Here is a 115343-nt window from a genome sequence, read left to right as displayed (position 1 = left end):
CGAAGCAGTGACAGCGGGCCCGCCGCCCGCTCCGCAGCGCGACCACGAGCCCCGCCGTGAGCACGGCCAGCAGCGCCGCCGCCAGGACCAGCCCGTACGGCGCCAGCCACGCCCGCGCGAAGGACGCCGCGAGGAGCACGGCCGTGACCCCCTCGGCGAGGACGACGACCCACGCGACCGGCAGGACGGCGGCGCGCGGCACGACGCGCAGCGCCTCCAGCGACCGCGCGAAGCTCCCCGGGTCCCTGGCCTTCCCTGACGCGGAGACCGTGAAGATCGCGATCAGCAGGACCTGGACGGCGTGCTGGGGAAACGTCATCTCACCGGCCCCCCGAGATCCGCCGCACGACCCGGCCCAGCACCAGGCCGACGGGAACCGGGCCGAGCTGACGGGAGTCCAGGCTGTGGCCGCGGTTGTCGCCCAGCACCACCATGTGACCGGGCGGCACGCGCGGCGAGCCCGCGCCGTCCCCTCCCGCCACCCGCTCTCCCGCCGCGGCGACCTCCTCGGGGACGGGCTCCCCCGCGACCGCGACGACGCGCTTGACCATCCACGCCCGGCCCGGGCGGCCCGTGCTGCCCGCCGCCGCCAGGGGGTTGAAGAACACCACCACGTCGTCCGCCCGCGGACGCCGGCTCCTGCGTACGAGCAGCCGGTCGCCGTCGCGGTAGGCCGGCTCCATGCTCCGGCCCACCAGGTCGACCACGACGAGACAGCGCCGGACGACGAGCGCGGCCGCCACGGTGACGGCCGCCACGAGCGCCGCCGTCACCACCCGGCGCTCCACCCTGTGCGGGGACCGTGGCAGCGGGTGGCGGACCGGTCTCACGGCCGCGTCCCGCCGGTCACGCGAGCACCGGGTCGGCCGCCCCCGGCAGGTCCGTCGAGACGATCCTGCCGTTCCCGGTCGCGACGAAGGCGGGGGTGCCCTGGACGCGGAACGCCTGCCAGACGGGCTTGCCGAACTCCTCCACGATCACCTCGCCCACGGACTCCAGAGCCGAGAGCATCTCCTGGAAGCGCGGGTCGTCCCGGTCGCCGTCCATCATCACCGCCACGGCGCGCAGATCCGCGTTCTTCGCGTACGCCACGAACTGCGGCAGCCTGGTCCGGCAGGGCTCACATCCGGCCGACAGGAAGGCGACCACCGTCCCCGAGGCCACGTCCCCGTCGCCGATGGTGGCACCGGTCGTCGTCGTCGCCGTGAACGCTCCGATTTCCGTCCCGACCGGCGCAACGACGGACGCGGAGAAGCCGGAATTCATCGTCTGCCGCAACAGGTCCGAATGCTCGCGCAGCCGGCGGATAACGGCCACCGTGAGCAGCAGGTCGATTATCGCGACGGCCCCGACCGCGACCAATCCGGCCACCAGCAACGTCATGAGCACGCTCCCGAGGTTGAATTCACGTTACAGACACGGAAACGCGGGGGCCGCGCCCGCCTGCAGCGGCAGGCGCAACCCGGCATTTCACAGGCAGTTGGACGACGAGACGCAGGTGCTGAACACCGCGATACAGCCGCCGCTCTGACACTGCCAGCAGTATCGGTAGGCCCACCTGTTGTTTCCCTGACAGCCGCAGCCCTGCTCCCAGCACCCGAAGCAGTTGGTGCAGGCCGCGCTCGCCGTCACTCTGGGCACCAGCCTGCCGAGCAGCCGGTCGCCGAGCCGTGCCATCGACTCGAACATTTCCCTCCTTCTCCTGCATTATCCGAACGTGAACTTCTCTCGGATGGTTACACGGCGCGTACAGAAGGGTCAAGGCATTCCGTACGAGCCGGAACGACGGAGAGTCATTCACCGAATACGCCCGGCCATACCGCTCGCACGGGCCCGGCTTCCGGAAAATGCGGCGCATAATACCGGCGGCCCGGGCAAATTCAAGCTCTTGTCAGGTGATTTTCCATGACCGAATCTGTTCGGGTGAAGCGGTCGCAGGAACGTCGCGTGCGGTGGCGCCGTCCCCCGGCCGGGCCGTGGATCGCGCTGACGATGGCGTGGCGGGCCGGAGCCGTCTGGGCCGTGTCGATCGCCGCCGTCACCGCCGTCTCGTCCGGCGTTCCGGTGGCCGTCGCCTGGCTGACCAAACTGGTGCTGGACCGGCTGGCCGGCGGTCCGGGCGCGCTGCCGGACGTGCTGGGCCCCGCGCTGGCGCTGATGGCGCTCGGCCTGGTGGCAGGCGTGCAGCCCTCCGTACGGCGGTTCGCCGGCAACGAGCTGGACCGCCGGATCAGCCTGCTGGCGCAGGACCGGCTCTACACGGCCGTGAGCCGGCTGAGCGGGCTCGCCCGGTTCGAGGACCCCGTCTTCATCGACCGGCTCCGGCTGGCCACCCAGGCCGGCGGGTCGACCCCGGGCCAGGTGCTCAACGCCGTGTTCGCCGTCGCCGGCGGCCTGATCACCTTGGCCGGCTTCCTGGTCTCGCTGCTGACGATCAGCCCTCCGATGGCGGTGGTGCTGCTGCTCGGCGCGGTGCCGATCCTCGGCGCCGAACTCGTGCTGGCCCGCCGCCGGGCCGCCTCCGACTGGCGGCTGGGCCCGGTGGAACGACGCGAGTTCCTGTACGCCACCCTGTTGTCGAGCGCCAACGCGGCCAAGGAGATCCGCCTCTTCGGGCTGGCCGCGTTCCTGCACGACCGCATGCTGCGCGAGCGGTCGGTCGCCGAGCGCGAGCGGCGTGGGCTCGACCGGAGCGAGCTGCGCATCCAGCTCGCCCTCGGCCTGACGGCCGCCCTGGTGGCGGGGGGCGGACTGGTCTGGGCGATCACCCAGGCCGGGCGCGGGGCGCTGTCCGTCGGCGACGTGTCCATGTTCGTGGCGTCCGTCGCGGGCGTGCAGGCGGGCCTGTCCGGCATCATCACCGAGATCGCCGTCGCCGCGCGCCGGCTGCTGCTCTTCCAGCACTACCTGGCGGTCGTGGGCACCGAGCCCGACCTGCGGGGAACCAGGCGTGAGCTCCCCCCGCTCACGGGCGGCATCGAGTTCCGCGACGTGTGGTTCAGGTACGGCCCCGAACATCCGTGGGTCCTGCGCGGGGTCAGCCTGGTGGTGCCGTACGGCCGCGGCGTCGGCCTCGTCGGCGGCAACGGGTCGGGCAAGAGCACGCTGGTCAAGTTGCTGTGCCGGTTCTACGACCCGGACAAGGGCGCCGTGCTGTGGGACGGGGTGGACCTGCGGGAGATCGACCCGGCCGTCCTGCGCGCCCGGATCTCCGGCGTCTTCCAGGACTACATGCAGTACGACATGACCGCCGGCGAGAACATCGGGCTCGGCGACCTGGACAGGTTCACCGACCGGGCGGCGGTGCGGGAGGCGGCGCGCAGGGCCGGGGCGGAGGAGTTCGTCGCCGCGCTGCCCCGGGGATACGACACCCTGATCACCCGGGTGTTCTTCGACTCATCCGACGACGAGGAGGGCGTCTTCCTGTCCGGGGGGCAAGGGCAGCGGGTCGCCGTCGCGCGGGCGATGCTGCGCGGCGACCGCGACGTGCTGATCCTCGACGAGCCGAGCTCGGGGCTGGACGCCGAGGCCGAGCACGAACTGCACACCAGGCTGAAGGAGCACCGCCGGGGCCGGACGAGCCTGCTCATCTCCCACCGCCTCGGCGCGGTGCGCGACGCCGACGTGCTGGTCGTCCTGGAGAACGGCGTCGTCGCCGAGCAGGGCACGCACGACGAGCTGATGGCCGCGGGCGGCGTCTACGCCCGCATGTTCACGATCCAGGCGTCCGGATACCGCGAGCCGGACCGGCCGGCGATGACGGAACCCGGCCCGCCCGGATGACGCGCGGGGGCGGGCCGGTCGGACCGGCCCGCCCCCGTCGTGCCGCCCGCCTAGCCGGCGATCTTGCCGGTGTTGAAGGAGGTGTTCTTGTTGTTGTTGTCGGCGCCGTACTCGTAGATGCCGATCGTGGCCTCGGCCGGGTCACCGGCGTCGTTGAACTCGATCGGGCCCGACGCGCCGTCGAAGTCGATGTCCTTGCCCGCGGCCAGCAGGTCGGCGCAGGACTTGAAGTCCTTGCACTTCTCGCCGCCGGTGGACACCTCCTTCAGGTGGGCCGCGATGTCCTTGCCGGCGTCGCTCTTGGCGGCGGTCGCCGCGAGCGCGGTGAGGATCGTGGCGTCGTACGACTCGGGGCCGTAGTTGAAGTCCTTCAGGCTCGGGTCGACCGACTTCAGCTTCTCCTTGAAGTCGTCGGAGACCTGGGCGCCCGGCTGGGTGCCCTTCGCGCCGTCGAGCGTGCCCTTGGGGAACCCGTCCTTGCCGGTGCCGTAGTTGTGCAGGTTGCCGTCGACGAAGTAGTACTTCACCTTCTTGGCGGTCAGGCCCTGCTTGACCAGCTCGGGGACGATCTTCTTGGTCTCGTCGAACCCGATCAGCGCGACGGCCTTGGGGTTCTTCTCCTTGATCTTGGCGACGTCGGCCGAGTAGTCGGCCGCCTTCGGGTCGTAGATGACCTTCTCCACGACCTCGCCGCCGCCGCCCTCGACCGCCTTCTGCACGTTGTCGGCGAGACCCGTGCCGTACGCGTCCTGGAGGGCGAGGATGCCCACCGTGTCGTTGCCGTCGGCGAGGATCAGGTCGCCGAGCACCCGGCCCTGCAGCACGTCCGGCGGGGCGGTGCGGAAGTACAGGCCCTTGTCGTCGTACGTGGTGAACTGGTCGGAGGTGTTCGCCGGCGAGATCTGCACGACGCCCGCACCAGTGATCTTGTCGATGACCGACAGCGACACCGAGGACGACGCGGCGCCCACGACCACGTCGGCCTTCTGCTGCAGCAACTTGTCGACAGACTGGGAGGCAATGTTGGTGGAGGTGTCACCCGAGTCCGTGTCGATCTCGGTCACCGGCTTGCCGAGGACACCGCCGGCGTCGTTGATCTCCTTCACGGCCAGCTTCACACCGGCGAACTCCGGCGGGCCGAGGAAGGCGAGCGAACCGGTCTGGGGCAGCAACGTGCCGATGGTGAGGACGCCGTCGCCCTGCGCGGCGGCGGGGGCCGCCGAGGAGGCCGCCGGCGCCGGGGCCGAGGCACTCGGGGCGGCGCTGTCCTCGCCACCGCCACAGGCCGCCAGCGCGAGGGTGGCGGCCGCGGCGACGGCCAGAGCCCGCCCGAGGGGGGCAATGCGGATCATGAAAGCATCTCCTTCATCCAGGCCCGGGAATCCGTCAGCGCTGCCGACTGTCCCGATCGACTGGCTGAAAGGTACATAGGCGGGGGCGCCCCGGACCAGGGATGCATCAGAACTGTCCGCACTTGGATGCGGAGTCGTAATAACTCCTCAACTTAGCGGCGCACGCCCCTGACCAGGAGTCTTCTCCCAGACGATCAGCACGGGCGCGTGGTCAGGCGGACGCCGGGGCCCCGCCGCCGTTCTCGTTCACCACGATCTGCGCCACCTGGCGCATGCTCATGCGCCGGTCCATCGACGCCTTCTGGATCCACCGGAACGCCTGCGGCTCGGTCCACCCGTGCTGGGCCATGAGCAGGCCCTTCGCCCGCTCCACCAGCTTCCTGGTCTCCAGCCGCTCCGACAGCGTGGAGACCTCCTTCTCCAGCGCGGCCATCTCCTCGTGCCGGCTGACCGCCATCTCGATCGCGGGGACCAGGTCGCCCTTGGTGAACGGCTTGACCAGATAGGCCATGGCCCCCGCGTCCCTGGCCCGCTCCACCAGGTCGCGCTGCGAGAACGCGGTGAGGATGAGACAGGGGGCGATCCGTTCCGACACGATGCGCTCCGCCGCGGAGATCCCGTCGAGCACCGGCATCTTCACATCCAGGATCACCAGGTCCGGACGGAGCTCCAGGGCCAGTTTGACCGCCGTCTCTCCGTCACCGGCCTCCCCGACCACGGCGTAGCCGTCCTCTTCGAGCATCTCCTTCAGGTCGAGGCGGATCAGCGCCTCGTCTTCCGCGATCACCACTCGCCGCTGCGTACTCACGCACAAGAGGTTACCGATGTCCGCTACATTGGAACCACGCCAGGGGCCTCGTGAGTGATCACCTGTTTGGTAGGCTGCTGCGCGACGGGTTCGGACAAAGTAGGTAAAGTCCGGATTGGAGCCCCGGTACCCCAATTGGCATGAGGGAGCGGATTCAAAACCCGTACAGTGTGGGTTCGAGTCCCACCCGGGGCACTTTTCACTCTTCGCGTCCACTCGGAAACTGTCGGTGGCGACTGTCACGATCAGGCGCGTGTACGACTCCTCGACTCGCCGCCGAGCTCTCCGTCTCCTCGCCTCCGGTCTCACCCTGACGCAGACGAGCCGTCAACTCGGCATCTCCATCTCGACGCTCCGTGAGTGGCGGGACCACCCCGAGCGGCTTCCCGCCCGGGCCGCGACCTGCCCGCGCTGCGAGGAGATCCCCACAATGCCGGAGCCGCCCGGTGCCTACGCCTATCTGCTGGGCCTGTATCTGGGAGACGGCTGCATCAGCGTGGTAGGCGACCCGGGCAAGCGGGTCTGGTCGCTGCGAATCATGTGCGCGGACTCGTGGCCCGGCCTCCGGGACGAATGCGCGCGGGCGATGACGGCGATCCGCCCGCTCAACCGGGTCCGCATCCTGCAGAAGCAGGGCTGCAGCGAGGTCAACAGTTATTCGATGCACTGGCCCCATCTCTTTCCGCAGCATGGGCCGGGGAAGAAGCATCAGCGGGCCATCGTGCTGGCGGGCTGGCAGGAGGAGATCGTCGCCGAGCATCCGGGGCTCTTCGCACGCGGTCTCATCCACTCGGACGGCTACCGGGGGACGAACCGGGTCCGGCGGCCGGTCGGCGGGGAGGACAAGTGGTACGAGTACCCGCGATACCTGTTCAAGAACGAGTCGGCCGACATCCTGCGGCTGTGCGGCGAGACGCTGGACCGGCTCGGCGTCGCATGGCGTCACAACAAACCCAACGAGATCTCGGTCGCCAGACGCGACGCCGTGGCCCGCCTCGACCAGTTCGTGGGCCCCAAGTACTGACGATCACATGGCCGCCCGAGGCGACGGTCAGGCGAGGCTGTCGAGCCAGGCGTGGTGGAGGCGGGCGAACCGCCCGGAGCGGGCGATCAGCCGGTCGGGCGGGCCGTCCTCCACGATCCGGCCGTGCTCCATGACGAGCACCCGGTCGGCGATCTCGACGGTGGACAGGCGGTGGGCGATGATCAGCGCGGTCCGGTCGGCGAGGATCGTCCGCAGCGCCCGCTGCACGAGCCGCTCGCTGGGCACGTCGAGGCTGGAGGTGGCCTCGTCCAGGATCAGCACGGCGGGGTCGGCGAGGAAGGCCCGGGCGAAGGCGACGAGCTGCCGCTGCCCCGCCGACATCCGGCCACCGCGCTTGCCGACCTGCGTCTCGTACCCCTCGGGGAGGGTGGAGACGAACGTGTGGGCGCCGATGGCCTCCACGGCCCGCACGATCTCGGCGTCCGGCGCGCCGGGCCGCCCGAACCGTACGTTGTCCGCGATCGTCCCGCTGAACAGGTAGTTCTCCTGGGTGACCATCACCACGTGGCGGCGCAGGGTGTCCTCGTCGAGGTCGCGCAGATCCACGCCGTCGAGCAGCACCCGCCCGGCGACCGGGTCGTGGAACCGGGCGATGAGCTTGGCCAGCGTGGTCTTGCCCGCGCCGGTCGTGCCGACGACGGCGACCGTCTGCCCGGCGGGGATCTCCAGGTCGAGCAGCGGCAGCACCGGCGGGCCCTCGGCATAGGCGAACCGGACGGTCTCGAACCGCAGGGCTCCGGCGGCGTTCGGCAGCGGCGCCGGACGGGCGGGCTCGGCCACCGCCGGCCGTTCCTCGAGCACCCCCGACAGCTTCTCCAGCGCCGCACCCGCCGACTGGAGGGCGTTGTAGAACTGCGAGATCTCCTGCATCGGCTCGTAGAACTGGCGCAGGTAGAGCAGGAACGCGGCGAGCACGCCGACCGTGACCGTGCCGCGCAGGGCGAGCATGCCGCCGTACAGCAGGACGGCGGCGACCGTGACGTTGCCGATCAGCTTGATGCCGGGCATGAACACGGCCACCAGGCGCGAGCCGTGCACGTTGGCGTCGCGGTAGTCCGCGTTGAGCCGCTCGAAGATCTCCTGGTTGCGCGGCTCGCGGCGGAACGCCTGCACCGCCCGGATCCCGGTCATCGACTCGACGAAGTGGACGATGACCAGTGCGACGGCCTCCCGCGTACGCCGGTAGGTGACGCTCGACTCCCGGCGGAACCACCGGGTGAACAGCAGCAGGACCGGCAGCGGCAGCAGCGCCACCAGGCCGAGGTGCACGTCGAGCACCAGCAGCATGACCGCGGTGCCGCACAGGGTGAGCACGGCGGTGACGAGGCCGTCGAACCCGGAGTCGAGCAGTTCGGCGATCGCGTCCACGTCGGAGGTCAGCCGGGAGATGACCCGCCCTGAGGTGTACTTCTCGTGGAACGACAGCGACAGCCGCTGGAAGTGGTCGAAGACCCGGCGGCGCAGCTCCAGCAGGGTGTCCTGCCCGATCCGGCCCGCCATCTGCAGGAACGCCTGCCGGGTGAGTGCCTGCGTGAGCGCGGCCAGCAGCACCGCGGCCACGACGGCCAGCAGGGTCCCCGCGCCCTGCCCCCGCAGCATCGGTGGGATCCCGTCGTCGATGCCCCTCTTCACCAGGTACGGCAGGGCCAGCCCGGCGGCGTTGGACACGACGATGACCGCGGTGAGCACGGCGATCGCCCGGCGGTGCGGGCGGAGCAGGTCGCCGAGCAGGCGGCGGGACCGGGTCCGCAGCAGCAGGGAGACCCGTTCGGAGATCTCGTCCCGGTCCTCCGCCGCGACCCCCCGCCAGGCGGTGTTTCCCGCTTCGCTCATCGGTGCGCTCACATCCGCCGGGGTCGCGCCGGAGGCGCGCAACGGGCTCTTCCCTCGTCGCGCTTGGTCGCTTCGCTCCCGCACACTCCTCGGTCCAGACCGGCGGCGCGCCCCTCCGGCTTGCTCGGTGTTTCCCGCTTCGCTGCCGGTGTCGTGGGTCATGGCGCGGATCTCTCGGCGTCGAGGCCGGCGTCCTGGGCGAGCAGTTCGCGGTATTCCGGCACCGTGGCCAGCAGGTCGCCGTGGCGCCCCACGTGGGCGATGGTGCCGTCGCGCAGCAGCGCCACGCGGTCGGCGAGCAGCACCGTCGAGGCGCGGTGGGCCACGACGATGCCGGTGGCGTCGGCGAGCACGCGGCGCAGCGCCTCCTCCACCAGCGCCTCGGTCTCCACGTCGAGCGCCGACAGGGTGTCGTCGAGCACGAGCACGCGCGGCCGGCCGAGCACGGCCCGGGCCAGCGCCAGCCGCTGCCGCTGGCCGCCCGACAGCGACATGCCCTGCTCGCCGATGCGGGTGTCGAGCCCCCACGGCAGGTCGTAGGCGAACGTCGCCTGCGAGATCTCCAGGGCCTGCCTGATCTCCTCCTCGGTGGCGTCGCCCCGGCCGAGCGTGACGTTCTCGCGCACGCTCATGGAGAACAGCGTGGGCTCCTCGAACGCGGTGGCGACCACCGAGCGCAGCGAGGCCAGCGACAGGTGACGTACGTCGTGCCCGTCGATGGTGACGCGGCCCGCGGTGACGTCGCACAGGCGGGGCACGAGGGTGGTCAGGGTCGTCTTGCCCGAACCGGTGGCCCCGACGACGGCGACGGTCTCCCCCGGCCGCACCTCCAGCCAGACGTCGCGCAGCACCGGGCGGTCCGCGCCGGGGAAGCGGAACTCCACGCCCTCGAAGCGGACGTGGCCGCGGGGGCGCTCGATGACGGCCGCGCCGCCGCGGATCGCGGGGACCGTGTCGAGCACCTCGACGACCCGGTCGGCCGAGGTCATCGCCTCCTGCCCCATGGCGAGGATGTAACCGAGGGAGGCGACCGGCCAGACGAGCTGGAGGACCAGCGTGGTGAACGCGACCAGCGTGCCGAGCGTCAGCGCGCCGGCCCCGACCGCGATCGCGCCGAGCAGCAGGACCAGTGCGAGCGTGACGTTCGGCACCACTTCGAGGAAGGTGAAGAACCGGGAGGCCAGGCGGACCTTCCCCAGGGCGGTGCGGCGGACCTCCCGCGCGGCGGCGGCGTACCCGCCGAAGACGTGCTCGCGCCGCCCGAACGCCTTGACGGTGCGGACTCCGACGGCCGACTCCTCGACGAGCGTCGCGAGGTCGCCCTGCTGGTCCTGCAGCCGGCGGGAGATGCCGATGTAGCGCCGCTCGAACCGCAGCGACAGGGCCACGACCGGGAGCGAGGAGGCGGCGACGAGCAGGCCGAGCGGCCAGTACATCCGGAGGAGCACCACCGTCACCGCGGTGAGCTGCAGGATGTTCATGATCAGGAACAGCACGCCGAATCCGAGGAACCGGCGGATCGTCGACAGGTCGCTCGTCGCGCGGGACAGCAGCTGGCCCGACTGCCACCCGTCGTGGAAGCTCATCGGCAGCCGCTGGAGCCGCCGGTAGAGGTCGTCGCGGATCGCGGTCTCGAGGCCGAGGACCGGCCCTGCCTGCGACCACCGGCGGACGAACGTGAGAAGCGCCTCGGTCACGCCGAGGCCGAGGGCGAGCAGCCCGAGCGGGACCAGCCCGGCCAGGTCCCCGTGGGCCACCGGCCCGTCGATGATCTCTTTGCCGACGAGGGGGATCACCGTGCCGGCCGCGATGCCGCCGAGCGCCGCGAACCACGAGACGACCAGGCTGCCGGCGTACGGCCGCAGGTAGGTCCGCAGCCGCCACAGCGAGCGCCACGACGACCGGCTGTGGACGGGCCCGGGGGTCTGGGGGGATGCCATCAACGGGCGCAGCGCTCCTCCGGCGTCTGACAGGACGGATTACTCGCTCCTGCCATGCTCCGTCGAAGAACGCCGCGCCCGCAAGCGGTTTGATCCCGCCGCCGGGGATCACAGCTCCCGCGGGGGCCGGGCCCTCAAGGCTCGGCCCCGCGGGCCGCCGGTGTCAGCCCGCCGGGTGGGCGACGAGAGAGCCGACGGTGTGGACGCGCAGCGCGTTGGTGGACCCGTGGTTGCCGGGCGGGGAGCCCGCCACGACGACGATCTTGTCGCCCTTCTCGCACACGCCGAGCGCGAGCAGCGAGGCCTCCACCTGGCGCACCATGTCGTCGGTGTGGTGGACGAACGGCACCTCGAACGTCTCGACGCCCCAGGTGAGCGCCAGCTGGCCGCGCACCTGCGGGTTGGAGGTGAAGGCGAGCAGCGGGATCGACGAGCGATAGCGCGCCAGACGGCGGGCGGTCTCACCGGACATCGTGAACGCCACCAGGGCCTTGGCCTTGACGATCGCGCCGACCTCGGCCGCCGCGCGGGCGATGGCGCCGCCGGTCGTCTCGGGCAGCCGGTCCAGGTTGTGGGTGGCCTGCAGCGTGGTGCCCTCCGCCGCGACCGCGATGCGGTCCATCGTGGCCACCGACTCGATCGGGTAGGTGCCGACCGAGGTCTCGCCGGACAGCATCACCGCGTCGGCGCCGTCCATCACCGCGTACGCGACGTCGGACGCCTCGGCGCGGGTGGGCCGCGGGGCGCTCATCATCGAGTCGAGCATCTGGGTGGCCACGATGACCGGGTGGGCCTTCTCGCGGCACAGCTCGATGATGCGGCGCTGGACGATCGGCACCTGCTCCAGCGGAAGCTCGACGCCGAGGTCGCCGCGGGCGACCATCACGCCGTCGAAGGCGTCGACGATCTCCTCCAGGCACTCGACGGCCTGCGGCTTCTCGATCTTGGCGAGGAGCGGGAGCCGGACGCCCTCCTCCTCCATGATCCCGTGGACGAGGGCGGCGTCCTCCGGCGACCGGACGAACGACAGGGCGATCATGTCGAAGCCGGTGCGCAGGGCCCAGCGCAGGTCCTCCTCGTCCTTCTCCGTGAGCGCCGGGGCGCTGACGGCGACGCCGGGGAGGTTGAGGCCCTTGTTGTCGGAGATCATGCCGCCGATGACGACGCGGGTGACGACGCGCGGTCCCTCGACCGCGGTCACCTCGAGGTTCAGCCGTCCGTCGTCGACGAGGATGGTGTCGCCGGGACTGACGTCACCGGGCAGGCCATCGTAGGTGGTGGACACGATGTCACGGTCCCCGGGGACGTCCTCGGTGGTGATGGTGAAGACGTCGCCGAAGCCGAGCCGGACGGGGCCGGAGGCGAAGCGTCCGACGCGGATCTTGGGACCCTGGAGGTCGGCGAGGACGCCGACGGCGCAGCCAAGCTCGTCGGCGGCGGCCCTGACCCGGTCGAACACCTCCTTGTGCAGCTCGTGGCTGCCGTGGGAGAGGTTGAAACGGGCCACGTTCATGCCCGCCTTGATGAGCTCGCGAAGGCGCTCCGGCGAGGAGGTGGCGGGCCCGAGGGTACAGACGATCTTTGCTCGACGACTCACAACACTACCCTAATTGGTACAGACCACTCGATGTGACGGCACACACAGCCGTCGCCAAATGTTCAGACACTTCACGCGATCACCCGCGTGCCCTAGCCTGCAGCCATGGAACGTACCCGGGCATGGGGGGCGATAACGGCGCTGTTCACCCTGGCGGCGTGCGGAGGCCAGGCTACCGAATCTCCCGCTCCTCCGCCGGGCGTTTCGGTGTCCCTGAACCAGTGGCGCAGCGACGAGGCGGCCCACGAGCTCGAGGTGTCCGTGCGCAACGACGGCGACGCCCCCGTCCGGTTCCTGGACGTGCAACTCGTCACCGGCTCCTTCGCCACGCTCCCGCCGACCCGGGTGGACTCCACGCTCGGCCGGACTCCGCGCACCGACCTGCGGATCCCCTACGGCGAGGCGCGGTGCGACCCCGCGACGATCCCGCCGGTGCGCCCCGCCGTCGTCGTGGCGAACGTGCAGGCGGGCGAGGGGCCGGCGCGCAGGGTGGAGTTCCCCGTACGCCATCCGGACCCGCTGCTGGCGGGGCTGGTGAAGGCCGAGTGCGGGGCGTACCTCCTGCGCCTGGCGGCGGACGTCACCTTCGGCGACACCTGGACCAGGGCGGGCCGGACGCTGCGCGGGGTGCTCCTGGTGACCAGGAGGCAGGGCGCGGAGCCGGTGACGATCGACGAGCTGGGCGGCACCACGCACTACGACATGAGGCCGCTGTCGGGCCGGAGCCGCCCGGTGGCGGTGCTGGAGGCGGGGACGCCGCGCCTGGAGATCCCGGTGGAGGTCACCCCCGCCCGCTGCGACTGGCACGCCTTCGCCGAGGCGAAGAAGGCGTACCTGTTCCCGATCTACGGGATGGTGGGGGCGGGCGAGCGGCGCTACCTCATCGCGACGCCTCCGGCGCCGGTGCAGCGGACGTTCCTGTCGTACGCGGAGGACGTCTGCGGCGTCGGCGGATGACGACCGCCAGACCGGCCCAGGAGACGAGCACGACGGCGATCACCGCCAGCCGGACGGCCGTGACGTACTCCTCGGGATAGACGATCCCTTCGATGTAGGTGTCGATGAAGCCGCCGGGCAGCAGGCCGCGCTCCCCCGCCCGGGCGCGCCCCCAGTTCTCCAGCGCGGTCAGCGGGCACTCCACCAGCCCGGTGAGCTGGACCAGCGCCCACGCGCACAGCGCGAGGTGCGGCCAGGCCAGCCGGGGCCGCCACCAGGCGGGGAAACCGCCCAGGGCGATGTAGGCGATGACCAGGAAGTGCACGGCCATCGTGGCCTGCCAGACGAACCGGTAGATCATGATCTGCCCTCCCGAGAAGCCGAGGGTAGATCGCCGTCCGGCCGCCGGGCATCCGGTGGCCTACTCAGTTCGGTACTCATCCGGGCCGATACTCAGACGGGTCAGCGGGCGACGGTCGCGGCCCGGGCGGCGTCGACCAGTCCGTGGCCGAAGAAGCCGTTCCGGCTCGCGGGGCCCTCGCAGACCTGCGTCTCGCCGGTCCCGTAGCGGTAGGTGCGGGGCGAGGGGCAGTCCTTCGGCGTCGCCGTGGCGTACAGCAGGCGCTCCACCTCGGCGGGGTCCATCTGGAGCCCGCCCCGGCCCGGCTTGCCGAACCGCCCGATGATGATGGCCGCCACGCCGGTCACGTGCGGCGCCGCCATCGAGGTGCCCTCCATGTACTGGTAGTAGGCGCACTTCCCGGCCCGGCACTCGCGGATCACCGAGTCGTCCTTCGGCATGCCCTTGGCGTCGAGGCGCCCCTGGGCGCGCAGGACGTGCTCGGGGGCGGCGGCGAGGATCTCCCGGCTCGGCCCCCGCAGCGCGGTGCCGCCGTCGAAGACGTCACCGCCCGGCGCCGCGATGTCGGTCTGCTCGGTGCCGTAGTCGGAGTACGGCGCCTTGCGGCCGCTCGGGCCGACCGCGGACACCGAGATGACGCCGTCGAGTTCGGCCGGGACGTTGCGGCAGGAGTTGTCGACGGACCGGTTCTTCTCGGAGCCCCTCGGGAAGTCCGGGCTGGTGGTGTCCGTCTTCGGCTTGCCGAGGTCTCCCCCGGCGTTCCCGATGGCGGTGATCAGCGTGACGCCGTGCGACCGGGCGTAGTTCACCGCCCGCCGCATCCCCTCCAGGATCGCCCGCTGCTCCGACCGCTCGGCGGGCGTGTCGTCGGGGTTGTCCGGGCAGTTGAACGTCCACGGGTCGACGTAGAAGCTCATGTTGACCACGTCGACGCCGATGTCGGCGGCGTACTCCAGGGCGTCCAGGGTCGGCTTGAGGAAGAAGAAGCCCGAGTCGGTGCCGGCGCGCAGGTTGACCAGCGACACGTCGGGGGCGACGCCGGCGACGCCGATGCCGTTGATCGGCGACCCGATCGTGCTGGCGACGTGGGTGCCGTGGCCGTCGTCGTCGACGTCGGCCGGGTCCTTGCACCCCTTGTACTCGCAGGGCCCGTCGAGCTTCTTCCCGTTGGGGTCGGTGGGCTGGTCGGTCACGAAGTTGCGGCTCAGCACCCGGTCGAAGTTCGGCGCGATGTCCGGGTGCCGGCCGTCGACGCCGGTGTCCATCACGCCGACCAGCACCTTGCGGCTGCCCCTCGCCTTCGCGTAGGAGCCCGTGGGGGTGGCGCCGATCATCTTCATGTTCCACTGCCGGTCGGCGAGCGGCTCCGCGCCGCCCGCCCGCGCGGCCGTGCCCGGGCGCCACGCGCCGGGGAGCGTACGCCCCGGCCCGGCGAAGAAGGGGGCGTCGGCGGTCCGGCCGATGGGGCGGTCGCGGGCGACGCCGACCACGGCGGGGTCGTCGCCGATCCGCTCGGGCGCGGACGTGCGCACGACGAGATAGCCGAGGCGGTCGTCGTGGACCCGCACCGTGCCGCCGGCGGCCTCGGCCGCCCGCTGCGCGGCGGCCCGCCCACCGTCCACGTAGAAGACCAGGTAGTCACCGGCCTGCCCGCTTCCCGACGGGCTTGACGAGCTGGATGGGCCAGATGGGCTCGGTGTGCTCAGCGCGACCGGTATGCCCGGTATCCCTGGCGTGCCCGACGGGGCGCCCGGCCCGCCGAGCAGTGCGACCGACATGATGGCCCCGGCGAGCCGCCCCCGTGCGTGCAACGCTCCTCCTCGATTCCGGGCCCGGTGATCGGGCTCAGCATCTTCCCGGCAGCCGGCCGCGCGTCGCAACCCGCCGGACCGCGTGGCCCGAGGGCCGCACGGGCCGGCCGCCGCGCGGCCTGGCCTCCCGAGATGGAGATATTCCCGATTTGCCGCGATCAGACGAGGGGCCGCGCCGTCGGGGGGATCGGCACGGGCAGGACCGTACGGCCGCTCAGGTGCTGGTCGACCGCCGCCGCCGCGGACCGGCCCTCGGCGATCGCCCACACGATCAGCGACTGGCCGCGGCCCATGTCACCGGCCGAGAACACGCCCTCCACCGACGTCTCGTACGAGGAGTTCCTGGCCACGTTGCCACGGGCGTCGAAGAACGACTCCGGGTCGCCCGACAGGGCGGCGAGGTCGTTCAGCAGCGGGCCCTTCTCCGGGCCGAGGAAGCCCATGGCGAGGGTGACCAGGTCGGCCGGGATCTCCCGCTCGGTGCCGGGGATCGGCGCGAACCCCGCCGCCGGGCCCTCGACCTCGACCAGGCGCAGCGCCCGCACGTTGCCCTCGTCGTCGCCGGCGAACTCGGTGGTGGACACCGCGTACACGCGGTCGCCCGCCCCGGCCTCCAGCTCCTCGTGCGCGCTCTCCATCTTGAACAGCATCGGGTACGTCGGCCACGGCTGACTGCCGGGACGGTCCGCCGGCGGCCTCGGCATGATCTCCAGCTGGGTGACCGACAGCGCGCCCTGCCGGATCGCGGTGCCGATGCAGTCGGCGCCGGTGTCGCCGCCGCCGATCACGACGACGTGCTTGCCCTCCGCCGAGATCGGCGATTCGGCGTAGTCGCCCTCCTGGGCCTTGTTGGCCGGGGGGAGATACTCCATCGCCTGGTAGACGCCCTTGAGCTCGCGGCCGGGCACCGGCAGGTCGCGCCACGCCGTGGCGCCGCCCGCGAGCACGATCGCGTCGAACTCCTCGCGCAACTCGGCCGCCGTGACGTCCACGCCGACATTGACGCCGGTGCGGAACTCGGTGCCCTCGGCCTCCATCTGGGCGATGCGGCGGTCGACGTGCCGCTTCTCCATCTTGAACTCGGGGATGCCGTACCGGAGCAGCCCGCCGATCCGGTCGGCCCGCTCGAACACGACCACGTCGTGCCCGGCGCGGGTGAGCTGCTGCGCGGCCGCGAGGCCGGCCGGGCCGGAGCCGACGACCGCGACCTTGCGGCCGGTCTTGACGGCGGGCGGCTGCGGCGTGACCCAGCCCTCGGCGAAGGCCCGGTCGACGATCTCGACCTCCACCCGCTTGATCGCGACCGGGTCGGAGTTGATGCCGAGCACGCACGCCGACTCACACGGAGCGGGGCACAGGCGGCCGGTGAACTCCGGGAAGTTGTTGGTCGCGTGCAGCCGCTCGATCGCCTCGCGCCAGTCGTCGCGGTAGACGAGGTCGTTCCACTCGGGGATGAGGTTCCCGAGCGGGCAGCCGTTGTGGCAGAACGGGATGCCGCAGTCCATGCAGCGGGCCGCCTGCTTGGTCAACGCGGGCTTGGGGAAGTCCTCGTAGACCTCGCGCCAGTCGCGGATGCGCACGTCGACCGGGCGGCGCGCCGGCAGCTCGCGCCCGTGTGTCAGGAACCCCTTCGGGTCAGCCATCGGTGTACCCCCCTTATCGTCGCGTGGGAATGGTGGTGGTGATGACGCTCATCGGCGTCACCCGTGGGCGGCGGCCATGACCGCCTCGTCGATGTCGCGGCCCTCGGCCTCGGCGGCGGCCCGCGCCAGCAGGACCCGCTTGTAGTCGGACGGCATGATCTTCGCGAACCGGCCGAGCGCGGCGTCCCAGTCCGCCAGCAGCGCCTTGGCCACCGTGGACCCGGTCTCCGTGAGGTGCCTGTCGACGATCTCCCGCAGGAACTCGGCGTCCTCGTCGTCCAGCGCCTCGAGCTCGACCATCTCGCGGTTGACCCGCTCGGGCCGAAGGTCGAGCACGTAGGCCACGCCGCCCGACATGCCGGCGGCGAAGTTGCGGCCGGTCGCGCCGAGGACGACGGCCCGGCCGCCGGTCATGTACTCGCAGCCGTGGTCGCCCACGCCCTCGACGACGGCGGTGGCGCCGGAGTTGCGGACGCAGAACCGCTCGCCCACGATGCCGCGGACGAAGACCTCGCCGGACGTCGCGCCGTAGAGGCCGACGTTGCCCGAGACCACCTGCGTCTCGGCCTCGAACGGAGCGTCGGGGTGCGGCCGGACCACGAGCCGGCCGCCCGACAGGCCCTTGCCGAGGTAGTCGTTGGCGTCGCCGGTCAGCCGCAGCGTGACGCCGCGCGGCACGAACGCGCCGAACGAGTTGCCCGCCGAGCCGGTGAACGACACGTCGATCGTGTTGTCGGGCAGGCCCTCGCCGCCGTACCGCTTGGTCACCTCGTGGCCGAGCATGGTGCCGACCGTGCGGTTGACGTTGCGGATGGGCAGCTCCAGCGTGACCGGCTCGCCGAGGTTCAGCGCGCCCTCGGCGAGCTGGATCAGCGTGTTGTCCAGCGCCTTGTCGAGCCCGTGGTCCTGCTCGGCGACCCTGCGGCGCGGGGTGCCCTCGGGCAGCTCCGGCTGGTGCAGGATGGGCGACAGGTCGAGGCCGGCGGCCTTCCAGTGCTCGACCGCGCGGGTGGTGTCGAGCAGGTCGGCCCGCCCGATGACCTCGTCCAGCGAGCGGTAGCCGAGCTCGGCGAGGTACTCGCGCACCTCCTGGGCGACGAACTCGAAGAAGTTCACCACGAACTCGGGCTTGCCGCTGAACCGCTTGCGCAGCTCGGGGTTCTGCGTGGCCACGCCCACCGGGCAGGTGTCGAGGTGGCAGACCCGCATCATGACGCAGCCGGAGACGACCAGCGGAGCGGTGGCGAAGCCGTACTCCTCGGCGCCGAGCAGCGCCGCGATGACCACGTCGCGGCCGGTCTTGAGCTGGCCGTCGGCCTGCACGACGATGCGGTCGCGCAGCCCGTTGAGCAGCAGCGTCTGCTGGGTCTCGGCCAGGCCGAGCTCCCAGGGGGCGCCCGCGTGCTTGACCGAGGTCAGCGGGGAGGCGCCGGTGCCGCCGTCGTGGCCGGAGATCAGCACGACGTCGGCGTGGGCCTTGCTGACGCCCGCCGCCACGGTCCCGACCCCGACCTCGGCGACCAGCTTCACGTGGACGCGGGCGCGCGGGTTGGAGTTCTTCAGGTCGTGGATGAGCTGGGCGAGGTCCTCGATCGAGTAGATGTCGTGGTGCGGCGGCGGCGAGATGAGGCCGACGCCGGGGGTGGAGTGCCGGGTCTTGGCGATCCACGGGTACACCTTGTGGCCGGGCAGCTGGCCGCCCTCGCCGGGCTTGGCGCCCTGCGCCATCTTGATCTGCAGGTCGTCCGCGTTGACCAGGTATTCGCTGGTCACGCCGAACCGGCCGGAGGCCACCTGCTTGATCGCGCTGCGCCGCTCGGGGTCGTGCAGCCGCTCCGGGTCCTCGCCGCCCTCGCCGGTGTTCGACTTGGCGCCGAGCCGGTTCATCGCGATGGCCAGCGTCTCGTGCGCCTCCATCGAGATGGAGCCGTACGACATGGCGCCGGTGGAGAACCGCCTGACGATCGACTCGACCGGCTCGACCTCGTCGATCGGGATCGGCGCGCCGGCGGGGCGCAGCCTGAACAGGCCGCGCAGCGTCATGAGCTTCTCGGACTGCCCGTCCACGAGGGACGTGTACTCCTTGAAGATCTCGTACCGCCGGGTGCGGGTGGAGTGCTGGAGCTTGAAGACGGTGGTCGGGTTGAACAGGTGCGGCTCGCCCTCGCGGCGCCACTGGTACTCGCCGCCGACCTCCAGCCGCCGGTGCGGGTTCTCCGCGCGGGGGTAGGCCCGCGCGTGCCGCTCCAGCGCCTCCCTGGCCAGCACGTCGAAGCCGACGCCGCCGAGGCGGGAGGTGGTGCCGGTGAAGCACCCGTCGATGACCTCGGCGCCGAGGCCGAGCGCCTCGAAGATCTGCGCGCCGGTGTAGGAGGCGACCGTGGACACGCCCATCTTGGACATGACCTTCAGGACGCCCTTGCCGTACGCCTTGATCAGGTTGCGGACGGCCTTGCGCGGGTCCAGGTCGAGCTGACCGGTCGCGATCATGTCCTCGACCGTCTCCAGGGCGAGGTAGGGGTTGATCGCGCTGGCGCCGTACCCGACGAGCAGGGCCATGTGGTGGCACTCGCGGGCCTCGCCGGTCTCGATCACCAGGCCGACCCGGGTGCGGGACTTCTCCCGGATGAGGTGGTGGTGCACCGCGCCGGTGAGCAGCAGCGACGGGATCGGCGCCCGCTCGCGGGAGGACCCGCGGTCGGACAGCACGATGATCCGGGCGCCGTCCTCGATGGCCCGGGAGACCTCCTGGCGGATCTCCTCCAGCCGCCGCACCAGCGCCTCGCCGCCGCCGGCGGCGTCGAACAGGCCGGACACGACGTACGGCTGGAAGCCGGGCAGCGCGCCCTCGTCGTTGATGTGGACGATCTTCGCGAGCTCGTCGTTGTCGATCACCGGGTAGGGCAGCACGAGCCGGCGGCACGAGGCCGGGCCGGGGTCGAGCAGGTTGCCCTCGGGGCCGATCGTCGACTGCAGCGAGGTGACGAGCTCCTCGCGGATGGCGTCCAGCGGCGGGTTGGTGACCTGCGCGAAGAGCTGGCTGAAGTAGTCGAACAGCAGCCGCGGCTTCTCGCTCAGCACGGCGACGGGGCTGTCGGTGCCCATCGAGCCGATCGGCTCGGCGCCGTTCCGCGCCATCGGCGTGAGGATGATCCGGAGCTCCTCCTCGGTGTAGCCGAAGGTCTGCTGCCGCTTGACCAGCGCCTCGTGGGTGGGGTGCTCGTGCTCGCGCTCGGGCAGCTCCTCGAAGCGGACCAGGCCCGCGTGCAGCCACTCGCCGTACGGCTCGGCGGCGGCGAGCTCGGCCTTGATCTCGTCGTCCTCGATGATCCGGCCGCGCGCGGTGTCCACCAGGAACATCCGGCCCGGCTGCAGGCGGCCCTTGCGGACCACCTTCTCCTGCGGGATGTCGGACAGCACGCCGGCCTCGGACGCGAGCACGACCAGGCCGTCGTCGGTGACCCAGAACCGGCCCGGGCGCAGGCCGTTGCGGTCGAGGACCGCGCCGACCAGCGTGCCGTCGGAGAAGGTGATCGACGCGGGGCCGTCCCACGCCTCCATGAGGGTGGAGTGGAACTCGTAGAAGGCCCGGCGGGCCGGGTCCATCTCGGTGTGGTTCTCCCACGCCTCCGGGATCATCATCAGCACGGCGTGCGGCAGCGACCTGCCGCCGAGGTGCAGCAGCTCCAGCGTCTCGTCGAACGAGGCGGTGTCGGAGCCGTCCGGGTCGCAGATGGGGAAGAGCCGCCGCAGGTCGCCCGGGATCAGGCCGGTGGCGAGCATCGCCTCGCGGGCGCGCATCCAGTTGCGGTTGCCCCGGACGGTGTTGATCTCGCCGTTGTGCGCGACGTACCGGTACGGGTGGGCCAGCGGCCAGGAGGGGAAGGTGTTGGTCGAGAAGCGCGAGTGGACGAGCGCGATGGCGCTGACGTAGCGCTCGTCGGACAGGTCGGCGAAGAACGGCTCGACCTGCAGCGAGGTCAGCATGCCCTTGTAGACGATGGTCCGCGAGGACAGCGAGGAGAAGTAGACGTCCGCCTCGTGCTCGGCGCGCTTGCGGAAGGCGAACACGATCCGGTCGAGGTCGACGCCGGTCTCGCCGCCGGGCGAGGTCACGAACAGCTGCGCGAAGTGGGGCATGGCCGCCCGCGCGGTGGCGCCGGGCAGGTCGCGGTCCACCGGCAGCTCGCGCCAGCCGAGGATGCTCACGCCCTCCTCCGCGGCGATCCGCTCGATGGTCTCGATCGCGGCGGCCCTCGCCTGCCCGTCCGCCGGCAGGAACGCGGCGCCCGCGGCGTACGCGCCCTCCGCGGGCAGCTCACTGTGCCATCCCAGATCGGCCACCACGGCGCGGAAGAACGCGTCGGGGATCTGGGTGAGGATGCCCGCGCCGTCGCCGGTGTCCGGCTCGCTGCCGCTCGCGCCCCGGTGGTCGAGGTTGCGGAGGGCAGTCAGTGCCTTGGCGACGATGTCGTAACTGCGGCGACCCTGCACGTCCGCGACCATGGCGACGCCACAGGCGTCATGCTCGAAGGCGGGGTCGTAGAGTCCCTGAGGCTCGGGGAGACCTCCGGGAAGGCCAAGGCGGGCAGCAGGCATGTAGTCACTCCCGTCGTCAACTTCTGCGTGGAACAGAGGGACGACGCTGGCCCTGCTGCGGTTGTGGTGCTTAGAGATTACAACACGCTGCCGGAATAGTGCCCCCCCGGTCTGCTTCGCGAACCTTCACAGGTCAGCGTGGTGAACAGGGCCTCGATAGGGTTTGCGCATGGGTGGTCATGAGGCGATCGACGAACTGCTGGCGGAGGCCGGCGTGGACGGCCTGCGCCTGCGCGGAGCACTGGCGCTCCTGGCAGGCGGCCGCTGGTGGACCCTGTCCGACCTGGTACGGGAGACCGCGACGCCACGGCGGACGATCGAGTCGCTGCTGCGGGCGCTCCCCCTTGAGCACAGCGGCGACCGTGTCCGGATACCCATGGATCAGGTCAACCGATACAACGCCGGGGTCGGGCCGGAAATTTCCGATCTGGGGAATCCGGTGTCCGAAATGGTGCCGGAACACGCCGAAACCCTCGCCCGTCTGGAGCGGCTGATCGCCGAGGCCCCCCGGGGCCGGCACGCGCTCGACCACGTCTCCGCGACCGCCGAGACCGTGCTGCGCCGCGCCCTCCTGCTGGGGCGGCGGTTCTGGCTGCCCGGCGCCCGCCTGCTGTGCGTCGGCGACCACGACCTGACCTCCCTGGCGGTGCGGATGGTCCACCCGGAGGTCGAGGTGGCGGTGGCCGACATCGACGACCGCATCCTGGAGTTCGTCGACGCCCAGGACCTCGGGGTGCGCACCCGGTGGGCCGACCTGCGTCTCGGCCTGCCGCCGTCGCTGCGCGGCTGGGCCGACCTCGCGATCACCGACCCGCCGTACACGCCGGACGGGATCGGGCTGTTCGCCGCGCGCGCCGCCGAGGGCCTGCGCGACCGCGAGCGGGGACGCATCCTCCTGGCGTACGGCGCCTCCGAGCGCACCCCGATGCTCGCGCTGAAGGTGCAGAAGGCTCTTGTCGACCTCAACCTGCTGCATGAGGCGATATTTCCGCACTTCAACCGGTATTACGGGGCGGAGGCGATCGGCAGCGCGGCCGACCTGTACGTGCTGCGTCCCACCACGAAGACCTGGCCGGCGATCGCCGCGCGACTCGACCGCCTCGCCACGGCCATCTACACGCAGGGCCCCCAGGCCGTGGAGTCCGCCGGGCGCCCCGGCAAGGCCGCGGCCCAGGCGACGGCCGTGGACAGCGCGGCCGGCAGGACCGCCGGTACAGGGGTGGACAGCACGGCGGACAGCACTGCGGGCAGCACGGCCGGTATGGGGGTGGACGGCGCAGCGGACGAGGCGGCGGTGACCGCCTTCGGGCCGGACCTGCTCGCCGGGGACTGGCCGCGCGGCCTGCTGCCGCAGGTGCCCCGCACCCGGCTCGCCACGCTGCTGGCCAAGCCGTACGCCGCCGACCCGCGGCGGGTGGTCATCGCGGTGCCGGCCGGGCTGGAGGCGGCCCTGCCCCGCCTGCTGCTCGCGACCCGGGCCCGGCACGTGCGGGTGCTCACCGCCGCCCCGGTCGCCGGGCTGCCCGAGCTGGCCGCGTTGCTCGCCCCGGTCTACGAACTCACCGCCGAGGGCCGTGTCCTCGACGCCGTACGGCTCGCTCCGCCGGAGGACGGGCCGGACCGGATCGTCCGCGCGATCCTGGACAGCGCGCACGGGAAGCTCGCCAACACCTGGCGGGAGGCGCTCACCAGGACCGGCCTCACCACGACGCCCGGACACACCACACCGCCCGGACAGACCACACCGCCCGAGCACGCCGGGGCCCCCGGGCACGGCGGGGCGGCCGGGCTCACCAAGCGGCAGGCCAGGGCCGCCGTCGAGGAGGCCGCTCCCTGGGCCGGTGACGCGACACCCCTCGAACTCCCGCTCCACCGCCTCGCGCAGCTGACGGCGGAGATCACCGCTCCCACCCCGGCCTGAGGATCGGCCGCCCGAGGTCGTCCCCGGGCCGCGATCAGCCGGGGCCACGCACGCCCCCTCCCGGCGGGGGGACCGGGCACGCTCCCAGGGCTCCGGTCAGGCCGGCGCGGCGCTGACGGGCGGCCGGCCCGGTGACCTGCTACCGGGCGGCCGGGACGGACGGGGACGGCGCGGCCGTGTTCGCAGAAGGGGCCGTGTTCGCGGACGAGGCCGGAGAGGCGCCGGGATCGGACGGCGGGTCCTCCGCGGGCTGTGCGGTGTCGGCCGGGCCCGGCGGCTGGGCGGGGTCCGACGGCACGCCGGCGACCGCGACCACCCGGCGGAAGACCGCTCTTTCCGCCTCCCGGACGGCCAGGCCGAGCATGACGAAGTCGTCGGTCTCCCCCGGCTCCGCGCCGTCGGTCCTGCCGATCCAGGCCACGCCGAGGTAGTGGCCCATGACCTGGGCGCTCGCCTCGCTGTAGGCGCCGAACTTCGCCCGGGGGGATTCGAGCGGCTGCACCCACGAGCCCCGGTAGAGCGTCCCCAGCGACGTCGCCAGCGACTCGGCGGCGGCGACGGACGACAGGTTGAACAGCGTGTACTGCGCCAGATAGATCCCGTCCGCCGTGGCGTACAGGCCGCGGACGGCCTGGGTGCACCCGGCCTCCGCGAGGGCGTCGACGAGGTCGGCGCCCCATACCGCTCCCCCGCAGGCCTGGTCGGGACGGCTGGTCAGGCGGCGCAGCGTGACCTTTCCCGCGCTGAGCGTCCGGGCGCCGAACACCTCCTGGACGCTCAGCGGCGCGGAGTCCGCCTTGCGGTCCGCGATCGGGGCGAACTCCTTCAGGGACGGCCAGGACTGGAAGGACGACGGCAGTCCCTGCCCCGCGATGTCCGCCGACGCCCCCGTCGGCACCGCGGGTCCGCCTCCGCCCAGCGCGTTGACCACCAGCGTCAGCACCAGGGCGATCGCCAGGACGCCCGCGGCGGTCACGGACCACACGAACACGCGCTGCTGCCGGTCGTCCAGCCCGAGCTCGGTGAGGGTGGGTCCGGCCCAGCGCTCGGCCGTCGCGGACGACCGGCGCTTGCGCTTGGTCATAGACCGCCGGTTCCTATCAGCGACCCCAGTCCCCAGGTCAGCGCCGCCGCCACGGCGCCCACCACGAGCTGGCGGAGACCGCTGAACCACCAGCTTCTGGCCGTCACGCGCGAGACCACCGCGCCGGCGACGAACAGCGCCACCATCGACGCGGCGGCCGAGATCCACAGGCTCCGCGCGCCGATCAGGTACGGCAGGAGCGGGACCAGGGCGCCGAAGGCGAACGATAAGAACGACGATCCGGCGGCGAGCAGCGGTGAGGGCAGGTCGCCGGGGTCCACACCCAGTTCGGCCCGCGTGTGGACGGCGAGCGCCTCCTCCGGGTCGCGGGAGATCTGGCGGGCGACCTCCCTGGCGGTCTCCGGATCCACGCCCCGCTGGACGTACATCTGGGCCAGCTCGGCCTCCTCGGCCTCGGGATGCCGCTCCAGCTCCCGCCGCTCCACGTCGATCTCGGCCTCGGCCAGCTCGCGCTGGCTGGCGACCGACACGTACTCGCCGCCCGCCATGGAGAAGGCTCCGGCGGCCAGGCCGGCGATGCCGGCGAGGGCGATGATCCTGGTCTCCGCGGTGCCGCCGGCGACGCCCGCGATGAGCGCGAAGTTGGACACCAGTCCGTCCATCGCGCCGAACACCGCGGGCCGCAGCCATCCGCCGGTGACGTCCCTGTGCTGGTGGTGTGCCTCGGCCCGTGCCCCCGTCCTGGCCTCGGTCATCGCCGCCCGGCCTCCGGTTCCGGCATGGTCCCGCCGTCGCCCGTGGCGCCGGCGCCCGCCGGCGCCCTGTCCCCCTCACCGGAGTCCGCCGGAGCGTCGTCGGAACCCACGGAGGCGGAGCCGGCCGGGCCGTCCGTCTCCGGTGTGTCCTCGTGGGCCGCGGGCAGGCTCCCGGCCTCCCCGCCGCCGAGCTCGGGCTCGTCGGCCTGGTCCCGCTGGTGGGCGGGGTCGGCGCCTTCGCCGTCCCCCGCGAGGACGCCGACCGGCTCCTCGCCCGTACGGTTGCGGGACAGCAGCAGGTACGCGACGGCGCACAGGAAGATGACGATCGAGGTCCACTGGTTCAGCCGCAGCCCGAGGATCTCGTGCGCGGGGTCGACCCGCAGCCCTTCGATCCAGAACCGGCCCAGCGTGTAGCCCGCGACGTACAGCGCGAACACCCGGCCGTGGCGGAGGCCGAAGCGGCGGGCGGCCAGGATCAGCACGCCGGCGAGCGCCAGGTCCCACAGCGACTCGTACAGGAAGGTCGGGTGGTAGGTGGTCGCGCCGGGGACGGTGCCCGGGTGACCCGGCTCGATCTCCAGTCCCCACGGCAGATCGGTGGGGCCGCCGAAGAGCTCCTGGTTGAAGTAGTTGCCCCACCGGCCGATGGCCTGGGCCACGGCCACGCCGGGGGCGAGGGTGTCGGCCACGGCGGTGAAGGAGATGCCGCGGCGGCGGCAGGCGATCCAGACGCCGAGCGCGCCGAGCGCGATCGCGCCCCAGATGCCGAGACCGCCCTCCCAGATGAACAGGGCGTCGATCGGCCGCTTGGGCGCGTCGGAGCCGAAGTAGATCTGCCAGTCGGTGATGACGTGGTAGAGACGTCCGCCGACGAGGCCGAACGGCACGGCCCAGACCGCGAGGTCGGTGACCGTCCCGGGAGCACCGCCGCGGGCGCGCCAGCGGCGTTCGCCGATCCAGACGGCGACGACGACGCCGAGCACGATGCACAGGGCGTACGCGCGGATCGGAATCGGTCCGAGATTCCAGACCCCCTGTGACGGGCTGGGAATCGAGGCGAGGAGGGGCATGTAACGTGACGTTACCGCAAGAGGGGGCGAGTCCGGTGCCCGCCGCGTTCATCGGTACCAGGACGTGCTCCGGCCCCCGGCGGGCGGGTCATCAGGGCGGCGGCGGAGCCGCGCGGAGGGCGGCCAGGCGGGCCGCGAGGTCCGGCAGCGCGGGATACTCGCCGAGGTCCACCGGCCCGAGCCAATCGAGCGCGGCCACCCCCTCCGGCTCCCTGGCGCCGAGGACCCCGCCGACGAGCGCGGCGACCGTGTCGGTGTCGCCGCCCAGGGACACGGCGTACGGCAGCGCGGCGGCGAGGGCGGGAGCCTCTCGCAGCACGTGGACCACCGCGGCGACGGTCTCGACGGCGTCCAGCGAGACGCCCTCGGACGGGGGCGTCCACCGTCCGTAGGCCGCGTCGATCACAGCGTCCACAGGAGCCGGATGCCCGCCCGCCGCCTCTCCGTCACCGGCGGCTTCCGTCGCGTCGTCCATGGCGTCGTCTGCCGGCGTCGGCGTGAGGTGCTCGTCCGCCCGGCGGGCCTCGTCCGCGGCCACCTCCAGCAGGGCGGGCACGCTCTCCCCCTCCAGCGCGTGCGACGCCAGCGCCGCGATGACGCGGGCCGCCGCCACGGCCGCCGGCGCCCGGTGCGTCGCGGCGGAGACGACCTCGCAGAGCCGGCGGCGCAGGCCGGGCCGGTCGGTCGGAACGGCCCAGCCGATCGGGGCGACGCGCATCGCCGCGCCGTTGGTCGGCCGGTCTCCCGCCGAGGGGGCGGGTGGCTCACCCGTGGCGTGGAAGTGCGCCAGGGCGTGCCGCGTGGTGGGGCCGAGGCCGCGTACGGCCGGCGCCGCCTCGGCGAGCCGGGTCAGGAACCCCAGCGTGGTGGGGCGGCCGCCGGTGTCGGCCAGGCAGCATGCGACCAGCACCATCTGCGCCGTGTCGTCCGACGTCGACCCGCGCGGCCATCCCCGGTCCGGGGCGGGGAGCCGGACGACCTCCTCAAGGTCGATCCGCTCCGGCCCGCGCCCCTCCCAGGGCACGCCGAGCGCGTCGCCCGCCGCGAAGGCCACCATCGCCTGGTGGATGCGTGCGGCGACGTCCTGCCGGGGGCCGGCGATCGGCGCGGAGCGAGGGGCGGAAGGGTCGTCGCGGGGCATGCCGGAATGCTGACCCGCCAGGCGGCGGCGAAACCCGTGTCAGGTGCGGTAGAGGCGTCCGGCCCTTCGGAAGGCGACGCACGGGCCGTCGTCCGGTACCACAGGTCCCTGGTGAGCCGGCGGCCGGAATGGGCAGACTCCGATCATGAACGACACACTCACGCCCGAAGCGGTCACGGTGGAGACGAGCGGGCAGGTGCCCGCGGGAGCGGTCACCGAGGCGCGGGAGCGCATCGCGTCGGTGTCCAGGTTCACCGGCAGGCCGATCCTCTACGCCAGGGTCAACCTCGCCTACAGTCCGTCGCTCAGCCCGGGAGAACGGTGCGCCGCGCGGGCGGTCCTCGACGTGAACGGGCAGCCCGTGCACGCCCAGGCCGAGGCCGAGACCATGCACCTCGCGATCGTGGAGGTCCAGCACCGCCTCCGGGTGGGCCTGGACCGCCTGTCCTACCGTCCGGCCCACCGGGGCTGAGGCTCTCTGCCGGAACCCCGCCGACCCCGCCGACCCCGCCGACCCGCCGGGACGCACCCTGGAACGGGTCCGGCGGGTCTCGCGGCCCGGATGGCGGCGCGCGGGCCGGTCCTGCCGTCCGGCTCGGCCTGCGCCCGGGTCAGCTCTTGGCGGCGTTCACCACGGCGTCGCGGAGATCGCTCGGCACGAACGCGACCTTGCTGTCGATCTCCTTGCCGTTGATCTTGACCGTCGGCGTGCCGCTCAGCTTCTGCGTGGTCATGACCTGCTGCGTGTACGCCTGGTGTGCCGCGACGTTGCCCTGCTTGCGCACGCAGTCGTCGAAGCCGGAGGAGGTCACGCCCGCCTCCTTGCCCCACGTGATCAGCTGGTCCACGGAGAACCCGCTGGAGGTCTCGCTCGGCTGGTTCTTGTAGAGCTTGTCGTGGAACGCCAGCCACTGCCGGCCGTCCGTGACGCACCGTGCGGCCGAGGCCGCGCGCAGCGAGTTGCTCTTGGTCGGCTCCTGCGTGAAGATCGTGATCACGTGGTAGGCGACCTTCGCCTTGCCCTCGGCGGCCAGGTTCTTCAGCGTGGCGCCGCTGGTCTCCTCGAACTGCTTGCACGCAGGGCACTGGAAGTCCTCGTACACGTCGACCACCGGCGTGGTGACCCCCGGCTGGGCCATCACCACGGTCCCGTCCTCCTGCACGGTCGCCGCGGCGAGGCCGCCGGTGACCTTCTCCGAGGCGCCCTGCCGCACCGACCACACGACGAAGGCGGCCGCGACCACGACGACCACCACGATGGTGGCGATCATCGTGACGCGCCTGCGCTGATCCTGCTTGCGCAGGGCCTCCCGCTGCGCCGCGATGCGCGCCTTGGCCGCCTCACTCGTCCGCTTGCTCACGAACCTTCCCCCCTGCTGTCACCGCGGCCGGACCCAGAGCCGGACCGCGGTCCTGCGTGTCAGGCGCGGTCGTCCCGGCCCTCGTCCTGACCGTCCTCGTCCACCGGCTCCCGGGCTCCCCCGAAACCCAGAGCCGAGTCCAGCGACAGGCGGCTCACCGGCTTCACGACGATCCACGCCGCGCAGGCGAGCAGCCCGATGTCACGCACCAGTTCCCAGAAGTAGTTCGGGTCCTGGCCCGCGGCGAGGGTGCCGTCGCCCCCGAAGCAGCCGCAGTCGATGCGCAGCCCTCTGGCCCACGCGGACCCGATGCCGATGACGAACGCCACCATCAGCACGCCGCCGGCTCCCGCCGCCACCCGGGTGAACAGGCCGACGAGCAGCAGCAGGCCCGTGATGATCTCCACGACGGGCAGGCCGTACCCGACGACCTGCGCCAGGGATTCCGGCAGCAGCTGGTAGGCGAGCACCGCCTGCACCGACAGGGCGGGTGCGCCGATCTTGAGCGCGCCGGCGACGATCAGTACGGCCGCCAGCACGACGCGCGCAGCGGTCGTGACCCAGGAGTGCGCCGGTCTCTCGGACGGTAACCGGCCGGAGACCTGAGCGCCGGATGCCAACTGAACCATCAGGGACTCCTCGCCCGGTAGGCAACACCGACTGAACAGTACCGGGACCCAACCTCACCATGTGCGGGATAAGAGCATGGTAAGCGGTGGCGTTTCCGCTGTTCGCGGCGGTACCGGGGGGAGAAAGCCGGAGATCCGGCTCAGCGCCGGACACCCCTGGCGAGTTCCTCCGCGAGTTCGCGTACCGCCACGAGACCGGACTTCTCGTCCGGCGCGTCGAGCAGGCGCCGGATGAAGGCCGACCCCACGATGACCCCGTCGGCGTACGACGCGACCTCGGCGGCCTGGGCGCCGTTCCCGACGCCGAGACCGACGCAGACCGGCAGCGCCGTGTGGGCCTTGGTCTTCTTGACCAGTCCCTCGGCCGCCGAGCTGACGGACTCCCGGGCGCCGGTCACGCCCATCAGCGAGGCCGCGTACACGAAACCGGTGCAGCAGGCGGCGACCCGGGCGATGCGCTCGTCGGGCGAGCTGGGCGCGACGAGGAAGACCGTGCCGAGGCCGGACTCCCGGCTCGCGTCGAGCCAGGGCCCGGACTCCTCGGGCGTCAGGTCCGGCGTGATGGTCCCCACGCCGCCCGCCGAGGCGAGGTCCCGGGCGAAGCGCTCGGCGCCGTAGCGGTCGATCGGGTTCCAGTACGTCATGACCAGCGTCGCGGCCCCGGACTTCGCGACGCCCTCGACGGTGCGCAGCACGTCGGCGATGCGGGTCCCGTTCTCCAGCGACCGGTGCACCGCGTCCTGGATCGTCGGGCCGTCCATCAGCGGATCGGAATACGGCAGGCCGATCTCGATCACGTCGCAGCCGGCCTCGACCATCGCGGTCGCGGCCCTCACCGCGCCGTCCTTGGTCGGGAAGCCGGCCGGCAGGTAGCCGACGAGCGCGGCCCTGTCCTCGGCGCGTGCCTTGTCGAACACCGCCTGGAGTGTCGTCATCGGATGCCCTATCGATGCTGGATCAGAGGTTGAAGTACTTCATGGCGGTGCCCATGTCCTTGTCGCCGCGTCCCGAGAGGTTCACCAGGATCACGGCGTCCGGGCCGAGCTCGCGGCCGAGCCGCAGCGCGCCCGCGAGCGCGTGGGAGGACTCGATGGCCGGGATGATGCCCTCGGTGCGCGCCAGCAGGGCGAAGGCCTCCATGGCCTCCTCGTCGGTCACGCCCTCGTAGGTGGCGCGGCCGCTGTCCTTCAGCCACGCGTGCTCGGGGCCCACGCCGGGGTAGTCGAGACCGGCGGAGATCGAGTGCGACTCGATCGTCTGGCCCTCGTCGTCCTGCAGGACGTAGGTGCGGGCGCCGTGCAGCACGCCGACACTGCCCTGGGTGAGGGTGAGCGCGTGCTCGCCGGTCTCCGCGCCCCGCCCGCCGGCCTCGTAGCCGTACAGCCGGACCCCCTCGTCGGGGATGAAGGCGTGGAAGAGACCGATGGCGTTCGACCCGCCGCCGACGGCGGCGCAGACCGCGTCGGGCAGACGGCCCACGAGCTCCTGCACCTGGCGGCGCGCCTCGACTCCGATGATCCGGGCGAAGTCCCGGACGATCTCGGGGAACGGGTGCGGCCCGGCGACCGTGCCGAACAGGTAGTGGGTGTGCTCCACGTTGGTGACCCAGTCGCGGAACGCCTCGTTGATGGCGTCCTTGAGGGTCTGGCTGCCGTTGGTGACCGGGACGACCGTCGCGCCGAGGAGCTTCATCCTGGCGACGTTGAGCGCCTGGCGCTCGCAGTCGACGGCGCCCATGTAGATGACGCACTCCAGGCCCATAAGCGCCGCCGCGGTGGCCGTGGCGACGCCGTGCTGGCCCGCCCCGGTCTCCGCGATGACCCGCCGCTTGCCCAGCCGCTTGGTCAGCAGCGCCTGGCCGAGCACGTTGTTGATCTTGTGGGCGCCGGTGTGGGTGAGGTCCTCGCGCTTGAGCAGGATCCGGGCGCCGCCCGCGTGCCCGGCGAAGCGCGGCACCTCGGTCAGCGTCGTGGGACGGCCCGCGTACGTGCGCAGCAGGTGGTCGAACTCGCGGACGAAGTCGAGATCGGTCTTGGCCTTCTCGTACTCGGCGGCCACCTCGTCGAGGGCCGGGATGAGCGCCTCGGGCACGTACCGGCCGCCGAATATGCCGAACTTGCCCTGGACGTCCGGATCGTTGCCGCCGACACCGCCCCCCGCCAGGTCGGCGGGGGTGATGAGGGTCCCATCCGTCGAGGTCACTCGGCCTCCTTCTGCGGTGCTGTCGTTCACGGGTGCCTCTCGGAGCCGCTGTCCTGCCGGGAGGCCGGGTGCGCGCCCGCGGTCACCAGGTCGTTGACCGCGGCCTTGGGGTCCCTGCCGGTGACCAGGCTCTCGCCCACCAGCACCGCGTCGGCCCCCGCCCGCGCGTACGCGAGCAGGTCGTGCGGCCCGCGCACCCCCGACTCCGCGATCTTGATGATGCCGTCCGGCACCTTGGGCGCGAGCCTGGCGAACACCTCGCGGTCCACCTGCAGCGTCTTCAGGTCGCGGGCGTTGACGCCGACGACCTTCGCGCCGGCGTCCACCGCGCGGGTCAGCTCCTCCTCGGTGTGCACCTCGACGAGCGGGCAGAGCCCGATCGACTCGGCCCGCTCGATCAGCGAGACGAGCGCCTGCTGGTCGAGGGCCGCCACGATCAGCAGGGCGAGGTCGGCGCCGTGCGCCCTGGCCTCCCACAGCTGGTAGGAGGTGACGATGAAGTCCTTGCGCAGGACGGGCACGTCGACCGCGGCCCGCACCGCCGCGAGGTCGGCGAGCGTGCCGCCGAACCTGCGCCGCTCGGTCAGCACGCTGATGACGTGCGCGCCGCCCTCCTCGTAGTCGGCGGCGAGCGCGGCGGGGTCGGCGATGGCGGCGAGCGCGCCCTTGGACGGGCTCGACCTCTTCACTTCGGCGATCACGGAGACCCGGTCGCCGCCGAGCGCGGCGTAGGCGTCCCGGGGCTCGGGGGCGCGGGCGGCGATGCGCTTGAGCTCCTCGATCGGCACGTCGCGCTGCCGCTCCTCGAGGTCCTCCCGCACGCCCACGATGATGTCCTCAAGAACACTCACGCGTCCTCCTCGCCTTCGGCTCGGAGCTCGCGCGAATCACCTGTCCGCTCGCTCACGCGCAAGGGTCCCTCCGGTCGGCTGCTCTCGTCGGCTGCTCTGCGTGTCCTGCCCTGCGATGGTATCGGCCCGTCTCGCGTCGATCGGCCACAGGGTCGCGTCACGGAGCGAGGAAATGCCCGAAAGGCGTATTACGCACTACCCAGAAGACGGCCGCGACGACGATCAGTCCCCACAGGTAGACGGGGCGTGCGGCACCCGGGCCCACGGGCCGCCCCTGCCATGATCGTAACGTCCACCTGGCCCATGCCGCGATCACGACAGGAACGCAAACGACAAAGAGAAGGTTCATGCGCGCCGCCCCGGCGAGGTCGGCGTGCGCGAGATCGTGCACGGCGCGCAGGGCGCCGCAGCCCGGACAGTACAGGCCGGTGAGGTAGTAGAAGGGACAGACGGGGTAGTGACCCGGCTCGTGCGGGTCGACCACCGCCAGGTACGCCACCGCCGCGGCGAGACCGGCCGCGGCGCCGGACGGCGCGCGCAGCGACCGAATCCGGTCCCACGCGCGCCGTCCGGTCACGTCCACGTGCTCAGCCTATCGCTCAGGCGCGCACGACCACGGTGCCGACGATCTTGTCGGCGAAGGTCTGCCGCTTGGCGTCCCACAGCGGCCAGAGGAAGCCGATGTAGCAGGGCAGGCCGTCGATGATGTGGCAGAGGTAGCGGACGAAGGCCATGCCGAAGCCGATGTACTCGCCCGTCTGCTCCTTGACCGTCTTGATGCCGACGACCTTCTTGCCCACCGTCTGACCGGTGGTGCCCTCCTGGTACTTCAGCCACAGGCCGAGGCCGATCGCGACGGCGAAGCCCAGGAGGTAGATGATCATGCCGATCCCGCTGCCGCCCGTCGAGGTGAGCTGCCCCGTGTTCGGGTCCACCTCGAGGGAGCTGGCGGTCATGGAGCCGCCGATGGTGTAGAGGATGCCGGACGGGATGCCGACGATCAGGGCGTCGATCAGGTACGCACCGACGCGCAGGCCCCAGTGGGCGAGCTCGGGGCCGCCGTAGCCGCCGGAGGGCTGGCCGTACGCGCCGGCGCCGTACTGGCCGCCGCCGTACTGGCCGCCCTGCGGGGGCGCGGGGTAGGAGCCCTGCGGCGGCGGGGGGTAGCCGCCCTGGGACGGGTACCCACCCTGCGGGCCGGGCTGCTGGGGAGGCTGCTGAGGGGGGTAACCACCCTGGTTGTACGGGTCGTTGCCGTAGGACATGTGATGCTCCAGCGAAAGTGGGAGAAGAAGGAGAGCGAAGGGGAGGGAGACCCGGGGTGGGGGCTAACCGGCGATGCTCGTGACGCTCAGCGCCGCCAGCAGACCCAGCCCGATCGCGTACAGGAGCCAGACGGAGGCGCCGGCGTAGGACAGGATCAGCCCGGCGATCGCAAGGCCCCGCCCCTGTTCGCCCGTCCGCCTCGTCTGGTGCAACGCGATGTGACCACAGATGACGCCGGCGATCCCGGGGATCCCGCAGAAGAGCAGGCCGAGAACGCCGAGAACGAGCGACGCGACGGCCATGCCGTTCGTACGGGGACCATGGGGTTGGTGGTACCCGTACGGAGGGGGCGGTGGCGGATAGCCGTACCCGTGGCCATAGCCGGAGACCGGCGGCACGCCGCCCGCGCCGGGCGGGTGGCCGTAGCCGCCCGAGTCACCCGGCAGGTACCCGTGGCTCATCCGGTCTCCTGTAGCGATCAACGAAGTCGCCGCGAAGCCTATCGACAGCCGGGCGACCGGTCAGAGCAGAAACCGGGTTTGTGGACAATTTGTAATCTGAGGTGGGAACGGTCCAACAACTCCGGCTCTTCGCACCCCGGTCGAAAAGGCTCAACGCCCCCGATCGTCGGTGGGGTCCTCCCCCTCGTCGAGCGCGTCCCACAGGGCGCGGTCGGCGTCACGCGCGGCAGCCCGTCCCGGCTCCGTGCGGGCGTGTCCGGCGTCCCGTTCGTACCTGCCCGACATGCCGGGCCAGCGCGCGCCGCGCGCCGCCACCACCCCGGACCCGAGCAGGACGAGCCCCCCCGCGGCGGCGAGCAGCGGCCAGACCCAGGCGCGCGACTCCACCGGGATGGCGGCCCCGGAGACCGTCGCCGCCGTCGCGTGCGCGCGGGCCGCGGCGGCGACCGTCGCGTCGCGAGTGCCGTCCCAGGCTCCGGCCGCGACCGCCGCGCCGAGCAGGGCGACGACGCCGCCGATCAGCCGCCGCCCGATCCCCCTGGCCGCCAGTACGGCCACCGCTGCGGCGAGCGCGGCGAGCGCGGCGGGTGAGAGCCAGGCGACCAGGTCGCCGCCCGTGAGGCCGTCCTGCCCCGCTCCCCCGGGTCCCCCGGCGGCGCCGAGCGTCACCCATCGCCTGCCCGCGGCGAGCAGCGCGAGGCCGCCGCCGGCGGCGCAGGCGGCGAGCCAGACGAGCAGCGAGCGCCCCGCCGGAGAGCCGGCCCGGCCGGGCGCGGCGGCGGGAACGGGGGTGGGAGCGGTCACGGCGCGCCGGTCACGTCGAGGACGTCGGCGTCGAAGCAGGTGCGGTCGCCGGTGTGGCAGGCTGCCCCCACCTGGTCGACCTTCAGCAGGACCGTGTCGCCGTCGCAGTCGAGCGCGACGTGCCTGACCCACTGCACGTGGCCGGAGGTGTCGCCCTTCACCCAGTACTCCCCCCGGCTGCGGGACCAGTAGGTCGCCCGGCCGGTGGTGAGCGTGCGGTGCAGCGCCTCGTCGTCCATCCAGGCGAGCATCAGCACCTCCCCGGTGTCGTGCTGCTGGACGATCGCGGGCACCAGGCCGTCCGGGGTGCGCTTGAGCCGGTCGGCGATCTTCGGGTCGAGGGCCATGTGGCCAATTGTGCCGCAGCGCCCCGCCGCCCCCGCCGCCGCTCCCGGCAACGCCCGGTTCACTTCACGGTGGTGGCGGTGGTCCACGACGCGTAGAGGTCGGCGTACACGCCGGGCTGGGCGGCGAGCACGGCGTGGGGGCCGCGCTGGACGATCCGGCCGTGCTCGAACACCAGGATCTCGTCGGCCGCCTCGGCGGTGGACAGGCGGTGGGCGATCGAGACCGCCGTACGGCCCCGGGTCACCCCGTCGAGCGCCCGGGCGAGCCGCACCTCGGTGGCGGGGTCCACGGCGGAGGTGGCCTCGTCGAGCAGCAGCAGGTCGGGATCGGCGAGGTAGGCCCGGGCCAGCGCGACCAGCTGCCGCTCACCGGCCGACAGCGACTCGCCGCGCTGCCCGACGGGGGTGTCCAGACCGGCCGGGAGGCCGTCGAGCCAGTCGGCCAGGCCGAGCTCGGTCAGCGCCCGCGTGATCTCCTCGTCGGTGGCGGAGGGACGCCCGAACCGGATGTTGCCGGCGAGGGTCGAGTCGAACAGGAAGCCGTCCTGCGGGACCATGACGATCCGCTCCCTCAGGGAGCCGAAGCCGACCTCCCGCAGGTCGACCCCGTCCACCGTGATCCTGCCGGAGGTCGGGTCCATGAGCCGGGTGAGGAGCTTGGCGAAGGTCGTCTTGCCCGAGCCGGTCTCCCCCACCACCGCCACCCGCGTGCGCGGGGCGATCTCGGCCGACACCTCGTGCAGGACGGGCGGCCCGCCCGGGTAGGCGAAGCCGACCCCCTCGAAGCGAACCGTGATCGGGCCGCGCGGCAGCGTCGCGCCGTTCTCCGGGTCGGCCACGTCGGCCGGGGTGTCGAGCACGCCGAGGATGCGGCGCCAGCCCGCGATCGCGTTCTGCGCCTCGTTCAGCACCTCGGTCGCGGTCTGCAGGGGGCTGACGAACAGCGTGATGAGGAACAGGAACGCGATGAGCCGGCCCGCCGTGATGGACCCGGCGACGCCCAGCTCGACCCCGGCGACGACCACCAGCGCGACGGCGGCCGAGGCGACCAGCTCGGTGGTCGGGAACGTGAAGCCGACGATCTTCTGGGCCCGGGTCTGCGCCGCGCGCATCCCGTCCACCGCCCGGTCGATCCGCTCGGCGGTGCGGTCCTCCGAGCCGTACGCGCGGATCACGCCGCTGCCGACGACCGACTCGCTGACGGCGGCGAGCACGTCGCCGGCCCGCTCGCGCACCCGGGTGTACGCCCTGGCCACCAGACGCTGGAACCTCGGCAGGGCCAGCATCACCGGCAGGAAGCAGGCCCACACCAGCAGCGTGAGCTGCCAGGAGTAGACGGCCATGAGCACGGTCGCGACCAGCAGCTGGCCGACGGACACGATGACCATCAGCCCGCCCCACTGCATGAAGGCGCTGATCTGGTCGACGTCTCCGGTGACCCGGGAGACCAGGCCGCCGCGCCGCTCGCTGTTCTGTGTGAGCACCGACAGGTCGTGCACGTGCCGGAAGCCCTTGCCGCGCAGGGTGGCCAGGCCCGACTCCGTGGAGCGGTAGAGCCGCACGTTCATCAGGTAGCCGCACACCGCGGTCAGCGCCACCGCGACCGCGCACAGGGCGACGGCGTCGCGGATGAACGGCACGTCGGGCGCGCCCTGCCCGAGGCCCCGGTCGATCACCTGCTGCACGGCGACCGGCACGACGACCTTGCCCAGCGTGGCCAGCACGGCCAGCGCCAGGGTCCCGGCGATCCCGCGGCGGAACTCCGGCGACAGCCGCAGGCCCTGCCTGAGCGTCTCCACCGCCCCGCGCTCCGCCGACCGCAGCGCGGAGGCCTCCCCGGTCTCCGCGCCCGTCTTCCCGCCGGTCTTCCCCGTGTCCGTGACGGCGGTCACCGGGTCACACTCCTCGCTGAAAGCCTCACTGAAAACCTCACCGAAAGCCTCACTGTGCGCCGTGGAAGGTTCGTCACGCCACGACCTCCTCGCCGCTGTCGAGCGCGGCCCGTTCGGCCTCCTCGCGCTCGTACGCGGTGACGAGGGCGCGGTAGCCCGCGCAGCGGGCCAGCAGTTCCTCGTGCGCGCCCTGGTCGGCGACCACGCCCTGCTCCAGGTAGACGACCTCGTCGGCGAGGGCGATCGTGGCCATCCGGTAGGCGACCACGATCACCGTGGCCTCGGCGGCGCCGTCGCGCAGGCCGTACAGGATGCGCTTCTCGACCTGCGGGTCGACACTGGAGGTGGCGTCGTCGAGGATCAGCAGCCGGGGCTCGCGCACCAGGGCGCGGGCCAGCGCGAGGCGCTGCCGCTGCCCGCCGGACAGCGTCGCGCCGCGCTCGCCGATCCGGGTGTCGAGGCCCGACGGCAGCCCGCTGACGAAGCCGTCGGCCTGCGCGAGGCGCAGCGCGGCCCAGACCCGCTCGTCCGGGACGGCCTCGCCGAGGGTGACGTTGCCGCGCACGGTGTCGTCGAACAGGAACGTCTGCTGCGGGACGAGCGCCACCGACCGGCTGACCTCCCCCCTGGCCGCGTCGCGCAGGTCGACCCCGTCGACCCGTACGACGCCCTCGCCGGGGTCGACGAGCCGCGCGAGCAACTGGGTGAGGGTCGACTTCCCGGCGCCGGTCGGGCCGACGATCGCGGTCGTGCGGCCCGGCGTGACCGTGAAGGTCACGTCCTTCAGCACCGGGCTCCCGGGGACGTACGCGAAGCCGACGCCCTCCGCGGCCAGCCGGGCCGGGCCTGGGGCGTCCAGGCGGGCAGTGCCGTGCTCCATGGAGCCGGTCGCGTCGAGGACCTCCCTGATCCGCGTCCAGCCGACGACGCTGCGCGGCAGCTCGGCCAGCACCCAGCCGAGCGCCCGGATGGGGAACGACAGGAGCGTGAACAGGTAGGCCACCTGGATGAGGTCGCCGGCCGCGACGCCGCCCGACTCCAGGCGCAGCGCGCCGACGAGCAGCACGGCCAGCACGCCGAGCGTGGGCAGCGCCTCCAGCAGCGGGTCGAACAGGCCCCGGACCCGGCCGACGGCGATGTTGGCGTCGCGCAGCGCGTCGGCCTTCGCCTGGAACCGGACGGTCTCGGCGTCCTCCCGGCCGAGGGTCTTGACGACGAGCGCGCCGTCGAAGCTCTCGTGTGCGACCTCGCTCACCTCGGCCCGCAGCGCCTGGGCCCGCATGGCCAGCGGCGACAGCCTGCGCTGGTAGACGAGGTTGAGCACGGCCACGGCGGGGAAGATCAGGAAGCCGACGACGGCGAGGACGGGGTCGACCAGCACGATCGCCACGGCGGCCGTGACGAGCATCACGACCACGCCCACCGCCATCGGCAGCGGCGCGAGCGGCGCCCAGGCCGCCTCGACGTCGGAGTTCGCGTTGGACAGCAGCTGCCCGGTCGGGTGGCGATGGTGCCACGCGAGCGGCAGCCGCAGGTACTGGCGGGTGACCGCGCGGCGGGAGTGGGCCTGCATGCGGTACTGGTGGATGCCGGCCAGGATGCGGCGGCCCATGATGCCCGCGGCCTTGAGCACCGCGACGCCCACGATCAGCGCCGCCGCGGCGACGAGCCCTCCGGTGGCGGCCTCGTGGTCCCGGAACGCCGGCAGCACGGCGTTGTCGGTCGCCCAGCCGAGCGCCCAGGACGACGCGACGGTCATCCCTCCGTAGAGGGCGCTGGCGAGGACCGCGCCGATGAAGATCCGCGGCTCCGTCCTGATCGCCACGCCGAGGACCTTGAGACCCTGGAGCATGATCGAGCTGCCGGGCCGCGCGGGAGACTCCTTCGTCGGCACGCGGTGTGCTTCCTTCCGATCGGGGATCGTCCGGGCCGCTCCCTGCGAGCGCCCCGGACGGGGACGATACCCATGCGGGCGGACCGCCGGATCGGTCCCAGGCCCCAGACCCGCCCAAGCCATTGGTCCTAGTTACTCCCTATCATCCTGATCAAGCGGTTTATTCCGGGTGCTCCGCTTCGGGGCGGGCCGGGCGCCGGCCGTAGGCTGATCACGTGACTCACGCCCAGACGGAGCGCGCGGCGCTCTGCGACCTGCTCGACGACCTCGGCCCCGGCGCGCCCACGCTGTGCGAGGGCTGGGCCACCGAGGACCTGACGGCCCATCTCGTCCTCCGCGAGCGCCGCCTCGACGCGGCCCCCGGCATCGCGCTGCCGCTCCTGGCGGGCTACACCGCCGCCGTGCAGGAGCGCCTCACGCGGCGTCACTCCTACCCCGAGCTGGTCGGGCTCGTGCGGAGCGGCCCGCCGCGCTGGACGCCGTACGGCCTGGTGTCCCGGCTGGACGAGATCGTCAACACCGTCGAGCTGTTCGTCCACCACGAGGACGTACGCCGGGCGCAGCCCGGATGGGAGCCCCGTGAGCTCCCCGAGGACCTCCAGGAGGCGTTCTGGCGGCGGCTGCGGGGCGGCGCCCGCTTCTTCATGCGCAGGGCGCCCGTGGGCGTCGTGCTCCGGCGTACGGACGGGGCGAGGACCGCGGGACGCATGGCCGAGCCCGCCGTCGTGGTCACCGGCGAGCCGGCCGAGCTGCTGCTGTTCGCCTTCGGCCGGCAGGAGCACGCCCGGGTGACCTACCAGGGGGACGACCAGGCGGTCGCCCGGCTGCGGCAGGCGAGATTCGGCCTGTGATCAGGGCATGGTGGGAACTGCCCGGAATTCCCACGTAAACATCTTGATATGGGGCAGCATGTGATCCAGACATGAGTGTTTGGGAGCCCCGATGAACCTCAAAAAGGTCCTGACCTATGTGGCCGTCGCGTTTGTGATCTTCTACTTGTTCACCCAGCCCGCGAACGCCGCCGCCGCGGTCAGGAACCTGTTCGGGGGGATCACGACGGGTGCGGAGCGGCTTTCGGCCTTCTTCACCTCGCTCGTGTCGGGCTGACCGCCGGGGCCCGGAGGCGGGCCCGCCTCCGTCTCACGATGAGAGCGGAACGGGCTCGTGTCCTCGCGGCTAGTTATGATCATTCCTGCCGCCGGGTACAAACGTCCGGGAAACCGACAGCAGGAGGCCCCCCCGATGAAGTTGAAGAAGGTTCTTACGTACGCGGCCATCGCGTTCGTAGTTTTCTACCTCTACAACCAGCCGCACGCGGCGGCGGGCGCCGTCCGCGGCGTGTTCGACACGGTCAACACCGGGGCCAGCCGGCTCGCCACCTTCTTCACCTCGGTCCTACCCCGGTCCTGACCCCGCTCTGACCTCGTCCTGACCCGGTCCTGAGCCGACCGTCGCGGCGTCCCCGCCGCGAGATCCCTCAAGGGCCGTGAAGGAACCCGTTCCGGCACGGCCACACTCTCCCGACAGGGCCGACGCCAGGGCGACCAAAGGGCCGACGCAGGGCTAGCACAGGGGCCGACACAGGGCCGACACAGGGCTCACACAGGGCCGGCAGGGCAACCGCCCTCGCTCCGCCGGCCTCTCCTCACCCGTCTCCGCGCCCTGCTCGTTCGACCCGTCCCTCCAGTCCATCCCTTCGGTGCGCCACCCTCCGCGTCGGACACGCCACCCTCCGCGATCACTGATGCGGCCCTTCTCGCGGCTCCTCCGGCGTTCGTCGAGTGGGGTCCGGCCACCGGTCCCCTACCTTTACCCCTACAGGCCGCTCTCACACCGGTCTCCGCAGAAGCCGCCGTACGGCGGCCGCGGGCACGGCGCGAGCGACCGGAACGGCCAGGACCGTTACGACCCGGCCACGTCCGCGCCTCGCCTCGGCAAATCACGATCTTTCACCACCAAGGCGGGAAAAGGGCACTAAATCCCTTATGCCTGTTTCGTCCGCATATTGCCCTGTTTGCTGCTGAATGCCTGGACGGCCATAGCGCGCCCGGTGACCATTGGAGATGCCGATCGGATCGCCGTACCCGCGCCAGTTCAGCAAGAGGAGCTCAGCAGGACGAGCCAGCAGGACAGGAGGCAGTATGCCCGCCATGCGATTCCCGAGCCCGCTCGGTCTCGCGGTCCTCGCCGCCATCGGTCTGTCGGCCGTGCAACCGGCGCCCAGAGCGTTCGCCGACACGGTCGTCCCTGTCGGCCACACCGGTTCCGCCTACCACCACCAGGTGTCCGGGCAGGGCTGTGACGGCCCCTACCAGGCGCAGTGGCAGTACCAGTCGCAGGCGTCGTCCTCGCTCGGCACCGGTCCCGCGGCCTTCCCCACGGCCATCGTGGAGATCGACGACGACTGACCGGTGCATGATCATCGGGGACGTGCGGGGCAGGCCGGGCGGTGAGGGCCCGGCCTGCCGGCACGTTCAGCGGACCGGGTGACCGGCCGCCCGCAACGTGTCCTTGACCTCGTGGATCTTGAGCTGGCCGAAGTGGAAGACCGAGGCGGCCAGCACGGCGTCCGCTCCGGCGTCCACCGCGGGCGGGAAGTCCTCCAGCCGCCCGGCGCCGCCGGAGGCGATCAGGGGGATGCCCACCGCGGCCCGTACGGCCCGCAGCAGCTCCAGGTCGTAGCCCGTCTTGGTGCCGTCGCCGTCCATCGAGTTCAGCAGGATCTCCCCGACCCCCAGCTCCTCACCGCGCCTGGCCCACTCGACCGCGTCCATGCCGGTCCCCCGGCGCCCGCCGTGGGTGGTCACCTCGAACCCCGAGGGCGTGGGCGGGCCGTCGACCACCCGGCGCGCGTCCACCGACAGCACGATGCACTGGGACCCGAACCGGCGGGAGGTCTCCGTCAGCAGTTCGGGCCGGGCGATCGCGGCGGTGTTGACGCTGACCTTGTCGGCGCCCGCGCGCAGCAGCCGGTCGACGTCGTCGGCCGACCGCATGCCGCCGCCGACGGTCAGCGGGATGAAGACCTGCTCGGCCGTACGGCGAACCACGTCGAGCATGGTCTCCCGCTCACCGGAGGACGCCGTGATGTCGAGGAAGGTCAGCTCGTCGGCGCCCTCGGCGTCGTACCGCGCGGCCAGTTCGACCGGGTCGCCGGCGTCCCTGAGGTTCTCGAAGTTGACCCCCTTCACGACCCGTCCGGCGTCGACGTCCAGGCAGGGGATGATGCGCACCGCTACCGTCATCGCTCAGCCCCCGCCGCCGCTTGCCGCCCGGTACGCCTCGACCTCGACCTCGACCAGCATGCGCCGGTCGACGAGGCCGGCGATCTGCACGCTCGTGCAGGCGGGCCGCACGTCGCCGAAGATCTCCCCGTGCGCCTTGCCCACGGCGTCGAAGTCGTCGGCGTTCACGACGAACATGCGGGTGCGCACAACGTCGGCCCGCGTCGTGCCGGCCTTCTCGACGGCGTCCAGCGCGATCGAGAAGGCGGTGAGCGTCTGCCGGTAGGCGTCGCCCACGTGCTGCACCTCCCCGCCGACGGTGGCGGTGCAGCCGGATACGAGCACGTGCGGCCCGGCGACGACCGCGCGGGCGTAGCCGTACCGGTCCTCCCAGGGACCGCCGGAGGAGATCCGGCCCTCGGGCATCTGCGCCGAGGGCGTCTGCGTCGGTGCCGACGCCGGTGCCTGTGCAGGCGTCTGCGCGGGAGTCTGTGCGGGAGTCGGGGTGCTCATCCGGCCGTCACCGCCGCGAGCGCCTCCTGCAGCGTGAACGCCTGGGCGTACAGCGCCTTGCCCACGATCGCGCCCTCGACGCCCTCCGGCACGAGCGTCGCGATGGCCCGCAGGTCGTCGAGCGACGACACGCCGCCGCTGGCGACGACCGGGCGGTCGGTCCGCGCGCACACCTGGCGCAGCAGGTCGAGGTTGGGACCGCGCAGCGTGCCGTCCTTGGTCACGTCGGTGACGACGTAGCGGGGGCAGCCCTCGGACTCCAGCCGGTCGAGGACCTCCCACAGGTCGCCGCCCTCCTTCGTCCAGCCGCGGGCGGCCAGCGTGGTGCCGCGCACGTCGAGCCCCACCGCGATGCGGTCGCCGTACTCGGCGATCGCCTTGGCGCACCACGCCGGGTCCTCCAGCGCGGCGGTGCCGATGTTGACCCGGCGGCAGCCGGTGGCCAGCGCGGCCTCCAGCGTGGCGTCGTCGCGGATCCCGCCGGACAGCTCGACCTGCACGTCGAGCCTGCCCACGACGGAGGCCAGCAGCTCGCGGTTGCTTCCCCGCCCGAACGCCGCGTCGAGGTCGACCAGGTGGATCCACTCCGCGCCGGCCTCCTGCCAGGCGAGGGCGGCGGCGAGCGGGTCCCCGTACGAGGTCTCCGTCCCCGCCTCACCCTGCACGAGGCGTACGGCCTGGCCGTCGGCGACGTCGACGGCTGGGAGCAATACGAGCGACATTTGGTCATGACCTCCGGTCGAAAACGATGGTGACGAGCACCGGGAGCAGCAGGATCGAGCCGAGGAAGACGCCCAGCCGGGCCATCCACGACTCGAACAGGATCCAGGCGAGCGCCTGGACGAGGAACCACAGCGTGACCGCGACCCCGTTCTCCGTGCGGCGGCGGCGGGCGAGATACCCCCGCTGCCGGGCGACCCGCACCGGTCGGGCGGGCCGCGGGAGCACCGCGGTCCGGATGGGCCCGACGAGCCTGTCACGCAGCTCGCGCCGCCTGGCGGCCCTCGCCTCGCGTTCGGCGCGGGCCGCCGCGAGGCGCTCGCGCTCGGCCTCGCGCTCCGCCCTCCGGCGGGCCCGCTCCTTGCTCATCGAGCCTCCCGCTCAGGTCTTCCGGTCACGCCCTGGTCCTGGTTCACGCTCTGGTCAGGCTTGGTCACAGCCGCGGTCAGGGCTCTGGTCACGGTTATAGCCGGGCCCGGCCGCGCCCATGTCCGTTTCCAGGTCCGTTTCCAGGTCGGAGCCCATGTTTCTGCCCGCGTCCCTGGCCGTGTTCCCGTCCGTGTCCCTGGGCGTGTCCCTGGGCGTGTCCCTTGCCGTGTTCCTCGCCGTGTTCTTCTCCGTGTCGCGCGCCGCCGCTCCCCAGTGTCGCACCGCCGTGCCGGGATTCCGCGGGCCGCGCACGCTCACAGCGTGTTGAGCCAGTTGGACAGCAGCCGGGCGCCCGCGTCCCCGGACTTCTCCGGGTGGAACTGGGTCGCCATGAGCGGCCCGTTCTCGACAGCGGCCACGAACGGCACGCCGTGCTCGGCCCAGGTGACCAGCGGTTCGCGGAAGCCGTCGCCCGTCTGGAGCAGCCACTTCCGCACCCCGTAGGAGTGCACGAAGTAGAAGCGGGTCGCCTCGTCCAGCCCCTGGAACAGCGCGCTGCCCTCCGGGGCGGTCACGGTGTTCCAGCCCATGTGGGGCAGCACGGGCGCGTCGAGCCGCTCGACCGTACCCGGCCACTCGCCGCAGCCCTCCGTGTGGACGCCGTGCTCGACGCCCTTGCCGAACAGGATCTGCATGCCGACGCAGATGCCGAGCACCGGCCGGCCACCGGACAGGCGGCGCCCCACGATCTGGTCGCCGCGCACGCTCTTCAGCCCCTCCATGCAGGCGGCGAACGCCCCGACGCCGGGGACGACGAGCCCGTCCGCCTCCAGGGCCGCGTCGAAGTCGGCGGTGACCGTCACGTCTGCGCCCACCCGGGCGAGCGCCCGCTCCGCGGACCGGAGGTTGCCCGACCCGTAGTCGAGCACCACCACACGCCTGCTCATTGCCACCACATCACTCCCGCGGTCAGTGCTAGGGCCGCGCCGACGCCGGCGATCGCCGCCAGCAGCTTGATCCCCTGCCGGATGCCGGAGACGACCCCGCCGATCAGGAAGAGCGCGATGAAGATCATGCCACCGGACGCGAAGGTCATCAGAGCACGCCCTTGGTGCTGGGCACCCCGGTCGCCCTCGGGTCCCGCTCCGACGCCTCCCGCAGCGCCCGCGCGAGCGCCTTGAACTGCGCCTCCACGATGTGGTGCGCGTTGCGCCCGTACGGCACGTGCACGTGGAGGCAGACCGCCGCCTGCGCGACGAACGACTCCAGGATGTGCCGGGTCATGGTCGTGTCGTAGTCGGGCCCGATCATCGGGGCCATGCTCTCGGGCTCGGTGTGGACGAGGTACGGCCGGCCGGACAGGTCGACGGTGACCTGCGCGAGCGCCTCGTCCAGCGGGCAGGAGGCGCTGCCGAACCGCCGGATGCCCGACTTGTCGCCCAGTGCCTCGCGGAAGGCCGCGCCGAGCGCGATCGAGGTGTCCTCGATCGTGTGGTGCGCGTCGATGTGCAGGTCGCCCTCGGTCTTCACGGTGAGGTCGAACAGGCCGTGCTTGCCCAGCTGGGCGAGCATGTGGTCGTAGAACCCGACGCCGGTCGCCACGTCGACGATCCCGGTGCCGTCGAGGTCCACCTCGACCAGCACCGACGTCTCCTTCGTCGTACGCTCGACCCGGCCGCGGCGCGTGTCGATCTCGGTCATGCGAGGACCCCTTCCAGCGCGGCGCGGAACGCCGCCATCTCTTCCGGCGTGCCGACCGACACGCGTAGCCAGCCCGCGGGCCCGGTCTCCCGGATCAGCACCCCGCGCTCCAGCAGTCCCTCCCAGACGGACCGCCGATCGGGAAACCTGCCGAACAACACGAAGTTGGCGTCCGAGTCGGCGACCGTCAGGCCGCGACCCCGCAGCCAGTCCACCGCGGCGTCCCGCTCGGCGCGCAGCGCGTCCACCGTGCTCAGCAGCTCCTCGCGGTGCGCGAGCGCCACCCGGGCCGCCGCCTGGGTCAGCGTCGACAGGTGGTACGGCAGGCGGACCAGCAGCAGGGCGTCGACCACCGCCGGGTCGGCGGCGAGGTAGCCGAGCCGGGTGCCGGCCATCGCGAACGCCTTGGACATGGTCCGCGTCACGATCAGCCGGGGGTTGCCGGGCAGCAGCGTCAGCGCCGACGGCGTGCCGGTGCGGGCGAACTCGGCGTACGCCTCGTCCACGACGACCATGCCGGGCGCGGCGGCGAGCACCCGCTCGATCACCTCAAGCGGCAGGGACGTGCCGGTGGGGTTGTTCGGCGAGGTCAGGAACACCACGTCCGGGCGGTGCTCCTCGATCGCGGCCACGGCGGCGGCGGGGTCGAGCGCGAAGTCCTCCTCGCGCAGGCCCTCGATCCAGCGGGTGTTCGTGCCGCCCGCGATGATCGGGTGCATCGAGTAGGACGGCTCGAACCCGATGGCCGCGCGCCCGGGGCCGCCGAACGCCTGGAGGATCTGCTGGATGATCTCGTTGGACCCGTTGGCCGCCCACATCTGGCGTGCGGTCAGCCCGTGGCCGAGGTAGTCGGCGAGATCCTTGCGCAGCTCGACGGCGTCCCTGTCGGGGTAGCGGTTGAGCGTGGCCGCGCCCTGCCGCACGGCCCAGGCGAGATCGTCGATCAGCGCGGCGGACGGCGGGTAGGGGTTCTCGTTGGTGTTGAGCTGGACCGGCACGTCGAGCTGCGGCGCGCCGTACGGGTGCTTGCCGCGCAGGTCGTCGCGGATCGGCAGGTCGTCGAGGGTCGTCATGCGGGCACTTCCCAGTCGAAGCGGGCGCGGACGGCGGCGCCGTGGGCGGGCAGGTCCTCGGCGTCGGCGAGCGCGCACACGTACGGCGCGGCCCCGGCCAGCGCCTCGCGGCTGTAGTCGACGACGTGGATGCCGCGCAGGAACGTCTGCACCGACAGTCCCGAGGAGTGGCAGGCGCAGCCGCCGGTCGGCAGCACGTGGTTGGACCCGGCCATGTAGTCGCCGAGCGACACCGGCGCGTACGGCCCGATGAAGATCGCGCCGGCGTTGCGCACGCGGGCGGCGACCGCGGCGGCGTCGGCGGTCTGGATCTCCAGGTGCTCGGCGGCGTAGGCGTCCACGACCTTCAGGCCGTCCTCGAGGTCCGAGACGAGCACGATGCCCGACTGGCGGCCGGCCAGCGCCTCGGTGATGCGCTCGGAGTGGCGGGTCGCGGCGACCTGGCCGGGCAGCTCCTTCTCCACCGCGTCGGCCAGCTCGGGGCTGGTGGTGACCAGGACGGCCGCCGCGATCACGTCGTGCTCGGCCTGACTGATCAGGTCGGCGGCGACGTGCGCGGGGTCGGCGGTCTCGTCGGCGAGGATCGCGATCTCGGTCGGGCCGGCCTCGGAGTCGATGCCTATGCGGCCCTTGAGCAGGCGCTTGGCCGCCGCCACCCAGATGTTGCCCGGGCCGGTCACCATCGTGGCCGGGCGGCACTCCTCGGTGCCGTAGGCGAACATCGCCACGGCCTGGGCGCCGCCCACCGCGTACACCTCGTCGACGCCGAGCAGCGCGCAGGCGGCGAGGATCGTGGGGTGCGGCAGCCCGCCGAACTCCTTCTGCGCGGGCGAGGCCACGGCGAGCGAGGCGACCCCGGCCTCCTGGGCCGGGACGACGTTCATGACCACGCTGGACGGATAGACGGCCCGGCCGCCGGGGACGTACAACCCCACGCGGTCGACCGGCACCCAGCGCTCGGTGACCGTGCCGCCCGGCACGACCTGCGTGGTCGTGTCGGTGCGCCGCTGGTCGCGGTGGACCAGGCGGGCGCGGCGGATCGACTCCTCCAGCGCGGCGCGCACGGCCGGGTCCAGCTCCGCGAGCGCGCGGGTGATCGCCTCGGCGGGCACCCGGGCGGACTCGATCTCGACGCCGTCGAACCGCGCGGTCAGCTCCCGTACGGCCGCCGCGCCGCGATGGCGGACCTCCTCGCAGATGGGCCGCACCTTCTCCAGGGCGGCCTCGACGTCGAGTTCGGCTCGCGGCAGCACGTCGCGCAGATCGCCGGGCAGGGACCCGCGCAGGTCGATACGGGAAATCACCGTCCCAGTCTACGGACGACCAGGGGCGCATCCGCGTGTGTCCAGCATTCGGGACGGGCGTTTCATCGCCACCCGCACCCCTTCCGAGCTGGGGCGTCGTGCCGCTCACCCGCGTTCGGGCCCGGCGGTTGACAGGTTTTCGGGCGCCGATCCACACTCTCGGGCGACATCGGTCATGTTCGGTCGGTCGAAAGAGGGTCTCGTGCTTCCCGCCCAGCGCCACCAGCGGATCATCGAAAGCCTCGGGCGGAAGGGGACCGTACGCACCGAGGACCTGGCCGCGCTGCTCGGCGTGTCCCACGAGACCGTACGGCGCGACCTGGCGGTCCTGGAGCGCCGCGCGCTGTTGGTCCGCGTGCACGGCGGGGCGACCTCGGCGGCGTCGGGCACCGGCGAGGAGCTGTCCTACCTGGAGCGCTCGACGAGCCAGTCCGAGGCGAAGGCCGTGATCGGCGGGCTCGCGGCGGGGCTGCTGCGGCCGAGACAGACGGTGATCATCGACGTGGGGACCACGGCGGTCCACGTCGCACGGGCCGTCCCCCCGTCCTTCCGCGGGGTGGTCGCCACCTGCTCGCTGCTGGTGGCGGCCGAGCTCGCCGGCCGTCCCGGCGTCGAGGTGCTCGTGGCCGGCGGGCGCGTCCGGCAGGGCGACCTGGCCGTCTCCAACGCCCGGACACTGGAGTTCTTCGAGGACCTGCGCGCCGACGTCGCCTTCCTCGGCTCGGGCGGGGTGGACGCGCAGGCCGGGCTCACCGACTACTTCCTGGACGAGGTCGCGACCAAGCGCGTGATCCTCGCCCGCACCGCGCGGACCTACGTGCTCGCCGACACGGAGAAGCACGGCAGGGTCGCCGCCTACCGGGTGTGCGGCCTGGACGGCCCGTCCGGTCTCGTCACCGACGCGGAGCCCCCGCCCGCCCTCGCATCCGCCCTGGCCAGGGCGGGTACGGAGGTGATCCACCCCTGAGCTCTCGCGTCACCGGCGCCTGTGAGATCCTGGCCACCACCGGCTCGCGGCACCGGCGGCGGGGGACGGCATGGTGGCGAGATCGCGACGGAGGGCTTCGAGCTATGGCTGTCATCCACAAGACCACGCTGACACCCGGCAAGCTGGAGCTCCTCACCGCGTGGCTTCCCGCCCGGTCCTGGTACGAAGGCGGGGAGCGCCGTCCGGAACTCGCCAGGGCCGGCGGCTTCCGGCTGGACGATCCGCAGGGTGAGGTCGGCATCGAGTTCATGGTCGTCACCGACGAGTCCGGTGACGAGCCGGTCTCCTATCTCGTGCCGCTCAGCTACCGGGGGGCGCCGCTCGACGGAGCGGACCACGCCCTCATCGGTACGACGGAGCACGGGGTGCTGGGGTCTCGGTGGGTCTACGACGGTGCCCATGACCCGGTCCTCGTCGCACAACTGCTGGCGCTCCTCCTGGGCGAGGCCGAGCCGCAGGCCCAGAGCGTGAGCGACACCCCCGACCCCTCCGTCGTCAGCGGCTTCACGGGACCGGCGATCAACGGCCCGATCACGTCGACGACCGCGACCGACGGTCCGCGATGCACCGACATCGTCGTACGGGCCGGCTCGGGGGAAGACCCGCAGCGGGACCAGGACGGACGGCTGGTGATCCGGGTGAACCGCGTGCTGCGGCCCGGCGAAGAGGACGCGACGGGGGCTCAGGGACACGTGACGGCGGGCTGGCGCCTCCCGGATGGCACCGAGACCCGGGCAGTGTTCGCCGTCGTCCCGGACGCGGCGCCCTGACAGCGCAGATACGGCGCCCAGGCATGGCGCCTTAACAGCGCTCAGACGCGGCGACCCGGCGCGGCGCTGTGACAGCACTCTGCCGCAGCGACCTGGCACGGCGCTCTGACAGCACTCTGCCGCGGCCCGCGCCCCGACCACACCGCCTCTGCCGCGCCCTTGCCGCACCCTGCCCTGCGCCTGCCGCGCCCGGACGGACGGCACCGAGGCCTGCCCACCCCTATACGCCGCCTACGCCGCCGCGGCCCTGCCCATCCCACCCGCGCAGCCGGCATCGTGCGTCTCGCCCTCTCTGGTATGCCGCCGCAGGCGCGGTCACGGCACGGCACAGAAATGGACGGATTTGGAAAATATCACTGGAAATCAATTTCATCGACGGCGACCTGTAACTCCAACAATCCAATGGTCGAGGCTGTTCTCGACAGCAGGAGGCATGGGAGAATTCATACAGGGTTTCGAATAAGAAGATGAGGAGGTGCCATGGGCCTGTTCGGCTTTGATCCTGGCGACCTGCATCGTTCGAATAAATGCGATGATGCCGAACACGACGCGACCAGCGGCGGGACGGCCGTTCCTGGCGCTGACCACGGATACACCAGCAACGCGCCCGGGGACAACGGACCCAGCGACGGTGAATTCGGTGGCGCTGGATCTGATGGCACCAGGGCTTCGGCGGATGCCGACGCCGGTGGTCGTGCCAGCGGCCGGGGACGGTCGTCCTGGGCGCTGGTGGCATCGTTGTGAGAGACGGCGCAGGCGTTGGCGTTGATGCCGGCGCCGGATGCGGCGGAGATTTGCATGGCCGAAGCCGAGGACCTGCTGTTCGCCCGCGACCGGATCACAAGTGCGCTGGCCGAGCGTGTCGGCCGCGTACATCGGACGGGAGAGGCCAAGCAACATGGGCACGCCTCGACGCGCACCTGGTTGCGCACCGTCGGCGGAATGAGCACGCCCGGAGCGAGTCGTTTGCTGACTCTCAGCGAAGAGCTGACCCGTCTGCCGGATGTGGCGCGGCAGTTCGCCACAGGCGAGATGGCGGCCGGGGTGGCGGAGGCCGTCTGCGCCGCGACGGCCGGGCTGTCGGACGAGGATGCCGCGCTGGCTGAGCCGATTCTGGTGGAGCTGGCCAAAAAGGCAACCGCCGCAGAGGTATCCAAGGCAGGACGGTACCTGCGGGCGGTGCTGGATCCCGACGGGGAAGAACAGGACGAGCAAGCCGACTACCAGCGGCGTTTCATGACGGTACGTCCGACCAAGAACGGCGGAGTGGAAGGACAGTTCTATCTTCCTCGCGAGGCGGCCGCGCGCCTGATGGCGTTGCTGCAGACATACGGCAAGCCCAGAGCCGAGGGCGATGACCGGCCGCGACGGGTACGCAACGCGGACGCGTTCATCGCGCTCCTCGGGCAGAAGGTCGCCGCCGAACTGCTCGTGATGGTCAGAGCCGAATCCCTTCCCACCGATGGCCCCGTGCCCACCGAGGGCCCCGTGCCCGCCGAGGGCCCTGTTCCCGCCGAGGGCTCTGTTTCCGCCGAAGAGCCGGTCCCCCACGACGGCCCCGTTCCCGGCGAGGAGCCAATCCCCGCGAAGAAAGCCGAACCTGACCGCTCCCGGCACAGAGGCCCGGACAGCACCGCTACAGCCGACGACGATCTTGCTGACCAGGTTTCGGGTGACAGCTCCCAATCCGACCACGGCCATGACGCCTGCCGCCCCTGCCCTCGTGGGCCCTCTGGTGGGCCGTCTGGTGGGCGCGGAGATGAGCATGGAGATGAGCACGGCAACACGCGGCACGCAGACGAAGCAGTCGCGGGGACGCCGCCAGGAGCTGTGCCAGGGCCGAAGCCGGAGCCGGAGCCGGAGCCGGAGCAGTCGAAAGAAGCTCCCGGAGCGTCCCACAGCGTAGGAGAGACACCAGGCGAGCCGGGAGAAACACCAGGCGGACCTGGCGAGATACCAGGTGAACCGGAGGGACCACCGAACGAACCGGAGGGAGGGCCCGGCACACCGACGGCTCTGGCGTGGGCGCTGCTCGGAACCGCGCCCGGGTTGTTGCTGGCGACCGGGCAGATGCTGCCCGTTTCCAGCGTGCACCGTCTGGCCCGCACCAGCACCCTGGTCCGGATCGTCATGGACGCCGACGGGCAGGTGCTCGACATGGGGCGGAAGGTTCGCCTTGCCACGACCGCACAGCGCCGGGCGGTCTTCGCCCGGTACGCGACCTGCTGGGTCGACGGCTGCCCGCTGCCCGCCACGATGTGCGAGATCGACCACGCCGACAACTGGAGCAGCGGAGGGCTGACCGACCTGAAGCTGCTGGGACCGGCCTGCCAGTTCCACAATCGTGACCGTTACCGCCGTCCCGGCCGCTACCTGCGGCGGAAGGTCGGCGAAGACCGCTGGGGCTTCACCTACCTTGGCCGCTTCGCCTCCTTCCGGCAACGTGAGTGAGCCCGCTGGTACTGCCGACCCTGGCCAACCCATGCCCTGGCCCCGACCGGCGCCAGGGAATACCGGCGCGGGGCAAGTTCGGCACGGACAGCCGGGGATGGGCAGGCGGAGCACGGCCAGAGGGGCACGGGCAGACCGGGCACAGGCAGACGGGGCACGGGCAGGCACGGCGCGCGGGGTCGGCACAGACGGGATCCACATAGACGGGATCGGCACAGACGGAGCGGCCGGCAGTCGGGACGAGCGACCGCGGGGACGAGGGACCGCGGGGACGAGCGACCGCGGGGACGAGGGACCGCGGGGACGAGCGACCGCGGGGACGAGGGACAGCAGGAGCGAGGAACAGCAGGAGCGAGGAACAGCAGGAGCGAGGGACGACAGGGACGGCGGAGACGGCGGGAGCGACGCCGTTAGGCTTGCGGTCGTGAGCAAGACCAAGAGCAAGGGCGGCCAGAGCACTCCGGCGACGGTCGCTCTCACGCAGGCGAAGGCGGAGTTCACCCTCCACCCCTACGACCACGACCCGAACGCGCAGGCGTACGGCGAGGAGGCGGCCGACGCGCTCGGAGTGCCGTACGAGCGGATCTTCAAGACGCTGGTGGCGGAGACCGAGGCGGGTCTGGCGGTCGCGGTCGTGCCGGTGGCGGGCAAGCTCGACCTCAAGGCGTTCGCGGCGGCGCTCAAGGGCAAGCGGGCGGCCATGGCCGACGCGGCCAAGGTCGAGCGGATCACCGGCTACGTCGTCGGGGGCATCAGCCCGCTCGGCCAGCGCAAGCGGCTGCCCACCGTGGTGGACGAGTCGGCGCTCGGCTTCGAGACCGTCTACTTCTCCGCGGGGCGGCGTGGCCTGCAGATCGAGACCGCGCCGGAGAACCTCGTCCGGCTCGCGCAGGCGGTGACCGCCCCCATCGCCAGGGTGTGAACCTGTCGACTGTTGCCATCGCCGGTACGGCTCGCCCCCTCGACACTGGCGATAGCCGAGGAACGGGGGAAATGTGAGCGAACACGGCGGACATGTCAGCCACCACGACGGGCCGGCGGACCTGACGGCGACGGAGATGGCCGCGCTGCTTAGAGCGCGGGAGGTCAGCGCCGTCGAGCTGACGCAGGCGTGCCTGCGGCGGATCGAGGAGACGAATCCGCAGGTCAATGCCATCGTGACGTTGACCGCTGAGCGGGCGCTCGACCAGGCGGCACGGGCCGACGAGGACCTCGCACGCGGCCTGGTGCGCGGGCCGCTGCACGGCATCCCGGTCGCGCACAAGGACCTCGCCGACACCGCGGGCGTGCGGACCACGTACGGCTCGCGGGCGTTCGCCGATCACGTTCCCGTCGAGGACGATCCGCTGGTGCGGCGCATCCGCGAGGCGGGCGGGATCGCGCTCGGCAAGACGAACACCCCCGAGTTCGGCACCGGGTCGCACACGGTCAACGAGGTCTTCGGCGCGACCCGCAACCCCTACGACCTGTCGAAGAGCGCGGGCGGCAGCAGCGGCGGGGCCGCGGCGGCGCTGGCCTGCCGGATGGTGCCGCTCGCCGACGGTTCGGACATGGGCGGCTCGCTGCGCAACCCCGCGTCGTTCTGCAACGTGGCGGGGCTGCGGCCGACTCCCGGCCGGGTGCCGTCGAAGTCGCCGACGGCGGCCTGGTTCACGCTGAGCGTCGCGGGACCCATGGCCCGCACAGCAGGCGACCTGGCACTGTTCATGTCGGCCATCGCCGGGTTCGACCCGGTCTCGCCGCTTTCGATTCGTGAGGACGGGTCGGCCTTCGCGGAACCTCTGGACATGGACCTCACATCCGTCCGGGTGGCCTTCAGTCCCGATCTGGGGGGCCTGCCGGTCGACCCGCGTACCGCGGCGGTGACGGCGGGGGCGGTGGAGGCGCTGACCGGCCTCGGCGTGAAGGTCGAGCAGGTGAACCTGGACCTGTCCGACGCGGAGGAGGCGTTCCGCGTCTACCGGTCGTGGCACTACGCGCTCGCCTTCGGCGACTTCCCTGAGGTGGGCCCCAACGTGGCGTGGAACGTGGAGCAGGGGCGGAAGGTCACCGGAGCCGACCTCGGGCGGGCCGAACGCCTGCGCACCCGGCTCTGGCACCGCATGCGGCGCTTCTTCGGACGGTACGACTTCCTGGTGGCGCCCGTGAGCCAGGTGCCGCCGTTCCCGATCGGGCAGCCGTACGTCACGGAGGTGGCCGGGGTGGAGATGCCCGACTACCTGGCCTGGATGCGCTCCTGCTACTGGATCAGCGTGCTGCACGCGCCCGCGATGTCGGTGCCCTGTGGTTTCACGTCCGACGGGCTCCCCGTCGGCCTGCAGATCCTCGGCCGGCCATGGGCCGACATGGACGTCCTGCGCCTCGGGCACGCGTTCGAGCAGGCGACCGGCTTCTGGCGGACGGCTCCCCGGCTGCCCGAGCCGACAGGGTGACCGCCGAACAGGTGACACTGTGAACAGGTAACGCGGTGCGTGGGAGATCCGGCCGGTGCGGCTCAGCCGGCGGCCGCGTCGCCCCGCAGGAGGGCCGCTCCCAACGGGGTCAGCGCGTGCAGGACGGCTCCGCCGGACCGGGTCGTGGCGACCAGCCCGGCGTTGCGCAGGACCGTGGCGTGCTGGCTGGCGGAGGCGAGCGACACCCCCACCCGCTCCGCCAGGGCGGTCGTCGTCGCCGGATCGCGCAGCGCGGCCAGGACCGCCGCCCGGGTACGCCCGAGCAGCGGGCCGAGGGCATCGGCGAAGCCGGCCCTGTAGTCCTGGCACAGCGGGTAGACCAGCACGGTGGGCTGGTCGGGACGCCAGGTCAGCAGGACCTTCGGAGCGAAGTACGAGGGGACCAGCAGCAGCCCGCGGCCGCACAGCGGGACGTGATAGTCGAGCGACGAGGGAATCTCCAGCACGGGAGGCCGCCAGTGCCACCCGGGGCTGATCGTGGCGAGCAGCGCGTCGATGCCGCCGCGGAGCAGGGTCTCGGCACGCAGGGAGCGGTCGGCGGTGACACCGGCCTGGACCAGCGGCCACATGGGAGCCAGCGACGAGCCGAAGTAGTTGTGCAGGTCGGCGGCGAGCGTCCGCCGCGCCGCGGCGTCCCCGGAGGCCAGCTCCCGCAGCCAGCGGCTCGGCCGCGGAGACGCGGGCAGCTCGCTGATGTCGGCGGCGAGCAGGTTCGCCGGCACCTGGCCGACGAGTTCGACGCCGGTGGCGAAGTCACGCGCCTCCGGCTGGAGCAGGAAATCCGGGAGGAAGCCGTCAGGCGGGACCACCTCCAGGAGCACCCCCGCCCGCGCCGCCAGGCTGCCGTTCACCACGTGGCGCAGCCGCCGCAATCCGGGGCTCGACCGTGTCCCGGCGCTCGGCCCGGTACGCAACCGGCGCACGCTGAGGGCCGTTTCCAGCACCGCGTCAGGAGCGGCGGCCACGGTGATCTGGCGCAGGTCGGCGTCGGTGAACTCCAGTTTCAGCATGACACTGATCACGATACTGCCGTTGAATCCGCCGGTTGCGAGCCTCTGCGGCCCGGCCCCTTTCAGGCAGGCCTGAAACCGGTTGTGGTGCCGGTCCGGCACGCGACAGGCTTGTGCCGGAGGGCGGTCGCGACCCCCTGACTCCGGTCCGGCACGGGTAACGGAGGCACCCGTGCCGGACCGGCTCCTCACCGCACGAAAGACCGAAGCGAAAGAGCAGGGCGAAAGAGCAGGGCGAGAGAGCGGGTCCGCCGGTGTGAAGCCGTCCGGCGCCGGTGGCGTCAGGCTTCGCGCTGACGGTAGCTCACGGCGAACTCGACGACCCAGAAGACCGCGGTGGACAGCAGGGGCCAGGCGAACAGCACGCCGTACGCCGTGACTCCCAGGGACGTCGTGGTGGTGAAGCCGCCGGGTCCCGCCGCCTGGACGGTTCCCTTCGCGGACGTGCCGACCATCAGGGTGACGTACCCGGCGAGCAGGCCGCCGGCGGCGAGCCCGACGAGCACCTCGACCGGCGGGTGGCGGCGCGACAGCACGTACCCCACGATGCCGGAGGCCAGGCCGAACGCGCCGGTGACCACGGCGAACCAGCCGTCGGCCTCGATGAGCGACTGCGTCTCCGGGTCGAGGGGCTGCCGTGTCCCCTCGATGAGCACGTAACGCGTGCCGGGGGCGAGCACCGACCACACGTACCCCGCGACGACACCCAGGAGGGCCAGCACCAGGACGGTCACCACGACTGTCGCCAGATTGCCCCTCACATGCCGCACCGTCCCGATAGTACTCACATAGCGATCGAATTCGGTCCCGTACTCTTGCAGCACCGAGTGCGGGGGACGCACGGCACGGTGTGGGGCGAAGGAGGCCGAGTGAGCGAAGAGGTATGGCAGATCGACCCGTCGGGCCCGCTGCGGGGCGACGTGGAGGTCCGGGGATCGAAGAACGCGGTCTCCAAGCACATGGTGGCGGCGATGCTCGGGACCGGTCCGAGCACCCTGCAGAACGCGCCGGAGGTCGGCGAGGTGGGGCTGACCGCCGCCATGCTCGAAGCCCTCGGCATCCACGTGGACATCACCCCCGGTGAGATCACCATCGAGCGGGGCAGCGACATACGGCCGCGGGTCCCGGAGGAGTACACCGGCCTCAACCGCATCCCGATCCTGATGCTCGGCCCGCTGCTGCACCTGGCGGGCGAGGCGTTCGTGCCGCTCGTCGGCGGCGACCCGATCGGCAGGCGGCCGGTGAACTTCCACGTCGAGGCGCTGCGGTCGATGGGCGCGGAGATCGAGGTCGGCGACAACGGCATCTCGGCCAAGGCGGCGCGGCTGCGCGGCAGCCGCATCTCGCTCCCCTATCCCAGCGTGGGCGCGACCGAGACGATCCTCATGACCGCCGTCCTCGCCGAGGGCAAGACCGTCATCAAGGGCGCCGCCATGGAGCCCGAGGTGGTCGAACTCGCGCTGTTCCTCCAGCGCATGGGCGCGATGATCGAGCTCAGCCCCGACCGGCGCATCGTCATCGAGGGCGTCGAGCGCCTGCACGGCGCCTCCACCTGGCTGGCCGGCGACCGCATCGAGGCGTTCTCGTACCTTGTGGCGGGGCTGGTGACGGGCGGCGAGGTGCGGGTGCACGGCTGTCACCAGGACCGGCTGGTCACGGCCATCACGACGCTCGCCCGGATGGGCGCGCGGTTCGAGATAACCGACGACTGGCTGTGCGCCTCCGCCCCGGACGGCCTGCGCGCGGCGGCGGTGCAGACCGACACCCACCCCGGTTTCATGACGGACTGGCAGACCCCGCTCATGGTGCTGTTCACCCGCGCCGAGGGCATGTCGGTGCTGCACGAGACGGTCTTCGAGAACCGGCTGGTGTACGTGCCCGCGCTGCAGAAGATGGGGTGCGAGATCGAGGTGTTCGCCCAGTGCCTCGGCGGACCGGCCTGCCGTTACCACGACACCAACGCCAAGCACTCGGCGGTCGTGCGGGGCATCTCCAGCCTGCGCGGGGCCGACGTCACGCTCCCCGACATCCGCGCCGGGTTCTCCGCGGTGCTGGCCGCCGCCGTCGCCGAGGGCACCTCGACCCTGCGCGGCGTCAACCACATCGAACGCGGATACCACAGGCCGTTCGAACAGTTCACCTCCCTCGGGTTGAAGATCAACAGGCTGACGTAAAGCTTTCCGCCCCCCGGGTTTGGGAAAACGCCGGAGGTCGCACTGATATCCCGTGACCTCTCGTCTCCTCGGCCACGTCAGTCTCGGCCGCGCCGTCCTCTCGCTGAGCCTGTGCGGCGCGGCCGGGGGCGGACTGGTCGCCGGGCTGGTCATGCCCTTCGTGGGCGGGGCCGGTCTGGCGGCCAAGCGTGCCGCGTCCGCGTTCATCGAGCTGCCCGCGCCGCTGCGTGAGGAGCCGCTGCCCGAGATGACGCGGCTGCTCGACCGCGACGGCCGGCAGATCGCGCAGTTCTACTACCAGAACCGGCAGTCGGTGCCGCTGAGCATGGTCGCCCCGGTCATGCGGCAGGCCATCGTGGCCATCGAGGACTCCCGGTTCTACGAGCACGGCGGACTGGACCTCAAGGGCACGCTGCGGGCTCTCGTCACCAACACCCAGGCGGGCGGCATCCGGCAGGGCGGCTCGTCCATCAGCCAGCAGCTCGTCAAGAACATCATGCTCAACCAGGCCGAGACGGAGCAGGAGCGGGCGCAGGCCCTCGTACGCACCTTCCGCCGCAAACTGGACGAGCTGCGGTACGCGCTGGCGCTGGAACGCAAGTACACCAAGGACCAGATCCTGGAGCGCTACCTCAACATCGCGTACTTCGGCGCGGGCGCCTTCGGGGTCCAGGCGGCGGCCCGGCGGTTCTTCGGGGTCGACGCCGCCGACCTCACGCTGACGCAGGCGGCGACGCTGGCCGGCGCCGTGCGCACGCCGTACGACACGGACCCCTCCCTGGGCGACGACCACAGAGACCGGCTGCGCGCCCGGCGCGACCTCGTCCTGAGCCGGATGGCCGAGCTCGGGCTGGTCGCCCGGGACCGGGCCCGCGACGCGGCGGCCACGCCGCTGGCGCTGCACCTGCGTCCCGAGCCCGGCGGCTGCGCGGGCAGCGCCTACCCCTTCTTCTGCGTGTACGTCGAGCGGGAGGTGCTGACGAACCCGGCGTTCGGCTACACCAGGGCCGACCGGGAACGACGCCTCCAGCGGGGCGGCCTCACGATCTGGACGACCATCGACCCGGCCGCGCAGCGGGCCGCGGACCGGGCCGTCACCGCGCGGGTCAGCCCACGCGACAACCAGGTGGCGTCGGAGACGATGATCGAGCCGGGCACCGGGCGCATCCGCGCCATGGCCGTGAGCAAGCGGTACGGGCGCAACCCGCACGACCGCGACCTCGGGCGCAACACCACCTACAACCTCGCGGCCGACGTCGCGCACGGCGGCGGGCTCGGCCTCCAGGCGGGTTCGACGTTCAAGGTGTTCACGCTGGCCACCGCGCTGAAGCAGGGGATGCGGTTCGGTGACGGCTTCACCATCCCCGGCTCGTACGTCCCCTCGTACGGCTACCGCGACTGCTCGGGCAGGGCGGTGAACGACCCCCACACGGTCATCCACAACGCCGGCGGAGAGGGCGGCGGCGGGCCGTACAGCCTGGAGATGGGCACCTGGCAGTCGGTCAACATCTTCTACATGCGGCTGGAGCGCGAGGTGGGGCTGTGCGACGTGGTCACGACGGCCCGATCGCTCGGCATCCGGCGGGCGGACGGCACGCCGCTCCGCGAGGTGCCGACCTTCACGCTGGGCGCCAACGAGATGGACCCCACGACCGTGGCGGCGGCGTACGCGGCGCTGGCCGCCCGTGGCCTCTACTGCAGGCCGATGGCCATCGCGGCGGTCGTGGAGCACGACGGCACCCGGACCGAGGTGCCGCCCGCCTGCGTGACCGCGCTGGAGCCGGCCGTCGCCGACGCGGTGAGCCACGTGCTCACGGGAGTGTTCAGCAAGGGCACGATGCGCGGCCAGTCCATCGGCCGCCCGGCCGCGGGCAAGACGGGCACGAACAACGGCTACACCTCGGCCTGGTTCGCGGGCTACACGCCCGGCCTGGCCGCCGCCGTCAGCGTCGGCGACATCCGCGGCTCCTACCGCTACCCGCTCACCGGCGTCACCATCGGCGGCCGGTACTACGGCGCCGTGCAGGGCGCCTCGCTGCCCGGCCCGATCTGGGTGGACTCCATGCGCGCCGCCCTGCGGGGCACCCCGGCGTACGACTTCACCCCGCCGGACATGTCCCGGTTCGGCGGCGGCTTCACGCCGGGTCTGAAGGAGGCGCTGGAGAAGCAACGCAAGAAGCAGAAGGAGAAAAAGAAGCGGGAGGCCGAACACCGGCGGCACGACGACGACGCGGCGTCCCAAGCGGGCGGTACGGCCTCCGGCGGCGCGGGGAGCCGGGCGACCCCCGCGCCCGTAAACGGCGGCCACCCTCTCGCCGCCGGACCCGGAAGGCTCCCCTTCGCCGCCGGAGGCGGCCGGATTCCCTTGGCCGCGGGAGGAGGCCGGGCCGTCCCCGCCGTCACCACGATGCGCTTCCCCACGGCCGGCCACGATTTCTCCCACACCTTCGCCCGGGTCTTCGGCCCTGACGTCGCCCGGACCTTCGCCCGCGTTCTGGGCCACAACCCGCCGGTCGCCTCCGCGGCCCGTACGCCCGGCCGCACGCCCGGCCGTACGGGTTCGCGCGGCGCACCGGCGGCCACCGGCAGGACGAGTGGCAGTGCGGAAGCCAGGACGGGAGCCAGGAGGGACGGCAGAGCGCGGGGCAGGACGGGTGGCAGGACGAGCCGCGCCCACGCCGCGTCTCCGCGAAGCGCCCGGCGAAGCAGGCACTGAACGCTCAGCGGCACCCCTGAAGCACGCACGAAGCAGCCACGAAGCAGCCACGGAGCAACCACGGAGCAACCACCACAGCAGCCACCACAGCAGGCGGCGGAAAGCCGACGAGCCATCGACCCGAACGCTCCGGCCCGACGATGATGGAAGCATGCGCGGACGTGTTCTCACATGGGCCGGCGGGATCGCCGCGCTCGTCGCCGGTGCGGCGCTCGCCGTGTACCTCTCCTCGGTCGGCCTGGACAACGCCGACAAACTGGCGAGCGTGATCGGGCTCTTCGTCGGTCTCGTCAGCCTGGCCGTCGGAGTCTGGGGGCTGCTGCTGACCCGCCGGGAGCATGCGCGCACCCCGGCGAGCGGCACGGGCGCTCCGGGGAACGACGCCGCGAACAGAGCTGCCGCCGCAACCGGGACCCGCACTGGGACCGGCACTGGAACCGGCACTGGAACCGGCACCGAGACAGGCACAGTGAGCAGCGGAGTTCACAACGAGATCAGTGGCGGCACGTTCCACGGCCCGGTCGTCCAAGGGCACACGATCACCGGACCGGCCGTCTCCGGTCCAGGCCCGGCCGCTCCCCGCGAGCGCGAGCGAAAGGACTGAACGCGTGGCGGCCACCCGCAACACGATCAGTGGCGGCCTATTCCTCAACACGGTGATCCAGGGCCACACCATCACGGTTCAGCTTCCGCCAGAGGTGACCCCGGCGCTGTCCGGCGCGCCCTTGCCGACACAGGGGTTCACGGGCAGGGACACCGAGCTGGCCGCGCTACTCGACGTGCTCGGCCCGCCCGAGAGCCCCAACTCCGCAGAGGCCAGTACCGGGGACGTCAGCACCGGGGGCGCGAGTTCCGGAGAGGGCGCTGCCGGTACGGGTGACGAGCAGCTCCGTCCGCGCATCGCCCTCGTCACGGGCCTCGGCGGCGCCGGCAAGACGGAGCTCGCCCTGCAGGCCGCGCACCTCGCGCGAGAGCGCGGCTGGTTTCCCGGCGGCGTGCTGTTCACCGACCTACACGGCTACATCGACCCCTACGACCACGACCACAACGCCGACCACGACCAGAGCGCCGACCACGGCCGCGACCACGGCGACCAGGGTGGGGCGCGGCCGGGCCGGGTGCTTGGAGGGCTGCTGCGGGCGCTGGGCCTGGATCCCGGACGCATCCCTCCGGACATCCAGGACCGGGCCCGGCTGTTCGCGACGGTGCTGGACGCGTACGCCGGGGAGGGCCGCCCGATCCTGCTGGTCCTCGACAACGCCTCCTCGGCCGATCAGGTGCGGCCGCTGCTGCCCGGCACCGGGAAGGTGTTGGTCACCTCCCGGCACACGCTGGACGTGGGCGCGCGGGTCCTCGACCTCGGCATGCTCGCGCCCGGCGCGGCCGTGGATCTCCTGGCCCGGCGGCTCCGCCTGGCCCGGGGCGACGCCGACACCCGGGTCGCCCGCGAGCCCGCCGAGGCGGCGGACGTCGCCCGTCTGTGCGCCGGGCTTCCGCTGGCTCTGCGCATCGTCGCCGCGTTGCTCACCGCCGACCCGGCCCGTCCTCTGCACGCGATGGCGGAGGACCTGAAGGAGGAGGCCACCCGGCTCGACGAGCTCACGTACGAGGACCGTGCGGTGCGCGCCGCCTTCGAGCTGTCCTACCGCCGGCTCGGCGCGGAGGAGGCCAGGGTGTTCCGGCTGATGACCGCCTGCCCCGGCCCCGACTTGTCCACCGAGACGGCCGCCGTCGCCGCCGGCCTCGACGAGAGACCGGCCCGCCGCCTGCTGGAGTCCCTGCACCGCGCGCATCTCGTCGAGCGCGGCGACGCGTACGGCCGGTGGCGCATGCACGACCTCGTCCGCCTGTACGCCGGGGAGCGGGCACGCGACCGGTCCGGGCCCGACCGGCGGGACGAGGCGTTCGACCGGCTCCTCGGCCATTACTGCGCGCGGGCACCCGCCGCCGTGGCGTGGCTGACCTCGCCGGAGGAGCGTGCCCGGCAGAATTCGTCGTTCGCCTCGCGGGAGGAGGCGGTGGCGTGGCTGGACGCCGAGGCGCGGGTTCTCGTCGCGGCCGTCACCGCGGCTGCGGGGGGTGGCGACTGGGAACGGTCGCACGCGCTCGCGGTGAGCCTTCCCGCCTACTTCGAGTTCCGCCGGCGCACGGACGAGTGGCTCGCCATGGCGCCGGTCGCCCTGGACGCGGCCGGACGGCTGGGGCCACGCGCCGTGCTCGCGGTCGAGGCGGACCTGGGCAACGCCTATCGCCTCGCGGGGCGCTACGAGGACTCGGTCGCCCACCTGAAGACGGCCCTCGACCTGGCCGTCGACGAGCGGGCCAAAGGTCGGATCCTGCACAACCTCGGGCTGACGTACCTGCGGATGGGGTTACTGGTGAAGGCAGAGGACTGCCATCGCCGCGACCTGCGTATCTGCACCCTCGCGGGCGACCTGCGCGGCAGGGCGCACGCGGCCGTCGCACTGGGCGACACGCTGCGCGCGAGGCGGCGTCACGCGGAGGCGGCGAAGGTGCTGACCGAGGCCGTCACGCTGCTCCAGATTCTCGGCACCCGCGGACTGGGCCATCCCGCCGTCCTCATGCACGCGCGGACCAACCTCGCGCTCACCTACCTCGCGGGCCGTCCGAAGAGCACGCCGACGTACATCCTGTGGCAGTTGTGCGCCGCCCTGGCCACCGCCCGCGACCTCGACGACCGTCCCGCGCAGGCCATCATCTTCCTGAACCTCAGCACGGCGTACGCGAACAGGTGCGTGGTCTGCCACGGGCCGTCGGCCGTCGAGTGGGGCCGGCGGGCGGTCGCGCTCGCCGGGGAACTCGGCGACACCGAAACGCGGGCCAGGGCACTGTCGGCGCTCGGCCGTGCCGCCGGGGGCGAGGAGGGCAGGGACAGCATGGCCGAGGCGCTGGCCCTCTTCGAGAAGCTCGGCGCCAAGCGGGAGCTCCAGGCCGCACGGCGTGTGCTCTCCGACGCCGCACTTCCGCCGCCGGGCGACCATGCCTGCACGGAGGGCGAGGCCGACGTCCTGGTGCGCGACTGGCTGGACGACCTCCCCCACGCCGTGCTGCGCGGCGACGACGGACGGCTCGGCGAGTTTCTCATCCCCGGCTGCAACGTCGGCTGAACCCTCGCCGACTCGCGAGCCGGTTCCCTGGCATGTTCCCCGCCTGGTTCTCTGCCGGTTCCCTGGCCGCGTCCTCGGCTGAGGCGGCTACGGGGCGAGGCAGACCGGGCCGGGCACGTGCGGGGCGTACGCGTAGTGAGGGCTGCGGCACGAGGCGCTGTGCACGCCTCGCCGCCGAGGATCGGCTTCACCGCCTGGGACGGGGCCGCCGTCACCGACCACGTAGCGGATCCGGGTGCGAGCAGCGGGGCCCGGGCGCTCAGCCACGGTCCCGGTCCCGGTCCCGCTCCTCTTCGGCGGCGTGCAACCCCGCCTCGATCACCGCGTTCATGATCGGTGCGAGCCGCCGTACGCCGAGGCGGGGGGCGCGCCGCGCCATGCCCGCGACCAGGCGGCGCTCGCGCTCCATGTCCCGTCCCCGGAAGCCGCCGACGGGCTTGAGCCGCTGGATCCGCGCGGCCAGCAGGGCCCGTCGTTCGAGGAGGACGGCGAGAGCCGCGTCCACCCGGTCGATCTCTCCCCGGGCCTCGGTCAGGGTCCGCGGGGACTGCGGGCGCACGAGGGCAGCCAGGAGGGTCGCCGCCTCTCCGGCCGCCGCGCGTGCTTCGGGCGGCGCGGCGGGGTCGAGCAGCAGACCGTCCGCCCCCGCCGCGACGGCCGCGCCCGCGAGACCGCCGTCACGGCCCAGCGCCGCGAGCACCGGCCGTCCCGTCCGCTCCCGCGCGGCGCGCATGATCGCGAGGTCGGGCGCTGAGTGGAGGGCCGAATCAGGAGCCGCGTGGGCGACTGAGTCGGGAGCGAGGCCGAGTGCGAGGGCGGCGCCGGAGTTGGAATCGGAGGCGGAATCAGAGGCAGGGCCGGAGTCGGGGGCGGGTGCGAGATCGGACGGCGAAAGCTGGAACGGTGACAGGTGAGACGCGGTGCCGGCCGGTTCCGTGCGGCCCCCGCCCTCGCAGAGCACGATCGCCTCGTTGCCCTCGGCCGCGCAGTGGTCGGCGGCGGCCAGCCACTCCTCCAGCGTCACCGCACGCCCCCGCTGATCGTTCCCCCGCTGGATGATCACGGGCAGCCCGAGCCGGGCCGCGGCGCGGACGAGGCCGGGTTCGCGTGCCCAGGCCGGTCCGAGCACCACCGCGTCGGCGTGCCGGGCCACGGCGGGCAGGTCGGCGGCCGAGGAGGGCTCCACCAGCAGCGGCCCGGCCCAGCGCGCCCTCGCCTCACCAACCGCCCTCTCGGCCATCTCCGCAGCCGTCTCCGTTGCCGCCTCCGCGACCGCCTTGCCGGCGGGCCGGACAGACCGGGCCTCCGGTGAGTCACCGTCGGCGGGCAGACGCAGCCACCGGGCGTCCTCCCCGCCGATCACCACCACGGGGAGCCCGGGACCGATCACCAGGTCGCCGATCCGTACGGCGTCGCGGTCGAGCTGGGCTGCCTTCGACATGCGGGCTCCTCGCAGGCCGGGAAATTCTGATCAGAAAAAGCTCTGGCCAGGTGGTTCTGACAACGAAAAAGGCAGAGACGCTGGCGTCCCTGCCTCAAGCCGGCTCCGGATGGTCGCTAGCTCACGATCGCGACCGGCCCTCCCGGAACCGGCCTCGTAAACGAGCTGTACCTACCCATATCTAGGACCTTAGCAGCGAGGAACCACGACTCGAACCGATTTGTCTCGGATCTCGGGATCGCGAGCGCTAGGGGCGGTTGATCCCTTTGCCATCCGTGGGACGATTCATGGGTCCAGGAAGGGGTTCGGGTGGCGCGTGCGGAGAGCCGGCTCGTCGGAGGCCGGTACCAGTTGATGGAGCCGATCGGCCGGGGTGGCATGGGAGTGGTCTGGCGGGCCCACGACCAGTTGCTCGACCGCCCTGTCGCGGTCAAGGAGGTCCGCTACGACAGCGCCATGGGCGACGAGCTCAGCGACCTCAACCGCCGCACCATGCGCGAGGCGCGCGCCGCGGGGCGTCTGACCCATCCCAACGTGGTGGTCGTCCACGACGTGATCGAGGAGGACGACCGGCCCTGGATCATCATGCAGCTCGTGCAGTCCCGCTCGCTGGGGCAGGTGATCAGGGAGGACGGCCCGCTGTCCCCCGAGCGCACCGTCGAGTTCGGGCTGCAGATCCTCGACGCGCTGCGCGCCGCCCACCGCCAGGGCGTTCTGCACCGTGACGTGAAGCCGGAGAACGTGCTGCTCACCGATGACGGCCGGGTCGTCCTGACCGACTTCGGCATCGCCCGGCTCGAAGCCGACAACACGATGACCCGCACCGGCCTCGTCGGCACCCCCGCCTTCATCGCGCCCGAACGGCTCCGCGGCGAGGCCGCGCAGCGCGAGTCGGACCTGTGGTCGCTCGGCGCCACGCTCTACACCGCGGTGGAGGGCAGGCCCCCGCACGACCGGGGCATGGCGATGGCCACCATGCACGCCGTGCTGAACGAGGACCCCGCCCCGGCCCGCCGGGCGGGCGCGCTGGGCCCGGTGCTGATGCGCATGCTCGCCAAGGAGCCCGCCGACCGGCCCGGTTACGACGAACTCGCCCGCCAGCTCAAGCGGGCGGCGCGGGACCTCGCTCCGCCGCCGGCCCGGCCCGACGCGCCCGCCGAGCCCGTCTCCCCCGCCGCGCCGGTCTCCGCCCCCGGTTCCGCCTCCGCGCCCGGTTCCTCCTCCGCCCCCGCGGACGCCGCCTCTCCTGCCGCGCCGGGCTCCTCCGCCGCGCCTGCTTCGCCGCGGCCTGCGACGCCGGAGGCCTCCGAGCCCGCGAAGCCCCGGACGTCCGCGGCCGGGTCCGAGCCGGGCAGAGCGTCCCGGGGTGTGACGCCGTACCCTCCGGCCGCGTCCGCGCGGCGCGACGACCATTCCCCGGCGCCCAGCCGGAACGGCGACGGGCCGGAGGCCGGGCCCGGCCGGAGCGACGACGGCGCGGGACGTTCCGCGGCCGGCGACGCCGCGCGCCCGGGCGAGACCACCTCGCCCATCCCGGTCGTCCAGGACGACGGCTCCCCCGGCTCTGCCGAGCCCGCCGGGGGCAAGGAAGGTTCGGGCGAAGGAGCCTCGGACGAGCCGGGGCAGGCGGACGTGATGCCGGAGACCGGCGTGCAGGCCGCCCCGCCCACCCGTACGAAGCCCTCGGCGAGCCCGGCGACCGGCGGCCGGGACGAGGCCGGAAAGGGCGGCGGGGCCGCCGCGGGCCGGGGACGGCCCGAAGCGGAGGCCCGCGACGGCAGCACCAGGATCTCCCCCGCCGTCGGCGGGACCTCCACCCGGCGGCCCACCGGAAAGCCCGGCGGGGACGCCACGACCGACGCCTCGAAGAGGACCGCGTCCGGCGCGGCCGCGGCCACCGCAGGGAACGGCGCGAGCGACCGTCTTCGTACGGGCCCCATGGCGGGCACCGCAGCGGGCAACATGTCGGGGAACACGGCGGACACCAGGCGCGCGGGCGCCACGGCCGGCGGCGCCGCGGCCGGCGGCGCCTTCGGCGGGGCGCAGGAGTCACCCGCGGTGTTCGCCCAGGAAGAGCCCGTCTGGCACGACACCACCACGACGTCCGGGACGTTGCGCGCACCCGGCGGCCTGCTGAAGGCCGCGCTGATGCTCGTCGGCCTGGTGGTCATCGTGGGTGTCGCGGGCTACCTCGGCGTACGGGCGGGCAGGAGCGACTCGGAGGGCGACCGCTCCTCCGGGTCGGCCGCCACCCCCGCAGAAACGGGGAAGGGCACCAAGGAGCCCTCCGCCTCGGCGCCCCCCTCGGCCGCGCCGTCCTCCGCCGAGCCGTCCGCGTCCCCCTCGGAGGAGGCGACGGCCACGCCGTCTCCCGAGCCCTCCAAGAGCTCCGACGCCCCCGGGCCGGGGGACGTCCCGGACGGCTGGCACAAGTACAAGCACTCGAGCGGCTTCTCGCTCGCGCTGCCGAAGGGGTGGCACGTCGACGGCAGCGGCAACGGCGAGGTACGGTTCCGCGGCGACTCGCACACCTATCTGGAGGTTCACCACACCTCCACTCCCGAGTCGGACGCCCTGAAGGTCTGGCGGCGCGACGTGCCGGGGATGAGCCGGAACTTCCCCGGCTACAAACTCATCGCGATCCGAGAGGTCAAGGACTTCTGGAAGACCGCGGCCGACTGGGAGTTCACCTTCGGCGACAGTCGGTTCCGGTCACGCGTGATCGACCGCGGGTTCGTCACCGACAAGAACAACGGCTACGCGCTGCTCTTCAAGACCCAGGACGAGGGCTGGAAAAAGAAGAAGAAGACGTTCGAGACCATCGCCGCCACCTTCAAACCGAAGAAGTGACCGCCGGGTGCCTCCGCCCGGAAGCCGGGCGGAGGCGGGGCGGAGGCAGGGCGGTGGCCGGGCGATGACCGGGGTGTTCGGCGCCCGGCCACCGGCCGCCCTCGTCCACGGGAGGAGCGCGCCAGGCTGTCGTGGAGCGTGACGGCCGCGAAACGCACGATCGTGCCGGGCCCGCTCCAGGCGGGTGAACGCCTCCGGTCCGAGCCGGACGCCCCGAAGGTCTGGCGAAATGATGCGATCAGGGCTGGCCGACGTAGTCGACCACGACGGTCGCCGTACGGGCGGTCCAGCTGGTGGGCACGGGCGTGAACGTCACCTTCCCGGTGCCGTAGCACGGCAGCGTCGCGGTGACCGGGATCTCGGCCTTGACCCCGTAGTAGCCCAGCGTGAGCGCCCTCGAGACGGTCGACGGGTCGCCCAGGTCCACCGCGATCGTGGTGCCGCCGCTGCCGGTGTAGCCGGCGCTCGCCGCCGACGAGGAGATCGCGACTGGTCGCACCTCCACGGTCTGCCCGGCGAAGGGATGACCGGTCTGTCCTGGATATACCGGCCCGAAGCACGCCATCTTGATGGTCGCGTGGCCGGTCTCTCCGTTGACGAAACCGTAGAAGTACTGGTGGGGACGGACGGGAGCGGGATCGACGACCCCGGCCGAGGCGGGGAGCGCGGTGGCCGCCACGAGGGCGGCGGCGGCCAGGGGGACGAGGCGCGCTGCGGTGGTGCGGAACACGGGACCTCCGGCTGACATCAGGGACGGGGGCGTGCGACCCGCACGGTAGGCCGGTCCCTACGGCGGGTCAACGCTCCCGCTCCCCCGCCGGGCCGGGCGCTCGGGCGACGCGGCGGAACCGGTGAAAGGTTCACCCCGCCCCGAGGGCCGCCTCCGGGATCCGGCGCGACCGGCCCCGCGCCCGCCGCGGTGACGTGCTCAGCCCGCCTGGCGGGCCTGCTCCAGGTAGGCGACCAGACCGGCCATCCGCTCGGCCGGCCAGGGCAGGCTCCCTCCGATCTCCGCGCTGTTGTCCCGCCACATCCTGCGGGCCGCCGCCGCGGTCTCCGCGCCCGCGGGACCCTCCGGGTGGAACCGGCCCGCCAGCGCGTCCCAGCGGCGGACGAGGTCCCGGGCCCGCGGGTCGTCCGCGGGGATGCCGTCCTCCAGGTGCCGCAGGCCCTCCTCCACGAGGCCGGCCCACTCGCGTCTGGCGGCCTCGACGCCCTCGGGGCCCAGCGCTTCCCTGCGCTCCGCGAGCCGGCCGCGCTGCTCTTCGGTGAAATAGGTCTCGAACACTGACATGACCTCCAACGTCGTCATCAATCGATCCGGATCGGGGCCGTACGGGTCGCCGGTCTGCCGGAGCAGGTCACCGATGCGCCGCCGCAGCACGCCGATCCGCTCGGCGTGCTCGTCGAGCCTGCGCAACTGCTCCGCCAGCAGGGCGCGCAGCGACTCCGGGTCGTCCGCCGAGTCCGCGAGGACGTCCGCGACCTCCTCCAGCGACAGCCCGAGCCCGCGCAGCGCCCGTACTCGGTAGAGCCTGCGCAGGTCGCGTTCGGTGTACCGGCGATGCCCGGACGGCGTGCGCTCGCTCGCGACGAGCAGTCCTATCTCGTCGTAGTGGTACAGCGCGCGTACGGTCGTCCCGGTCGCCCGCGCCAGTTCTCCGATGGACCACCGTCGTCCGGCGTCGTCCTTCCCGCTCACGCCGGAAACGCTACGACCTCCCCCGACGGGAGGTTCAAGGCGAGAGGCCCGGTGATGCGGCCCGGATCGCGACGGGTCCCGGCCTTTCGCGAGCTGCGGACCGCCCCCGAAGCTCGCGGGCGCGGGCATGCCTACCGACTGGTGTACGCCCTGGTGGATCGAAGAGGCGCCGTCCGAGGTGTCACCACACGACGGCGTCGGGGCGGGTGAAGTGCCACAGCCTGTCGCTGGAGTTCTGGTCCTGGTCGAGGTAGATGTGGTCCCAGGTGCCGGAGGCCTCGTAGGTCTGCAGGGTTATCGCGAGCGAGGTGTTGGTACGCGGCCGCAGGCTGCCCCATTCGGTGTTGACGTTGGTCTCGGACACCTCGTCCCGGCGCGACCAGTCCTGGAGGGGCGAGCCGTCGCACGTCTTGACGACCAGCGTGTCTCCCGCGTTCGGGGCACCGGAGGCGGGCTGAAGACACTTGCCGGCCACCTCGTTCCTGATCACCAGGAAACCGTCGTCCTTCTCGACGATGGTCCAGCGGGCCGACCTGTGCTGGATGGTAGGGGCGCGCAGGGTGACAGCCCGGGTCCCTTCCGCGACCGCGTCGCCCGACAGTGACATGCGGCTGCCGTCCATCTTGTTGATGATCCGCATGTTGAAGCTGGTGGTGTCCGCGTGGGCGGCAGCCGGAAACACGACGAGGACGGCTGACGCGATGGTCGAGGTCATCAGCGCGGAGCACCTGATTTTCGGCATGGGCGTGTCTCCCTGTCTCTCAGTGAAGGCGCATGGACGGATCCTGTGGGCGGATCACTGAAGGCAGTCAATATCGGCCTCGGCTCGGATCGCGGTCTCAGGCCACAAAGGCGCGTGAAAGGCGTGATCAAGGTCCGGCGATCAGGGCGTGACGGCGTCCCCGGATAGGGGCGTCACCCGGCGTGTTGATCTTACTTACCGGGAGTGCGTGACTACGTTCTGCAGCTGTGCGTCTGTTCGACGCCTGAGTCATCCGTTCCGAATCGCCGGAAGAAGGACATGCACATTTTTCGCCTGGCTGGCGCTTTCGCCACGCTCGCAGTGGCTTCGACGTTCGTCGCCTCCGCTGCCTTCGCCCCCGCTCACGCCGGGGTGACGACCGCCGCCCGAGCCGCCGTACTGGAGCCGGATCCACCGGACGACAAGCCCTGCCCCAACGGGGAGCCGAAGCCCTGCGGCGCCTCCGGGCAGGACCGGGAGGGCGTCGACTCCGGGCGCGAGGACGCCAGGAAGGAGGCCGACGAGGCCAAGAAGGACATCGCCGCCGCCAAGGACAAGGCCGACCAGTGCCCTCCTGGGTCCGCGCAGGGCAAGCAGTGCATGCGCGACCTCATCGGCGACGACGCCGAGCAGCGAGAGGGCATGGCCGACGTCCGGAAGGAGCTCGACGCCTTCAAGCCCGCACCGACCGACAACGCCGCGTCGGCGCTGAACTCCACCTGTGACGCGTTCGCCGCGGAGCTTCCCGCCGCGTTCAAAGCCGCCGACGGTTCACCCTCGCTGACCGGCCTGTGCGAGTTGATGAACAAGTGAGCCTCATGACATCTCTGGCCCGGCGGACGCCGGTGCTGTCCGCCGTCGCCCTGATCACGTTCCTTCCGATGGCGGCGTCCGCCGGCTCGGAGCCGACCCTGCCGACCGCGCGGGCGTTCGACGGTGGCAGGCCGCTGCCGTCGGTGCGTCCGGTGACCGAGTACTGCGCCACGCACCCCGGGGCGTGCCGGTTCGCCGTGAACAAGGCCGGGTCCGGGGACTTCTACAGCGCCGTCAAGTCTCTGGGCAACGCCGCGATCAACTGCACCGACGACAACATCACCGTGACGCGTCAGATCACCCTGCGTACCGGCAGCAGCGACAACCTCGGCGGCGAGATCACCGGGAAGATCGCGGTGGAGGGCCAGCTCAACGCCTCCGGCGAGGTCTCCGCCGCGGTGAACGCCGAAGGCAGCGGCAGCTTCGACACGCCGAACAAGCAGCAGGGCCCCAGCGCGACCTTCGGCGCCAAGGCCGGTGCGAACGGCAGCGGCAAGGTGGGCGGCTCCCTGGGGCTCAAGGGCGCCTTCGAGGGCGCGTTCAAGCTCGCCTACCAGCACACCTGGACCAGCGAGCAGACCGAGTCGACCACTTACACCACCGTCGTCCGGCCCGGGGACGCCCTGGTGTTCGGCGCCAGCGCCGCCATGCAGCGCGTCGCCGGGACGATCACCGTGCCGAACGGCCTGCACATCCACAACGTCGTCGTCACCGGACCGTCGTCCGTCAACACCAGCACCTTCGTCGCCGAGACCTTCGTCGTGGGCGGAAACACCTGCGAGCAGGTGCATCCGCACGCCACGACCGCCGCGGACGACAACGTCAACCCGCCCCCCCGCCGCGTCGACGCGATGACGCCTCTTTCCGCCCTGCCGCCGGGGGCTCGGCTCAGAGAGCGGACCGTGCTTCCGTTCCGGCCGTCCTGACCGTCCCGCCAGCCCTCATCTATGGAGATCGACATGAATGTCATGCAGACCCGTGCCGGGATCGGCACGGTCCGGGCCGCCGGCCTCGCCGCGGCCCTCTGCCTCGGCCTGCCCGCGGCCGTCCAGCCCGCGTACGCCGACGCGCCAGGCGGTTCCGGCAGCGCGGGCAGCAGGCCGGTCGCGGTCGTCAACGGCGACTTCGTCCTCCCCGCCCTTCCCGGCGGCAGCGTGAACTGGGGACCGGTGCAGGGCTGGTCGGTGGGTTCGACCGCCGGATCCGGCACCGCCGCTGGGGTCGGGCGTTACGCGGGAGCGGACTCCGGACATCCGGACGGCAAGACCGCCGTCATGCTGCGCTTCCCGGCCGCCGCCTACGGCTTCAAACAGCGGCTGCGCGGGGTGCGCGCGGGCGCCCAGGTGACCGTCACCTTCGACGACAGCCCGGGAATCGCCGCCGCCTGCACACCGGCGTCGGTCGCCCAGGGCCAGTCGTACACGGTCGAGGGCGCCGGGGGCGAGGTCGGCGAGCGGACCACCGCCCCCGACCCGGACAAGAAGCTCAACACCCTCGGCAAGGGGGTGTGGCGCACCGGGCAGACCTACACCTTCACCGCCTCCGAGCACGAACCACTGCTCACCTTCACCTCGAAGGTGCCCGCCCCCGCCAACGCGGGCGGCAACTGCGGCCCGCTGATCGCCGACGTACGGGCGGTCCAGGTGCCGCCGCCGGTCGACAAGACCATTCCCAAGACCGGCCTGCCGCCCTCTCAGGCCTTCTACGGCAACGACGCGAGGCCGGTGGCCGAAGCGGTGAACTACTGCAGCGGCGCTCCGGGCAGGTGCGTCTTCAAGCCGGAGAGAGAGTATTCGTACGCGTACTACGAGCCGGCCCAGGTCAACGGTGACACCTACATCAACTGCACCCGCAACGCGCTGACCCGCACGCGCCCGGTCGCCTTCACCGGGCGCTCCTACGGGGACCTGCCCGCCACCGCGGGCCTTCCCGGCACCACGGGCACGCCGAGCAACATGGCCCATCAGTTCGCCGCCGGGACCGCGACCAATCCCGCCTGGGCCGCCAGGAGCGACCACACGGTGACCGAGGTTCTCCAGCCTTCGGAGGCCGCGTGGATCGAGACCCAGGCCGGCCGCCGGCGCACCGACGGCTGGTTCACATCCGATCCCGCTCCCGCGGACCCGAACACCGAGTGGCGCCTGTACACCGTGCTGGACTACCCGGCCACCGAACTGTCCGACCGCGTCTACCAGCGCACCGGCCCGATGACGGCGTCTGAGAAGCAGCGCTGCCAGGCCGACCGCCCCACGGCCTCCACGCCCGTCGGCATGAACAACCCCGCGGGCACCAACCGCTCGTCCTGAGCGTCACGGCGTAGCCGGCGCGCGCCGGCTACGCCGCCGAAGCCCTCGCCCTCCACCGGGCGCGTGAACCGCTCCCGGCGTCAGGTCAGGGGCCGTGCCTGGCTAGACTGCGGCTGCACGCAGGTCGCGGCCCGGCACGAAAGGCTCAAGGCGATGCTCGACCGCGACACCGTCGCACTCGACGACCCGGTCGCCGAGTCGCTCCGCGGCCGTCACGCGCACCTGGCCCGCCGGCTCGGCCGGGCGGCCGGTTACCTGCCGGAAGTCGCCAGCTTCTCCACGGTGTCCGCCGACCCTGACCCGGCGGAGTGGGACGACCTCGCGCGCCTGCTCGGTCGCGGCGGGTTCGCCGACCTGTTCAGCTGCCCGGCGACCCCGCCTGCCGACTGGGAACCGATCTTCGCTCTCGACGGCCTCCAGATGGTCTTTCTCGCGCCCGGTGCGACCGGCCGCGCCGGGCGCGCCGACGTCACCCACGTCGCCCACGTCGAGCCGGGTTCGGAGCTGGTCGAGCTGGGCGCCGACGACGTGCCGGAGATGCTCGATCTCACCGCGCGGACCCGGCCGGGGCCGTTCTGGCCCCGGACTCTCGAACTCGGCACCTATCTGGGCATCCGCGAGAACGGCGCCCTGGTCGCCATGGCGGGCGAACGGCTCCGTCCGCCCGGTTGGACCGAGATCAGCGCCGTCTGCACCGCCCCCGAGGCTCGTGGGCGGGGACATGCCTCCCGTCTGGTGGACGCCCTGGTCACCCACATCACCGCCCGGAACGATCGACCGTTCCTCCACGTGGCCGAGGCCAACACGTCCGCGATCGCGCTCTACGAGCGGCTCGGCTTCGCGTTCCGGAAGCGCGTGACGTTCCGCGGCTTCCGGACCCCGTGATCCCGTAGCCGATCGCCGGGGCCGGGGCGTCAGCGGGAGTAGTGCTCGACCACGAGCTGCTCGTCCACCGGAACCACGATCTCCTCGCGCGCGGGGCGCCGCAGCAGGGTGAAGCGCAGCCCGCGGTGGTCGACGTCCAGATAGGGAGCGGTCCGCTCGTCGGCGTACGTGCCCTCGGCGGCGGCGACGAACGGCTGCATCCTGGCCGACCGGTCCCGTACGGTCACCGACTGGCCCGGCTTCACCTGGTAGCTGGGGATGTCCACCTTGCGGCCGTCGACCGCGATGTGCCCGTGGTTCACGTACTGCCGGGCGGCGTAGATCGACGGCGCGAGCCCGGCCCGCAGGACGAGGGAGGCGAGCCGGGTCTCCAGGAGCGCCACCAGTTCCTCTCCGGACCGGCCGGGACGGCGGACGGCGAGGTCCCAGTAGCGGCGGAGCTGACGTTCGGACACGTCGTAGTACCAGCGGAGCTTCTGCTTCTCCAGCAGCCGCATGCCGTAGTCGCCGGTGTTCCGGCGGTTGGTCTTGCGGCCGTGCTCGCCGGGCGGGTAGGGCCGGGCCTCGAAGTACTTCACCGCCTTCCGGGTGAGCGGAACGCCCGCCCGTCGCGACAGCCGCACCTTCGGTCCCGTGTAACGCATGACACCCTCTTTCCAAGTTAGGCAACCCTTACTAAGGTGAGCCTAACCTATATTGAAGGAGCCACCCATGCGGCATCCCGTCACCGCTCCCCCGGTCCCCGAGCGCGTCCGCACCCTCGCGGCCCTGTCGGCGCCGACGCATGTCTCGGTCGCCGGGTCGGAGGTGCCCACGGCCGCCGCCCGCGGCGGCGTGGACGGCAGGGGGCGGCCGGTCCTGCTGGTGAAGCCGGGCGAGGTCCTGTACGGCGCGCCGGCCGAGACCCTGGTGACGGTCGACCTCTCCGCGACCAGGGAGGTCGGCGGGGTCGAGCGGCACCGCGCCCTGCTCAAGGTGCGGGGCTGGACGCAGCCCGTTCCCGCGGCGCAGGCCCGCGCCGCCGCCGTCGCCATCGCGGAGTCCTGCCCCGACGAGGACCTGTTCGCGGCCGTCGAGGGCGGCGCTCCCGCGCTGCTGCGCGTCGACGTCTGCCACGTGATCTATCTGACCGGCGGCGAGTCGGGCGTCCTCGACGCCGAGACGTACCTCGCCTCGGCCCCCGACCCGTTGCTCCCGCCCGCCGAGCGCATGGTGCGTCACGTCAACGAGTCCCACTCGGAGCCGCTCAAGGAGGCGGCGGAGAGGCTGACGGGGGAGGCGGCCCACGACGAGGTGTGGCTGTGGGAGCTGGACCGCTACGGCGCCACTCTGCGCCTGGGGCCCGGCCACCTCGTCCGGGCCCCCTGGCCGGCGCCCGTCGCGACGCCCGAGGCGCTCGAACAGGCCCTGGCCTGTCTGCTGTCGCGATGAGATCACCGGGCAGACACCGGTACGGCCCGGTGAAAGTTGCATCTCCATACGAAATCGACCGCAGGTCAGCGGGTTGCAGGGGGCCTTCTCGTTGACCGTGCGGGGCGGCGGGGAACAGGATGCGGCTCGATCTGCGCCCGGCACGGGCGACAGCGCGATCGCTCGAAGGAGCTCCCCAATGCACGCCTCGCTCACAGGCCGGCGGCGCGTCGGACTGGCCCTGCTGACGTCCGCGGCGCTCGCCGCCGCGTCGGTCACGGCCGTCACCGTCGCACCCGCGTCGGCCGCGACCTCCGCCACCGTGACGGTGAACACCGGCACGAGTCTGGGCACGATCCCCGCCGCCGGGCACGGGGTCAACGTCGCCGTCTACGACGGGAACATGAACAGCGCCCCCATCGCGGGCCTGCTGCGCGACGCCGGTTTCACCGCCGTCCGCTATCCCGGCGGGTCGTACGGCGACATCTACCATTGGAAGACCAACACCGCCGACGGCGGCTACGTGGCGCCGAACACCGACTTCGACACCTACATGGGCACGGTGCGCTCGGCCGGCGCGCAGCCGGTGATCATCGCGAACTACGGCACGGGCACCGCCCAGGAGGCCGCCGACTGGGTGCGGTACGCCAACGTCACCAAGGGGTACGGCGTCAAGTACTGGGAGATCGGCAACGAGGTCTACGGCAACGGCCACTACGGCTCGGGCTGGGAGCAGGACAACCACTCCGACAAGAGCCCCAAGGCGTACGCGAACAACGTGCTGCAGTACATCTCGGCGATGAAGGCCGTCGACTCCTCCATCAAGGTCGGCGTGGTGCTCACCACCCCGGGCGGCTGGCCGGACGGCATCGTCGGCTCCGGCGACAGCGCGGACTGGAACAACACGGTCATGTCGATCGTGAAGGACAAGGCCGACTTCGTCATCGTCCACTGGTACCCGGGCGCGACCTCGGCCGCCGACAGCCTCGGCAAGGTCTCGCAGATCTCGACGATCACCGGCACGGTCCGCTCCCTGATCTCCAAGTACGCCGGGAGCAGGGCGTCGAGCATCGGCATCTCGGTCACCGAGCTGAACCCCAGCTATCAGCTCACCACCGCGACCGCGGCGCTGTTCGCCACCGACAGCTACCTGACGTGGTTCGAGAACGGCGCGATGAACCTCGACTGGTGGAACCTGCACAACGGGACCAGCCAGGGCCCGGCCACCGGCGACGACGGGACCCCCGACTACCACGACGAGGGCATCCTGTCCTCCGGCGCCTCCGGTGAGCCCGCGGCGAACACGCCGTTCCCGCCGTACTACGGCCTGGCCATGGTGGGCAGGGCCGGATCGCCCGGCGACACCCTGGTCAAGGCGTCCTCGTCCAGCTCGCTGCTCTCCGCGCACGCGGTGAAGACCTCGAGCGGCGTCAACGTGGTGCTGATCAACAAGGACCTGAACAACTCCACGACGGTGTCGCTGTCCTACTCGGGCTTCTCCCCCGGCAACGCGGCGACCGTGGTGCAGTGGCGCAAGGGCGCCACCTCGATCAGCACGAGCGGCGCGTCGTCGGCCACCTCGATCACGCTCCCGCCGTACTCGGTCACCGTGCTCAAGGCGAGCGGCGGCGGCACGTCGTCGCCGTCCCCGTCGCCCTCCCCGTCAACCTCGCCGTCCGCCTCTCCCTCGCCGTCCCCGTCTCCGTCGGTCTCGCCGTCCGTCTCGCCGTCGGCCTCCCCCAACCCGGGCCAGGGCTGCACGGCGACGTACACGGTGACGAACTCCTGGCCCGGCGGGTTCCAGGCCGAGGTGACGGTGAAGAACACCCGGACCACCCCGATCTCCGGCTGGACCGCCGGCTGGACGTACCGCAACGGCCAGACGATCAGCTCCTCCTGGAACGCCACGGTGTCCCAGTCGGGAGCCGCGGTCACCGCGAAGAACGTGAACTACAACGGCTCCCTGGCGGCCGGCGCCTCCACGTCGTTCGGCTTCACCGGCAACGCGACCGGCGCGAACGACGTGCCCTCGCCGGTCACCTGCTCCGCGAGTTAGACCCTCTCGCCGTGCCCCGCCCGCACGAACGCGGGCGGGGCACGGGTGCGGGACGGCGGCGGCATGACTCCGGTCATGGTCGTCATGGTCCCGATGGCGGGTTGCATCCGCACCGTGGCGATCTAGGGTCGGAGCATGGCGGGTTTCGACTGGCTTCGGGACGCCGACCGCCCGTTCCTGTTCAACCTCGTGTTCTGGGCGGTGACGGCGGTCATGGCGGCCGGCCTCGTGCAGGCGGTGCTGCTCGGCGTCGGCAGCGTGCTGGAGTACGTGCTCTTCGCCGCCAACCTCGGGCTGGTCGTGGCGCTGTGGCCCATGCTGCCCTGGGACCGGGCGGAGGGCCGCCGCTGGGCGGCCCCGCTGTTCCTCGTGGCGACCACCATGCTGGGCATCAGCGGCGCCTACAGCACCCAGCTCCCCCTGATCCTCATCGCCGTCGCCAATCTGGCCTTCATCTACAGCATGCGGGCCGCGACGGTCATCCTGTCCTGCCTCGCGGTGGTGATGTTCGCCGCGGTCCCCCTGATCTTCCACAAGACCGTGCTCGACGGCCTGCAGGAGATGGGCCTCGGCGCGGTGCTGGCGGCGTTCGTGCTGGGCATGACGTCCTCCACGCTGGCGGCGCGGCGCAGCCGGGAGGAGGCGCGGGGGCTGCTCGAACGGATCAGGGAGCTGGCCGTCGCCGAGGAGCGGGCGAGGATGGCGTCGGAGATGCACGACTCCGTCGGCCATCACCTGACCGTCATAAAGATGGGCCTGGAGAACGCCGAACGCTTCCGGGAGCGCCGCCCCGACGCCGCCTGGGAGGAGGTCCGCCAGGCCAAGGAGCTCACGGTCGAGGCGCTGGCCGACGCCCGGCGCTGGGTGCGCGCGCTGCGCCCGCTCGCGCTGGACGGCCGGGTGGGCAGCGCCGCGCTCGAACGGCTCGCGGCGTCGTTCGACGGCACCGGCATCAGCGTGCGGTTCGAGGTGCGGGGCGAGGAACGGCTCCTGACGCCCGACGTCGAGCTCGTCCTCTACCGGGTGCTGCAGGAGGGGCTCACCAACGCGCTGCGGCACGCCGGGGCCGAGCACGTGCGGGGCACGCTCACCTTCGGCGACGACCGGGTCGTGCTCGTGGTCAGCGACGACGGGAAGGGCCGGGACGACCGTTCGTCCGGCGGTTTCGGGCTGACCTCGCTGGCGGATCGGGCCAGGGCGCTCGGCGGCACGCTGACCGGCGCCAACGCGACGCGCGGCGGGTTCGAGCTGCGCGCCGAGCTGCCACTCACGGAGGTCGTGGCGTGACGCGGGTCAGGGTGGTGCTGGTCGACGACCAGGCGCTCATGCGGCAGGGGCTGCGCAAGCTGCTGGAGGTCGAGGACGGCGTCGAGGTCGTGGGCGAGGCGGCCGACGGGTACGAGGCGCTGCACGTCGTCGGCGAGTGCCGCCCGCACGTCGCGCTGGTGGACATGCGGATGCCGGGCATGAACGGCGTGGAGCTGATCGCCCGGCTGGCCGCCGAGCATCCGCAGGTGGCCGTCATCGTGCTCAGCACCTTCGACGAGGACGAGTACATCTTCGGCGCGCTGCGCGGCGGCGCGACCGGTTACCTGCTCAAGGACTGCTCGCCCGAGGAACTGGTCGCGGCCGTCCACCGGGTGAGCCGCGGGGAGACGGTGCTGGGCAGCCCGGTGGCCGCCCGGCTGGTCGCCGAGCTGCGGCAGCTTCCGCTGCAGGGCTCGGGCGGCTTCCCCGGGCGGGAGCTGCTGTCGGTGCGCGAGCTGGAGGTGGCGCGGATGGTGGCCGCCGGAGCGGCCAACCGGGAGATCGCCGCGCGCCTGTCGATCAGCGAGGGCACGGTGAAGAACCACGTCTCCAGCGTGCTGCGCAAGCTGGGCCTGCGCGACCGGATCCAGCTCGCCCTGCGGCTTCGATCCTGATCCGGCCGCGCGTCCACCGGGAGGGGCTCACCAGGAGGTGGGCTTGCCCTTCTGGTGGAGCCACACGTCGAAGAACGCCTTCAGGTCCAGGCCCGAGACCTTCTCCGCCGCGCCGACGAAGTCGGCGGTGCTCACGGTGCCGTACCGGTGCTCGGTGGCCCAGTCCTTGACGAGCCTGAAGAAGGCGGTGTCGCCGATCTTGCCGCGGAGCGCGTGCAGCGTCATCGCGCCCCGGTTGTACGGCACGTTGCCGAACATGTCCTCCGGGCCGGGATCGGCCGTGACGATCTGCCAGAACGACGAGGTCGCCGCGCGCCCGTAGTTGCTGGAGCTGTTGAACGTCTGCTGCGCCGTGGCGCCGCCGCTGTGCTCGGTCCACAGCCAGGTCGCGTACGTCGCGAAGCCCTCGTTCAGCCAGATGTCGGACCATCTGCCGAGGGACACGCTGTCGCCGTACCACTGGTGGGCGAGTTCGTGCGCCATCGTGCCCACGCTGGGCGCGCTGGAGAAGATCGGCTTGGTCTGGCTCTCCAGGGCGTACCCGACGTCCGGCGCACGGTCGATGATCGCGCCCGCCGTGTCGAAGGGGTACGGCCCGAAGACGGACGAGAAGTACTCCAGGATGTCGGGGATCCGGGCGACGGCGCCCGCCGACTGCGTCACCAGGCGCGGGTCCACCGCCGTGTAGACGGGGACGCCGCCGGGAGTCGTCGTCTCGGCGACGACGAAGTTCCCCAGGGTCACCGTGGCGAGGTAGGTCGCCATCGGCTCCGCCGACTCCCAGACGAACGTGGTCTTCGCGTTCTCGGTCGTCTTGGACGTCAGGCGGCCGTTGCCGACGACCGTGACGCCCTCGGGGACCGTCGCGCGGAAGGTGAACGTCGCCTTGTCCTTCGGGCTGTCGTTGGACGGCAGCCACGCCGGGGCGCCCTGCGGCTCGCCCGGCACGAACACGCCGTCGTCCGTCGGCACCCAGCCCTCGATCGACTCGTCCGGGTCGGTGATGACCGGCGGGGTCCCCTTGTACGCCACCGTGACGGTGAAGGTCTCCCCCGTCTTGAGCTTCGGCCGCGGGGTGATCACGAGTTCCTGCCCGTCCCGGCGGAACGCGGCCGGGTGCTTGCCGACCTTCAGGGACGTGATCTCCGGACCGCGGAAGTCGAGGTCGAACCGATCGAGGTCCTGGGTGGCGACGGCGGTGATCACCGTCGTGGCGTCCATGATCTTGGTGGCGGGGTCGTACGCGAAGGTGACGTCGTAGTGCCGCACGTCGAACCCGCCGTTGCCCTGGTCGGGGAAGTACGGGTCGCCGAGCGAGGGGGCGCCGGCGGAGTAGCGGGGCTCCCCGGGGTTTCCGGGCGCCGCGAGGGAGGCGGTCGCCTGGGTCGCGGTGAGCAGCGCGGCCGCGAGCGCCGCGCCGCCGAACCGCGCCGCCCGGCGGGTACGAGGCGATGTCATAGGGCTCCTCGTCATGGGGCTCCTTTCGATGGTTCCGGCAGCGCCGGGCGGCCGGAGACCGGCCGCCCGGCGGAAGGACGCGTGTGACGCCGCAGGGGGATTGTGCGGGATGGATCAGGCGACGACGGAGCGGAGCGGGATGCCCGCCGCGCCGAGGTCCCGGACCAGGTCGCGGACGAAGGGGTGTTCGTCGGCCGCCAGCCCGTCCGGGTTCGGGATCGTGACGTACGCCGAGTCTCCCGCCGTCGCCGTGCTCGCCGCGCCGGTGTACCGGGCCACCACGACCTGGGTCCGGGCGAGGTCGGCGGCGGCCACCTCGATCACGATCGGACGCCACTCGCCGCCCAGGTTGGGCGGTTCCTCCGCCTTCGTCGCGGCGGCGCGCAGCGACTCCGCCGGCGACTGGGCCTGCCCCGGCGTCGGCGCCGCGAGCGCGCGCCGCTGTGCGGCGGGCGCCCCGGCCGGGTAGAGCAGCGCGTTCGCGAGGAGGTGGATGCCGTTCTCGTTGTACGCCCGGAACAGCGGGTTGTAGGCGAACAGCACGGCGTGCCCGGCGCCGTTCGGCTCGTCCACGAGCGAGGCCGTGCCCTTGAGCGTCTCGGCTCCCACGGTGTAGCCGTTGGACCAGAACGTGTCGCCGGACGGATAGGTGAGCACGTTCACGCCGGTCTGGCTCGGGTTCAGGATCGGGTCGCCGTTGTTGAACTGGAAGTCCTCGGCGGGACGGCCGAGCGCGACCGGGCTGCCCGCGCTCACGTCGACCCGGAAGTGCGAGCCGATGACCTGGTAGCCGGTCGGCTTGGCCTTCTCGGTGGTGGAGGTGAGGCCCGCCGCCCGGGCGACCCGGGTGCCCTCGTTGCGCAGCCCGACGTACGTGCCGCCCGCGGCCACCCACTGCCGGAGGTTGGCCAGGCCCTGCGCGGTCAGCCCGCCGTTGGAGCTGCTGCCGTCCGGCACGAGCAGGACGGTCCGCCCGGTGAAGGCCGGGGTGTTGCCGTTGACGTCGGCGGTGGTGACCGGCGTGAGGTCCAGGCCCCAGCGGGCCCCGAGCACGTACCGCGCCTCGCCGTACGAACCGGAGGTCGTCGAGACGCCGGTGCCGGCGAACAGGCCGACGTCGGGCGTGCGCAGCGCGGGGCCGGAGACCTGCCCGGGCCGGCCCTCCACGGTGACGCCGAGCGATTCGGCCAGCTCGTCCAGCTCGTCGCGGCCGATCGCGGTGAGAGGCAGGCCGACGAGCCCGCTCCTGGTGTCGCGCGTCAGCGGGATTCCCTTGGCGAGCAGCCGGAAGGTCAGCTCCGACGCGGCGGCCGAGTCCATCGGGTAGGTGTAGGACCCGCCGCGCTGCGCCCCGAAGGCCACGCCGCCGTCGATGTCCCTGACGAGGTCGGCCTTCGGCGACACCACGTCACCGGTGGTGATGGTGTCCACCCCCGCGAGCAGCGGGTTGCTCCACGAGGAGACGTCGTAGAAGTACGGGAACGGGACGTACGGGTCCTCGCCCATCACCGCCTGGATCCAGTGCTTCTGCGGCTGGTCCATCGGGATCCAGTAGGCGCCCTCGGGCACGGTCACGTCGCGCGCCGTGCGCCCGCCGAACACGTGGGCGGTCGGCACCTCAACGGGCTTCTTCACCCGGTAGACCTCGACGTCCATGCGGCGGAGCCGCTGGACGAGCCTGCGTACGTCGCCGAGCTGCCGGCCGGGCAGCAGGAAGTACGACCGGATGGTGATGTCGGGCACGGGGAACCGGACCGTGTTGGCGGGCTGGACGACCTCGTTCGGCTCCAGGGCGCCGGCGGCGCCCTCGGCGAGCGCGGTCCGCCAGATCGAGAAGTAGCCGTCCAGGACCTCGCGCCGGTTGTCGGCGGCCCAACCGGTCGTCGCCCACTGGGTGTTGAACTGCTGCTGCACCCGGTCCTCGACGGCCGACGTGCTGCCCTTCTCGAACGTCATGCCGGCGGCGCCGAAGCCGGCGGCCGGGACGCTGTCGCCGTACCCCATGTAGAACAGGTCGTACGTCGCGTAGTTGAAGTAGCACTCGGTGGTGACCGCGCCGCCGCACGCGCCGTTGTAGCCGAAGCCCGCGGCGTTCGCCGCGCCGATGCGGTTGATCCAGTTCACCGGCTGGTCGGCGATCTCGTGGTGGATCGGGTCGGCGTTGGGCGGGAAGAAGTACTGCCGCCCGCCCATCTCGTGCGCGTCGACGAAGACCTGCGGCGGATACGCCCGCAGCATGTCGATCTTGGCGTCGGTCTCCGGCTGGGTGCGGGCGAACCAGTCCCGGTTGAGGTCGAACCCGTAGTCGTTCTGCCTGCGGTTCGCGTCGCGGCCGTCCGGGTTCTGGGTCGGCACGATGACCGTGAGCAGGTTGTCGTTGCGCTTGGCCACGTCGCAGGACAGGCCGGCGGCCAGTTCGTACAGGGTCTTGAGCGCCGCGTCGGCGCCGCTCTTCTCACCGCCGTGCACGTTGCCCGCGATCCAGACGATGGCGGGCGCCTCCTCGGCGATCCGGGTGGCCTTGTCCGCCCGCAGCGTCCTCGGGTCGCGCAGCGAACGGATCTGGTCGGTGATCTTCTTCAGCTGTCCCGGGACCACGTGGCGGGCGTCGGACACGATGGCGTAGGGCAGGCCCTGGCCGGACACGCTGCGCGCCATCGTGCCGGTGACCACCCGGTCCGAGGCGCGGCCGACGGCCTCCACGTACCTCGTGATCTCTTCGGTCGTGAGCACCCGGGGCTGTCCCTTGCCCAGCGGGAAGCCGAAGAACTGCTCGGGGGTGGGCACCTGGTCCAGGTGCGCGCTGGAATCGCCGCACGGAGCGGGGGTCTTCTTCCCGGCGGCCACGGCCGGATCGGCCTGCGCGGGTGGGACCGGCGTCAGCGCGAGCGCGGCCGACACCAGGACCGCGGCGCCGAGCGCCATGCCGTAGGGGGATCTTCCGCACGTGGTCGTGCGCAACCGCATTTCGCCTCCAGGCGGGGGACGGGTCGTCTCGGGGGAGGTCCGTCCGGGAAACGACAAAGTCACTGCGGACAGTATTGGAGGGGAATAAACCGGACAAGACTGGCGAGATGTGTCGAAAATGTCACGAGACAATGAGAGAAAGTGTGAGATAAGGCGTTCTCGCAGGTCAGCACAATCCAAGCCAACCGAATTCGCCTTTTATAACGCGCCATAACGACTGGGCATCGGGTTCGCGCGCCGGAGGGCGGGCGGCGGTGGCGAGCCGTGCGCGCGTCCCCGCCCCTGTCCGGTCTTCCGAAGTGCCCGCCGTCGCCGGGATTTTCGGCACGGCGGACGGCCGGGCGCCCGCCTGTGGGACCATTCAGGGGGTTTCGAGGAGGGGCGGGTGGACGAAGAGCGTCGGGTGGCGGGCAGATATCGCCTGCTCGAACCGATCGGCCGCGGGGGCATGGGCGTCGTCTGGCGTGCCCATGACGACCTGCTCGACCGTACGGTGGCCGTGAAAGAGGTGCTCTACCATCCCACCTCGGAAGAGGACCGGGACACGTTCAACCGCCGGACGATCCGCGAGGCGCGGGCGGCGGGCCGTATCGACCATCCCAACGTCGTCGTCGTGCACGACGTCATCGAGGAGGACGGCCGGCCCTGGATCGTGATGCAACTCGTCCAGTCGCGCTCCCTCGGCCAGGCGCTGCGCGACCAGGGACCGCTCCCGCCCGGCCGGGTGGCCGCCATCGGCCTGCAGGTCCTCGACGCGCTGTGCACCGCGCACGCCGCCGGAGTGCTGCACCGGGACGTGAAGCCGGAGAACGTGCTGCTCAGCGGGGAGACCCGGGTCGTGCTCACCGACTTCGGCATCGCGACCATGCCGGAGGAGACCGCGCTGACCATGACCGGCGGCATCACCGGCACTCCCGCCTTCCTGCCGCCCGAGCGGCTCAACGGCTATCCCGCGACCCCCGAGTCCGACCTGTGGTCCCTCGGCGCGACGCTGTACGCCGCGGTGGAGGGCAGGACGCCGTTCGACCGCAACTCGGCGGTGGCCACGATGGCGGCCGTGCTGCACGACGATCCCGCGCCGCCCCTGCGGGCGGGGGCCCTCACGCCCGTGCTCGAAGGCCTGCTGCGCAAGGACCCGGCCCACCGCATCTCCCCGGCCGAGACCGCCGCCCTGCTCAACGCCGCCATCGCGGCCGGCCCGGGACCGGCGGCCGCCGCGCCCCCGCCCGGCTCCTGGCAGCCGAACCCGTCCGGGCCGCAGCAGCCGCCGAGCGGTTCCTGGCAGCCTGCGCCCTCCGGATCGCCGCCGCCCGGTGGCGGCCACTGGCAGACAAGCGCGCCCACTCCGGGACAGCCGTCCGGTGCGCACTGGCAGCAGACGCCGCCGGGAGCCCAGCCGTACGGCGGCTCCTGGCAGAGCGTGCCGCAGGGTCCGGGGCAGCCTGCGGGTCAGCCTCCAGGGCAGCCCGGCCCCGGCGCGTACGGCGCGGCCGCAACACACCCCCCGCACTCCCTCCCCCCTGCTCCGGGACAGTCCGGCGCGCGGCGCGGCCCGGCGGGCAAGGTGGCCCTGCTGGTCCTGCTCCCGGTGCTGATCGTGGGCGTCGTGGCGGGCGGGTGGTACGGCTATCAGACGCTCGTCGCGGGGCAGGTCGGCCGGGACTCCGCGTCGGCCTCCGAGAACGGCACCGGCAACGACACCGGGAACGGCACCACTGGGGACTCCACGGGCGACTCCACGTCGGACGGCACCGGCGAGCCGAGTCCCTACACCGGGCCGTCCTCCGGATCTCCGTCGCCCGAGCAGTCCGAGGAGCCGTCAGAGGAGCCGTCCAAAGAGCCGTCTTCGCGGCCGGCCGCCACGCTGCCCGCCGGCTGGCGGACCCACCGCGACCCGCTGGGCTTCACGATCGGCCTGCCCTCCGGCTGGACCCCGTACGGCAGGGAGGCCACGCGGGTGCGCTTCCACGCCCCGAACGGCCGGGACTACCTGCAGGTGGACCTGACCCCCTGGGAGACCGACGACCCGGTCAGCGCCGTGCGCACGGTCGAGGAGGCCTCGACCGAGAAGGGATACCTGCGCGGCTACGAACGCATCGGCATCACACCGGGCACCTACCTGGGCGTGCCCTCCGCCGACTGGGAGTTCACCCACACGGTCAGCAGCGGGAAGGTGCGGGTGCTCGACCGCGCCTTCCGGCTCGCCGACGGCCGGTGTGTCGCCCTCTACTGGCAGGTGAGCGACGCCCGCTGGACTTCCGGGTTGTCATACTTCAAGGCCTTCGCCCGCACCTTCCAGCCCGGATGACGATCCAGCCGACGCGTACCGGCCAAAGCCTTTTGTCCCAGAAAGGTAACGATGTCGCATGCGTTCCCCCAACCGGGGTAGCGCGACAACCATGGCTGATGCGCAGACCTCCGAACGTGTCGTGGCAGGACGCTATCGCCTGATCGAGCCGCTGGGGCGGGGCGGCATGGGCACCGTGTGGCGCGCGGTCGACCAGGTGCTCGAACGCGAGGTCGCCGTCAAGGAACTGCACCAGTCCGCCGAGATGACCGGGACGGAACGGGACGTCTTCACGATCCGGACCTTCCGGGAGGCCAGGACGGCCGGACGGCTCAGTCATCCGAACGTGGCGGCGGTGTACGACGCCTTCGAGGAGGGCGGCTACCCCTGGATCGTGCTGGAACTGGTGCCGTCCCGGACGCTGGGGTCGGTCATCCGCGACGAGGGACCGCTCCCGCCGCGCCGGGTGGCGGAGATCGGCGCGCAGGTGCTGGCCGGGCTGCGGGTCGCCCACGCGAACGGGGTGCTGCACCGAGACGTGAAGCCCGACAACGTCCTGCTCGCCGAGGACGGCCGGGTCGTGCTGACCGACTTCGGCATCGCGGCGATGGAGGACGACTCCCCCGTCACCCGCACCGGCATGCTCGTGGGAACGCCGGCGTTCATCGCCCCCGAACGGGCGGCGGGACGGCAGGCGCAGCGGGCGTCCGACCTCTGGTCCCTCGGGGTGACGTTGTTCCTGGCGGTGGAGGGACACTCGCCGTTCAACCGGGGTCACGCGCTCGCGACGCTGGCCGCGGTGATGTACGAGGAGGCCGGCCCCATGCACAGGGCCGGGCCGCTGGCCCCGGTCATCGCGGGGCTCCTGGTCAAGGACCCCGATGTCAGGATGACGGCCGACCTGGCGATGCAGCACCTGCACGCGGTGGCCACCGGGCTGGTGTCCGACCCGGTGGTGCCGCGTCCCCGGCAGCCGCCGCGTCTCGCCCGGTTCGTGCCGCTGTTCCAACAGGGCGAGGCGACCGCTCCGGCCCCCGTTCCCCTGTCCGGGCCCACGCCCCTGCCCGCGTCCGTACCGGCATCCGTGCCCGCGCCGGGCGCCGGTCGCACTCCCACCCCCGCGCCGGTCACCGCGCCGGCTCCGGCGGGCCCGCGCCGCAGGCCCTGGGCGGTGGCGGTCGGAACGGGCGCGCTCGTCGCCCTGGTCGGTGTCGCCGCGGGCGCGGCGGCGTTCGCGACCGCCCGGACCGCGGCCGACCCCCGGGGGACCGCCGTCGTCAGCGTGCCCACCGTGACCGTCTTCGCGACCAAGACCGCCAAGCCCGTGCCCGACAAGGACAGGGTCCTGGAGGCCGCCGACGGCGGCGGAAGCGGCGCCTCCGGCCGTACGGCGGCCAGGCCGGTCGCGAACTCCAGGGCCGGATCCTACGGCGGCGACGGGCGGCGGGCGCAGGAGAGCCGCGGCAGGAGTACGGAGAGGTCCGCGCCGAAGGCGAAGAACCAGGCGGAGCCCGGCGGTAAGGCCAAGGCCCCAAAAGGCAAGCCCGCCGCGGCGGGTCCCGGCACGCGGAAGCCCGCCAAGGGCCAGAACTCCGGCGCGGCCCAGTCGCCCACCGGCAAGGGAAACCAGGGCAAGGGAAACTCGGGAAATCCGGGAAACCAGGGCACGGGCAAGCAGGGAAAGGGAAAGGGCACCGGTGACCCGGCCGGGGCGGGCGACGCCACCGGAGACTTCCCGGACGGCTACACCCAGCCGGAGATCGACTGGAACGCCTGAGCGACGCGGGCCGCTCAGCCCTCGTCGCCGAGGATCTCCAGCGCGCGGCCCAGGTCGTCGGGGTAGTCGCTGGTGAACGTCATCCACTCCCCCGTCGCCGGGTGCTCGAACGACAGCGAGACCGCGTGCAGCCACTGCCGCCGCACGCCCAGGCGGGCGGCCAGGGTGGGATCGGCGCCGTAGAGCAGGTCGCCGACGCACGGATGCCTGAGCGCGGCCATGTGGACCCGGATCTGATGGGTCCGGCCCGTCTCCAGCTTGATGTCGAGCAGCGACGCCGCCCGGAACGCCTCGATCGTGTCGTAGTGCGTGACCGAGTCCTTGCCGCCGGCCACCACCGCGAAGCGTCCGTCACCTGAGGGGTGCCGGTCGATGGGGGCGTCCACCGTGCCCCGCAGCGGGTCCATGTGCCCCTGGACGAGCGCGTGGTAGCGCTTGTCGACCGTGCGTTCCTTGAAGGCCCGCTTGAGGTGCGTGTAGGCCCGCTCGCTCTTGGCGACGACCATGACGCCGGTGGTGTTGGCGTCCAGCCGGTGGACGATGCCCTGCCGCTCGGCCGCGCCGCTGGTGGAGACGCGATGGCCGCCGCCGAGCAGTCCGCCGATCACGGTCGGGCCGGTCCAGCCGACCGTGGGGTGCGCCGCCACCCCGATCGGCTTGCTCACCACGACGACGTCGTCGTCCTCGTACAGGATCGTCATGCCGGGCACCGGCTCGGCCACGGGCATCGGGGCGGCGGGTGGTGGCGGGATCGTGACGTCCAGCCAGGCGCCGGCGTGGACGCGGTCGGACTTCGCCGGGACCGCGCCGTCGACCAGCACCTCCCCGGCGGCGATCAACTCGGCCGCGCGGGTGCGGGAGAAGCCGAACAACCGGGCCAGGGCCGCGTCGAGGCGCTCGCCCTCCAGCCCGTCGGGAACCGGCAGACTGCGGCGGTCACCCATCGGCCCGCTCCCTCGACCGGTCCCCCGCCTGCTCCCGGGTCTGCTCCAGGGTCTGCTCAGGGACCTCGCCCCGGGCCTCCGCACGGCTCTCGTGCCCGGCCGGTTCCGCCGCCTGCTCCGCACCGGAACCGGAGGTCTCCTCCTCCGTCTGGCGGGTGCCGTCGATCTGGTAGCCGCGCCAGGCCAGGAACACCGCGAGCACGCCGCCACAGACGATCGCGGAGTCCGCGACGTTGAACACCGGGAACCGGGTGACGGGGAACGCCTGGATGAAGTCGACCACGTGCCCCTGGAACGGCGCCGGCGACCGGAAGATCCGGTCGGTCAGGTTGCCGACGGCCCCGCCGAGCAGCAGCCCGAGCGTGATCGCCCAGGGCAGGCTGCGCAGCTGCCGGGCCGTACGGACGATCGCGACGACGACGGTCAGCGCGATCACCGTGAACACGATCGTCATGCCGGTGCCGATGCTGAAGGCGGCGCCGGCGTTGCGGATCACGGTCAGGACGAGCGCGCCGGGAACGACGGTCAGGGGCTCCTCGTGCTCCAGGAACTTCACCACGAGGAACTTGCTGACCTGGTCGAGCGCGTAGATCACCGTGGCCACGACGACGAGGAGGGCGATCCTCCGCGCCCGGTTGCCGGGCCTCGCCGGGCCGGCGCCGCTCAGCGGCGCTCCTCCCGCTGCTTGCACGCTACGCACAGCGTCGCCCTCGGGAACGCCCGCAGGCGCTCCTTGCCGATCGGCTTGTGGCACGATTCGCACTCTCCGTATGTCCCTGCGTCGACGCGGGCGATCGCCCGCTCGTTCTGCGCGAGCAGGTCGCGCGCATTCAGGGTAAGGGCGATCTCGCGCTCACGCTCATAGGTCTTGGCGCCGGCGTCGGCCGGATCGTCTCCCGCGCCCTGGCTCACGTCCCCCGAGGCGAGCTGCTCCTCCGCCCTGGCGATGTCGGCGCGCAGCTCCCCGATCTCGTGCCGCAGCCGCTCGCGGACACCGGCGAGCTCCTCGTCGGACCAGACGTCGTCGCTGATGGCGGTTCTCGCCGTGCGGGTCGTCATTGCGGGCCTCCCCTTCGCGCAGGAGCACTTCGGCCAGGTCCGGGAAGCATAGGTCGCCGATAACGGATCGGCAACGGGCTCGCCGAGGCTTTTACCCCATCCGTACCAGGATGGCGCGTTCGGCCAGCTCCTCCCCGTCGCCCCATTTTTGTTCCTCCCACGTATTCCCGCCCCGGGCCGGATCTCACCCGGGTGTCGCCCGCCGTCGCCGGGGCGCCGTCCGCATATCGGGAAGCCCCTGCGGCCGGTCCGCGTTATCCTCGTAGTCTGCAAGGCGTTGATGGGGACGAGTACCTCCGCATCCGCCCGCTCAGCGACCCGGGGACGGTGTGAGCCCGGGGCGGGCCGCGGTGGGAAGATCACCCCGGAGCCGCCGGAAGAAAGGCCATCGGCCCAGTAGAACCGGCAGCGGCAACGAAACGAGAGGGCGTCCGGCAGCGGGCGCCAAGAAGGGTGGTACCGCGGAGCCGTCCCCGGCTTCGTCCCTTCACGCGTGAACCAGCTCTGTCAGCCACCGCGTGGAGGTCACACCCGACGATGTCTTCCCACTACTTCCGCTCACTTCCCGCGCAGGTCGACCTGCCGGCCCTCGAACGAGAGGTCCTCGAACGCTGGCGGGACGGGAAGATCTTCGAGCGTTCGCTGGAACAGAACGCCGCCGGACCTTCCTGGGTGTTCTACGAGGGCCCGCCCACGGCCAACGGCATGCCGGGCGTCCACCACGTCGAGGCCCGGGTCTTCAAGGACGTCTTCCCCCGCTACAAGTCGATGCGCGGCTACCACGTGCCCCGTAAGGCCGGCTGGGACTGCCACGGCCTGCCCGTCGAGGTCGCCGTGGAGAAGGAACTCGGCCTGTCCGGCAAGCCGGAGATCGAGGCGTACGGCATCGCCGAGTTCAACGAACGCTGCCGCGAGTCGGTGCTCCGGCACGTGGACGCGTTCGAGGAGATGACCGAGCGCATGGGCTACTGGGTCGACATGTCCCAGGCCTACCGCACCATGGACCCCCAGTACGTCGAGGCCGTGTGGTGGTCGCTCAAGGTCGTCTGGGACAAGAACCTGCTGTTCCGCGACCACCGGATCACGCCCTACTGCCCCCGCTGCGGCACGGGCCTGTCCGACCACGAGCTCGGCCAGCCCGGCGGCTACGAGACCGTCTCCAGCCCGTCGGTGTACGTCCGGATGCCCGTCGTCTCCGGCCCCCTGGCCGACCTGGGCGCCACTCTGCTGATCTGGACCACCACCCCCTGGACCCTGGTGTCCAACACCGCCGTCGCCGTGCACCCCGACGTGACGTACGTCGCGGCCCGGCGCGGTGACGAGGTGCTCGTGGTGGCCGAGCCGCTGCTGCGGCGGGTCCTCGGCGAGGACGCCGAGGTGCTGGCCAGCTATCAGGGCTCGGAACTGGAGCACACCGCCTACCGGCGGCCCTTCGACCTGGTGGACATCGAGAACGCCCACTACGTCGTGCTCGGCACGTACGTCACGGTCGAGGACGGCACCGGCCTGGTCCACCAGGCGCCGGCCTTCGGCGCCGACGACATGGCCGTCTGCAAGCGGTACGGCCTGCCGGTCGTCAACCCGATCGGCCCCGACGGGCGCTTCGCGCCGGACGTGCCGTTCGTGGGCGGGCTGTTCTTCAAGGACGCCGACGAGCCGCTGACGGAGAACCTGCGCGAGCGCGGCCTGCTGTTCCGCGGCGAGCACTTCGAGCACAGCTACCCGCACTGCTGGCGCTGCCACACCCCGCTGCTCTACTACGCGCTCCCCTCCTGGTACATCAGGACCACCGCGGTCAAGGACCGGCTCCTCGCCGAGAACGAGCGCACGAACTGGTTCCCCGAGACGATCAAGCACGGCCGGTACGGCGAGTGGCTCCGCAACAACGTCGACTGGGCGCTGTCGCGGTCCCGCTACTGGGGCACGCCGCTGCCGCTGTGGGTCTGCTCGCAGGACGAGGACCACGTCACGTGCGTCGGCTCGCTGAAGGAGCTGGGCGAGCTGGCGGGCCGCGACCTCACCGCCCTCGACCCGCACCGCCCGTTCGTCGACGACGTGTCCTTCCCCTGCCCGACATGTCAGGCGGAGGCGCGCCGGGTGCCGGACGTGATCGACGTCTGGTACGACTCGGGCGCCATGCCGTTCGCCCAGTGGGGCGCGCCGCTGGTCAACGAGGACGTCTTCGAGAAGTCCTACCCGGGTCAGTTCATCTGCGAGGCGATCGACCAGACCCGCGGCTGGTTCTACTCGATGATGGCCGTCGGCACGCTGGTCTTCGACCGCTCGTCGTACGAGAACGTGCTGTGCCTCGGGCTGATCCTCGCCGAGGACGGCCGCAAGATGAGCAAGCACCTCGGCAACGTGCTGCGGCCGATGCCGCTGATGGACCAGCACGGCGCCGACTCACTGCGCTGGTACATGGCCACGTCCGGCTCCCCCTGGGCGCCCCGGCGGATCGGCCACGCCGCGCTGGAGGAGATCGTCCGCAAGGTCCTGCTGACCTACTGGAACACCGCGTCGTTCTTCACCCTCTACGCCAACGCCGAGTCGTGGTCGCCCACCCGGGTGGCCGACGCGCCGGCGTACGCCGACCGGCCGCTGATCGACCGGTGGGCGCTGGCGGAGCTGCACCGTACGGTGACCGAGGTCACCGCCTCGCTGGAGGAGTTCGACACGGCCCGCGCCGGGCGGCGGCTCACCGAGTTCCTGGACGACCTGTCCAACTGGTACGTCCGCCGCTCGCGCCGCCGCTTCTGGACGGGCGAGGCCGCGGCCTTCGCGACGCTGTACGAGTGCCTGGAGACGGTCACCCGGCTCATGGCCCCGCTCGTGCCGTTCCTCACCGACTACCTGTGGGACGCGCTGCGCGGCCCGGACGCCCCGGCCTCGGTGCACCTGGCGTCCTGGCCGGAGGCGAACGCGGCGCTGCTCGACCCCGAGCTGTCGGAGCGGATGGCGCTGGTGCGCCGGCTCGTGGAGCTGGGCCGGTCGGCCCGCGCCTCCTCCTCGGTCAAGACCCGCCAGCCGCTCGGGCGGGCACTGGTCGGGGCCCCGGGCTGGGCCGCGCTCCCCGGCGAGCTGCGCGAGCTGATCGCCGACGAGCTGAACGTCCAGCGGCTGGAGGACCTGTCCGACTTCTCCGCCGACCTGGTGACGTTCACGGTCAAGCCGAACTTCCGCAGCCTCGGCAAGCGGTTCGGCTCGCAGACCAAGCTCGTGGCCTCCGCCGTGTCGGCGGCCGAACCGGCGGGGCTGGCCCGTGCGCTGCGCTCGGGCGGATCGGCCGTGGTCGAGGCCGGAGAGCTGGGCACGGTGGAGCTCGGCCCGGACGACGTGATCGTCACCGAGCAGCCCCGGACGGGCTGGGCCGTGGAGACCGGGGCGGTCGACACCGGCACCGGCGAGACCGTGGCGCTCGACCTGACGATCACCGACGAGCTGCGCCGGGCGGGCCTGGTGCGCGACGTGATCCGGCTCGTCCAGGAGGCCCGAAAGTCCACCGGCCTGTCCATCACCGACCGCATCGACCTGTGGTGGTCGGCGGACGGCGAGCTCGCCGGGGCGCTGCGCGAGAGCGGGGCGGCCGTCGCCGAGGAGGTGCTGGCGGCGAGCATGACCGAGATCACCGCGGACGGGGACGGTCCGGACGAGGACCTGCCGGCCCACGAGGACGCCGACCTCGGCCTGTCCTTCCGCCTGCGCAGGGCCTGACAAGCGGCGCCTGCACGACAGACGGCGAGGGGCCGGTCGGACTCATCCGACCGGCCCCATCGTCCGTGAGGATCAGCCGCCCTGGCAGACCGAACAGGGGGTGAGGCCGGACGACTCGGCCTCGGCCCGCGTCATGGTCTCCACACCGCTGTCGTCCATCCCGCTGACCAGGGGGCATTCGGCGCTGTGGAAGCGCCGCGTGCCGACCATCACCCGCACCCGAGCGCCCCCGGCCTCGTCCGGGCCCGCGGCCGGCTTTACCGGGCGAACGGCGCCGGCGGCGTCGTCGTCGGCGCTGTCGGCACCGTCAGCATTTCCGGCGCTGTCGGTTCTGCCAGCACGGTCGGCACGGTCGGTTCTGCCGGCGCTGTCGGTTCTGCCGACACGGTCGGCCCGCGCACCTGCCGTGCCCTTTTCTGCCGCGCCACCGCTCTTGCCCGCACCGCCACGTGTGTCACGTGTGCCTGTGCCGCCGTCGGCCGCTGCCGAGGTGGCACCCGCGTCGCTTTCAGGCGCGGCGTCCGCCGGATTCGAGGTGGTGGGACCGGCGGAGGCCTCGAACCCGGCGCGCCCGGATTCGGTGGCCTCCGCCGGCTCCACCGGCTTCTTGCCCGGTGCCTTGGCCGCGCCCGGCTGGGCGGAACGGGAGGAAGCGCTCTCCCCCGGGTCCTCGTTTTCGGCGGCACCGGCCGGGGCCGGGTCCCAGGGCCGCACCCTGCCTGGCCTGAACCAGTCGTGTTCCGCCGTGTCGGTGATCGACTCGTCCGTCTCGTCGTCGGCCCGGCCGGGTTCGTCCCCGGTGCCGGACGGCGACCAGGACCGTGCGGACCAGGACGACACCGAAGACGCCGACGACCCGGACGACGACGCGGCCACTCCGGACGACCCGGACGTGGACGATCCCGGCGACGGGGTACCGGAGGCCGGGCTCCCGGAGGGCGGGCTCGCGGCGCCGGACGGCTTCGACACGCTCCGGCCGAACCAGTCCACCGGCGTGTGGCCCTCGCCCTCGTTCTCGGTCACGCCTGACGACGTCTCGCGCTTTCCTTCGCGCTTCTCGCCCCGCTCCTCCGGCCCTGCTGCCGTCGAACCGGACGCGGGCGATGAGCTGGTCGAAGAACCGGTGCCAGACGAGGCGGAAGCGGACTTCCCAGTCCCAGAAGACACAGTCCCAGAAGCCGCAGCCCCAGAAGACCCGGTACCAGAAGACACGCTGCCGGAAGACGCGGTGCCAGAGGACGCGCTGCCGGATGCCGTGATGCCGGAGGAGACGGCGCCGGAGGAAACGGCGCTGGATGTCGCAGCCCCGGGTGTCGCAGCCTGGGAAGCCGTGGTGCCGGACGGGCGGGCGGGCCCGGACGGGCGTGATCCCTGCACGCCGGTCTCGGGGAGCCCGGAAACGGGCGGCTTGGGGTCGGCTGCTGCGGAACGGGGAGGCTCCGGGTCGGTTGCGGCGGAGGCCCCTGCGGGGCGGCGGGTCGTCTGGGGTCCGGCTTCGCCGCGCGGAACGCCGGCGCTGATCGTGGCGTCGCCGGCCGCGCTGTCACCGACTGTCACACCGCGCGGGGTGTCGGCGCGGGGAGCGCCGCCGGCCGCACTGCTACCGGCCGCCGCACCACGGGGGGCGTCAGCCCGGAGAGCCGCGTCACCGGCCGCGCTGTCACCGACTGTCACACCGCGCGGGGTGTCGGCGCGGGGAGCGCCGCCGGCCGCACTGCTACCGGCCGCCGTACCACGGGGGGCGTCAGCCCGGAGAGCCGCGTCACCGGCCGCGCTGTCACCGGGGGGTCTCTCACCCCGGGCCGCGCTCTCGTCGGCGGCTTCGCCGGAGGCTGTGTCACCGGGGCCTGCGTCACCGGGGCCTGCGTCACCGGGAGCGGCGTCGCCGGGAGCCGTGTCGCCGCCGGTGGCGCTGTCGCCGGGTGCGGGCTCCTCGGGCTCCGCCGCACGGGCGAAGGTCTCGGGGAGGCAGGTGGTGCAGGGGGTGAAGCCCTCCTCGCGGGCCTCCTCGTAGGTGAGCTCCTCGGTCTCGCGCCCCGCGAGCTGGCGGCAGGTGGCCAGGTGGAAGCGTCTGCGTCCGGGGATCACCAGGACGATCGCGTCGGGGGCGAGGCCGCGGCCCGCGGTGGCCGGCGTCCGGGAGACCGGCGCCGTCCGCTGGGAGGGCTGCGGCGGGAAGGGCTGCGCGGGGAAGGCCTGGGAGGGGAAGGGCTGTGCGGGAAAAGACTGGGGCGGCACAGCCCCGTGATGCGTGACCGGCGGTGCCGCCACCATGGGCGTCGCCACCGGGTGCGCCGGTGCCCCTGCGAGGGTTCCGCCGTACGCCCCGCTCATCGCGCCGACGGGCGCGAGCTGGGGCGTGGTCGAACCCTGGGGGGTGGGAGCGGTCCCCTCGGCGGCACGCCCGCCGGACGGGAACAGCTCGTGGCGCCTCAGCAGTGCCCCGATCAGCAGACAGACCGCCGACAGCACGCTGACGACGATCGACCACATCACTAGAAGGGGCGTCCCCAGCACGACGCCCGCGATGAGCAGGACGATGGCGGCGAGGACCAGTGCGGCACTGATGAGGATCACGGGGGTTCTCCGAGCTACCGGGTCCCTGTGAGGACCCGCCACTGCTTACCGGCGGTCGTTGTGGGGGCCGTCGGGACCGGGGAAGGCGCCGGAGTGCTGGGGAGGCTCCTGGGCGAACGGGTTGGGCGCGCCTGTCACCTGCTGCGGACCCGGCGCGGCGGCGTGGGCCATGGCCGGACCGCCACCGAGGATCGGGAAGGGCCCGCTGCCCTCGGCGGAGACGTTCAGCTTGTTGAGCTGGTCCTCCAGGAACAGCTTCAGGCGGCTGCGGTACTCGCGCTCGATGATCCGCAGGTCCTCCACCTTGCGCTCGATCTCGTCGCGGGTCTGCACCAGCGTGCCCATGGCCTGGCGGTGCCGCTCCTGGGCGTCGCGCTCCAGCGTCTCGGCCCGGGCGCGGGCGTCGCCGATGATCTGCTCGGCCTGACGGCGGGCCTTGCCGAGGATGTCGTCGGCCTCACGCCGCGCGCGGGTCACCGTCTCGTCCGCCTCGCGGCGGGCGTCGGCGATCGCCTGGTCGGCCGTCTGCTGCGCGAGGGCGAGCACGCGGGCCGCGGTGTCCATGTTGTCCTCGGCGGGCGGCAGGCCCATGCCGACGGGCACCGGCTCGGGGCGCGCCGGCTCCGGAGGCTTGATCGGCTCCGGCTGGGGGGCCATCATCTCGGGCTTGGGCTCGGCCACCGGAGCGGACGCCATCTGCATGGAGCCCGGCATGCCCATGCCGCCGGGGACCTTGCCCCTGAGGCACTCGGCCAGCTTCGCGCGGAGTTCCTCGTTCTCCTGGATGAGACGGTCAAGCTCGGCCTCGACCTCGTCGAGGAACGCGTCGACCTCCTCCTCGTCGTACCCCGGCCTCAGCCGGGTGGTACTGAACTGCTTGTTCCGCACATCAGCGGGCGTCAACGGCATTTGGGTCTCCTTGGCGCGCTTGGAGTCTGTCCGGTAGAGCGTTACCCGATCAACGTGGAAGCGCGTTCACGACTTGGATCAAGACCAAAACCACAATGAACAGCACTGTGAAGCTCAGGTCAAAGGCCACCGTACCCAACCTGAGGGGCGGAATGAAACGGCGGAGGAACTTGAGGGGTGGGTCGGTCGCCGTATAGGTGACCTCAGCCAGCACCAGGACGACCCCCGTGGGCCGCCAGGAGCGGGCGAACGCCTGCACCGTATCTATGATCATTCTGCCGATCAGCAGAACCAGGTAGAGGGTCAGGGCGATGACCAAGATCTCACTGATGATCCCCACGGTCGAGCCCCGCCTCCCCTCGGTTCCGCCGCCTCCGGGCCACAGGGGCACCGCTAAGCCGGTCACTGTTCATGTATGGAACTCTAGCTCTGGTTGAAGAAGCCGCGTTCCGCGATTCTGGCCTTGTCCTCGGCGGTCACCTCAACGTTGGCGGGGGACAACAGGAACACCTTGTTGGTAACACGTTCGATGCTGCCGTGTAGGCCAAAGACGAGACCTGCCGCGAAATCGACAAGGCGCTTGGCGTCGCTGTCGACCATCTCTGTCAGATTCATGATGACCGGCGTGCCCTCGCGGAAGTGCTCGCCGATCGTGCGCGCCTCGTTGTACGTGCGCGGATGCAGGGTGGTGATCCGCGCCAGATCGGTCGTACGGCGCTCCAGCACGGTCGTGGGGGGACGCGGAGCCGGGACGGACGTCTCGGTGTCCTCGTCGCGCTCCGGAGCCCCGGCATGCGCACCGGAGGTCGCGGCGAAGCCGCGCCGCGACGACTCATAGTCCTCGTCGCCGTAGTCCTCGTCGGTGCCGTACTCCGCCGTGTACCTGTCTTCGTAGCGGTCGTCCTCCACGAGACCGAGGTAGACCGCCATCTTGCGCATCGCGCCGGCCATCGCTCGTCGTCCTCCGCGTTTCTGGTGCCTACAAGGTCCCTGGGGAAGGCCAGGGCGGTAGCCGTACCCCCCTTGGAGCTCACCGCTGATCGACCTCTACCTGGAGCGCGGACACCATGGTCCACTTGGGGGACATTACCTGACGAAGGGCTTTCTGCGGCCGAGCAACGCCGTACCGACTCTCAGGTGTGTCGCGCCGTTCGCGATGGCTTGGGGGATGTCTCCGCTCATTCCGGCCGATATCACATCCGCGCCGGGGTGTTCCTCGCGGAGGCGTCCGGCGACGGCCCGCAGCCGGGCGAACGCCGGCGCCGGGTCCTCCCCCAGCGGGGCGACCGCCATGACCCCCCGCAGCCGCAGCCCCTCGGTCTTCGCGACGAGCGCCCCGAGGGAGGGCACCTCCTCCGGCCGCGCGCCGCCCCTCCCGGCGCCCTCGTCGAGGGAGACCTGGATGAGGCAGTCCACCTCGCGCCCGGCCCGTACGGCCTCGCGGCCGAGCGCCTCCACCAGGCGGGGACGGTCGACCGAGTGGACCATGTGGGCGTACGCGACGACGGAGCGGACCTTGTTCGTCTGTAACTGGCCGATGAAGTGCCAGGTGAGATCGAGGTCGGCGCAGGCGGCGGCCTTGTCCGCCGCCTCCTGGTCGCGGTTCTCCCCCACGTGCGAGACGCCCAGCCCGGCGAGCAGGCGCACGTCGGAGGCCGGGTAGGTCTTGGTCACCGCGATGAGGGTGACCTCCGCCCGCGACCGGCCGGCCGCCCGGCACGCCTCCTCGACGCGCCGCTCGACCTCCGCCAGGGCGGCGGCCAGCTCCTCGCGCCGGTCCGCCTGCCGGTCGTCCCCGTGATCGTCCCGGTGGTCGTCCGGGTGGTCGTCCGGGTGGTCCGGGTGGTCGTCCCGCGGGTCACGCACGGGCCACGCCCGCGGGCGTCCGCCCCGCCGCACCCCTCGGCCCGGCCCCCGTCTCGGCCCCTACTGGGGCTCCGGCCTCGGCCACGCCGCGCCGGAAGATCACTTGAGGAAGTCCGGCACGTCGAGCTCCTCCTCCTGCTCCTCGAACACCACCGGACGCCGGGGACCCGGCTGGGAGGGGCGGGAGGTGATCGGGGCCGGCGGCTCGGGAGTGGGCCTCGGGATCGACACCGGGCCGGTGACCCCCTGGTCGCGCCCGCCGTCGGCGGCGTCCCTGGGGAACGGCGTGACCCCCTCGGCCTGCGGCGCGGCCTGCTGGGCGGGCTGACCCACCGGCTGGGCCGGCTGCGGCACGGCGCTCGCCTGCGGCTGGGCCGTGGTGTGCACGGTGGCGGCCTGCGCCGTGGCCGGCTGCATGGTGGCGGGCGGCGGCGTGGGCGCCGGGGTGGCCGCGGACGGCGTCACGGCGCCGACCGGCCGTACGGAGGGCTGGGCCGGCTCCGGGCGCGGCTCCGGCCTGACCGGTGCCGGGGTCGCGGGGCGCGCGGCCTGGGCCGGCGCCGGGCGGGCCTGCTGCGGGCGCGCCAGCGGAGCGGCCACCGGCTTGACCGGGGCCGGCTCGTCGAACCCGGCCGCGATGACCGTCACCCGCACCTCGTCGCCGAGCGCGTCGTCGATGACCGTACCGAAGATGATGTTGGCGTCGACCGCGGCGGCGTTGCTGACGAGCTGGGCCGCCTCGTTGATCTCGAAGAGGCCGAGGTCGGAGCCGCCGGCGATGGACAGCAGCACGCCGTGGGCGCCGTCGATGCTCGCCTCCAGCAGCGGGCTGGAGACGGCCATCTCGGCGGCGGCGACCGACCGGTCGTCGCCCCGCGCGTGGCCGATGCCCATGAGGGCCGAACCCGCGCCGGACATGACCGACTTGACGTCGGCGAAGTCCAGGTTGATCAGACCGGGCGTGGTGATGAGGTCGGTGATGCCCTGCACACCGGACAGCAGCACCTGGTCGGCGGCCTTGAACGCGTCGAGCACGCTCACCTGGCGGTCGGAGATCGACAGCAGCCGGTCGTTCGGAATGACGATCAGCGTGTCGACCTCCTCGCGGAGGGTCTCGATGCCGGCCTCGGCCTGCATGGCCCGGCGCTTGCCCTCGAAGCTGAAGGGCCGGGTGACCACTCCTATGGTGAGCGCGCCGAGCGAGCGGGCGATGCTGGCCACGACCGGCGCTCCGCCGGTGCCGGTGCCGCCTCCCTCGCCGGCGGTCACGAAGACCATGTCGGCCCCCTTGAGGACCTCCTCGATCTCCTCCCGGTGGTCCTCGGCCGCCTTGCGGCCCACCTCCGGGTTGGCGCCCGCGCCGAGGCCTCGCGTGAGCTCGCGCCCCACGTCGAGTTTCACGTCGGCGTCACTCATCAGCAGCGCCTGGGCGTCAGTGTTGATGGCGATGAACTCGACGCCCTTGAGTCCCTCCTCGATCATCCGGTTGACGGCGTTCACTCCGCCGCCGCCGATGCCGACGACCTTGATGACCGCGAGGTAGTTCTGCGGTGCTGCCACGACGAGGGGCCTTTCCGCTCGTTTGCGTTTCATGCGGGCAGGGCCCGCCGTCTTCTCTTGAACTCTCACCCTCAAGTTGAGATTTAGAGTTATGTCAACCTGAGGATTGATACGGACAGTAGGGTTGCGCGTCCCCCAGGGTCAACTAACCGCGCCGCAAGGCAGTCCGGCGTGTCGCGCGCTGTCCTATTCGCACGATGCCCCGGTCCAGGGCGGCTTCGGCCGGTTCGAGCACGGTCAGTGAGATTTGTCACCTGACCGTCACCACTTCGGGCGAACTGACGTCGTAGTTCTTCCCCGGCTTGGCCAGCGCGGCGAGCAGCACCCGCCCCTTGCGGGCCGAGTCCCGCGCGTCTCCCCAGGTGACGGAGCGGCCGTCGGTGAGCTTGAGGGTGATCGACCGGGGCGAGGGGGCGCGCAGCTCCCGCAGCCGGCCGAGGAGGTCGCCCGGCAGCGCCCGGAGCACGGTGAGGCCCGCCCGGGTGGCGGGATCGTCGGCTGCGGCCCGCTCCACCCGCAGCACCGGAAGCTGCGGCGGGGCGACCGTCACCTGCTGGAGGACGACCCCGTACCGGTCGATCACCGCCGTCGCGACGCCCAGGGGGACCGCCGCCGCGGGCACGCGCTCGACCACGCTGATCCGCAGCGTGCCGGGCCAGACGCGGCCGACCGTTGCGGACTCGACGGCGCGCAGCGCCCGCACCCGCCCCTCGACCCCGGCGAGGTCCACGGTGGCGAGCGGGGTGCCCGTCCGCACTCCCGCCGCCTGGCGCAGCTCCTCGGCCGGGACGCGGCCGTTGCCGGTGATCTCGACCTCCCGCACGCCGAGGACGGGCGAGAAGAACACGACCCAGGTGGCGACGCCCACGACCCCGCCGGTCAGCAGGGTGGCGAGCGCCGAGCGCCGGACGGCCCGCCTCACCGGGCGGACAGCTCCGCGACGATTCGCGGGCCGAGCTCGGTGACGTCCCCCGCGCCCATCGTGAGGACGATGTCCCCGGCGTGTGCCCGGCCGGCGACGAGGGCGGGCACGGCCGCGCGGTCGGGGGCGTAGACCACCCGCTCGGCCGGCAGCGGCACCTTCCCTGCGACGAGCGCCCCGGAGACCCCGGGCTCGGGGTCCTCCCGCGCGCCGTACACGTCGAGCACCACGACCTCGTCGGCCAGGCCGAGCGCGGCGCCGAACTCGTCGGCGAAGAACCGGGTGCGCGAGTAGAGGTGCGGCTGGAAGACCGCGATGACCCGGCCGTCGCCGCCGACCACGTCGCGGGCGGCGCGCAGGTCGGCGGTCAGCTCGGTCGGGTGGTGGGCGTAGCTGTCGAAGACCGTCACGCCGCCGGCCTCGCCCTTGGACTCGAACCGCCTCTTCGCGCCGGTGAAGGCGGCCAGGCCCTCCTTGACGTCGTCGAAGCGCAGGCCGAGGTGCAGCGCCACGGCGATCACCGCGGTGGCGTTGACCGCGTTGTGCCGGCCGGGCACGGCCAGGCGCGCCTCGCCGCGTCCCGGCCCGCCGGGCGCCCCCGGGCCGAGCTCCACCCGGAACTCCACGCCGAGGCCGCGCGGGGCCACGTCGGTCGTGCGCAGGTCCACCCCGGCGCTCTCGCCGTACGTGACGACGGTGAGGCCACGCTCGCGGGCGATCGGCACGAGGGCGGCGGCGCCGGGGTCGTCGGCGCAGACGACCAGCAGCGACCCGACGTGCTCGACGAAGCGGGCGAACCCGTCGTGGACGGCCTGGGGGTCTCCGTAGTTGTCGAGGTGGTCGGCCTCGACGTTGGTGACCACGGCGATCCGCGGCGCGAGCATGAGGAAGGAGCCGTCGCTCTCGTCGGCCTCGGCCACGAACACCTCGCCCGTGCCGTCGTCGGCGCCGAGACCGGTCGTGACGAGCTGGCCGCCGACGCAGTACGACGGGTCCTCGCCGCACTTCTGCAGCGCCACGGTCAGCATCGAGGTGGTCGTGGTCTTGCCGTGGGTGCCGGCGACGGCGATGCCGGTGCGGCCGGACATCACCGAGGCCAGCGCCGCGGCGCGCGGAATCACCCGGAGGTTCTGGCGCAGCGCCTCCCCCAGCTCGGGGTTGGAGTCGCGGATCGCGGTGGAGACGACGACCGTGTCGACGTCCTTGATGTGGGAGGCGGCGTGGCCGACGTGGACGGTGGCCCCCATCTCGCGCAGTTCGGTCAGCTGCGCGGACGGGCGCGCGTCGCTGCCCGACACCGGTACGCCCCGCTTGAGCAGGATGCGGGCGATGCCGGACATCCCGGCGCCGCCGATGCCGATGAAGTGCACCCGCCCCAGGTCGGCCGCCGGCACGGGGTCCACGAGCTTGACGAGACTCATCGGGAAGCGATCTCCAGCACCTTGCGGGCGAGCGTCGTGTCGGCGTCCTTGCGGCCCATCCGGGAGGCCGCCTCGGACATCGCGACCACGCGCTCGGGGTCGTTCAGGATCGGCAGCAGCGTCTGGACGATCCAGGCCGCCGACAGGTCCGCGTCGTCGACCATCAGGCCGCCCCCGGCCCGGACGATCGGCTCGGCGTTGAGGCGCTGCTCGCCGTTGCCGTGCGGCAGCGGCACGAACGCCGCGGGCAGCCCCACGGCGGTCAGCTCGGCGCAGGTCATGGCGCCCGCGCGGGACAGCACGAGGTCGGCCGCGGCGTAGGCGAGGTCCATCCGGTCGACGTACGGCAGGATCACGTACTGCGGGTCGCCGGGCGGGGGCTCGATCTCGACGGTGTTCTTCGGCCCGACCACGTGCAGCACCTGGACACCCGCGGCGCGCAGGTAGGGCGCGGCCTCCAGCGCCGCCTGGTTGACCGAGCGGGCGCCCTGCGACCCGCCGAACACCAGCAGCGTCACCCGGTCGGACTCCAGCCCGAAGTACGACCGCGCCTTGTCCCCCATCGACAGGCGGTCCATCGTGCTGATCTCCCGGCGCAGCGGGATGCCGACGTACTCCGCGTTGGGGAGGACGGCGTCCGGGTGGCCGGTGAAGACGTGGTCGGTGAGGCGGGCGCCGAGCCGGTTGGCGAGGCCGGGCCGCGGGTTGGCCTCGTGGACCACGATGGGCACGCCGCGCCGCCGGGCGCCGAGGTAGGCGGGGGTGGCGACGTAGCCGCCGAAGCCGACCAGGATGTCCGCGCCGACCTTGTCGAGGATGCCGGCGGCGCTGCCGATGGCACCGGCTAGCCGGCCGGGCACGGTGAGGAGCTTGGGGCTGAGCGAGCGGGGCAGCGGCACGGCGGGCACGAGCTCCAGCTCGTAGCCGCGCGCGGGCACCAGGCGGGTCTCGAGTCCGCGCTCGGTGCCGAGGCAGGTGATGCCGATCCTCGGGTCGAGCCGGCGAAGCGCGTCGGCCAGCGCGAGCGCCGGCTCGATGTGGCCGGCCGTCCCGCCGCCGGCGAGGACCACCCTCATGTCACTCCCTGCTCTCTCGCGGATGTTCCCGCGGACGTTCTCGCGAATGCTCCCGCGGCCGCTCCCGCGTCGTTCCCACTCGTGCCGTACGCGGCCGTGCCGTCCGCCGGACGGCCTCGCGCGGGGACGCGGGCCGGCGCCAGGCTCGGGCGTTCAGGCCAAGCCAGCTTAGAGCCCGCGCGACCGGTCCGGGGCCACGGGCCGCCAGCGCCTCGGCCGCGCCCGGCTCCCGTTTGGCGAACGACAGCAGCATGCCGAGCGCCGCGAGCGTCGGCAGCAGCGCCGATCCGCCGTACGACACGAGCGGCAGCGGGATGCCGGTGACCGGGAAGGCCCCGATGACCGCGCCGATGTTGACGACGGCCTGCCCGGCGATCCAGGCGGTGGCGGCGGCGGACGCGAGCCGGACGAAGGGGTCCCTGGTCCGCATGGCGATGCGCAGGCCCGCGTAGCCGAGCAGGCCGAACAGCGCGACCACCACGAGCGTCCCCAGCAGCCCGAGCTCCTCGCCGATGATGGAGAAGATGAAGTCGCTCTCGGCGTGGGGCAGATAGTTCCACTTCTGCCGGCTGGCGCCCAGCCCGATGCCGAACCAGCCGCCCGACCCGATCGCCATCAGCCCCTGCACGGACTGGAACCCCTCGTGCTGCGCGGTCTCCCACGGATTCAGGAAGCCGGTCAGGCGGCGGAGCCGGTAGGGCTCGGCGATGATCATAGTGGCGGTCGCCAGTGCGAGCAGCCCGAGGATGCCGCCGAAGAGCCGCACGGGCGCGCCGACCACCCACAGCAGCGCCAGGAAGATCATCATGAGCACGAGTGTCGTGCCGAGGTCGCGCCCGAGCATGACCAGGACGGCCAAGAGGGCCACGCCCGGCATCAGGGGGATCAGCAGCTGACGCCACTCGATGCGGCCCGCGCGCGCCCGCGTCGCGAGCAGGTCGGCCCCCCACAGCACCAGGGCCAGCTTCGCCGGCTCCGACGGCTGCACCGAGAACGGGCCGATGACGATCCACCGCTGGGCGCCCAGCAGTTCCTGGCCGAGGAAGATGACCATCAGCAGGCCGAGGATCGACAGGCCCATCAGCGGATAGCCGGCGAGGCGGAAGAACCGCTGCGGCAGCCGGGAGCACACCCACATGAGCGGGAGCCCGATCGCCACCGAGGTGACCTGCTTCAGGAACCAGTAGAAGGGGTTCCCGGTCCGCTGCAGCGCCTCGATACTCGACGCCGACAGCACCATCATCAGCCCGAGGGCGAGCAGCAGCGCGCTGCAGCCCAGCACGAGGTGGTAGGACGTCAGCGGGCGGCCGAGCAGCTCGCGCAGCGCCGCGATCTGGGCGCCGGCCCAGCCGCCCGGTGCCTGCTCGCCCGGCGTTCGCTCGCCCGCTGTTCGCTCGCTCTGTGTTCGCTGACCTCGGGCCCGCTCGCTCTGTGCCCGCTCCCCCCGGGTCCGGCCCGCCGGGGCGCCGGCCGGGCTGCCGGTCTGGCCCGGCACCCAGTCGCTCGCCGTCCGGTCGCTCGCCGTCCGGTCGCTCACCGTCCGGTCGCTCACGGTGCCGCCAGGCGGTGCACGGCTGCGGCGAAGGCCTCCCCACGCGCTCCGTAGCCGGCGTACATGTCCAGTGACGCTCCGGCGGGGGCGAGCAGCACGGTGTCACCCGGAGAGGCGAGCCGGGCGGCTTCGGCGACGACGCGGTCCATGACCCCAGTGTCTTGCCCCGGCACGTCCACGACGGGGACATTCGCGGCGTGTCGCGCCAATGCCCGGCGGATCAGCTCGCGGTCGGCCCCCAGCAGCACCGCGCCGCGCAGCCGGGGCGCGGCCTGCCGTACGAGGTCGTTCACGTCGGCGCCCTTGAGCTGGCCGCCCGCGATCCACACGATCGACGGATAGGCGGCCAGCGACGCGGCCGCCGCGTGCGGGTTGGTGGCCTTGGAATCGTCCACGTAGACGACGTCCCCCACCGTAGCGACGTGCGCGATGCGGTGCGGGTCGGGCGTGAACTCGCGCAGGCCCCGCCGTACGGCCTCGGGCGGCACGCCGTGGGCGCGGGCCAGGGCCGCGGCGGCGAGCGCGTTGGAGACGTTGTGCGGCGCGAAGGGGCGCACGTCCTCCAGCGAGGCCAGCTCCTCCGCCGAGGACGCCGGGTCGGCCACGAAGGCCCGGTCGACCAGCAGGTCCTCCACGATCCCGAGCTGCCCGGGCCGCGGCACGGCGAGTGTGAAGCCCACCCGGGAGGCGTACGGCTCGGCCAGGCGCGACGACCACGCGTCGTCGGCGTTGAACACGACGGTCTCGGCGGCGGTGAAGACCCGAGCCTTGGCCGCGGCGTACTCCTCCATCGAGCCGTGCCAGTCGATGTGGTCGGGCGCGACGTTGAGCACGGCCCCCGCGAGCGGCGCGAGGCTCGACGACCAGTGGAGCTGAAAGCTCGACAGCTCCACGGCCAGCACGTCGTACGGGCCGTCCACGGCCTCCACGATCGGCACGCCGACGTTGCCCACGGCGAGGGCCCGGTGCCCGGCGGCGGACAGGATGGAGGCGAGCATGCGGACGGCGGTGGTCTTGCCGTTGGTGCCGGTCAGCGCCAGCCAGGGGGCGGCGTGCTCCCCGCGCAGCCGCCAGGCCAGCTCGACCTCCCCGATCACCTCGGCGCCCGCCTTCCCGGCCGCGACGAGGAGCGGATGAGCAGGCCGCCAGCCGGGCGAGGTGACCACGAGCGAGACGCCCTCGGGCAGGGCGGGCTCGCCGAACCGCACCTCCACCCCGAGGGCTTCGAGGTCGGCGGCCGCGGCGCGCTGCCGCTCGCCGTCCACCGCCTCAAGGACGGTCACCCGCTCGCCGCGGCGGGCCAGGGCCCGGGCCGCGGCCGCGCCCGACACGCCGAGACCGGCGACGACCACACTCACTGCTTCGGCATCCATTCGAGGTAGAACAGGCCGAGACCGGCGGCCACGCACAGCGCGGCGATCAGCCAGAAGCGGACCACGATCGTGGTCTCGGCCCAGCCGGACAGCTCGAAGTGGTGCTGGAGCGGAGCCATCCGGAAGACCCGTTTGCGGGTCATCTTGAAGAACCCGACCTGGATGATCACCGACATCGTGATGAGCGCGAACAGGCCGCCCAGGATGACCAGCAGGAGCTGGGTCCGGGTGGTGAAGGCCAGACCGGCGATCACGCCGCCGAGGGCCAGCGAGCCGGTGTCGCCCATGAAGATCTTGGCGGGCGGGGCGTTCCACCACAGGAAGCCCAGACAGGCCCCCAGCACCGCCGCCGCGACCACCGCCAGGTCGAGCGGATCTCGCACCCAGTAGCAGTTGGGGCCGAAGCCGACCGTCGTGCAGCTGTTGCGCAGCTGCCAGTTGCCGATCAGCACGTACGCCGCGAGGACCAGGCAGGTGGCGCCGGAGGCCAGGCCGTCGAGCCCGTCGGTCAGGTTCACCGCGTTGGAGAAGCCCACGATGAAGAACAGGACCCAGACGACGAACCCGATGAGCCCGATGGACGGCCCGATGTCCCGCAGGAACGACACCCGCGTGTCGGCCGGGGTCACGGCGTAGGCGTTGGGGAACCGCAGCACGAGCACCGCGAAGACCGCGCCGACGACGAGCTGGCCGGCGGCCTTGGCGCCGCTGCGCAGGCCCAGGCTCCGCTGCTTGTAGATCTTGATGAAGTCGTCGAGGAAGCCGACCGCCCCGAGGCCGGTCATCAGGAACAGCACCAGCAGGCCCGAGGCCGTCGGAGGGTCGCTGACCGCCGAGAAGACGGTCACCCCGTGGGCCAGGAAGTAGCCGATCAGCGCGGCGATCACGATCACCGTGCCGCCCATCGTGGGAGTGCCCTTCTTGTCGTAGTGACCCGACGGGCCCTCCTCCCGGATGTTCTGGCCGTACCCGCGCCGGGCGAACAGCCGGATGGCCAGCGGCGTGCCGACCATGGACAGCAGCAGCGAGATCGCCCCCGCGATGAGGATGTTCCTCACCGGGCGTCACCTCCGAGGATCGCCTCGGCGACCCGCTCGAGCCCGGCCGCACGCGGCCCCTTCACCAGCACCGCGTCCCCGGGCGCGAGCCGGTCCGACAGCTCCCGGGCCGCCGCGGCGGCGTCGGGCGCGTGGATCGCGCCGGGGGCGCCCCTGAGCACCGGCCCGGCGTCCTCCCCCACGACGATCACCGCTTCCAGCCCCGCGCCGGCGGCCAGCCGCCCGAGGTCCTCGTTCAGCGCCGGGCCGTCCTCGCCCAGCTCGCGCAGCGCGGCGATCACCGCGAACCGCCGCCGCCCGGCGCCGATGACCCCGAGGCTGCCGAAGGCGGCCCGCATGGAGTCGGGGTTGGCGTTGTACGCGTCGTTGATCACGGTCACGCCGTCGGGCCGGTCGGTGACCTCCATCCGCCAGCGGCTGCGCGGCTCGGCCGCCGACAGCTCCTCGGCGATGGCCGCCACCGGCATGCCCAGCTCGTAGGCGGCGGCCGCGGCGGCCAGGGCGTTCTCGACGGCGTGCGCGCCGTACAGGCGCAGCCGCACCGGGGCGGCGCCGGACGGCGTGCGCAGCGTGAACGAGGCGCGGCCGGCCGCGTCGAGCGTCTCGTCCTCCGCCCGCACGTGCGCGCGGGCCGCGCGCCCGAACCAGGTCACCCTGGCCTCCGTACGGCCGGCCATCTCGCTGACCAGCGGATCGTCGGCGTTGAGCACCGCGGTCCCGTCGGCGGGCAGCGCCTCGACGAGCTCGCCCTTGGCCCGGGCGATCGCCTCCTTGCCGCCGAACACGCCGAGATGGGCGGTGCCGACGTTCAGCACCACGCCGATGCGCGGCGGGGCGATCTCCGCCAGGTAGGCGATGTGGCCGATGTTGCGCGCGCTCAGTTCGAGCACGAGGAACCGGGTGCCCTCGTCGGCCTTGAGCACGGTCAGCGGATGGCCGATCTCGTTGTTGTACGAGCCGACCGGCGCGACCGTCGGGCCCATCCGCGCGGCGAGCCCGGCCAGCAGGTCCTTGGTCGTGGTCTTGCCCGCGGAGCCGGTCACGCCCACCACGGTCGCGCCGGGCAGCTCCCTCACCACGGCGTTCGCCAGGGCGGCCAGGGCGGCCTGGGGGTCCCCCACGATCACGGCCGGCGCGTCGACCGGCCGGGTGGCGAGGACGGCGACGGCGCCCGCCTCGTGGGCCTGCCGGGCGAAGTCGTGCCCGTCGGCCCGCTCCCCCTTGATCGCCACGAAGAGCGAGCCGGGCACGACCGCCCGCGAGTCGATCACGACCGGTCCTCGGACCACGGCCGCGGGGTCGGCCAGGCCGTTCAGGGCTCCCGACGTGATCTCGGCGACCCGGGCCAGCGGCAACGGGATCATGTGTCTGTCCTGCTCTCTTTCGCGTCGCTTGTCGGGCCCCCGTGAAGCGGTGGAGCACCGTCACCCGGAGCGCTGTCAACCGGAGCCATGTGAACCGGAGCCATGTGACCCGGGACGCCTGGGGCGCTCCGTAACACCGCCTCACGCACCGGCGGTCTCCCCTGCGGCCCGCCGTGCCCGGTTCCGCTCCGCGATGGCCGCGGCGGCCACCTCACGGTCGTCGAAGGGGATGACCTCGCCCCCGACATACTGCCCCAGCTCGTGTCCCTTGCCCGCCACAACTACCACATCTCCGGGCGAAGCACCGCCGACGGCCAGGCGGATGGCGGCCGCCCGATCCGGCTCCACGACGACGTGCGCCCTCTCCTGCGGAGGTACCCGCAGCGCGCCCTCCAGCATCGCGGCGAGGATCGCGAGCGGGTCCTCCGTACGAGGATTGTCGCTGGTCAGGATCGCCACGTCGGCGAGGCGGGCGGCGGCCTCGCCCATCATCGGGCGCTTGCCGCGGTCGCGGTCGCCGCCGCAGCCCAGCACGACGACCAGGCGCCCAGCGGGCCCGTCGTCCAGTGTGCCGTCCGGCCCCTTGTCCGGGCCGTCGTCCAGCACCGCCCGCAGCGAGTTGAGCACCGACTCCACCGCACCCGGCTTGTGCGCGTAGTCGACGATCACCTGCACGTCCCCCGGCACGTCGCCGTCGCCCGGCACCCGCTCCATCCGGCCGGGGACGCCGGTGAACTCGCCGACGCCGGTCACCGCGGCCTGCAGCGGGACGCCCGTCTCCACCAGCGCGACCAGCGCGCCGAGCGTGTTGGCCACGTTGAACGGGCCGGGCAGCGCCACCGCCACGTCGGCCTCGACCCCTCCGGGGCCGACGAGGCGGAACCGGCTGCCGCCGGAGCCGAGGCGGACGTCCTCGGCGCGCCAGTCGGCCTCCGGCGCTCCCGTGGCGGAGAACGTGGTGATCGGGATCTTGGCCGTGCCGGCCAGCTCGCGGCCGTGGGCGTCGTCGGCGTTCACCACCCCGAGACGGCTGAACTCGGGGGTGAACAGGCGCGCCTTGGCCGCGAAGTAGTCGTCCAGGTCCCGGTGGAAGTCCAGGTGGTCCTGCGAAAGGTTGGTGAAGATCGACACCTCGTAGAAGAGTCCGTCCACCCGGCCGAGGGCCAGGGCGTGGCTGGAGACCTCCATGGCCGCGGCGCTCACGCCCTGCTCGCGCATCAGCGCGAACAGGGCCTGCAGGTCGGTCGCCTCGGGAGTGGTCAGATCGGGCGTGAACCGCACGTCCCCGGCGCGGATCTCCACGCCGCCGACGAGGCCGGTGCGGTGGCCCGCCGCCCGCAGTCCCGCCTCCAGCAGGAAGGTGGAGGTGGACTTGCCGCTGGTGCCGGTCACGCCGATGAGCGTGATGCCGGACGCGGGCCTGCCGTACACCCAGGAGGCCACCTGCCCGAGCACCGCCCGCGGGTCGGGCACGACGAGCACCGGCAGACCGGTGGCCGCGGCCGCGTCACGGCCCTCGGGGTCGGTGAGGATCGCCGCCGCGCCCGCCGCGAGGGCGGCTCCGGCGAACTCCGCTCCGTGCCGGGAGGCGCCGGCCACCGCCACGTACAGGTCGCCGCGCCGCACCCGGCGCGAGTCGAGGGTGACGCCGGTGACGGCGCCGCGGACCACCCGCGCTCCGGGGGAGGGCACGGCCGACGACGACGGGCCGAGCAGGGACGCGAGCGCGGACAGCGGGCGGGCCTGGGCGGCCTCTGGACGCATGGACGACGCGGAACGCACGGCGAGAGCGTACCCCTCTCCGCCGCTCTCCTCCGCCACCCGGCCGTCCGTCACCGGGGCCCGCGTGGTCTCCACCCCGGCCGGTTGGGTCCCGGTCACTCCGCGGGGCGAAGGACCATCGCGGGCGCCTTCGTGCCGGTCGGGGGGATCTTCCTGCTCTTCAACGCGAAAGTCATGACGTCCTTGAACACCGGGGCGGCGACGGCGCCGCCGTAGTGGTCCTTCTTCGGGTCCTGGATGACGGCCAAAGCCATCAGCCGGGGCTGGTCGGCGGGGGCGAAGCCCACGAACGTCGCGGTGTATCCGCAGTATCCCGCGCACTTCTCGTCGTACCGCATCGCTGTGCCGGTCTTGCCCGCGACACGGTAGCCCTCGATCGAGGCCTCCTCTCCCGTGCCCTCGTGGCCGACCGCGGCCTCCAGCATGAGCGCGATGGATCGGGCGGTCGTCTCGCCGATCACCCGCGTGCCCTTGGCGGCCGGAGCGGCGACGAACGCGCCGTGCGCGTCGGTGGTGCCCGCCACGATCGAGGGGGTCACCCGCACTCCTCCGTTGGCGATCGTCTGGTAGACGCTGGCCATCTGCAGCGCGGTGACCGAGATGCCCTGGCCGTAGGCGATCGTACAGCGCTGGCTGCCCGACCACGTCTGCCACTGGGGCAGCAGGCCGTCCTGCTCGCCGGGGACGCCCGAGCCGCTGCGCGCGCCGAACCCGAAGGACCGGAACATGTCGTACAGCCGCTGGCTGGAGATCTTCTCCGCCGCCATGATGGTGCCCACGTTGCTCGACTCCGCGAGGACCCCGGTGAACGTCATCGACTCGGGCCCGTGCGGGTGGGCGTCCTTGAGCTGCTGGTCGGCGCACTGGATGTGGTCGGGCACCCGGAAGACGGTGTCGGGCGTGACCACCCCCGCCTCCATCGCCGCGGCGGCCGTGATGACCTTGTTGGTGCTGCCCGGCTCGAAGATCTCCGACACCGCGCGGTTGGCGCGGTCCTCCGCCGGGGCGGACTGCCAGTCGTTGAGGTCGGCCTGGGGCGCGTTGGCCATGGCGAGGATCCGGCCGGTGGCCACGTCCATCACGATCACGCTGCCGCTGCGTGCCCCGGTGTCGTGCACCCTCCGGGCCAGCGTCTGCTCGGCGGCCCACTGCAGGTCCCGGTCGATGGTCAGCCGGACGTCCCGTCCGGGCACCGGCGCCTCGCGCTGGCTGCGCGTCATCGGGATGCGCTGGCGGTTCGCGCCGAGCTCGATGCTCTGCTTGCCGTCCCGGCCCGCGAGGACGTCGTTGTACGCGCTCTCCAGGCCCTCCAGGCCCCGGCCGTCCACTCCGGTGAAGCCGAGCAGGCCGCCGGCGAGCGACTTGCCGGGGTAGAGACGGCGGTAGGTCTCCTTGGTGCCGACGCCCCTGAGCTTGAAGCCCATGATGCGCTTGGCCCGCAGCGGCTCGACGTCGCGCGCCAGCGGGATGTAACGCTGGGTGGTCTTGGCCAGCGCGGCGTCGATGTCCTGCCTGGGCTTGTTCAGCTCGCGCGCCAGCGTGGTGGCGACCAGGTCGCGCTTGGCCGGGTCGACGTCCTTGGGGTCGACGTAGACCTCTCTGGCCTCGACCGTCACCGCGAGCTCGTGGCCCTCCGCGTCGGTGATCGCGCCGCGCCGCGCCGGCAGGATCTCGGGCTGCACCCGCTGCTGCACGGCCTTCGCTTGGAGCACCTTGGAGTCGAGCCCCTGCAACTGCACCAGCCGTCCGGCGAACAGCGACAGCACGATCGCCATCACCAGCATCGCCGCCCGCAGCCGCCGTACCGGGTTGCCCAGCCGCAGCACGGCCGGCGGGCGCGGGGGTGGCGGCGGCCCGCCCGGCGCCCGGAGCGGACGCGGCGGAGTGCGCCCTGATGTGCGCATCGGAGTGCCTGCTGGTGTACGCGGCTGTGTGCCGGCCGTCCGGGCACGGCCCTGGCCCACGCCGCCCGGCGCTCTTCCGCCCGGGGCTTCCGCGGCCGATCCGCCCCTGGGCGAGGGTCCGGCTCCCGGCGCGCCCTTGCCGGAGGCACCGGCGCCCGTGGCGCTCCTGGGCGGGGCCCCACCGCCCGGCGCGCCCCCGGAGGACGCTCCCCTGGCCGAGGCCGCTCCGGCGGGCGGGCGGGCCCCACCGGCGCCGCGGGACGGGACGTCGCTTCCTGCGCCCGCGCGCGACCGGGCCGGCGTCTGACCGCCGCTCCCCGCGCCACGTGGCCGCCCCGCGGCTCCGCCACGGCCCCGATCCGAGCCGCCGCTCCCGGCCCGGGACGCACCGTCGCCCGGCACGCTCTGATCGGCCGCGCGCTCGCCTCCCGCACGGTTGCCCGCACGGTTGCCGGCACGGCCACTCGCCGCGCGGCCGCCCGGCACACGCTGGTCCGCCGCGCGCTCGCCACCCGCGCGGCCACCCGCACGGCCACTCGCCGCACGGTTGCCCGAGACGCGGTCCGCTGCCACGCGCTCGCCTCCCGCACGGTCACGCGTCACACGGCCGCCCGGCACGCGGTCGCCGTCCGTACGATCACGGGCCGCACGGGTGTCCCGGGCGGGGCGGTCGGGGGCTGCGGCGTCACGGTCCGCGGGGCCTCTCGTGCGGCCGGCGTCGCCGCCGCGCCCGGCTCCGCCGCCGGCGCCCGGGCGTGCCGGGCGTGCGGGGCGGCCGGACGCCTCGCCGGACCCGGGATCGGACGGGCGGCCGGGACGGCCGGGTTTCTGCGGTCCGTCCTGACGGGAGGGCCGCCCCGGGGACCCCGGGTCGCGCCTGCCGCCGCCCGGGCCCTGGCCGCCACCACGCCCGGTGGGACCCCCGCGGCCGGGACCCGGGTTCCGGCCGCTGTCTCTCACCGGTCCGTGCCCTCCTCCGTGCCCTCCTCCTGGCCCTGCTGCCCGGCCGTGCCCTCGCCCGTCGTGATGAACCGAGGGGCGGAGCGGTCCTGCTCCAGGCCCTGCCCACGACCCGCCTCGTCCACCGCGCCGGGCTGGCTCCACGTGCGGAGCAGGTTCTCCTGCTCGGCGGCCTGCCGGTGCAGGTCGTCGATGCTCGACCGCAGGTCGGTCAGCTTGAACGAGTCCTGCGCGAGGACCGTGTTGAGCAGCAGGAGGGTCACCAGACCCCCGCACATGAGACCCACGACGAGCAGCACGAACGGCGCACGCGGAGGCCGCCGGAACGCTCGCCGCGCCATTCTGGCACGTGGGGACGTCGCCGGGGAGGCAGCGGCGCCCGCGCCACGCCGGGCGCGTCCCGGCGCGGGCGCAGCCTCGGCGGTGTCCCGGCGCTCCCGCTCCGGGCTCTCCCGGCGCGGCGTCTCACGCTCCGGCGTCTCCCGGAGCGGCCTCTCACGGAGCGGCCTCTCACTGGGCGGCGCGACACGGCCGGCCGCGGCCGCCCGTACGGCGTCGCGCTTGGGGGCCGCGGCAGATCCGGCGGCGGTCTTCGCCGGGGCCCTGCCCTTCCGGGGAGCCGCGGGGGCCTCCTGCCGGGCCCTCGCCTCGGCGCGGGCGGGCGTGGCGGCGGGGGCCGCCGCGCGGCCGCGTCCGGTCGCGCCGCCGCGGGGAGCCCTACACCGCCTCGGCACAGTGCCGGTCC

Annotated in this window: 97 protein-coding genes, 1 tRNA gene and 1 pseudogene (1 of these 99 running past the window's edge); 32 read left to right on the top strand and 67 right to left on the bottom strand. The window is 72.7% G+C overall.

The window, feature by feature from the left end; translation table 11 throughout:
- From HHX37_RS09135 to HHX37_RS09120, 4 genes are all read right to left on the bottom strand, one after another.
- On the bottom strand, positions 1 to 319 hold the 5' portion of the coding sequence (locus tag HHX37_RS09135; protein WP_182885123.1) for a MauE/DoxX family redox-associated membrane protein. It extends 215 nt beyond the left edge of the window; the window shows 319 of its 534 coding nt (coding positions 1-319); it begins with the start codon at positions 317 to 319; its stop codon lies beyond the left edge, outside the window.
- A gap of 1 nt (position 320) precedes the next feature.
- Positions 321 to 830 (bottom strand): signal peptidase I, encoded by a 510-nt coding sequence (gene lepB, locus HHX37_RS09130; protein WP_220502733.1) that lies wholly within the window; start codon positions 828 to 830, stop codon positions 321 to 323.
- Between the two features lie 16 nt (positions 831 to 846).
- Positions 847 to 1383 carry a TlpA family protein disulfide reductase gene (locus tag HHX37_RS09125; RefSeq protein WP_182885122.1) on the bottom strand — a complete coding sequence of 179 codons (537 nt, stop codon included), beginning with the start codon at positions 1381 to 1383 and terminating at the stop codon, positions 847 to 849.
- An 87-nt stretch (positions 1384 to 1470) separates the two neighbouring features.
- Positions 1471 to 1689, bottom strand: coding sequence for a hypothetical protein (locus HHX37_RS09120; RefSeq protein WP_117408730.1), 219 nt, complete (start codon positions 1687 to 1689; stop codon positions 1471 to 1473).
- A gap of 216 nt (positions 1690 to 1905) precedes the next feature.
- Between HHX37_RS09120 and HHX37_RS09115 the strand changes: the two genes are divergently transcribed.
- Entirely contained in the window at positions 1906 to 3783 is a 1878-nt protein-coding gene (locus tag HHX37_RS09115) for an ABC transporter ATP-binding protein (protein ID WP_220502732.1), read from the top strand.
- Positions 3784 to 3833: 50 nt separating this feature from the next.
- On the opposite strand, the gene HHX37_RS09110 is transcribed toward HHX37_RS09115, so the two are convergent.
- Positions 3834 to 5135 (bottom strand): ABC transporter substrate-binding protein, encoded by a 1302-nt coding sequence (locus HHX37_RS09110; protein WP_182879025.1) that lies wholly within the window; start codon positions 5133 to 5135, stop codon positions 3834 to 3836.
- A gap of 211 nt (positions 5136 to 5346) precedes the next feature.
- Positions 5347 to 5943, bottom strand: coding sequence for an ANTAR domain-containing response regulator (locus HHX37_RS09105; RefSeq protein ID WP_310737881.1), 597 nt, complete (start codon positions 5941 to 5943; stop codon positions 5347 to 5349).
- 120 nt (positions 5944 to 6063) lie between these two features.
- Between HHX37_RS09105 and HHX37_RS09100 the strand changes: the two genes are divergently transcribed.
- Both HHX37_RS09100 and HHX37_RS09095 read left to right on the top strand, forming a co-directional pair.
- Positions 6064 to 6138: transfer RNA gene (locus tag HHX37_RS09100), tRNA-Leu, on the top strand.
- A gap of 58 nt (positions 6139 to 6196) precedes the next feature.
- Positions 6197 to 6967 carry a helix-turn-helix domain-containing protein gene (locus tag HHX37_RS09095; RefSeq protein WP_182885121.1) on the top strand — a complete coding sequence of 257 codons (771 nt, stop codon included), beginning with the start codon at positions 6197 to 6199 and terminating at the stop codon, positions 6965 to 6967.
- 27 nt (positions 6968 to 6994) lie between these two features.
- On the opposite strand, the gene HHX37_RS09090 is transcribed toward HHX37_RS09095, so the two are convergent.
- From HHX37_RS09090 to pyk, 3 genes are all read right to left on the bottom strand, one after another.
- Positions 6995 to 8821 (bottom strand): ABC transporter ATP-binding protein, encoded by a 1827-nt coding sequence (locus HHX37_RS09090; protein WP_220502731.1) that lies wholly within the window; start codon positions 8819 to 8821, stop codon positions 6995 to 6997.
- 158 nt (positions 8822 to 8979) lie between these two features.
- Complete coding sequence (locus HHX37_RS09085; protein ID WP_182879027.1) at positions 8980 to 10761, bottom strand: ABC transporter ATP-binding protein; 1782 nt, start codon at positions 10759 to 10761, stop codon at positions 8980 to 8982.
- 163 nt (positions 10762 to 10924) lie between these two features.
- Positions 10925 to 12358, bottom strand: coding sequence for a pyruvate kinase (gene pyk / locus HHX37_RS09080; protein WP_182877142.1), 1434 nt, complete (start codon positions 12356 to 12358; stop codon positions 10925 to 10927).
- A 105-nt stretch (positions 12359 to 12463) separates the two neighbouring features.
- Between pyk and HHX37_RS09075 the strand changes: the two genes are divergently transcribed.
- A complete protein-coding gene (locus HHX37_RS09075) occupies positions 12464 to 13315 on the top strand; it encodes a hypothetical protein (RefSeq protein ID WP_182885119.1) in 852 nt (283 codons plus the stop codon).
- On the opposite strand, the gene HHX37_RS09070 is transcribed toward HHX37_RS09075, so the two are convergent.
- The 4 genes from HHX37_RS09070 to gltB all read right to left on the bottom strand — a co-directional run bounded on the left by HHX37_RS09070 (position 13239) and on the right by gltB (position 21708).
- A complete protein-coding gene (locus HHX37_RS09070) occupies positions 13239 to 13655 on the bottom strand; it encodes a DUF2784 domain-containing protein (protein WP_117408716.1) in 417 nt (138 codons plus the stop codon). The genes HHX37_RS09075 and HHX37_RS09070 overlap by 77 nt on opposite strands.
- 101 nt (positions 13656 to 13756) lie before the next feature.
- The gene (locus tag HHX37_RS09065) at positions 13757 to 15466 is read right to left on the bottom strand and encodes a S8 family peptidase (RefSeq protein WP_259406333.1); all 1710 of its coding nucleotides are present in this window, start codon (positions 15464 to 15466) and stop codon (positions 13757 to 13759) included.
- A gap of 158 nt (positions 15467 to 15624) precedes the next feature.
- Positions 15625 to 17109 carry a glutamate synthase subunit beta gene (locus tag HHX37_RS09060; RefSeq protein WP_182879029.1) on the bottom strand — a complete coding sequence of 495 codons (1485 nt, stop codon included), beginning with the start codon at positions 17107 to 17109 and terminating at the stop codon, positions 15625 to 15627.
- Between the two features lie 57 nt (positions 17110 to 17166).
- On the bottom strand, positions 17167 to 21708 hold the full coding sequence (gene gltB, locus HHX37_RS09055) for a glutamate synthase large subunit (RefSeq protein WP_182879030.1): 4542 nt from the start codon (positions 21706 to 21708) through the stop codon (positions 17167 to 17169).
- Between the two features lie 169 nt (positions 21709 to 21877).
- Here gltB and HHX37_RS09050 point away from each other — a divergent pair, with 169 nt between their 5' ends.
- Positions 21878 to 23629 carry a bis-aminopropyl spermidine synthase family protein gene (locus tag HHX37_RS09050; RefSeq protein WP_182885118.1) on the top strand — a complete coding sequence of 584 codons (1752 nt, stop codon included), beginning with the start codon at positions 21878 to 21880 and terminating at the stop codon, positions 23627 to 23629.
- 139 nt (positions 23630 to 23768) lie between these two features.
- Here HHX37_RS09050 and HHX37_RS09045 read toward each other — a convergent pair whose 3' ends face one another.
- From HHX37_RS09045 to HHX37_RS09030, 4 genes are all read right to left on the bottom strand, one after another.
- Complete coding sequence (locus HHX37_RS09045; protein ID WP_182885117.1) at positions 23769 to 24713, bottom strand: hypothetical protein; 945 nt, start codon at positions 24711 to 24713, stop codon at positions 23769 to 23771.
- Positions 24710 to 25429 carry a VIT1/CCC1 transporter family protein gene (locus HHX37_RS09040; RefSeq protein WP_117410543.1) on the bottom strand — a complete coding sequence of 240 codons (720 nt, stop codon included), beginning with the start codon at positions 25427 to 25429 and terminating at the stop codon, positions 24710 to 24712. Before HHX37_RS09040 ends, HHX37_RS09045 begins: the two co-directional genes overlap by 4 nt.
- Entirely contained in the window at positions 25426 to 26502 is a 1077-nt protein-coding gene (gene lgt, locus HHX37_RS09035; protein ID WP_182885116.1) for a prolipoprotein diacylglyceryl transferase, read from the bottom strand. The genes HHX37_RS09040 and lgt overlap by 4 nt, the downstream gene beginning before the upstream one ends.
- A 91-nt stretch (positions 26503 to 26593) precedes the next feature.
- On the bottom strand, positions 26594 to 27643 hold the full coding sequence (locus HHX37_RS09030; RefSeq protein ID WP_182885115.1) for an ADP-ribosylglycohydrolase family protein: 1050 nt from the start codon (positions 27641 to 27643) through the stop codon (positions 26594 to 26596).
- A 145-nt stretch (positions 27644 to 27788) separates the two neighbouring features.
- On the opposite strand from HHX37_RS09030, the gene HHX37_RS09025 reads away from it, so the two are divergent.
- Positions 27789 to 28115, top strand: coding sequence for a hypothetical protein (locus tag HHX37_RS09025; protein ID WP_182885114.1), 327 nt, complete (start codon positions 27789 to 27791; stop codon positions 28113 to 28115).
- A gap of 139 nt (positions 28116 to 28254) precedes the next feature.
- Here HHX37_RS09025 and HHX37_RS09020 read toward each other — a convergent pair whose 3' ends face one another.
- The 12 genes from HHX37_RS09020 to HHX37_RS08965 all read right to left on the bottom strand — a co-directional run bounded on the left by HHX37_RS09020 (position 28255) and on the right by HHX37_RS08965 (position 39308).
- Entirely contained in the window at positions 28255 to 29004 is a 750-nt protein-coding gene (locus HHX37_RS09020) for a DsbA family protein (protein WP_310737883.1), read from the bottom strand.
- Positions 29005 to 29063: 59 nt separating this feature from the next.
- The gene (locus HHX37_RS09015; protein WP_182879035.1) at positions 29064 to 29633 is read right to left on the bottom strand and encodes a DoxX family protein; all 570 of its coding nucleotides are present in this window, start codon (positions 29631 to 29633) and stop codon (positions 29064 to 29066) included.
- A 140-nt stretch (positions 29634 to 29773) separates the two neighbouring features.
- Positions 29774 to 30568 carry a tryptophan synthase subunit alpha gene (gene trpA, locus HHX37_RS09010; protein WP_182877131.1) on the bottom strand — a complete coding sequence of 265 codons (795 nt, stop codon included), beginning with the start codon at positions 30566 to 30568 and terminating at the stop codon, positions 29774 to 29776.
- A gap of 22 nt (positions 30569 to 30590) precedes the next feature.
- Positions 30591 to 31796, bottom strand: coding sequence for a tryptophan synthase subunit beta (trpB, locus tag HHX37_RS09005; protein WP_220498593.1), 1206 nt, complete (start codon positions 31794 to 31796; stop codon positions 30591 to 30593).
- Positions 31797 to 31861: 65 nt separating this feature from the next.
- Entirely contained in the window at positions 31862 to 32686 is an 825-nt protein-coding gene (gene trpC / locus HHX37_RS09000; RefSeq protein WP_117410535.1) for an indole-3-glycerol phosphate synthase TrpC, read from the bottom strand.
- A 157-nt stretch (positions 32687 to 32843) separates the two neighbouring features.
- Positions 32844 to 33269 (bottom strand): DUF2752 domain-containing protein, encoded by a 426-nt coding sequence (locus HHX37_RS08995; RefSeq protein WP_117410534.1) that lies wholly within the window; start codon positions 33267 to 33269, stop codon positions 32844 to 32846.
- Positions 33270 to 33285: 16 nt separating this feature from the next.
- Positions 33286 to 33951, bottom strand: a complete 666-nt coding sequence (locus HHX37_RS08990) for an RDD family protein (protein ID WP_117410533.1) — start codon at positions 33949 to 33951, stop codon at positions 33286 to 33288.
- A gap of 63 nt (positions 33952 to 34014) precedes the next feature.
- The gene (locus tag HHX37_RS08985) at positions 34015 to 34413 is read right to left on the bottom strand and encodes a DUF4190 domain-containing protein (RefSeq protein WP_182877128.1); all 399 of its coding nucleotides are present in this window, start codon (positions 34411 to 34413) and stop codon (positions 34015 to 34017) included.
- A gap of 150 nt (positions 34414 to 34563) precedes the next feature.
- Positions 34564 to 35217 carry a TIGR02234 family membrane protein gene (locus HHX37_RS08980; protein WP_182885113.1) on the bottom strand — a complete coding sequence of 218 codons (654 nt, stop codon included), beginning with the start codon at positions 35215 to 35217 and terminating at the stop codon, positions 34564 to 34566.
- Entirely contained in the window at positions 35214 to 35564 is a 351-nt protein-coding gene (hisI, locus tag HHX37_RS08975) for a phosphoribosyl-AMP cyclohydrolase (protein WP_111697426.1), read from the bottom strand. The genes HHX37_RS08980 and hisI overlap by 4 nt, the downstream gene beginning before the upstream one ends.
- 59 nt (positions 35565 to 35623) lie before the next feature.
- Entirely contained in the window at positions 35624 to 37456 is a 1833-nt protein-coding gene (locus tag HHX37_RS08970; protein WP_182885112.1) for an ABC transporter ATP-binding protein, read from the bottom strand.
- Positions 37457 to 37529: 73 nt separating this feature from the next.
- A complete protein-coding gene (locus tag HHX37_RS08965) occupies positions 37530 to 39308 on the bottom strand; it encodes an ABC transporter ATP-binding protein (protein ID WP_182879458.1) in 1779 nt (592 codons plus the stop codon).
- A gap of 257 nt (positions 39309 to 39565) precedes the next feature.
- Here HHX37_RS08965 and HHX37_RS08960 point away from each other — a divergent pair, with 257 nt between their 5' ends.
- The 4 genes from HHX37_RS08960 to HHX37_RS08945 all read left to right on the top strand — a co-directional run bounded on the left by HHX37_RS08960 (position 39566) and on the right by HHX37_RS08945 (position 41758).
- Entirely contained in the window at positions 39566 to 40201 is a 636-nt protein-coding gene (locus tag HHX37_RS08960) for a TIGR03085 family metal-binding protein (RefSeq protein ID WP_182885111.1), read from the top strand.
- Positions 40202 to 40292: 91 nt separating this feature from the next.
- Positions 40293 to 40457 (top strand): hypothetical protein, encoded by a 165-nt coding sequence (locus HHX37_RS08955; protein ID WP_167521588.1) that lies wholly within the window; start codon positions 40293 to 40295, stop codon positions 40455 to 40457.
- Positions 40458 to 40592: 135 nt separating this feature from the next.
- Positions 40593 to 40760 carry a hypothetical protein gene (locus HHX37_RS08950; RefSeq protein WP_165900427.1) on the top strand — a complete coding sequence of 56 codons (168 nt, stop codon included), beginning with the start codon at positions 40593 to 40595 and terminating at the stop codon, positions 40758 to 40760.
- Between the two features lie 740 nt (positions 40761 to 41500).
- Positions 41501 to 41758 (top strand): hypothetical protein, encoded by a 258-nt coding sequence (locus HHX37_RS08945; protein ID WP_182877124.1) that lies wholly within the window; start codon positions 41501 to 41503, stop codon positions 41756 to 41758.
- 66 nt (positions 41759 to 41824) lie between these two features.
- On the opposite strand, the gene hisF is transcribed toward HHX37_RS08945, so the two are convergent.
- The 9 genes from hisF to hisD form a co-directional block, all read right to left on the bottom strand.
- Entirely contained in the window at positions 41825 to 42595 is a 771-nt protein-coding gene (gene hisF, locus HHX37_RS08940) for an imidazole glycerol phosphate synthase subunit HisF (RefSeq protein ID WP_182879040.1), read from the bottom strand.
- A 3-nt stretch (positions 42596 to 42598) separates the two neighbouring features.
- Positions 42599 to 43087, bottom strand: a complete 489-nt coding sequence (locus HHX37_RS08935) for a RidA family protein (protein ID WP_259406332.1) — start codon at positions 43085 to 43087, stop codon at positions 42599 to 42601.
- Positions 43084 to 43809 carry a bifunctional 1-(5-phosphoribosyl)-5-((5-phosphoribosylamino)methylideneamino)imidazole-4-carboxamide isomerase/phosphoribosylanthranilate isomerase PriA gene (gene priA, locus HHX37_RS08930; protein ID WP_111697420.1) on the bottom strand — a complete coding sequence of 242 codons (726 nt, stop codon included), beginning with the start codon at positions 43807 to 43809 and terminating at the stop codon, positions 43084 to 43086. Before priA ends, HHX37_RS08935 begins: the two co-directional genes overlap by 4 nt.
- A 4-nt stretch (positions 43810 to 43813) precedes the next feature.
- A complete protein-coding gene (locus HHX37_RS08925) occupies positions 43814 to 44176 on the bottom strand; it encodes a hypothetical protein (protein ID WP_111697419.1) in 363 nt (120 codons plus the stop codon).
- Positions 44177 to 44490: 314 nt separating this feature from the next.
- Positions 44491 to 45123, bottom strand: coding sequence for an imidazole glycerol phosphate synthase subunit HisH (gene hisH / locus HHX37_RS08920; protein WP_182877123.1), 633 nt, complete (start codon positions 45121 to 45123; stop codon positions 44491 to 44493).
- A complete protein-coding gene (locus HHX37_RS08915; protein WP_165900426.1) occupies positions 45120 to 45272 on the bottom strand; it encodes a hypothetical protein in 153 nt (50 codons plus the stop codon). Before HHX37_RS08915 ends, hisH begins: the two co-directional genes overlap by 4 nt.
- On the bottom strand, positions 45272 to 45877 hold the full coding sequence (gene hisB / locus HHX37_RS08910; RefSeq protein WP_182877122.1) for an imidazoleglycerol-phosphate dehydratase HisB: 606 nt from the start codon (positions 45875 to 45877) through the stop codon (positions 45272 to 45274). Before hisB ends, HHX37_RS08915 begins: the two co-directional genes overlap by 1 nt.
- The gene (locus HHX37_RS08905; RefSeq protein ID WP_182885110.1) at positions 45874 to 46950 is read right to left on the bottom strand and encodes a histidinol-phosphate transaminase; all 1077 of its coding nucleotides are present in this window, start codon (positions 46948 to 46950) and stop codon (positions 45874 to 45876) included. The genes hisB and HHX37_RS08905 overlap by 4 nt, the downstream gene beginning before the upstream one ends.
- Complete coding sequence (gene hisD, locus HHX37_RS08900; RefSeq protein WP_182885109.1) at positions 46947 to 48254, bottom strand: histidinol dehydrogenase; 1308 nt, start codon at positions 48252 to 48254, stop codon at positions 46947 to 46949. The genes HHX37_RS08905 and hisD overlap by 4 nt, the downstream gene beginning before the upstream one ends.
- Positions 48255 to 48456: 202 nt before the next feature.
- On the opposite strand from hisD, the gene HHX37_RS08895 reads away from it, so the two are divergent.
- The 6 genes from HHX37_RS08895 (at position 48457) to HHX37_RS08870 (ending at position 54895) form a co-directional block, all read left to right on the top strand.
- The gene (locus tag HHX37_RS08895; protein ID WP_182879044.1) at positions 48457 to 49221 is read left to right on the top strand and encodes a DeoR/GlpR family DNA-binding transcription regulator; all 765 of its coding nucleotides are present in this window, start codon (positions 48457 to 48459) and stop codon (positions 49219 to 49221) included.
- Between the two features lie 104 nt (positions 49222 to 49325).
- Complete coding sequence (locus tag HHX37_RS08890) at positions 49326 to 50012, top strand: maltokinase N-terminal cap-like domain-containing protein (RefSeq protein WP_182885108.1); 687 nt, start codon at positions 49326 to 49328, stop codon at positions 50010 to 50012.
- A 480-nt stretch (positions 50013 to 50492) separates the two neighbouring features.
- Positions 50493 to 50756 (top strand): hypothetical protein, encoded by a 264-nt coding sequence (locus HHX37_RS08885; protein WP_182885107.1) that lies wholly within the window; start codon positions 50493 to 50495, stop codon positions 50754 to 50756.
- A 54-nt stretch (positions 50757 to 50810) separates the two neighbouring features.
- Complete coding sequence (locus HHX37_RS08880) at positions 50811 to 52463, top strand: HNH endonuclease signature motif containing protein (protein WP_182885106.1); 1653 nt, start codon at positions 50811 to 50813, stop codon at positions 52461 to 52463.
- Between the two features lie 424 nt (positions 52464 to 52887).
- Positions 52888 to 53385 carry a Cys-tRNA(Pro) deacylase gene (gene ybaK, locus HHX37_RS08875; protein ID WP_111697411.1) on the top strand — a complete coding sequence of 166 codons (498 nt, stop codon included), beginning with the start codon at positions 52888 to 52890 and terminating at the stop codon, positions 53383 to 53385.
- Between the two features lie 73 nt (positions 53386 to 53458).
- Positions 53459 to 54895: an amidase gene (locus tag HHX37_RS08870; protein ID WP_310740316.1), complete on the top strand. Its 1437-nt coding sequence runs from the start codon at positions 53459 to 53461 to the stop codon at positions 54893 to 54895.
- 62 nt (positions 54896 to 54957) lie between these two features.
- On the opposite strand, the gene HHX37_RS08865 is transcribed toward HHX37_RS08870, so the two are convergent.
- Together HHX37_RS08865 and HHX37_RS08860 are read right to left on the bottom strand one after the other, a co-directional pair.
- Positions 54958 to 55926, bottom strand: coding sequence for an ArsR/SmtB family transcription factor (locus tag HHX37_RS08865; protein ID WP_182885105.1), 969 nt, complete (start codon positions 55924 to 55926; stop codon positions 54958 to 54960).
- Positions 55927 to 56207: 281 nt separating this feature from the next.
- Positions 56208 to 56696, bottom strand: coding sequence for a hypothetical protein (locus HHX37_RS08860; protein ID WP_182885104.1), 489 nt, complete (start codon positions 56694 to 56696; stop codon positions 56208 to 56210).
- A 99-nt stretch (positions 56697 to 56795) separates the two neighbouring features.
- Between HHX37_RS08860 and murA the strand changes: the two genes are divergently transcribed.
- The 4 genes from murA to HHX37_RS37640 all read left to right on the top strand — a co-directional run bounded on the left by murA (position 56796) and on the right by HHX37_RS37640 (position 63944).
- Complete coding sequence (gene murA, locus HHX37_RS08855; protein ID WP_111697408.1) at positions 56796 to 58100, top strand: UDP-N-acetylglucosamine 1-carboxyvinyltransferase; 1305 nt, start codon at positions 56796 to 56798, stop codon at positions 58098 to 58100.
- Positions 58101 to 58152: 52 nt separating this feature from the next.
- Positions 58153 to 60816 carry a transglycosylase domain-containing protein gene (locus HHX37_RS08850; RefSeq protein WP_310740315.1) on the top strand — a complete coding sequence of 888 codons (2664 nt, stop codon included), beginning with the start codon at positions 58153 to 58155 and terminating at the stop codon, positions 60814 to 60816.
- 151 nt (positions 60817 to 60967) lie between these two features.
- On the top strand, positions 60968 to 61420 hold the full coding sequence (locus tag HHX37_RS08845; RefSeq protein ID WP_182885103.1) for a hypothetical protein: 453 nt from the start codon (positions 60968 to 60970) through the stop codon (positions 61418 to 61420).
- 4 nt (positions 61421 to 61424) lie between these two features.
- On the top strand, positions 61425 to 63944 hold the full coding sequence (locus HHX37_RS37640) for a tetratricopeptide repeat protein (protein ID WP_182885102.1): 2520 nt from the start codon (positions 61425 to 61427) through the stop codon (positions 63942 to 63944).
- A gap of 259 nt (positions 63945 to 64203) precedes the next feature.
- On the opposite strand, the gene HHX37_RS38140 is transcribed toward HHX37_RS37640, so the two are convergent.
- Positions 64204 to 65385 (bottom strand): chorismate mutase, encoded by a 1182-nt coding sequence (locus tag HHX37_RS38140; RefSeq protein WP_182885101.1) that lies wholly within the window; start codon positions 65383 to 65385, stop codon positions 64204 to 64206.
- Between the two features lie 309 nt (positions 65386 to 65694).
- On the opposite strand from HHX37_RS38140, the gene HHX37_RS08830 reads away from it, so the two are divergent.
- Positions 65695 to 68235, top strand: coding sequence for a serine/threonine-protein kinase (locus HHX37_RS08830; RefSeq protein WP_182885100.1), 2541 nt, complete (start codon positions 65695 to 65697; stop codon positions 68233 to 68235).
- A 238-nt stretch (positions 68236 to 68473) separates the two neighbouring features.
- On the opposite strand, the gene HHX37_RS08825 is transcribed toward HHX37_RS08830, so the two are convergent.
- The 3 genes from HHX37_RS08825 to HHX37_RS08815 form a co-directional block, all read right to left on the bottom strand.
- Positions 68474 to 68965, bottom strand: coding sequence for a hypothetical protein (locus tag HHX37_RS08825; RefSeq protein ID WP_182879052.1), 492 nt, complete (start codon positions 68963 to 68965; stop codon positions 68474 to 68476).
- A 198-nt stretch (positions 68966 to 69163) separates the two neighbouring features.
- A complete protein-coding gene (locus HHX37_RS08820; protein WP_220502730.1) occupies positions 69164 to 69937 on the bottom strand; it encodes a MerR family transcriptional regulator in 774 nt (257 codons plus the stop codon).
- A 181-nt stretch (positions 69938 to 70118) separates the two neighbouring features.
- Complete coding sequence (locus HHX37_RS08815) at positions 70119 to 70679, bottom strand: RICIN domain-containing protein (RefSeq protein ID WP_182879054.1); 561 nt, start codon at positions 70677 to 70679, stop codon at positions 70119 to 70121.
- Between the two features lie 321 nt (positions 70680 to 71000).
- Between HHX37_RS08815 and HHX37_RS08810 the strand changes: the two genes are divergently transcribed.
- The 4 genes from HHX37_RS08810 (at position 71001) to HHX37_RS08795 (ending at position 74683) form a co-directional block, all read left to right on the top strand.
- A complete protein-coding gene (locus HHX37_RS08810; protein WP_182879055.1) occupies positions 71001 to 71492 on the top strand; it encodes a hypothetical protein in 492 nt (163 codons plus the stop codon).
- Positions 71493 to 71497: 5 nt separating this feature from the next.
- Positions 71498 to 72418: a hypothetical protein gene (locus HHX37_RS08805; protein ID WP_182885098.1), complete on the top strand. Its 921-nt coding sequence runs from the start codon at positions 71498 to 71500 to the stop codon at positions 72416 to 72418.
- A 33-nt stretch (positions 72419 to 72451) separates the two neighbouring features.
- Positions 72452 to 73798 carry a hypothetical protein gene (locus HHX37_RS08800; RefSeq protein WP_182885097.1) on the top strand — a complete coding sequence of 449 codons (1347 nt, stop codon included), beginning with the start codon at positions 72452 to 72454 and terminating at the stop codon, positions 73796 to 73798.
- Between the two features lie 153 nt (positions 73799 to 73951).
- Positions 73952 to 74683 carry a GNAT family N-acetyltransferase gene (locus HHX37_RS08795; protein ID WP_182885096.1) on the top strand — a complete coding sequence of 244 codons (732 nt, stop codon included), beginning with the start codon at positions 73952 to 73954 and terminating at the stop codon, positions 74681 to 74683.
- 29 nt (positions 74684 to 74712) lie between these two features.
- Here HHX37_RS08795 and rpsD read toward each other — a convergent pair whose 3' ends face one another.
- Positions 74713 to 75327, bottom strand: a complete 615-nt coding sequence (rpsD, locus tag HHX37_RS08790; RefSeq protein ID WP_182879059.1) for a 30S ribosomal protein S4 — start codon at positions 75325 to 75327, stop codon at positions 74713 to 74715.
- A 67-nt stretch (positions 75328 to 75394) separates the two neighbouring features.
- On the opposite strand from rpsD, the gene HHX37_RS08785 reads away from it, so the two are divergent.
- Entirely contained in the window at positions 75395 to 76114 is a 720-nt protein-coding gene (locus HHX37_RS08785) for a DUF2470 domain-containing protein (RefSeq protein WP_182885095.1), read from the top strand.
- Between the two features lie 1464 nt (positions 76115 to 77578).
- On the opposite strand, the pseudogene HHX37_RS38135 reads toward HHX37_RS08785, so the two are convergent.
- Positions 77579 to 77791: pseudogene (locus HHX37_RS38135) on the bottom strand (hypothetical protein); the annotation flags it as partial.
- On the opposite strand from HHX37_RS38135, the gene HHX37_RS38130 reads away from it, so the two are divergent.
- The 3 genes from HHX37_RS38130 to HHX37_RS08770 all read left to right on the top strand — a co-directional run bounded on the left by HHX37_RS38130 (position 77703) and on the right by HHX37_RS08770 (position 80071).
- Positions 77703 to 78149 carry a cellulose binding domain-containing protein gene (locus HHX37_RS38130; RefSeq protein WP_396775365.1) on the top strand — a complete coding sequence of 149 codons (447 nt, stop codon included), beginning with the start codon at positions 77703 to 77705 and terminating at the stop codon, positions 78147 to 78149. The pseudogene HHX37_RS38135 and the gene HHX37_RS38130 overlap by 89 nt on opposite strands.
- Positions 78150 to 78284: 135 nt before the next feature.
- A complete protein-coding gene (locus HHX37_RS08775; RefSeq protein ID WP_111697392.1) occupies positions 78285 to 79436 on the top strand; it encodes a sensor histidine kinase in 1152 nt (383 codons plus the stop codon).
- Positions 79433 to 80071 (top strand): response regulator, encoded by a 639-nt coding sequence (locus HHX37_RS08770; protein ID WP_182885093.1) that lies wholly within the window; start codon positions 79433 to 79435, stop codon positions 80069 to 80071. The genes HHX37_RS08775 and HHX37_RS08770 overlap by 4 nt, the downstream gene beginning before the upstream one ends.
- A gap of 27 nt (positions 80072 to 80098) precedes the next feature.
- Here HHX37_RS08770 and HHX37_RS08765 read toward each other — a convergent pair whose 3' ends face one another.
- Positions 80099 to 81529 (bottom strand): M1 family metallopeptidase, encoded by a 1431-nt coding sequence (locus HHX37_RS08765; RefSeq protein ID WP_182885092.1) that lies wholly within the window; start codon positions 81527 to 81529, stop codon positions 80099 to 80101.
- A gap of 114 nt (positions 81530 to 81643) precedes the next feature.
- Entirely contained in the window at positions 81644 to 84496 is a 2853-nt protein-coding gene (locus HHX37_RS08760) for a M14 family zinc carboxypeptidase (RefSeq protein WP_220502729.1), read from the bottom strand.
- 385 nt (positions 84497 to 84881) lie between these two features.
- Between HHX37_RS08760 and HHX37_RS08755 the strand changes: the two genes are divergently transcribed.
- On the top strand, positions 84882 to 86804 hold the full coding sequence (locus HHX37_RS08755; RefSeq protein ID WP_182885091.1) for a serine/threonine-protein kinase: 1923 nt from the start codon (positions 84882 to 84884) through the stop codon (positions 86802 to 86804).
- A gap of 91 nt (positions 86805 to 86895) precedes the next feature.
- Entirely contained in the window at positions 86896 to 88560 is a 1665-nt protein-coding gene (locus tag HHX37_RS35550) for a serine/threonine-protein kinase (RefSeq protein ID WP_220502728.1), read from the top strand.
- 14 nt (positions 88561 to 88574) lie between these two features.
- Here HHX37_RS35550 and HHX37_RS08745 read toward each other — a convergent pair whose 3' ends face one another.
- The 3 genes from HHX37_RS08745 to HHX37_RS08735 are packed head-to-tail and all read right to left on the bottom strand — an operon-like array spanning position 88575 to position 90563.
- Positions 88575 to 89504, bottom strand: a complete 930-nt coding sequence (locus HHX37_RS08745) for an RluA family pseudouridine synthase (protein WP_117410369.1) — start codon at positions 89502 to 89504, stop codon at positions 88575 to 88577.
- Positions 89497 to 90204 carry a signal peptidase II gene (gene lspA, locus HHX37_RS08740; protein WP_310740313.1) on the bottom strand — a complete coding sequence of 236 codons (708 nt, stop codon included), beginning with the start codon at positions 90202 to 90204 and terminating at the stop codon, positions 89497 to 89499. The genes HHX37_RS08745 and lspA overlap by 8 nt, the downstream gene beginning before the upstream one ends.
- A complete protein-coding gene (locus HHX37_RS08735) occupies positions 90168 to 90563 on the bottom strand; it encodes a TraR/DksA family transcriptional regulator (RefSeq protein WP_117410371.1) in 396 nt (131 codons plus the stop codon). Before HHX37_RS08735 ends, lspA begins: the two co-directional genes overlap by 37 nt.
- Positions 90564 to 91100: 537 nt before the next feature.
- Here HHX37_RS08735 and ileS point away from each other — a divergent pair.
- A complete protein-coding gene (gene ileS, locus HHX37_RS08730; protein WP_182885089.1) occupies positions 91101 to 94274 on the top strand; it encodes an isoleucine--tRNA ligase in 3174 nt (1057 codons plus the stop codon).
- 72 nt (positions 94275 to 94346) lie between these two features.
- On the opposite strand, the gene HHX37_RS08725 is transcribed toward ileS, so the two are convergent.
- The 16 genes from HHX37_RS08725 to HHX37_RS35545 all read right to left on the bottom strand — a co-directional run.
- Positions 94347 to 96851 carry a hypothetical protein gene (locus HHX37_RS08725; protein WP_182885088.1) on the bottom strand — a complete coding sequence of 835 codons (2505 nt, stop codon included), beginning with the start codon at positions 96849 to 96851 and terminating at the stop codon, positions 94347 to 94349.
- A gap of 45 nt (positions 96852 to 96896) precedes the next feature.
- On the bottom strand, positions 96897 to 97760 hold the full coding sequence (locus tag HHX37_RS08720; protein WP_117410375.1) for a DivIVA domain-containing protein: 864 nt from the start codon (positions 97758 to 97760) through the stop codon (positions 96897 to 96899).
- A 49-nt stretch (positions 97761 to 97809) separates the two neighbouring features.
- Entirely contained in the window at positions 97810 to 98100 is a 291-nt protein-coding gene (locus tag HHX37_RS08715; RefSeq protein WP_117410376.1) for a YggT family protein, read from the bottom strand.
- Between the two features lie 83 nt (positions 98101 to 98183).
- Positions 98184 to 98711 (bottom strand): cell division protein SepF, encoded by a 528-nt coding sequence (locus HHX37_RS08710; RefSeq protein WP_117410377.1) that lies wholly within the window; start codon positions 98709 to 98711, stop codon positions 98184 to 98186.
- Between the two features lie 135 nt (positions 98712 to 98846).
- Positions 98847 to 99524 (bottom strand): YggS family pyridoxal phosphate-dependent enzyme, encoded by a 678-nt coding sequence (locus HHX37_RS08705; protein ID WP_220502770.1) that lies wholly within the window; start codon positions 99522 to 99524, stop codon positions 98847 to 98849.
- A gap of 201 nt (positions 99525 to 99725) precedes the next feature.
- The gene (ftsZ, locus tag HHX37_RS08700) at positions 99726 to 101186 is read right to left on the bottom strand and encodes a cell division protein FtsZ (RefSeq protein WP_182875705.1); all 1461 of its coding nucleotides are present in this window, start codon (positions 101184 to 101186) and stop codon (positions 99726 to 99728) included.
- A 250-nt stretch (positions 101187 to 101436) separates the two neighbouring features.
- A complete protein-coding gene (locus HHX37_RS08695) occupies positions 101437 to 102108 on the bottom strand; it encodes a cell division protein FtsQ/DivIB (protein ID WP_111701212.1) in 672 nt (223 codons plus the stop codon).
- The gene (murC, locus tag HHX37_RS08690) at positions 102105 to 103529 is read right to left on the bottom strand and encodes a UDP-N-acetylmuramate--L-alanine ligase (RefSeq protein ID WP_182885086.1); all 1425 of its coding nucleotides are present in this window, start codon (positions 103527 to 103529) and stop codon (positions 102105 to 102107) included. The genes HHX37_RS08695 and murC overlap by 4 nt, the downstream gene beginning before the upstream one ends.
- Positions 103526 to 104605: an undecaprenyldiphospho-muramoylpentapeptide beta-N-acetylglucosaminyltransferase gene (gene murG / locus HHX37_RS08685; protein ID WP_111701210.1), complete on the bottom strand. Its 1080-nt coding sequence runs from the start codon at positions 104603 to 104605 to the stop codon at positions 103526 to 103528. The genes murC and murG overlap by 4 nt, the downstream gene beginning before the upstream one ends.
- A 1-nt stretch (position 104606) precedes the next feature.
- Positions 104607 to 105938 (bottom strand): putative lipid II flippase FtsW, encoded by a 1332-nt coding sequence (gene ftsW, locus HHX37_RS08680; protein ID WP_138462409.1) that lies wholly within the window; start codon positions 105936 to 105938, stop codon positions 104607 to 104609.
- A gap of 215 nt (positions 105939 to 106153) precedes the next feature.
- Positions 106154 to 107530 (bottom strand): UDP-N-acetylmuramoyl-L-alanine--D-glutamate ligase, encoded by a 1377-nt coding sequence (gene murD, locus HHX37_RS08675; RefSeq protein ID WP_182885085.1) that lies wholly within the window; start codon positions 107528 to 107530, stop codon positions 106154 to 106156.
- Positions 107512 to 108588, bottom strand: a complete 1077-nt coding sequence (mraY, locus tag HHX37_RS08670; protein WP_111701208.1) for a phospho-N-acetylmuramoyl-pentapeptide-transferase — start codon at positions 108586 to 108588, stop codon at positions 107512 to 107514. Before mraY ends, murD begins: the two co-directional genes overlap by 19 nt.
- A complete protein-coding gene (gene murF / locus HHX37_RS08665; RefSeq protein ID WP_111701207.1) occupies positions 108585 to 109952 on the bottom strand; it encodes a UDP-N-acetylmuramoyl-tripeptide--D-alanyl-D-alanine ligase in 1368 nt (455 codons plus the stop codon). Before murF ends, mraY begins: the two co-directional genes overlap by 4 nt.
- 141 nt (positions 109953 to 110093) lie before the next feature.
- Positions 110094 to 111716 carry a UDP-N-acetylmuramoyl-L-alanyl-D-glutamate--2,6-diaminopimelate ligase gene (locus tag HHX37_RS08660; RefSeq protein WP_182885349.1) on the bottom strand — a complete coding sequence of 541 codons (1623 nt, stop codon included), beginning with the start codon at positions 111714 to 111716 and terminating at the stop codon, positions 110094 to 110096.
- Positions 111717 to 111829: 113 nt separating this feature from the next.
- The gene (locus HHX37_RS08655) at positions 111830 to 113638 is read right to left on the bottom strand and encodes a peptidoglycan D,D-transpeptidase FtsI family protein (RefSeq protein WP_259406331.1); all 1809 of its coding nucleotides are present in this window, start codon (positions 113636 to 113638) and stop codon (positions 111830 to 111832) included.
- A gap of 956 nt (positions 113639 to 114594) precedes the next feature.
- The coding region (locus HHX37_RS35545) for a hypothetical protein (RefSeq protein WP_220502727.1) at positions 114595 to 115343 on the bottom strand (749 nt) is incomplete at its 5' end.

Origin of the sequence: Microbispora sp. H10885 (genome assembly GCF_014161415.1) — a bacterium.
Lineage (GTDB): Bacteria > Actinomycetota > Actinomycetes > Streptosporangiales > Streptosporangiaceae > Microbispora > Microbispora triticiradicis.
This window is presented reverse-complemented; position numbering and strand designations above follow the sequence as displayed.

What these genes read in the sequence shown, in the direction of transcription:
- HHX37_RS09070 (WP_117408716.1), bottom strand. Translation starts at nt 13,655, where the DNA reads ATGATCTACCGGTTCGTCTGGCAGGCCACGATGGCCGTGCACTTCCTG.
- HHX37_RS09015 (WP_182879035.1), bottom strand. Translation starts at nt 29,633, where the DNA reads ATGGTTCAGTTGGCATCCGGCGCTCAGGTCTCCGGCCGGTTACCGTCC.
- HHX37_RS08660 (WP_182885349.1), bottom strand. Translation starts at nt 111,716, where the DNA reads ATGCGTCCAGAGGCCGCCCAGGCCCGCCCGCTGTCCGCGCTCGCGTCC.
- HHX37_RS08945 (WP_182877124.1), top strand. Translation starts at nt 41,501, where the DNA reads ATGCGATTCCCGAGCCCGCTCGGTCTCGCGGTCCTCGCCGCCATCGGT.
- HHX37_RS08865 (WP_182885105.1), bottom strand. Translation starts at nt 55,926, where the DNA reads ATGCTGAAACTGGAGTTCACCGACGCCGACCTGCGCCAGATCACCGTG.
- HHX37_RS09060 (WP_182879029.1), bottom strand. Translation starts at nt 17,109, where the DNA reads ATGGCTGACCCGAAGGGGTTCCTGACACACGGGCGCGAGCTGCCGGCG.
- HHX37_RS08655 (WP_259406331.1), bottom strand. Translation starts at nt 113,638, where the DNA reads ATGCGCACATCAGGGCGCACTCCGCCGCGTCCGCTCCGGGCGCCGGGC.
- hisF (WP_182879040.1), bottom strand. Translation starts at nt 42,595, where the DNA reads ATGACGGTAGCGGTGCGCATCATCCCCTGCCTGGACGTCGACGCCGGA.
- HHX37_RS08965 (WP_182879458.1), bottom strand. Translation starts at nt 39,308, where the DNA reads ATGCTCCAGGGTCTCAAGGTCCTCGGCGTGGCGATCAGGACGGAGCCG.
- trpA (WP_182877131.1), bottom strand. Translation starts at nt 30,568, where the DNA reads ATGACGACACTCCAGGCGGTGTTCGACAAGGCACGCGCCGAGGACAGG.
- HHX37_RS09025 (WP_182885114.1), top strand. Translation starts at nt 27,789, where the DNA reads ATGAACGACACACTCACGCCCGAAGCGGTCACGGTGGAGACGAGCGGG.
- hisH (WP_182877123.1), bottom strand. Translation starts at nt 45,123, where the DNA reads ATGAGCAGGCGTGTGGTGGTGCTCGACTACGGGTCGGGCAACCTCCGG.
- rpsD (WP_182879059.1), bottom strand. Translation starts at nt 75,327, where the DNA reads ATGCGTTACACGGGACCGAAGGTGCGGCTGTCGCGACGGGCGGGCGTT.
- murF (WP_111701207.1), bottom strand. Translation starts at nt 109,952, where the DNA reads ATGATCCCGTTGCCGCTGGCCCGGGTCGCCGAGATCACGTCGGGAGCC.
- HHX37_RS08765 (WP_182885092.1), bottom strand. Translation starts at nt 81,529, where the DNA reads ATGACATCGCCTCGTACCCGCCGGGCGGCGCGGTTCGGCGGCGCGGCG.
- HHX37_RS08905 (WP_182885110.1), bottom strand. Translation starts at nt 46,950, where the DNA reads ATGACGACCCTCGACGACCTGCCGATCCGCGACGACCTGCGCGGCAAG.
- HHX37_RS08985 (WP_182877128.1), bottom strand. Translation starts at nt 34,413, where the DNA reads ATGAGCCACGGGTACCTGCCGGGTGACTCGGGCGGCTACGGCCACCCG.
- HHX37_RS08885 (WP_182885107.1), top strand. Translation starts at nt 50,493, where the DNA reads ATGGGCCTGTTCGGCTTTGATCCTGGCGACCTGCATCGTTCGAATAAA.
- HHX37_RS08800 (WP_182885097.1), top strand. Translation starts at nt 72,452, where the DNA reads ATGAATGTCATGCAGACCCGTGCCGGGATCGGCACGGTCCGGGCCGCC.
- gltB (WP_182879030.1), bottom strand. Translation starts at nt 21,708, where the DNA reads ATGCCTGCTGCCCGCCTTGGCCTTCCCGGAGGTCTCCCCGAGCCTCAG.
- HHX37_RS08815 (WP_182879054.1), bottom strand. Translation starts at nt 70,679, where the DNA reads ATGCCGAAAATCAGGTGCTCCGCGCTGATGACCTCGACCATCGCGTCA.
- HHX37_RS09045 (WP_182885117.1), bottom strand. Translation starts at nt 24,713, where the DNA reads ATGACCAAGCGCAAGCGCCGGTCGTCCGCGACGGCCGAGCGCTGGGCC.
- HHX37_RS08955 (WP_167521588.1), top strand. Translation starts at nt 40,293, where the DNA reads ATGAACCTCAAAAAGGTCCTGACCTATGTGGCCGTCGCGTTTGTGATC.
- HHX37_RS08735 (WP_117410371.1), bottom strand. Translation starts at nt 90,563, where the DNA reads ATGACGACCCGCACGGCGAGAACCGCCATCAGCGACGACGTCTGGTCC.
- HHX37_RS09050 (WP_182885118.1), top strand. Translation starts at nt 21,878, where the DNA reads ATGGGTGGTCATGAGGCGATCGACGAACTGCTGGCGGAGGCCGGCGTG.
- HHX37_RS09040 (WP_117410543.1), bottom strand. Translation starts at nt 25,429, where the DNA reads ATGACCGAGGCCAGGACGGGGGCACGGGCCGAGGCACACCACCAGCAC.
- murG (WP_111701210.1), bottom strand. Translation starts at nt 104,605, where the DNA reads ATGAGGGTGGTCCTCGCCGGCGGCGGGACGGCCGGCCACATCGAGCCG.
- HHX37_RS35550 (WP_220502728.1), top strand. Translation starts at nt 86,896, where the DNA reads ATGGCTGATGCGCAGACCTCCGAACGTGTCGTGGCAGGACGCTATCGC.
- HHX37_RS09125 (WP_182885122.1), bottom strand. Translation starts at nt 1,383, where the DNA reads ATGACGTTGCTGGTGGCCGGATTGGTCGCGGTCGGGGCCGTCGCGATA.
- HHX37_RS08880 (WP_182885106.1), top strand. Translation starts at nt 50,811, where the DNA reads ATGGCCGAAGCCGAGGACCTGCTGTTCGCCCGCGACCGGATCACAAGT.
- HHX37_RS08950 (WP_165900427.1), top strand. Translation starts at nt 40,593, where the DNA reads ATGAAGTTGAAGAAGGTTCTTACGTACGCGGCCATCGCGTTCGTAGTT.
- HHX37_RS09030 (WP_182885115.1), bottom strand. Translation starts at nt 27,643, where the DNA reads ATGCCCCGCGACGACCCTTCCGCCCCTCGCTCCGCGCCGATCGCCGGC.
- HHX37_RS38140 (WP_182885101.1), bottom strand. Translation starts at nt 65,385, where the DNA reads ATGTCGAAGGCAGCCCAGCTCGACCGCGACGCCGTACGGATCGGCGAC.
- murC (WP_182885086.1), bottom strand. Translation starts at nt 103,529, where the DNA reads ATGAGTCTCGTCAAGCTCGTGGACCCCGTGCCGGCGGCCGACCTGGGG.
- priA (WP_111697420.1), bottom strand. Translation starts at nt 43,809, where the DNA reads ATGTCGCTCGTATTGCTCCCAGCCGTCGACGTCGCCGACGGCCAGGCC.
- HHX37_RS08805 (WP_182885098.1), top strand. Translation starts at nt 71,498, where the DNA reads ATGACATCTCTGGCCCGGCGGACGCCGGTGCTGTCCGCCGTCGCCCTG.
- HHX37_RS08915 (WP_165900426.1), bottom strand. Translation starts at nt 45,272, where the DNA reads ATGACCTTCGCGTCCGGTGGCATGATCTTCATCGCGCTCTTCCTGATC.
- HHX37_RS08745 (WP_117410369.1), bottom strand. Translation starts at nt 89,504, where the DNA reads ATGGGTGACCGCCGCAGTCTGCCGGTTCCCGACGGGCTGGAGGGCGAG.
- HHX37_RS09115 (WP_220502732.1), top strand. Translation starts at nt 1,906, where the DNA reads ATGACCGAATCTGTTCGGGTGAAGCGGTCGCAGGAACGTCGCGTGCGG.
- HHX37_RS08990 (WP_117410533.1), bottom strand. Translation starts at nt 33,951, where the DNA reads ATGTCCTACGGCAACGACCCGTACAACCAGGGTGGTTACCCCCCTCAG.
- HHX37_RS08845 (WP_182885103.1), top strand. Translation starts at nt 60,968, where the DNA reads ATGCGCGGACGTGTTCTCACATGGGCCGGCGGGATCGCCGCGCTCGTC.
- HHX37_RS08775 (WP_111697392.1), top strand. Translation starts at nt 78,285, where the DNA reads ATGGCGGGTTTCGACTGGCTTCGGGACGCCGACCGCCCGTTCCTGTTC.
- HHX37_RS09120 (WP_117408730.1), bottom strand. Translation starts at nt 1,689, where the DNA reads ATGTTCGAGTCGATGGCACGGCTCGGCGACCGGCTGCTCGGCAGGCTG.
- ileS (WP_182885089.1), top strand. Translation starts at nt 91,101, where the DNA reads ATGTCTTCCCACTACTTCCGCTCACTTCCCGCGCAGGTCGACCTGCCG.
- HHX37_RS08785 (WP_182885095.1), top strand. Translation starts at nt 75,395, where the DNA reads ATGCGGCATCCCGTCACCGCTCCCCCGGTCCCCGAGCGCGTCCGCACC.
- lgt (WP_182885116.1), bottom strand. Translation starts at nt 26,502, where the DNA reads ATGCCCCTCCTCGCCTCGATTCCCAGCCCGTCACAGGGGGTCTGGAAT.
- HHX37_RS08720 (WP_117410375.1), bottom strand. Translation starts at nt 97,760, where the DNA reads ATGCCGTTGACGCCCGCTGATGTGCGGAACAAGCAGTTCAGTACCACC.
- HHX37_RS09110 (WP_182879025.1), bottom strand. Translation starts at nt 5,135, where the DNA reads ATGATCCGCATTGCCCCCCTCGGGCGGGCTCTGGCCGTCGCCGCGGCC.
- HHX37_RS08710 (WP_117410377.1), bottom strand. Translation starts at nt 98,711, where the DNA reads ATGGCCGGCGCGATGCGCAAGATGGCGGTCTACCTCGGTCTCGTGGAG.
- HHX37_RS09090 (WP_220502731.1), bottom strand. Translation starts at nt 8,821, where the DNA reads ATGAGCGAAGCGGGAAACACCGCCTGGCGGGGGGTCGCGGCGGAGGAC.
- HHX37_RS08935 (WP_259406332.1), bottom strand. Translation starts at nt 43,087, where the DNA reads ATGAGCACCCCGACTCCCGCACAGACTCCCGCGCAGACGCCTGCACAG.
- HHX37_RS08925 (WP_111697419.1), bottom strand. Translation starts at nt 44,176, where the DNA reads ATGAGCAAGGAGCGGGCCCGCCGGAGGGCGGAGCGCGAGGCCGAGCGC.
- HHX37_RS08760 (WP_220502729.1), bottom strand. Translation starts at nt 84,496, where the DNA reads ATGCGGTTGCGCACGACCACGTGCGGAAGATCCCCCTACGGCATGGCG.
- HHX37_RS09075 (WP_182885119.1), top strand. Translation starts at nt 12,464, where the DNA reads ATGGAACGTACCCGGGCATGGGGGGCGATAACGGCGCTGTTCACCCTG.
- hisI (WP_111697426.1), bottom strand. Translation starts at nt 35,564, where the DNA reads ATGGCCCTCGACCCGAAGATCGCCGACCGGCTCAAGCGCACCCCGGAC.
- murD (WP_182885085.1), bottom strand. Translation starts at nt 107,530, where the DNA reads ATGGATGCCGAAGCAGTGAGTGTGGTCGTCGCCGGTCTCGGCGTGTCG.
- HHX37_RS08795 (WP_182885096.1), top strand. Translation starts at nt 73,952, where the DNA reads ATGCTCGACCGCGACACCGTCGCACTCGACGACCCGGTCGCCGAGTCG.
- HHX37_RS09085 (WP_182879027.1), bottom strand. Translation starts at nt 10,761, where the DNA reads ATGGCATCCCCCCAGACCCCCGGGCCCGTCCACAGCCGGTCGTCGTGG.
- hisB (WP_182877122.1), bottom strand. Translation starts at nt 45,877, where the DNA reads ATGACCGAGATCGACACGCGCCGCGGCCGGGTCGAGCGTACGACGAAG.
- HHX37_RS08890 (WP_182885108.1), top strand. Translation starts at nt 49,326, where the DNA reads ATGGCTGTCATCCACAAGACCACGCTGACACCCGGCAAGCTGGAGCTC.